Below are 113,679 nucleotides of genomic sequence, written 5' to 3'. Positions count from 1 at the left end.
CACGCCAGCCGCCGTCGTATGGGATCCTGCTCTGCTTGCCTACGACCTGGGCGGAGACCATCCGTTCAACCCGGTCCGGCTGGAGCTGACCATCGCGATGGCCACACAGTTCGGGGTACTCGACGGGGTCGATCTGCTCAGTCCAGAGCCCGCCGCCGACACCGAGATCGAGCGGATCCACGACGTGGCGTACGTCAGCGCCGTGCGCGAAGCCCCGATGGTCGGCTGGGACGTCGGCCACGGGCTCGGCACACCGGACAACCCGGTGTTCTCGCAGATGCACGAGGCCTCGTCGCTCGTGGTCGGCGGGTCGCTGCTGGCCGCGAGCAAGATCGCGTCCGGCGCGGCCAACCGCGCCGTGAACATCGCGGGCGGCCTGCACCACGCGATGCGTGACCACGCCGCCGGATTCTGCGTGTACAACGACTGCGCCGTGGCCATTTCCTGGTTGCTCGACAACGGTGCCGAGCGTGTCGCCTACATCGACGTCGACGTGCACCACGGCGACGGTGTCCAGCAAGCGTTCTACGACGACCCGCGCGTCCTCACGATCTCGCTGCACCAGAGCCCCATGACATTGTGGCCGGGCACCGGCCGGGTGACCGAGCTCGGCGGGCCGAACGCGCAGGGCACCTCGGTGAACATCCCGTTGCCCGCCCACACCAGGGATCCGGCTTGGCTGCGTGCCTTCCACGCTGTCGTGCCGTCGCTGCTGAAGGAATTCCAGCCGGACGTGCTGGTCACGCAGTGCGGTGTGGACACTCACGAGGAAGACCCGCTGGCGGACCTGTATCTCAGCGTCGACGGGCATCGCGAGACCTACCGCGTCCTGCGGTCGCTCGCCGAAGAACACGCAGGTGGCAAGTGGCTCGCGCTCGGCGGAGGCGGGTACCAGTTGCTGCGAGTCGTGCCCAGGTCGTGGACCCACCTGCTGGCGACCGTCCTGGACCGGGACATCGACCCAGCCGCGTCGTTGCCGCCCGAGTGGGTGAAGGACGTGCAGCGCCGCGCGCCGACCGCGCTGCTGCCGCGCACCATGGGAGACGGCAAGGACACGGCTTACGAACCGTGGGACGGCACCGATACCCAGCCGGTCGACTCGGTCATCCGGGACGCCCGGCACGCGGTGTTCCCGTTGCACGGCCTGGATCCGGACGACCCACGGGACTGACCTTGGCGGATTTCGATCCCTACGACTATCCACGCCGCTGGGAGGCGGACGTGGTGCTGTCGGACGGCGGCACTGTCCATCTGCGACCGATGACGCCGGACGACGCCGACAGACTGGTCGCGTTCCACGGCCGGTTGTCCGAACGCACGCGTTACTTCCGCTATTTCGGTGCGTATCCGCGCATCCCACCGCGTGACCTGGAACGCTTCGTCACCCTCGATCATCATGACCGTGTCGCGTTCGCCGCGATGCTGGGCGACGACATCATCGCGGTCGGCCGGTACGAACGCCTGAACGGCAGCGACCAGGCCGAGATCGCCTTCGTCGTCGAGGACAGCCACCAAGGCCGCGGCATCGGCTCGATCCTGCTGGAGCATCTCGCCGCGGCGGCGCAGGAAAGCGGCCTCAATCGGTTTGTTGCCGAGGTCCTCGGCGAGAACGGCCAGATGGTGCGTGTCTTCCGCGACGCGGGTTACGAGATCAGCCGAGCCCTGGAGGACGGCGTCATCCACCTCGAGTTCGCGATCGACCCGACCGACGAGTCGGTCGCGGTCGCGCGATCGAGGGAGCAGGCGGCCGAGGCGCGCAGCGTGCACAACCTGCTGCACCCGAAGTCAGTGGCCGTGATCGGCGCGTCGACAGACCCGACCAAGGTCGGCTACGCGGTCCTGACGAACCTGCTGACCGCCGACTTCGCCGGCCCGGTCTTCCCGGTCAATGCCGAGCACCCGTCGGTCCGCGGAGTCCGCGCGTACCGCAGAGTCCTCGACATCCCTGACCCCGTGGACCTCGCGGTGGTCGCGGTGCCCGCGACGAGCATCAACGAGGTCATGGACGACTGCCTCGCCAAGGGCGTCAAGGCGCTCGTGGTGGTGACGTCCGGCTTCAGCGAGATCGGCGACGAAGGCCGCAGCGCAGAGCAGAAACTGGCCGACGAAGCACGGGCCCACGGCATGCGGGTGGTCGGCCCGAACGCACTCGGCGTCGTGAACATGGACCGATCCGTCCGGCTGAACGCGAGCCTGGCGCCCAAACTGCCAGGCCTGGGCCGGACCGGCTTCTTCTGCCAGTCCGGCGCGCTGGGCACCGCGATCCTCGCTGACGCGGCGAGCCGTGGCCTCGGACTGTCGACGTTCGTCTCAGCGGGAAACCGGGCTGACGTTTCCGGCAACGACATGTTGCAGTACTGGATGACCGACCCGGCAACAGATCTAGTCCTGCTGTACCTGGAATCCTTCGGCAATCCCAGGAAGTTCGCCCGGCTCGCGCGCAGACTCGGCCGCACGAAACCGATCGTGGCCGTGAAGTCCGGGCGCAACGCCATATCGCCCGCGCTCGCGGCCACATCCGTCCCTGTTGACGAACCAAGCGTGCAGGCGGTCTTCGAACAGGCCGGCGTAATCCGCGTGGAGTCACTGGCGCAACTGTTCGACACCGCGATTCTCCTTGCGCACCAACCACTACCGGAGGGAAGCCGGGTCGCCGTGGTCGGGAACTCGACTGCGATCGGAGTCCTGGCCGCGGACACCGCCCTGGCCCAGGGCCTCGAACTGGCGGGCGACCCAGTCGACGTCGGCGCCCAGGCAGGACCGGCGGAATTCGCCGCGGCAGTGCGGGAAGCCCTGCTCAGAGACGACGTCGACGCGTTGATCGTGGTTTTCGTGCCGCCGCTCGCGGTTCCAGGCACGGCATACGCCCGGGAACTCCGGGAAGTGGCCGCAGGCCTGGGAAAGCCGATCGTATCGACATTCCTGGCCGCCGAGGGAGTCCCCGCGGAGCTGGCAGTGCCAGGCCCGCACGGCGCTCCCGGCCGTGGCTCGATCCCCTCGTACCCCAGCCCAGAACGGGCCGCACTGGCATTGGCTCGCGTCACCCGTTACGCCCGCTGGCGCTCGGCCCCACGCGGAACCCTCGTCCACCCTCCAGGCACAAACCCAGTGGCGGCACGCAACCTGGTCCAGTCAGCCATGGACGAAGGCCGCAAATGGCTGACCGACGCCCAAGCCGTGGACCTGCTGACCCACTACGGCATCGAAGTCGCCCCCTTCCGAGTGGTCACCAGCGCGGAAGAAGCAGCCCAGGCAGCAGAGGAACTAGGCTTCCCAGTAGCCGCGAAATCGGCGAACTCCCTGCTGCGACACCGTTTCGACCTCATCGCGGTCCGCCTCGACATCAGCAGCGCCGACGCCATGCGCGCCGCCTACACAGACCTCCGCGCAGTATCAGGCGCGGACACAGTCTACGTACAGCGAATGGTCGCCAAGGGAACCTCCTGCGTCATCGGCCTGCAGGACGACCCGTCCTTCGGCACACTGGTCTCATTCGGACTGTCCGGTGTGGTCAACGACCTGCTGGGAGACCGCGCCTACCGAGCAATCCCCATGACAGACGTCGACGCAGCAGGCCTGATCCGAGCCCCCAAGGCCGCCCCGCTGCTCGCCGGCTACGGCGGCAGCCCGCTGGCGGATCTCGGCGCATTGGAAGACTTGGTTCTCCGTGTTGCCGCGCTAGCTGAGGACGTTCCCGAGGTCCGTGCCCTAGAACTGGACCCGGTCGTAGCCTCAGAAGCCGGCGCCAGCGTCGTCTACGCCCGCGTCGCCGTCGGCCCACCCCCATCCCGCCACGACACGGGCCCCCGCCGCCTACGAACCATGACTTAGCCCAGGTGGATAGCTGGGGTGGTTGTGGACAACTCGGTGGGGCGCGCAGGGCCGGTCGCTGGCACGGGTGCCGCATGAGGCTGTGTCAGAACAGAAGCCGCTACACACGAGGGCTGTCAAGGGGAGCGGGGCACCACGAGAGGGCTTCGGCTGGCAGGTTGCTCGAAGCGCTCTCGTGGTGCAGGGCGATACTGTGATGGGTGGGGGCTCGCTCCCGCCGCCAGACTGAACGAGCCCCCGTCTGGGGAGGGTTCAACAGCTGGGAACCCTTACCGGCGCAGCACCGATCCTCCGTCTGCTCAAAGAGACGCGCAGGTGAGGCCACGTGAGTGTGAAGAGCGCGATGGTCGGCGTCGCGAACGTGATACGGGTGCACATCGGGCTCCTCCTCGTCGAGGACCGTGCTGGCAGGGTGCTTGAAAGTTAGGACACAAAGCCACCTCCGGTCAAGAATGTGATTTGAGTTCATGAGTATGAACAAATGGGCTCACAGGTTCCTTTGAGGTGGTGTCCAGGCTGTTTGGGGTTGCGACCGGCATACCTGGAGTCATGACTGGCACCCAAGCCTCGGAGCGGCCGGCGGTCACCAAGACGGCTACCGTCGACGTCGTCGTTCCGGTGCACAACGAGGAACGCGCGTTGCGCGGTTGTGTCGGCGTCCTCAAGACCTATTTGGACGAACGGTTTCCGTTTCAGTGGACGATAACCATCGTTGACAATGCCAGTACGGACGGCACGCTGCAGATCGCCGACGAGCTGGCTGACGCCATCGATCAGGTACGTGTGCTGCACCTCGATGAGAAGGGGCGGGGCCGGGCGCTGCGGACCGCGTGGCAGTGGAGTGATGCCGACGTGGTGGCCTACATGGATGTCGATCTCTCGACGGGGCTCGACGCGTTGTTGCCGTTGGTGGCGCCGTTGATCAACGGTCACTCTGACATCTCGATCGGCTCGCGGCTTGCGCCGGGCGCGAGGACGATTCGCGGGCCCAAGAGGGAGATGATTTCCCGTTGCTACAACGCGATTATCCGGCTCAGTCATGGCGCGAAGTTCTCCGACGCCCAGTGTGGCTTCAAGGCCGCGCGGACCGATGTCATCCGGCCGCTGTTGGAGCACGTCAAGGATGACAACTGGTTCTTCGACACCGAACTGCTTTTGCTCGCCGAGCACAACGGGTTGCGGGTGCACGAGGTGCCGGTCGACTGGGTTGAGGATATCGACACCAGGGTCCGGATTGGGTCGACCGCGCTGGAGGATATCCGTGGACTGATTCGTGTCGCTCGCGCGAAAGCCGGTGGTGCGGCCAAGGTTACTGATCTGCCCAGGCGTCCGGATCCGAAACCGTCGCATCCGGATGCTGTTGTGTCCAGAAGAGATACTGGGCTGGTGTGGCAGCTGCTGTCGTTCGGCGCGATCGGGGCTTTGTCCACAGCGGTCACTTTGCTTCTTTATGCAATGTTCCGGTCCGCGATGGATCCGTTGGTGGCCAACCTGTTGGCGTTGATCATCACCACTATGCTCAATACTGAGGCCAACCGGAGATTTACCTTTCTTGGTGCGCGTGGTCCACGGGGACGGGTGCATCTGCAAGGGTTGATTGTCTTCGGGCTGTATTACGCCTTCACGTCCGCCGCGCTACTCGTCCTGAACGCGATGGTGGCTGAACCGACACGTTTCCTCGAACTGGTGGTGTTGCTGAGCGCGTCGCTGCTCGGCACCGCCGGTCGGTTCGTGCTGCTGCGAGGCTGGGTTTTCAAACAGGGAAAGGGAGACGTATGACCGCCGCCACTGGGCAGCTGACCGAAGTGGGGCAAGCGGAATCGCCGCCGGTGCGACCGGAATCGAAGCGATGGCCCCGCTATGCGCTCATCGCGATCCTCGCGGTGGGCACGGCCATGTATGGCTACGTACTGTGGACCGGCAGCTGGGGAAACACGTACTACACGGCTGCGATCAAGTCGATGTCGTTGGACTTCACCAACTTCTTGTTCGGTTCGTTCGATCCGGCCGGTGTGGTCACAGTGGACAAACCGCCGCTGACGTTCTGGCCGCAGGTGGTCTCGACCTGGATCTTCGGCTTCAGTGGCTGGTCGGTGCTGCTGCCGCAGGTGATCGAGGGTGTCGCGACAATCTTCCTGCTGCACCGCACAGTTCGGATGTGGGCGGGGGAGAACGCGGCTCTGATCGCCGCTCTGGTGCTTGCGCTCACGCCGATCACAGTGGTGACCAACCGGACCAACAACACCGACACCATGCTCGCGCTGACGCTGGTGGCTGCGGCCTACTCGTTCACCCGCGCGATGAAGACGACAGAACCCAAGAGTCGCACGAAATGGCTGTGGCTGGCCGCTTTCCTGATCGGTTGTGGCTTCCTGGCCAAGATGCTCGCCGCGTGGGTCGTTGTGCCTGCGTTCTTCGCTGCTTATCTCGCTGGTAGCAAAGCGCATTGGCGCCGCAAGGTGCTCGACCTTGCCGGTGCCGCAGTGGTGTTGCTGGCCGGTTCGCTGTGGTGGGTCGCGGTTGTGGATCTGTGGCCGGGGGAGAAGCCATACATCGGTGGCAGCACTGATGGTTCGGCTTTGGATCTCGTGCTCGGTTACAACGGACTCGGCCGCGTTTTCGGTAACGCGGGCCCTGGCGGCGGTTCCGGGGCCGAGATGATGATCTTCGGCGGGCCGGGTGGACCAGGCGGGCCCGGTGGTGGCCCTGGTGGACCGGGTGGCGGACCGGGCGGTGCGAACCTGGCGTTCGGCGGTGAGTCCGGAGTGGGCCGGATGTTCGGCGCGTCCGTCGGCGGCCAGATCAGCTGGCTGCTGCCGTTGGCGCTGATCGCGCTTGTTGTCGCCGGTGTCATCGGGCTCCGGCGGTTCCGTGGGTTCGCTCCGGCCGATACCGCGCAGCGGGCAGGCTGGACGCTGTGGGGGACCTGGCTGGTGGTCAACGCGGTGGTGTTCAGCTTCCAGGAAGGCATCTTCCATCCGTACTACACGACTGTGATGGGACCGGCGATCGGCGCGATCATCGGTGCCGGTGGCGTGTGGGCGATCAAGATGTACCGCGAGCCCAAGGGACTGAGCTGGATCATGCTCCCCGCGAGCGTCGCGGTGACCGCAGCGTGGGCCTGGGTGATCATCTCCCGTGACACGTCCTGGAACGGCTGGCTGCGTTACGCGGTCCTGGCCGTCGCCGTCGTCGCGATTCTTGTGCTGGTGCTGCGGAAACTCAGGAAGACGGCGATCGTGCTCACGCTGGGCGCGATACTGCTGGCGCCCGGAGTGTGGTCAGGTGCCGGTGCGTTCGCGTCCACTGGCAACGCAGGGATTCCCATGGCCGGGCCCTCAGAAGGGATGGGCGGCGGATTCATCATCAGAACGCCGTCCGGCACGTCGACGACGCCACCGCCAGGGATGACGCCGCCAGGAGGCATGCGCGGTGGCCGCGACAGCGGCACCCTCAGCGCCGACCAGCAGAAGATCCTGGACTACGCGAAGGCTCATTCGGCCGGTGCCGAGATCACGATGGCGGTGGAGGGTGGCGCGCAGGCCGCGTCGCCGTACATCATCGCCACCGACGAGACCGTCATCGGGATGGGCGGCTTCAGCGGACGTGACCCGGCGCCCTCAGCCGACCAGTTGTCCACCTGGGTACGGGAGGGCAAGCTGAAGTTCGTTCTGTCCGGTGGCCCGGGCCGCGGCGGTATGCGAGGTGGCCAGTCCTCTGACCGGTCGACTTGGGTCGAGGAGAACTGCAAGTCGGTGCTCACGGCGGGTAATGAAACGCTCTACGAGTGCACCGTCCACTGAAAACCAAATCACAGGGTCCTCCCAGGTAGTTCCCAGGTTCGTCGTTGACGCTGGTCAGGTGGACCAGCAGCGGGGCGAGGCAACTGTGCTCGTAGTCGACGACGAGCCGAACATCCTGGAGTTGCTGTCGGCCGCGCTCCGGCTCAGCGGGTTCGTCGTGCACGCGGCGGACTGCGGGGCCGACGCGCTGGCCACGGCACGCCGGGTACGGCCGGACATCGTGGTGCTGGACGTGATGCTGCCGGACACCGACGGGTTCAACCTGGCCCGCAGCCTGCGCACGGTTCAGGAACGGCTGCCGGTGCTGTTCCTGACCGCGCGGGACGCGGTGGAGGACCGGATCGCCGGTCTGACAGCCGGTGGCGACGACTATGTGACCAAGCCGTTCAGCTTGGAGGAAGTCGTGTTGCGTCTGCGCGCGATCCTGCGCCGGACCAACGGCGGCGCCGACGTCCCCCGCGACGACGGCACATTCCGGTACGCCGACCTGGTGCTGGACGAGGACGCGCACGAGGTCTACCGCGGCGGGCGGCTGGTGCAGCTCTCGCCGACGGAGTTCAACCTGTTGCGGTACCTGATGGTCAACGCCGAGCGGGTGGTCAGCAAGCCGCAGATCCTCGACCGCGTGTGGAACTACGACTTCGGCGGCGACGGCCGGATCGTCGAGTCGTACATCAGCTACCTGCGCCGCAAGATCGACTCGGCCGAGCCCGCGTTGATCCACACCATCCGCGGCGTGGGCTACTCGCTGCGGCTGCCCAGGGACGAGCGTTGACCAGCAGACGGCGCCGACCATGGACCCTGCGGATGCGTTTGGTCGTGGCGCTGATGGTCCTCGCCGGTGTCGGGCTGGCGATCATCGGTGTGGCCAGCGTCGTGCTGATCCGGGAGTCGATGATCGCCCGGGTCGACGCGCAGCTCAAGGAGGTGATCGACCGGCCAGGGCCGGGTCTGCGGCCGCAGCCGTCGTCGTCGGAACCGCGGCGCAACTCCGATGGCCTGCCGACGGAGTTCATCCGGTTCGAGCTGACCGGTGACGGCAGCCGGGTGAACGCACCGCCGATCCACGACTTCGGGCCGGACTTGCCCGCGCTCAACGAGACCACAGTGGCCCAGTACGGTGCGAACCCGTTTGTCGTCGACGACAAGCAGGGCGGCGCGCCATGGCGCGTCATGGTCAAGTTGAAGCAGCCGTTGAGTGGCGCCCCACCGTTCATCGCGGTCGTGGGGCAGTCGCTGGAGACGACCAACACGACGGTGACCAGACTGATCTGGATCGAGGTGGTGGTCGGCGTCGTGCTGCTGATCGCGATGGGCGCTGTCGGTTTCCTGTTGGTGCGACTGGGTTTGCGGCCGTTGACCAAGATCGAGAAGACCGCCGACGACATCGCCGGCGGGGACTTGGACCTGCGGGTGGCGTCCGACTCACGGACCGAGGTCGGACGGCTCGGTGGCGCGCTCAACACGATGGTCGGCCGGCTCTCTTCCGCGTTGCGCCAACGGGAACAGTCCGAAGCCAGGCTCCGGCGGTTCGTCGCCGACGCCTCCCACGAACTACGCACCCCACTCACGTCGATCCGCGGCTTCGCGGAACTCAACCGCCGCGGCGGAGCGCCCGAGCGGGCCGATGTGGACCGGATGATGGGCCGCATCGAGGACGAAGCGATCCGCATGGGACTGCTCGTCGAGGACATGCTGCTGCTCGCCCGGCTGGACCAGGAACGCGCCCTGGACCTCGCCGAAATGGACCTCAGATCACTCGTCGAGGACACCGTGCACGACGCACGTGCCCGCGACCCAGAACGCCCAATGGTCCTGGAAACCGCGCGCAGGCCGATCAGAGTGACTGCCGACGAGCACCGCATCCGTCAGGTGGTCACAAACCTCGTGAGCAACGCGATGACGCACACCCCAGCCGACAGCCAGATCCACGTCCGCGTCGGCCTGCCCGCGACCCGCAAGACCCCGCCCGTCGCAGTGGCAGGCACCCTGGAATCACGCGGCCGGGTGGTCCTGGAAGTGATCGACGAAGGCCCAGGCATCCCCCTGGAGGCCGCCCCCAACATCTTCGACCGCTTCTACCGCGTAGACGAAGCCCGGTCCCGCCGACGCGGCGGAACCGGGCTGGGCCTGGCGATCACAGCGGCCATCCTGGAGGCCCACGGCGGCCGCGTGGAACTACGCACAATCCCCGGCAAGGGAGCCAGCTTCACCGTCCTGATGCCGCTACCGTAGGAATGTGCCCCCAAAGTGGCGTTGGGGGCATCCAGCGCTCCCAACGCCACTTTGGGGGCAAAAAACCTCAGTGTTTGGCGAGGGTGCCGTCGCGGCGGCGGGTGATGCCCAGCGGGTTGGCGTCCTGGAGTTCGGGTGGGAGCAGGGCGTCCGGCCAGGTTTGGTAGGTCACGGGGGCGAGCCAGCGGTAGATGCCGGGGACGCCGATGGATGTGTGGATCGCGTTGGTGGTGGCGGGCCAGGGGCCGCCGTGCTGCATTGCCCAGGCGAGGGCGATTCCGGTCGGCCAGCCGTTGTAGATCAGGCGGCCGGCGATCTTGCGCAGTTCGTTGGCGACTGCTGTGGCGTCTGCGTGTTCGGAGTCCGAGGCGTGCACCGTTCCGGTGAGGGTGCCTGGCAGGCGGGACAGGACCGGGATTATGTCGGCGACCGCTTCGTAGGTGACGACCAGGGCGGCTGGGCCGAAGTTCTCTTCGGTCAGCTTTTCCAGGTTGGCCTCGAAGGTTTCCAGGGGGACCTGGAACAGCGCCGGTTTGCCTGCCCAGGCCTCGTCCGGGGCCGTGCCGGTGGCGACGAGTGACACCAAGTCGCTGTGGGACAAGGTGTCCACGGCTGAGCGGTAGGAGTCGCACATCCGCTCGTTGAGCATCGCGCCGCCGGTCGAGTCCGTGACGGCCGCGCCCAGTGCTTCCACAATGGACGATGGGGCGAAGAGCAGGCCTGGGTTGGTGCAGAACTGGCCTACGCCCATGGTGACCGACTGGGCGAAGCCGCCGGCGATCTCGCTGGGACGGTCGGCCGCGGCGTTCGGCAGGATCACGGTCGGGTTGATGCTGCCCAGTTCGCCGTAGAACGGGATCGGGTCCGGCCGGGAGTTGGCCAGGTCGTAGAGTGCCCGGCCGCCGCCGATCGAGCCGGTGAACCCCGCTGCCTTCACCCGCGGGTGCTGGACCAGCCGCACGCCTGACTGGGTGCCGTAGATGACCGAGAACAGGCCTTCGGGGGCGTTGCCGTCGGCCAGTGCCTTCGTGACGATCCGGCCGGTCTCCCGGGACGTGTTGGGGTGCGCGGAATGCGACTTCACGACCACCGCGCAGCCGGCCGCCAGCGCCGACGCCGTGTCGGAGCCGACTGTGGCCAGCGCGAACGGGAAGTTGCTGGCCGAGTAGACCGCGACCACGCCCAGCGGGCGCAGCATCCGGCGGACGTCCGGCCGCGGCGGGATGATGTCCGCGTCCGGCGAGTCGATCATCGCCTCGATGTAGCTGCCTTCGCGCAGCACCTCCGCGAACATCCGCAGCTGGTTGGTGGTCCGTTTGAGCTCGGTGGTCAGCCGGGGCACGCCCAGCGCCGTCTCGCTGTCGGCCGTGCTGATCAGCAGTTCCGACTCGCCGTCCAGCCGGTCGGCGACCAGGTCGAGCACGGACGCGCGGTCCACCGCCGACCACGCCGACCACGACCGGTACGCCACCTCAGCCGCTTCGCAGAGCCGGTCCACCTCGCTGTCGGAAGTGGCCTCGACCGGGTCACCGAATGGCTCACCGGTCCTAGGGTTGTAGCCCTGCACACTCACCGTCCTGTCTCCTTCACAGCAGTATCGAAACCGGGACCGCACCAGGCACCACCGAGGAACCGGGCGGCATACGAATCAGGGTCGGGCTCGCCGTGCTGGGCGATCACGTCGGCCGCGTAGACCTCCGAGTCGTCCTGCGACTCGTAGCCGAGCTTGCGGGCCTCGTCCAGCGAGAACCATCGGCGGGTGTTGTCCGAGATGCCCCACACCACGCGATACCCGGGGGCAGGGCAGGACAAACACGCCTCGAACAGCCGCGCGCAGTCGCCAGGCGACAGCCACGTCGAGAGCATCCGGGTGTCCTTGGGCTTCTCGAAGCACGAACCGATTCGGACACAGATGACATCCATGCCGTACCGGTCGGCATACATGCTGCCGATCCCTTCCATGGCGACCTTGCTGATGCCGTAGTTGGTGTCCGGGCGGGGGAACTGGTAGTCACCTGCTTCGCCGTCCGCCCGTGGGACGTAACCGACCGCGTGGTTGGAGCTGGCCAGCACCACACGCTTCACGCCCTGCCGGCGCGCGGCCTCCAGCGTGATGTACGTGCCGTTGATGTTGACCTCGAGGATCTCCGGCCACGGCTTCTCCAGGCTGTGCCCGCCCAGGTGGATGACCGCGTCCATGCCCTCGCAGGCCTTCTCCATCGCGGCCATGTCAGTGACCGAGGCCTGCACGATCTCGACCTGTTCACCGCCGCCGGCGGCGGGCTGCTCGCTGATGTCCAGCAGCCGCAGGATCCGGTTGCCGCCGGCCAGCCGTGGCCGCATCAGCGTCCCGACTCCGCCCGCCGCCCCCGTGATCAGGATGCGTTCGGTCACGTTCGATAACCCCTTCGACTCCAGTTAACGGCCGAATTGTCGCAACAGCTCGGTGATCGTCTTCGCGCCTTCCAGCAACGCGGTGACCACCTGGTTCTCATGATCGGTGTCGAGCCTGCCCAGTGGCACCGAGCAGCTGATCGCGTCGATGACCGGGTTGCGGTACGGCAGCGCGACGGCGAAACAGCCGAGACCCGGCGTGTTCTCCTCGCGTTCGTGCGCGTAGCCGGCCACCCGGAACTTGGCGAGCTGCTCGTGCAGTGCGGCGCGGTCGACCACCGTGTTGGGGGTCAGCGGGTCGAGTTTCTCCGGCAGGATCGCGTCGACCTCCGCCGCCGGGCGTTCGGCCAGCAGGGCCTTGCCCAGCGAAGTGGTGTGCGCAGGCAGCCGCCTGCCCACGCGGGAGACCACCCGCAGGTGGTGCTCGGACTCGCGGCTGGCCAGGTACACCACGTCCCCGCCGTCCAGCCTGGCCAGGTGGACCGTCTCGTTGACCTCGCGCCGCACGTGCTCCATCACCCGGATGGCCACCTGCACGACCGGGTCGTGGTCCAAATAGGACGTACCGACGAGCAGGGCGCGCACGCCGATGCCGTACGTCCCGCTGGCCGGTTCGAGCTCCACCCAGCCGCGCGCGACAAGCGTCTGCAACAGCATGTACAGGCTCGACTTGGGATAGCTCAGCTCGTGGTGCAGTTCGGTCAGCGTCAGCCTGCGTTCCGAGGAAGCCAGTGCTTCCAGCAACTCCACCGTTCGGTCAGCCGACTTCACGGCTGCCGGCCGGGCCGTTTCACGGGCTTGTTCGACCGCCATCTGGGTCCTCCTTCGGCAACAACCCCGTCACACGTCCTTGACAGTAGTCGCGGTCGATTCTTACAGTCCCGGCTGCGGGTTCACAAGTACGACCGAACTTCGCATATGTGAAAAAGGGCGTCTATCAGCAGGTCGGAGTGGTCCAATGCCGGACACCGAAGTCATGCGCTCAACCCGTAGATCCGTCATATCCGTACTGTCCGCCGCCACCGTCCTCGGCGCGGTGCTGACCGGATGTGGCACAGAGTCATCTCCCTCTACTCCGCAGGGGGATCCGAATGCTCCGCTCGAGGTCTGGACCCGGAGTCAGGAGTCGGCTGCAAAGGTTTACACCAGGATATTCGAAGAGTTCACCAAGAAGACCGGGGTCAAGGTCGAATACAAGGCCGTCTTCAACGACTTCGACAAGCAGATCCAGCAGCGGGCCTCCGCCAAGGACCTGCCCGACCTGGTCATCACCGACACCGGCTCGCTCGGGGTGTTCACCCAGCAGGGCCTGGTCGGCGAGGTCGATCGCGCCTCCTTCGCAGGTGGCGGGGATGTCAGCGACCGGGCCTGGGGCAACGCGAAGACCTCGGACGGCAAGTACCACGCGGTGCCGTGGTCCACGCAGGCCAACGTCACGCTGATCCGCAAGGACTGGCGGGAGAAGCTCGGCAAGCCTGTGCCCAAGACCCACGAGGAGCTGCTGGACCTCGCCAAGGCCTTCACGACGCAGGACCCGGACGGCAACGGCCAGGCCGACACCTACGGCATCCTCGCCCCGGCCACCACCGACCGCGGGTACACCCTGTGGTGGGCGTCGAACTTCCTCTGGCAGGGCGGCGGCGACGTGCTCAAGGACAACGGCGGCGGCAAGTTCTCGGTCGCCATCGACTCGCCGGAGAGCCAGAAGTCCGTCGAGTGGATCCGTGGCCTGTTCTGCGACAGCAAGGTGATGAACCCGAACGCGCTCACACTGACCACCACCGACGCGCACCCGCTGTTCGAGACCGGCAAGGTCGGCATCTACACCACGGGCCCGTACATGTTCAGCCGGTTCGACAAGAACCTGGGCAAGGACAAGTATGAGGTCATCGCCTCGCCCAAGGGGCCGGGCGGCGACACCGTGCTCGGTGAGGGCGAGGACATGTACATCATGGCTGCTTCGCCCAACCCGTCCGGGCAGAAGAAACTCGTCGAGTACATGCTCACGCCGGAGGCCCAGCAGATGGGCATGAAGGTGCAGTCCGGCGAGACCCCGGTGGTCCGTCTGCCGGTGAACAAGAACGTCAGCGTCAAGGACGTGCTCAAGGACCCGCGCTGGGACACCACGCAGGCGGTCTACGAGTCCTCCGCCCGGCCGTTCCCGGCGGTACCGAACTTCCAGCCGTTGCGCCAGAAGACCTCCGAGACGCTGAGCAAGATCTTCACCTGCGGCCCGGACGCCAAGGCCGAACTGGGCAAACTGGCCGGTGAGCTGAAGAAGGAGCTGTCCACGCAGGGTATTTCGCAGTGACGGTTGCCCGCGAAGCAGCCGCCGTCCCGGGTGCGACCACACCCACCCGGGACGGCGGCATCACCGTGCGTCCGCCCCGGCGGGGCAGGAACTGGCACCGGCACCTGATCCCGTGGCTGTTCCTGCTGCCCGCGCTGGTGTTGTTCCTGTACTTCAAGTTCATCCCGATGGCCGAGGGCATCCGGCTGAGCCTGTACAAGGTGCAGCCGTTCCTCGGCGACGTGTTCATCGGGATGGACAACTACGCCACGGTCCTGGACGACACCGCCTTCCAGGAGGCCGCCCAGCACACCGTGGTCCTGGCGTTCGGCCAGACCTTCGGGTCGATGATCGTCGGGTTCTTCCTGGCGTTGCTGCTCGAGGGCCAGGCCAAGTCGCTGTGGTTCGTGCGTTCGGCGGTGTTCCTGCCGGTCGTGGCGGCCACGGCGGTCGTCGGTGAGATCTGGCGGGTGCTGTACTTCCCTGACCCCAACGGTTTCCTCAACGAACTGCTGTCGTGGGTCGGTGCCGGGCCGTCGACGTTCCTCGATCATCCGGACACCGCGCTGACGTCGGTCATGGTGGTCGGCATCTGGAAGCACGCGCCCTACGACATGGTGCTGATCCTCGCGGGCCTCGCTGGGATCGACCGGGAGCAGTACGAAGCCGCGGCCATCGACGGCACCAACGTCTTCCAACGCCTGTGGTACGTCACGCTGCCCGCGTTGCGCCCTGTGGTCACGATCCTGCTGACCCTGGCGGCCATCCGTGGCCTGCGGGTGTTCACGGAGGTGTACGTGCTGACCGGCGGTGGACCGGCCGGGGCGACTTCCGTGTGGATGACGACCGTGTTCTCCCGTGGTTTCGAGAAGAACGACATCGGCGTGGCGTCGGCCGCATCGGTCATGCTGTTCCTGGTGACATTCCTGCTCACGGTGATCGTGCAGGTCTGGCGCCGGTCCAGGGAGGCGAGATGAGTAGCCGCAGCCCAGGCGTGACCTCGAGGCTGGATACCGCACTGGGGTGGTCGACCGCGCGCAACGCCTGGTACAGCAAGGGAATCCGGGCTGTGCTGTGCGTGCTGGCGATCCTGGTCTTCACCGGGCCGCTGATCACCGTGATCTCCGGCGCTTTCGACGTCAACCGGGATCCGACCCAGGTATCGTTGTGGCCGAACAACCCCACGATGACGAACTTCGCCGAGGCCGGCGAGAAGAACATCTGGGGCTACTTCTTCAACTCGCTGGTGATCGCCGGCGGGGCGCTGCTGCTGCAGCTGCTCGTCAGCGTGTTCGCGGCGTACGCCATGGCGCGCAAGCGTTTCCGTGGACAGGCCATCGTCCTGCTGCTGATTCTGACCACGATGATGCTGCCCGAGGAGGTCATCGCGATCCCGTTGTCACTGGTGGTCGGCGACCTGCCGGTGGTCGGCCTGAATCTGCGGGGCACCCTCGCGGGCGTGATCCTTCCCTTGGGCGCGTGGGGGTTCTCCATCTTCGTGATGACGGAGTTCATGAAGGAGATCCCGGTCGAGCTGGAAGAGGCGGCCAAAGTGGACGGTGCGGGTGAGCTGCGGGTGTTCTGGCAGATCATCCTGCCGTTGTGCAGGCCCGCGCTCGCCGTGATCGCGGTGTTCGGCTTCAACATGATCTGGGACCAGTACCTGCTGCCCCGGATCGTGGCCAACGACCCGTCGGACTACACGCTGACCGTGGCGCTGGCCGACCTGCGGTCGGATATCGAGGTGGGGCCGGGCATCGTGCTCGCCGGCGCGTTGCTCGCGCTGGTGCCCAGCCTCGTGGTGTACCTGTCGCTGCAGAAGTCGTTCCTGCGTGGGATAACCACAGGTGCGGTCAAGGGTTGATCGCCGGTGAGGAGATTGAGGTCGGGTATGCAACTGGATGGAGTGCTGTTCTTCCCGGTGACCCCGTTCGACACTGCCGGTGCGGTGGCCGAGGACGTGCTGGCCGAGCACGTCAAGCACGGCGTCGCCGCGGGGCCCGGCGGGGTCTTCGTGGCGTGCGGCACCGGCGAGTTCAACGCGCTGAGCGTGGACGAGTTCGAACGGGTCGTCTCGGTCGCGGTCGGCGCCACGGCGGGCCGGGTGCCGGTTTTCGCCGGCGCGGGCGGGCCGTTGCCGATCGCCAAGCGGTTCGCCGAGGTGGCCCGTGGCGCCGGGGCGGACGGCTTGCTGCTGCTGCCGCCTTATCTGGTTTCCTCGCCACAAGCCGGTCTGGTGCGGTTTGTCGAGGAGGTGAGCCAGGCAGGCGATCTGCCCACGATCGTCTACCAACGTAACAATGCTGTGTTCACCCCGGAGTCGGCCGTAGAGGTCGCCTGCCTGCCGAATGTCGTCGGCCTGAAGGACGGGCTCGGTGACATAGACCAGATGCAGCGCATCGTGCTCACCGTCCGGTCTCAAGTGGACAAGCCGTTCCAGTTCTTCAACGGCCTGCCCACGGCCGAGCTGACTGTGCCTGCGTACCGCGGCATCGGCGTGGAGCTGTACTCCTCGGCGGTGTTCTGCTTCGCGCCGGACATCTCGCTCGGCTTCTACAAGGCCGTCACGTCCGGCGACACCACGCTGGCCAATCGCCTGCTCACGGACTTCTACCTGCCGTTGGTCCAGCTGCGGGACAAGGTCCCCGGTTACGCCGTGTCCCTGGTCAAGGCCGCTGTGGTCAGGACCGGGCTTCAGGCCGGCGGTGTCCGGCCACCGCTCACCGACCCGTCACCCGAACATCTCCAGGAACTGGACCGGATCATCGCCGCCGGTCGTGCCGCTTTGGAGGGCTGAGAGTGAAGATCACCCGAATTGACCTGACCCCGGTCGCGTTCGCCGACCCGCCCCTGCTGAACTCCGCCGGTGTGCACGAGCCCTGGGCGCTGCGCACGATCGTGGAAGTGCACACCGACGAAGGGATCTCCGGGCTGGGGGAGACCTACGGCGACCTCGCGCACATCGAACGACTGAAAACCGTTGTGCCGTCCCTGATCGGGCTCGACGTGTTCGCGCTCGGCCTGATGCACAAGCGGGTCGGCGAATCGCTCGGCGGGCAGACGGGCGAGGACACACATGGGCTGACCGGGCAGTTCTCCGCGCCCGGCACAGTCGACCGGGTCTACTCGCCGTTCGAGGTCGCCTGCCTGGACATCCAGGGGCGGGCGATCGGCCGTCCGGTGGTGGACCTGCTCGGCGGCAAGGTCCGCGAAACCGTGCCGTACAGCGCCTATCTGTTCTACAAGTGGGCCGGGCACCCCGGTGCTCCGGACGACCAGTGGGGCGAGGCGATCGATCCGGCCGGTGTCGTGGCCCAGGCGCGGCAGCTGATCGACGAGTACGGCTTCAAGTCGATCAAACTCAAGGGCGGGGTCTTCCCGCCGGAGCAGGAGATCGAGGCGATCAAGGCGCTGCGGGAGGCGTTCCCGGACACGCCGCTGCGGCTGGACCCGAACGCGGCCTGGACGCCGGCCACCGGCATCAAGGTCGCCAAACAGCTGGACGGCATCGTCGAGTACCTCGAGGACCCGTCGCCGGAGATCGAGGGCATGGCCGAGGTCGCCGCGTCCGCGCCGATGCCGTTGGCCACCAACATGTGCGTGGTCTCCTTCGAGCACCTGGCGCCCTCGGTGAAGGTGAACGCGGTCCAGGTCATCCTGTCCGACCACCACTACTGGGGCGGGCTGAGGCGGTCGGCGCACCTGGCCATGATCTGCCGGACCTTCGGTATCGGCCTGTCGATGCACTCCAACTCGCACCTGGGCATCAGCCTGGCGGCGATGACGCATCTGGCCGCGGCGACACCGAACCTGACCTACGCCTGCGACACGCACTACCCGTGGAACGCGGCCGACGATGTTGTCGCCCCCGGTGCGCTGTCCTTTGTGGATGGATCGCTGGCAGTGCCGCCCGGCCCCGGGCTGGGTGTGGAGCTGGACCGTGACGTGCTGGCCCGCCTGGCGGAGAACTACCGGAACTGCGGGATCACCAAGCGCAACGACACCGGGTACATGCAGAAGTTCGACCCGAGCTACGAGATGAGGCGTCCGCGTTGGTGAAGACTGTCGCTCACGTCTATCCCTGGGATGTCGTGGGAGATCCCGCCGCCGCACAGCGGTACGCGGAGCTCGGTGTGGACGCGGTCGCGTTGGCGGCCTCGTACCATACCGTTCGGGCCGCGACCCCGCTTCACCCGGAACACCGGCTGATCGACGCCCGGCACGCGGCGTTCTATCTGCCGGTGCGTGAGGAAGCGTGGCAGGGCAAGCGATTGCGCCCGGCCGAACCGAGCTGGGTCGCTGCGGATTCGTACCGCGCAGCACGCGACGCACTGAAGGCAGCCGGGCTGCCGGTGTACGCCTGGACGGTGCTCACGCACTCCAGCCGGCTGGGCGACCTGCACCCGGATGTCACGGTCGTGAACGCGTTCGGCGACCGTTACCCGTACGCGTTGTGCCCCTCCAACCAGGATGTGGTGGAGTACTGCCGGACGCTGGTCGAGGAGATCATCAAGGTCGGCCAGCCGGACGGGATCATTCTCGAGGCGTGCGGCGCGCTCGGCTTCGTGCACGGCGGGCACCACGAGAAGACCGAAGGCGCCGACTGGGACCCAGCGCGCCAGAAGCTGCTGTCGATATGTTTCTGTGCTGGGTGCACGGCCAGGTACGAGGACGCCGACGGCCTTCGCGCACAGATCCGCGCTGAGGATCAGAACGTCGAGCTGCCCGGTTGGGTTGCCGACGCCCGTACCAGCGTGGCGGCTGACCTGCGCAAACTCCTGGTCACGCGGATACGGGAGCTGGCGCCGGACATCCGCGTGATCGTGCACGCCAACTCCGACCCTTGGGCCACCGGTCCGTTCGCGACAGTCGCCCCGCAGGTCGGCGTCGAAGTCGACGCCCTGGTGGCGATGGCCTGGCCAGGCCCGGACGCCAGCGCTCCCAACATCCGCGCCCTGCGCAAGATCGCGCCGGACACCCGGATCGCGGGATACGTGCTGGCCCTGCCGCCCAAGCCGGCCGATGGCGCCGCCATGCTCGCCGAGATGCGGGCCCTGGCCGAGGAAGGCGTCGAGGAATTCCACCTCTACCACGCCGGCCTCGCCTCGGCGGCGCGGTTGGATGCGATCCGTGATGCTGTGTCAGCGTTGCGTGCAACCTGAGTGGTGAGTCGTTCCGTCTCTGGAGCATGAGACGCCTAGCGACAGTCGGAGCCAGTGTCGTCCTGCTCGCACTGAGTGCCGCGTGTGGTGCCCAGACGGCACCTGGCTCCGCCCCACCACCCCAGTCCCAGTCCGAGTTGCCCAGCGAGACCCCACCGGCCGACCCGTCACTGCCCGGTGAGGTGCCTGGCGGCGCCAAACTGGTGACGAAACTCGACGCGGCCAAGCTGCCCGAGGGCTACCCACGCAAAGTGTGGACCGAGGGCGACGGCTCCAGAATCGGCCTGACCGCCCAGGAAGGCGGCTGCGGCAGAGCCAGCGTCGAGATCACCGACCAGCACAGCCCGGACAAACTCGTGCTCACCCTCGTCGAGACCACGCCGGCCGCCGAAATGATGTGCACCATGGACATGCGGTACCCGGCCTTCACCGTGGCGCTGAACGCCCCACTCGGTGAGCGCACAGTCGTCCTGGACTACCAGCAGCGCAAGAGCTGAAAGGTCTTCGTGCCCGGCCGGTCATGCCCCGACCGGCCGGGCACCTGCGCTGTTGTATGCCCCCAAAGTGGCTTTCGGAGCACTGGATGCCCCCAACGCCACTTTGGGGGCATAACTCTCCACGCTGGCATAACTAAATCTCGTCCTCAGCGATACCCCTGGTGAGGGGATGTCTGCTGAGGGAGAGGGTCACCATGGCGATGCTGGTGATCGAAGGGACCTATCGGATCAGTGGGACGCGGCCGGATGGCGACTCCGTCCGGTTCTATCCGCATGATGTTCTGGACTGGGGCAAGGTCGAAGGGGTGCACAAGGTCCAGCGCAACAAGGGCGGTGGAGCGCAGTTGCGGCTGGACGGGATCGACGCGCTGGAGACGCATTTTCTGACCAGGGTGGGGGAGACTCGGCAGCCGCCCCGGTTCGCCAATGCGGCCGCGGGGGAGTTGCTGGACTTTCTGGGGTTCAACGAGGTTCTGCGCAGTGAGCGGGATGGCACGGTGACTGCGTGCGAACCCTTGCAGGTGCCGGGTTTTGTCCTTACGCGTACGGCCGATGTTCATGGTCGGTGTGTGGCGTTCGCGGGACGGGGGCCGGCGCCTGGCCGGAGTGGGACGCGGATTCATGTCGATGTCAGCATGGTGCAGCGAACTGCGAACTACTACCAGTTGACGCGTGGGCTGGCGTATCCGACGTTCTACCGCAAACTTTTCCCGGATCTGCGGACTGCGTTGTCCGAGGCGGCGAAAACCGCCAGGGCTGAGCAGGTGGGCTTGTGGCCCAAGGATGTCACGCAGTCGGGGGCGGCTGTCGTCCGGCCGCGGTCGCTGACCGAAGAGCAGATTCTGTTGCCGAAGCTGTTCCGGCGGCTCGCGGAGTACCTGGCGCTGGGGGACGGCGATCTGTCGCTGGCTGGGTTCCTGGATTTCCTTGACCAGAAGGACGATCGGCTGTTCATCGTCTCCACCGGGCACTGGACGAGCTTCGACACGATCGTCCAGGTCTCCGACGACAACACCGTGAAACTCACAGTGCCGCCGGAAGACCTTATTTTCGAGGAGAAGTAACCGCCTGCGCGATCGCGACCTGCATGGGCTGGAGCACGTTCTCGCCGTCTTCGATGTCCCACAAACAGTTCTGCAACGCGCGGCCGAGAGTCCAGGCGGCCGCACGCTGCCTGTCCAGGCCGAGGGTTTCGGTCATCAGGTCGAAACGCCAGCGTACGGCTCGCGGAACATCGCCTGTCGCGACGATGTCGTCCCAGCGGTTGTCCAATGTGGGCATTATGTCGAAGCCTGGGTCGCCGGCCAGGGGCTTCGGGTCGATGGCCAGCCATGGTTCGCGGTCGGCCGCCAGCACGTTGTCGTAGTGCAGATCCCAGTGCAGCAGGCGATCGCCGGGTTCGTCCAGGACCTCCTCGACCGCCGCGGCCCACTTCATGAGCAGCTTCTGCTCAGCGGGATCGGACAGCCGGCCGACGGCCTTGGGTGTGTCCGCCACCATTTGAGCGGCGATGTCCTTGAGATGCCGCATTCCGGGCGGGGCTGGGACGACCACCAGACGGGCCAGCAGATCGGCCAGGATACGAGTCGCCTCGCGGTCGTCCTCGACTGTCGACAGTGTCCGGTCGCCGTGCAGCCGCTCCAGCAGCATAGCTCCTGTGTCCTGGTCGTGGTCGAGCAGCCGCACAATGCCTTCGCCGTCCCAGATTCGCAGGCCGACCGGCTCGCTCTCGTGCTCCCAGTCAACCGGCTGCAGCTTCAGCGCGGCGGGCACGCCGTCGGCCTGGATCACTGGCAGGACAAGGGAGACAACGCCGTGCATGGGCTCCCCGTCGAGGGTGAGCCGCCACTGGTCCAGCATGCGCTCAGCCAGCCCGGGCAGGCCGTTCGCCCACTTCTCACCGAAGTTCTCCCGGAGGAACCTGGTCAGCACTGCGGGCACGGTGATCACGGGTGCCATGCTTGCGCACCCGTGACCCGCGGGGAAAGCGATTTTCTACTTGCGGAAGGAGATCTGCAGCGTCGGTGCCGAGGTCGCGGCGAAGAAGTCGTTGCCCTTGTCGTCCACCACGATGAACGCGGGGAAGTCCTCCACCTCGATCTTCCACACCGCTTCCATGCCGAGTTCCGGGTACTCCAGCACGTCGACCTTGCGGATGCAGTCCTTGGCCAGCCGCGCGGCCGGGCCGCCGATCGAGCCGAGGTAGAAGCCGCCGTGCGCCTGGCACGCGTCGGTCACCTGCTTGGAGCGGTTTCCCTTGGCCAGCATGACCTGTGAGCCACCGGCCGCCTGGAACTGCTCCACATAGGAATCCATCCGGCCCGCGGTGGTCGGTCCGAACGAGCCGGACGCGTAGCCCTCGGGTGTCTTGGCCGGACCGGCGTAGTACACCGGGTGGTCACGCATGTACTGCGGCATCGGCTCGCCCGCGTCCAGCCGCTCCTTGATCTTGGCGTGCGCGATGTCCCGCGCGACCACGAGCGGGCCGGTCAGCGAAAGCCTGGTCTTCACCGGGAGTTTCGACAGCGTCTCGCGGATCTCGGCCATCGGCCGGGTCAGGTCGATCCGGACGACCTCTTCGGACAGCTCCTCACCGTGCACCTCCGGCAGGAACTGAGCCGGGTCCCGCTCAAGCTGTTCGAGGAACACGCCTTCCGCGGTGATCTTCGCCTTGGCCTGCCGGTCGGCCGAGCAGGAGACCGCGACACCGACCGGGCAGGACGCGCCGTGCCGGGGGAGCCGGATCACGCGCACGTCGTGGCAGAAGTACTTGCCGCCGAACTGCGCGCCGATACCGAACTGCCGGGTCATCTCCAGCACCTGCTGCTCCAGGTCGACGTCCCGGAAACCGTGGCCCAGCGGGGAACCCTCCTGCGGCAGGTTGTCCAGGTACCGCGCCGAGGCCAGCTTGGCGACCTTCAGGTTGTGCTCGGCCGACAGACCGCCCACGACGATCGCCAGGTGGTACGGCGGGCACGCGGCCGTGCCGAGGCTGCGCAGCTTCTCGTCGAGGAACTTGGCCAGCCGGTTGGGGTTCAGGACCGCCTTGGTCTCCTGGTACAGGAAGGTCTTGTTGGCGCTGCCGCCACCCTTGGCCATGAACAGGAAGTCGTAACGCGGATCGGTGCCCGGCGCGTTGTAGAGCTCGACCTGTGCGGGCAGGTTCGTGCCGGTGTTGCGCTCGTCCCAGAAGTTCACCGGCGCCATCTGCGAGTAGCGCAGGTTCAGCTCCTGATAGGCCTCGAACACGCCCAGCGACAACGATTGCTCGTCGGCACCGCCGGTCAGCACGCCCTCGGTGCGCTTGCCGATCACGATCGCGGTCCCGGTGTCCTGGCACATCGGCAGCACGCCGCCGGCCGAGATGCACGCGTTGCGCAGCAGGTCCATCGCCACGAACCGGTCGTTGCCGGAGGCCTCCGGGTCGTCCACGATGGCCCTCAGCTGTGCCAGGTGTGACGGACGCAACAGGTGCTGGATGTCCTTGATCGCCTCTTTGGCAAGCAGGGTCAGCACATCCGGGTCGATCTCCAGGAACCGGCGCCCGGCAGCCTCGACGACACGCACGCCGTCCGGCGACACCAGCCGGTACTCGGTGGTGGTGTCCGGGGCGAGCGGGAGCACGTCGGTGTACTGGAACGAAGTGGTGGTCACGCGGGCTCCTTTGCGCGCGGGCATGGGGAACAGGTAAAAGACGTTACCGCCCGGGCGGGAACTCGCTGTGAAGGCGTCACGTTGGATGGGTCACATGAGCGGACGGCGCCGGTACACGCCGGAAAGGCACCAGGAGTACCTGGCGCGGCTGAGCCGCATGGCCGGGCGCCGTGCCGGTGATCAACTCGAACCTGTTCCGGTGCCGTGTCCCCGGGCTACGGGCGAACGGCAAGCCGCGTGGCCGTTTCACCCGGGGAGACGCCGAGGACTGGCTGTTCTGGGTGTTGCTCGGCTGGATCACACCATTGGCTGGTTTGGTCTTCGCGGTTGAGCCGAAGGTGCGGGTGTACGGCGCGGACGCCGACGTGCTGTCAGTGCAATGGATGCGCAGCTTCGAGACTCTCACCCGCATGACTTACACGATCGTGACGGCCGGAAGGGTTGCCGTCGCCGTCAAAACCTTGGCCGAGCCGGAAATCCTGTGGCAGAGCGAGATCGACCGGATGTGGGTGGTCGGCAGTGACCGCCGGACGTTGCTGTGGGCTGGATTTCCCGGACGGCTCCCGCGTCGCCATCCCGCTCGAGCGCGACTGGATCGCTCCAGTCCGCGCTCTGATGCTGGACCGCCCGTCACAAGGCGACGAGATCGCACCCCTGTGATCCCGTCACCTGTGACGTGCGGAACTGGCCCCCAGTTTTGCTGAACTCGACCCCTGTGATGCTGGTCCGAGACCAGCGCGCCCAGCGCTGGTTCTTGAGGAGCTCGCACCGTGGGGTCTGGGGGGCTCGGCCCCCCAACATCATCGAAGTCGACCTGGTCCGCGCTTTCCGCGGACAAGAGTCGCCGGAGACTTCGAGAGGCCGCGCCAGCCCCCGACCGCCGCGACCTCCCGGGGAAAGCGATTACAACAGGTCATCGACCGTATGCATCGCGTAGTGGTGTGACTTGACTCACGTCAACTTGCGTAGGCGCGGAGCTTCTCCGCACGCTCGCCCTGGCGGAGCTTGGACATGACCTCACGCTCGATCTGGCGGACACGCTCGCGGGAGAGCCCGAAGCGCTTGCCGATCTGGTCGAGGGTCCTGGGCTGGCCGTCGTCGATGCCGTAGCGCAGCCGGATGACGTGCTGCTCACGCTCGTCGAGCGTGGCGAGCACCCGGCGCAGGTCGTCCTGCAACAGACCGGAGATGACCGCGCCCTCGGCGTCGGTCGCCTCGGAATCCTCGATGAAGTCGCCCAGCGGGGCGTCTTCCTCGGCGCCGACCGGCATGTCCAGGCTTACCGGGTCGCGGGCGTGATCCAGCAGGTCGGAGACCTTGTTCGGGCTCAGCCCGGACTCCTTGGCCAGCTCGTCGGTGGTGGCCTCGCGGCCCAGCTGCTGGTGCAGGTCACGCTTGATCCTGGCCAGCTTGTTGACCTGCTCCACCAGGTGGACCGGCAGCCGGATGGTGCGGCCCTGGTCGGCCATGCCACGCGTGATGGCCTGGCGGATCCACCACGTGGCGTACGTGGAGAACTTGAAGCCCTTGGTGTAGTCGAACTTCTCGACCGCACGGATGAGGCCCAGGTTGCCCTCCTGGATCAGGTCCAGCAGCGGCATGCCGCGGCCGGTGTAGCGCTTGGCCAGCGAGACCACGAGCCGCAGGTTCGCTTCGAGCAGGTGGTTCTTGGCCACGTGCCCGTCGCGCACCAGCGACCTGAGGTCCATCTTGCGCTGCGCGGAGAGCTGCGGGTTGGTCTCGGCCATGTGCTGCGCGAAGACTCCGGCCTCGATCCGCTTGGCGAGCTCGACCTCTTCGGCGGCGGTCAGCAGTGCCGTCTTGCCGATCCCGTTGAGGTACACGCGGACCAAGTCGGCCGCTGGTCCCTGTGCGTCGAGATCCAACTCAGTTGCTGCTTCGGGGACCTCACGGTCCACCGACTGCGGGACGGTCATCGGACTCCCTCCCCCTGTCTCGGGCTGGCTGTCATTCGTGTCGCATACCCACGAACCTCGGTCCGTCTTTCAGACCGTGCCGCCCGTTGGCTGGACACTAGAGAAAACGTGGCCCGATCGAGATTCGTTCCCGCTTTCTCAAACTTGAAGACGTCGCAGTCGAGCCGGCGGTTGCGCCTGGGAGCCTGAGATATTCCTAAGAGACAGCTACTGTCCACAGTGGCTGAGAAGTTCCTTAGATTTCCACCAGGACGGTGAACGGTCCGTCGTTCACGCTCGTTACTTCCATCATGGCCCCGAATTCGCCGGTTTCGACATGAGCGCCCCGGGCACGCAACGCCGTGACCACAGCGCTGACAAGTGGTTCGGCTTGTTCCGGGCGGGCCGCATGGATCCATGACGGGCGCCGACCCTTAAGGGTTTCCCCGTAGAGGGTGAACTGACTGACCACAAGCAGTGGCGCACCGGAAGTGGCGCATGACTCCTCGTCGCGGAGAATGCGGAGCTCATGCAGTTTCCGCGCCATCCGGTCCGCCTTTTCGGGCGTGTCCAGCGTATGCACGCCCAGCAATACCAAAAGGCCTGGCTGCGTGATCGCGCCGGTCACGCGACCGTCCACAGTCACACTCGCGCTCGTCACGCGCGCCGCCACTGCCCTCACGCGGGCACCAGCATCCCGTGTCGCACAAGCTCATCGACCAACGGCAACGCGGCGACGACCAGTGCGTCAGTGGCAACGCCGTGTGCTGCTGCCAACAGTTCCAGCAGGTCGCCCAATGGCAACGCGCCGCTGCAACCGGCCAGTAGGGCACGAACCAGTTCGTCGATCTCGTGCTGCCAGCCAGGTCCGTCCGTGCGGTGCAACCGCCGTACGACGGCCTCCCAGCCCTCGTCGCCGGAGGCCGAGACCTCTTCCAGCACCACGGAATCCGCGACCCTCAGGTGCGCGCGCAACAGTGCGTCGGGTGACGAATGTGCTCGCAGCCAGTCGATCCGGTCCAACCAGCCCGCCGCCTCCGGGCCAAGCGGGTCGTCGAAGGCGTGCCGCAGGTCCTCGCAGACGATCCGGGGCTCGCTGTCGGTCCGGCGGATCGTGACGAATCCAAACCCGACACCGGCGACCTTGTTCTCGGCGAACCAGTCCAGCCAGGCCGAGGCCCGCGCCGAGCCCTCGGGGGAGCGCGGGTCGATGCCCGCGTCGCGCAGCCAGGTTCCTACGTAGAGATCCGGGTCGGCTACATCGCGTTGCACGAACCACGCGTCCACCCCGCCCGGCAGCCAGGCGGTCACGCGTTCGTCCCAATCCCGGCCAGGAAGATGCAGCCACGACGCCAGCAACTGGCCGACGCCCCCACGTGCCAGGTACTCAGGCAACGCGGCGACGACGAGCGCGCTCGCGTCGTCGCCCGCGAGACCTGAATCACGATAGGTGTAGTCGACGCGTGACGGTCCGACGACAAACGGCGGGTTGCACACCACCTGGTCGAAACGGCGTCCCGCCATGGGTTCGAACCACGTGCCCTGCCGCGTCTCGACGTCCAGACCGTTGATGCTGAACGTCGCTCGGGCCAGAGAAAGGGCACGAGGGGACAAATCGGTCGCGGTGATGCGCTGTGCGTGCCTGCTGGCGTGCAACGCCTGAACGCCGCAACCCGTGCCCAGGTCAAGCACTGAACCGACCGGACGCCGGATAGTGGCGCGCGCGAGGCTCAAGGACGCGTGCCCGACGCCGAGCACGTGGTCGGCAGGCACCTGGCCGCCGAGCAGATCGGAGTCCAGATCCGCGAACACCCACCACGAACCCTGGTCGTCGCCGTACGGGCGAACGTCCAAACCCGCGCGCACGTCGTCGCCGTCCACACGCACGACGCCGGTCGAGACGGACTCCGGCCACGGCAGGATCGCGCGGACCTCACGTTCGGGCAGCGTGTCGCCCAGCAGGAACAGCCTGATCAGGCTGCCCAGTGCGCCACTGTCGCGGGCCGCCCGGCGAGCGGGCTCCGGCTCGCCGCGACCGAGCGCGGCGTGTGCTGAATCACCTAGCAGGCGCAGGACACCGTCAGCGTCGTAGCCGGCGCGCTCGAAAGCGTCTCGCAAAACGGCGCAGAACTCTGGCGAAAGATCATCGGCCACGGGCGAATACTTCCACGGTCAGGGCCTGGTGTCGCTTCGGGTACAGCGTGACATGATGGAGGTGGAGGTGGTGTCGTGAACAACCCCAAGGAAGACGACACCCCGGTTCTCATCACCGAGGCTGCGCCGTCGTTCGAAGAACAGCACGCCGCGCGCAAACGCAAGTACATCACCATGATGATGTTGCGTTTCCCCTGCATCATCCTGGCGCTGATCTTCAGCGGGACCTGGTGGCTGGCACTGGGGTTCCTGCTGTTGTCGATCCCGTTGCCGTGGGCGGCCGTGCTGATCGCCAACGACCGCCCACCGAAGAAGGCCGAACGAGTCAGCCGTTACCGCCGTCGCCAGGGCGAGCTGTCCGCGCACGCGGTCGAACGGTCCGAGCACACCGTCATCGAGGGATAGCGCCGATCCCGCCGACGACTTTCGTCGCCGCGCTCACCCCTGCGCGCAGCGCGGCGTCCGGCTCGTCGCCGGCCAGCCACGCGGTGAGGAAACCGGCGTTGAAGGCGTCGCCGGCCCCGGTCGAGTCCACACAGGACACTGGCTCGGCCGGGACGGACACCGTTGTGGTGCGGTCGATCCAGCTCGCGCCTGCCGGCCCGGCGGTGGCCGCGACCAGACCGACGTAGTCCAGCAGGTCATGCTCACGTGACAGGTGTTCCAGCTCGTCCTCGTTGGGCAGCAACAGATCGACACCCCGGATCCACTCCAGGAACGCACCCGGGTCGGGGATCAGCGCGGCGGACTGCGGGTCCACGGACGTGGTGAGCCCGTTGTCCCTGGCGGCCTTCAGCATCGCCAGACCGGCATCCCGGGACGTCGGGTCGAGCAGGACGTACCCGGACAAGTGCATATGCCGTGCCGAGGCCACCAGTTCCGGGCGCAGATCCTCCGGCCGCAGCCACGCACCGGCACCGTGGTCGGGCAGTATCGTGCGCTGCCCGCTCTGGTCCACCAGGATGACCACACAGCATGTGGCGGCGTTCGGATCGATGGCCAGTTCGCACTTCACGCCCGCGGCCGCGAGGTTGGCCAGCACCTGGCGCCCGGCCATGTCGTCACCGATCCGCCCCACCAGCACGACGTCTGCGCCCTGGCTGGCCAGCCAGGTGGCGGTGTTCGCGCCGGCACCGCCCATCGTGACGCGGACCTGGGCGCGGGAGTCCCCGCCGTAGACGAGCTCGCCGTTGGGTAGCGCCATTACGTCAAGGCCGGCGTCGCCGACCACCAGGATTGTCACTGCCGAGTCGATTCGGCGCCGGCCAGTTCGACGGCGACCTGGGCCGCGAGCGTGACGTTCGACACGACCAGCGCTTCGTTGGCGTCCAGGCTTACCCCGCCGCTCGCGGTGTGGAAGTGCTCCAGCAGCACCGGCGTGACGTCCCGGCCCTGCACACCCTGGTCCTTGAGCAGCTGGATGCCGTCGGCCAGCAGCCGGTCGTGCAGCTCGCGGTCCATCTCGAACTCCGCGGGGATCGGATTGGCCAGCAGCACCCCGGCCTGCCCGGGGGCCTGCCGGTGAGCCGCGAAGACCTTGGCCGCCTGCGCGGGCGTGTCCACCCGCCAGGACAGCTCATGCTCGGATTCCCGCAGGTAGAACCCGGGGAAGTGGTCAGTCCGATAACCGAGGACCGGCACCGAACGCGTCTCCAGCAACTCGAGGGTGGCCTCGATGTCCAGCACTGACTTCACACCCGAGGACACGATCAGAACCGGTGTTTCGGCCAACGCGTCCAAGTCCGCCGACACATCCCAGGACGTGACCCGCCCGGGCAACGGCAGATGTACGCCACCCAGCCCACCGGTGCCGAACACCCCGATGCCCGCCGCGTGCGCGATCGCCGCCGTGCCGGCCACCGTCGTCGCCCCGTCCTGACCAAGCGCGATCGCCGGCCCAAGATCCCGCCGCGACAGCTTGACCAGGCCAGACTCCGGGTCGCACACCCGGTCCAGCTGCGCCTGCGACAGCCCGGCCCAGACCTTCCCGTCGAGTACGGCGATCGTGGCTGGTACCGCGCCCGCCTCCCGGACCACCGACTCCAGCCGTTGCGCCACCTTGCGGTTGCGGCCCGGCGGCAGACCGTGGGACAGGATGGTGCTCTCCAAGGCCACAACGGCCTGGCCCGCTGCGAGTGCGGCGCGTACTTCATCAGCAATGGCGATACTGGTCACGAGACGCCATCCTGACCGGTCACCACCGGAAGGTCCACTTACCCGTGGGGTGTCTCGCATTCAGGGCCTAGTCGAAGATCGCGCGGGGACGGGCTACTTCGCGGAGCCAGCCTTCGATCTGCTGTTCCCAGTTCGTGGCGGCCAGTTTGGGGTAGTCGACGGCGAAGGCGCCGATGAAGGGGCGGCCTTGGGGGCCGAGGCCGTTGCCTTTGCCGACGCGGACGCGTTTGTGCACGTCGAGGACGACCTGCATGCTGGTGGACTTGGCCAGGAAACTCACGGCCAGTTCGTGGAAGATCTGGGCGAACGCGGGGCTTGGGCCGAACCGGACCTCCTGGTAGAAGGGCAGGTGCTGGTCCAGGCCGGTGATCTTGTTCTTCTCCAGTGCGGCCGCTTTGAACTGGAAGCCGAGGCGGCTCAGGGCGTCGAGGATCCGGTGCTGGGCGGGCAGGGGTTCGATCGCCACCGCGTCGATGTCCTGCGGGTCGACCACCGAACCACCCAGGTCCAGGTTTGTCTGCAGGCCGACCGCCATGCCGGTCAGATGCTTGCCGAGCACGGTCGTGATCGGGGTTTCCCAGGGCAGCTGGACCTCGAAGGGCACTGTGAGCTGCTGACCGGCGCGGACCACGGCGTTGCTGGCCAGGTTGATGTTCTGGAACGGCATGTCCACCAAGGAGACCTCGCCGCGTTCGTCGGTGTGCTCCACGCGTGACAGCAGGGTCACGCCGAGACCGTCCACTTCCTGATCGACCTGGCCGCCGACCAGCATGACCTGGCCGCGCAGCGGGCCACCGGGCCGGACGCTGCGGTCCATCAGCTGCGCGTCGACCTTGGCCCCGCCCTGCCCGAAGCTCGCCAGCACCTTGGAGAACATGCGGGCATCTTGCCAGGGTTACGGCCGGCTTGATGCAGAATTGACCCGTGAGTACCTCCACCCAGACGCTGCCTGACGTCGATACGCGTGATCAGACGACCGACGACACGCCGAAGATGTTCCACTACGTGCAGAAGAACAAGATCGCCGAGAGTGCCGTGATGGGCACCGTGGTGGTCGCGCTGTGCGGCGAGGTGTTCCCGGTGACCCGCTCACCGAAGCCGGGATCGCCGGTCTGCCCCGAGTGCAAGCGCATCTTCGACACGCTCGACCCAGGCAAGGACTGACACAGCACAAAGCCGCCTTCGCCGGCGCGGCGAAGGCGGCTTTGCCGAAGACCTCAGACGCCGGCCGGTACCAGTTCGGGAGCCGGCGCACGACGGGCTGCCCGGCGGGCACGGGTGCGCTCCTTGACCCCTTCCACCATCGTGTAGAGGGTCGGGACCAGCACCAGTGTCAGCAACGTGGAGCTGACCAGGCCACCGATCACGACCAGCGCGAGCGGCTTGCCGATGAACGCGCCCTCGCCTGTCACGCCCAATGCCATCGGCGCCAGCGCGAAGATGGTCGCCGACGCGGTCATCAGGATCGGCCGCAGCCTGCGCCTGCCGCCCTCGACCACCGCGTCCTGCACGCTCATGCCCTGCTTGCGGTACTGGTTGACCAGGTCGATCAGCACGATCGCGTTGGTCACCACGATGCCGACCAGCATCAGCAGGCCGATCATCGCCGGCAGGCCCAGCGGGGTGCCGGTGATCAGCAGCAGGCCGAACGCGCCGGTGGCCGCGAACGGGATGGACACCAGCAGGATCAGCGGCTGCACGAAGCTGCGGAACGTGGCCACCATGATCGAGAACACGATCACGATCGCGGCCAGCAGCGCCAGGCCCAGGTCCCCGAACGCCTCCTGCTGCTCGGCGCTCACGCCACCGATCGTGTACGTGGCCCCGCCTGTCAGCGTCAGGCTCCCCAGCGCGGTGTCCAGTTCCTGGTTGACCGCGCCCAGGTCCTTGCCGACGGGTTTGGCCGTCACGGTCGCACTGCGATCCGAGTCGATCCGGGTGACCAGCACTGACCCGTCCACTGTCCGGATGTCCGCGATCCGCTCCAGCGGGATCACTCCGGCCGGGGTGACCAGCGGCAACGCCCGGATGGCGGCGATGTCGCGGGGCGGTGTGCCGGTGCGCAGCACGATCTCCTGGCGTTTGCCGGCGATGGACACCTCGCCCACCGGGAAGCCGGCGATCGCCTGGCCTGCCAACTGGCTGACGGTCTCCGCGGTCAGGCCCGCCGCTGCGGCGGCCTGCTCGTTGACGTCGATCTGGACGCGGGGTGCGCTGACGGCAAGGTCGCTGGTGACCTCGGTGAGCCCGCCGACGCCGGCGACCTTGTCCCGCACCTGATCCGTGGCTGCCTTCAGCGCGTCCTGGTTGGGCGCCTTGACGATCACGCTGACGTTGGAGCTGCCGAACCCGCTTGCCTCCGCACCGAACTTCACCTCGCCGACGCCTTGCTGCGCGGTGATCTGCGTGCGCAGCCTGTCCTGCACCGCCTTGATGTCCGTGCCCTTGCGCATGGTCACCTGGAAGGTGTTCTGGGCTGAGACCCGGCCGCTGAAGTCGGCTTCCGAGCCGATGGTGACCTGGTAGGACTCGGCTTCGCCGGTAGCGGCCAGGATGCCTTCCACCTTCTTGGCGGCCTCGTCACGTGACTGCAGGCTGCTGCCCGGCGTGAGTTTCTGGGTGATGGCAACGGTGTTGCCGCCCGAGTCGTCGATGAAGTTCGTGTCCAACCTGGACAACAGTGCTAACGTGCCGCCCAGGATTGCCAGCGCCACAAGCAAAGTCGTCAGCCTGCGGGTGGTGGCGAACCGGATCACCGGAACGTACGCGCGCTGCAGCACACTGCGGCGTTCCTTCTGCTCGGCCGCCTCGCGGATCGCGTCGACGTCCTCGCCTTGCTTGGGTGGCTTGAGGAACCAGTACGCCAGCACCGGAACGATCGTCAGCGACACAAGCAAAGAAGCCAGCAACGCCACCGTGATCGTGATGGCGAACGGCGAGAACAACTCGCCCACCAGGCCGCCGACGAACGCGATCGGCAGGAACACCGCGACTGTGGTCAGCGTCGACGCCGTGACCGCGCCGGCCACCTCGCGAACGCCGTCCAGCACCGCGCGTTGTTTGCCCTCGCCGTAGGCCAGGTGCCGTTTTATGTTCTCCAGCACCACAATCGAGTCGTCCACCACCCGGCCGACGGCGATCGTCAACGCGCCCAGGGTGAGCAGGTTCAGCGACAGGTCGCCGCTCCACAACGCCAGCAGCGCGACGAGCACCGACAACGGAATGGACACCGCGGTGACCAGAGTGGACCGCACAGAGAGCAGGAACAGCAGGATCACCACGACCGCGAACAGCAGGCCGAGCAGTCCTTCGGAGGTCAGGCCGCTGATCGCGTCCTCGATGAACGGGCCCTGGTCGAGGATCACCGTCAGCTCGGCACCGGCCCGGCGGCCGAGGTCGCCGAGTTTGTCCCGCACCGCATGGGAAATGCTGACCGCGTTGCCGTCACCGGCCATCATCACCGCGATGCCCAGACTCGGCTTGCCGTTGGTCCGGGTGATCGAGGTGGCACTCGCCGGCTGCGGGTCGATCTTCGCGACATCGCCCAGCCGCACCGGTTTGCCGCTACCCGACAGGTACGTGTCGCGCAGCGCGTCGACCGATTCGAGCTGGCCGCCGACCTGCACGGTCAACGTGCGGTTGGCCTCGGTCAGCGACCCGGCCGGAACGGTCTTGCCCGCTGCCTGCAACGCGCTGATCACCGCGGTGGGCGGAACACCGGCGGCGGCGAGCTGGGGATAGTTCAGCGTGACCGTGACGGTTTGCTTGCCCGCGCCGGTGATCCGGACATCGCGCACACCGGTGATCGACCTGAGCTCCGGCACGACGTCGGCGGCCAGCTTGTCGGCGAGTTGCTGCTGGTCGCCGCTCGTCCCGGCGGCGAGCAGTACCGCTGGGAAGTCGTCGGTGCTGCCCGTTCGGACAGTCGGCCGAACCGACTGCGGCAACTGGGTGCCGAGCTGGTTGACCGCCTGCTGCATCTTGTCCACCGCACGGTCCATGTCCGTGCCGAACCGGAACTGGGTCCGGATCGACGCGATGCCCTCGGCGGAGTCGGAGCTGATCTGCTCAAGTCCCTGCACGCCTTGCAGGGTCTTCTCGATCGGCTCAGTGACCTGTGCGTCGACCACTTCCGGCGACGCGCCCGGATACGGCGCGATGATCACCGCTGTCGGTGGCTGGATCGATGGCAGCAGTTGCTGTTTCAACGAGGGCACGGCGAATATGCCGAACCCCAGGATGGCCAGCGAGATCAGACCGATCAGGCTGCGGTTGGCCAGGCTTAAGCGCGCCAGAAACCACACGTTTGGCTCCCCCTGAGAGAATGGACGAAGCCCGCGCCGCGTGCGGGTTGCCCTCCCACACCGGCGCGGGCTTCGCAAAAGACGCCGCCCGGTGCCCCTGGGGCGACAATGTCAGCCTGACATATCAACGCTCGGCGAGCATGCACCTGCGGGTTGACTTCGGTCGTACCAAGGTATGAGTACGGGTGGTCACACAGGGTGAGAAGGCACGTCCGGTCCGGTTTCCTGGACGGATTCGCCGTGGGCGGGTTTGTCGCGGGCGGGTTTGTCCTGATCTTTGTCGTGATCTTTGTCCTGATCGGCGCGGATGTGCTCGGCGACCCGCTCCATCTCCAGCCGCCGCCAGCGCCGCCGTTGCCTGCGGGTCATCTTGGCGGGCCACATCTCCTGGATCGCGGCGTTGAAGTGAGCGCCGAGGACGATCGCGAACCCGATGAAGAAAGTGAACAGCAGCAAGGCGATCGGCGTGGCGAGCGCGCCGTAGGTGTACCCGGTGGTGGTGACCCAGCCGATGTATAGCCGAAGCAGGCTGCTGGAGAGCATGAAGACCGCGACAGCGAGCACGGCGCCTGGCACTCCGCGGTGCCACGGCAGTTTGCGGGGCAACGCGAGCTTGTACAACGTCGTTACGGCCAGTAGCGCGATAATGCCCAAAGTGGGGTAGTACAACAGGTCGACGTAGAACTCGACCTGCGCGCGCCAGGACGACGGGAAGAAGTTCGGCAGGATGTCCGGGCCGAGCGCCAGCAGCGGCAGCCCGACGATCAGCCCCACCAGGCTGACGATGTACAGCAGCAGCGCGAAGATCCGCTGCCACACCGGGTTGCGCACGCTGTACTGGTCGTGCGCGGAGGTGATCGCGTCGACGAACGACGACATCGCCGAGGAACCGGCCCACAGCGAGAGCAGGAAACCGATCGAGACGACCTCGCCACGCCCGGTCCGCAGGATGTCGTCGACGGTGGGGGTCACGATGTCGCGGACGACGTTGTCGCTGAAGATCGTGTGGGAGAACCCGAGAATCCTGGCCTGGACCTCGTCGAGCAGGTGCTGGCCGAACCAGCCGGAGATGTAGCCGAGGCTGCCCAGCAGGCCCAGCAGCAGCGGCGGCAGCGAGAGCGTCTGCCAGAAGGCCGCTTCGGCCGCCTCTGAGAAGATGCTGCCGTCCCACGCGCGTTTGAGGGTGCGCTTGACCAGTCCACCTGGCCCGCGGCGCGCGGGGGCGCCGGCTGTGGCCTTCTCGGGTGGCGGATGCTGGTCGCTCATAACGCGTCAAGCATGGTCTATCGAAAGTGATTTGGCCGACTCGACCCGCCAGCCGAGGTGACTGTGCGGCGGCCCGGCAGCCCGGAAGGTAGGCTGCGGATGCCCTCAACGAGTCCAGCGGGACACGCCCTGAGGGCATTCGTGTGCGAAAGGAGCCGAAGAGTTTCGTGGTAGCCCCGGACTACGCGCCCCCGGCTCAACCTGCCTCCCCGCCGCCTGCCCAGCGTCCGCTGCGTGCGTGGCAGCGGCGCGCCATCACCAAGTACCTGGCGTCCTCGCCCAAGGACTTCCTGGCGGTGGCCACGCCCGGCGCGGGCAAAACAGTGTTCGGCCTGAGGCTGGCCGCGGAACTGCTCGCCGACCGCACGGTCGAGTCGGTCACCATCGTGACTCCGACCGAGCACCTCAAACACCAGTGGGCGGGCTCGGCCAACAACTTCGGCATCCCGATCGACTCCAACTTCCGCAACACGACGGGTGCGACCTCCCGCGACTACCGCGGCGTGGCCGTGACGTACGCGCAGGTGGCCGCGCACCCGACGCTGCACCGCGTGCGCACGGAGAACCGCAAGACGCTGGTGATCCTCGACGAGATCCACCACGGTGGTGACGCCAAGTCGTGGGGTGACGCGATCCGTGAGGCGTTCGCACCGGCCGTGCGCCGGATCGCGCTGACGGGGACACCGTTCCGTAGCGACGACTCGCCGATCCCGTTCGTCAACTACGAGCCTGACGGCGGTGGCGCGCTGCGCAGCGTCGCCGACCACACGTACGGCTACGCGGACGCGTTGCGTGACGGCGTCGTCCGGCCCGTGATCTTCATGGCCTACTCCGGTGAGGCGTCCTGGCGTACGAACGCGGGGGAGGAGTTCACCGCGCGGCTGGGCGAGCCGCTCACCCAGGAGCAGACCGCCCGCGCCTGGCGGACCGCGCTGGACCCGTCCGGCGAGTGGATGCCGTCTGTGCTCGGCGCGGCCGACATCCGGTTGCGGCAGCTGCGCGCCGGTGGTGTGCCGGACGCCGGTGGCCTTGTGATCGCGTCCGACCAGACCAGTGCCCGTGAGTACGCCAAGATCCTGCACAAGGTCACCGGCGAGGAACCCACCGTGGTGCTCTCCGACGACCCGAAAGCCACGGGCAACATCACCAAGTTCTCCGAGTCCGACGACCGGTGGCTGGTCGCGGTCCGGATGGTGTCCGAAGGCGTGGACGTGCCGCGGCTGGCCGTCGGCGTGTATGCCACCAGCGCGTCGACCCCGCTGTACTTCGCCCAGGCCATCGGCCGGTTCGTGCGCGCCCGGCGTCCCGGGGAGACCGCGAGCGTCTTTCTGCCGAGCGTGCCGGTCCTGCTGGACCTCGCGAGCCAGATGGAGGCGCAGCGCGACCACGTGCTGGGCAAGCCGCACCGGGAGAAGGACGGCTGGGACGACGAGCTGCTCGCGGCGGCCAACCGGACCGAGGACGAACCCGGCGAGGACGAGAAGCCGTTCACGTCCCTGGGCGCGTCGGCCGAGCTGGACCAGGTGATCTACGAGGGCTCGTCGTTCGGCACCGCCACCGCGGTCGGGTCCGAGGAGGAGCAGGAGTACCTCGGCCTGCCCGGCCTGCTGGAGCCCGAGCAGGTCCGGACTTTGTTGCAGCAGCGCCAGGAGGCCCAGCTGGCCTCCCGCAGCCGTAAACGTGCCGAGAAGGCCGACCCGCAGCCGGTCGAGCACCGCCCGCAGTCGGTCCAGGAACGTCTCGGCGGCCTGCGCAAGGAGCTGAACACGCTGGTCGCGATGTTCCACCACCGCACCGGCAAGCCCCACGGCGTCATCCACGGCGACCTGCGCAGGCAGTGCGGCGGCCCGCCCACGGCCATGGCCTCGGTCGAGCAGCTCGAGGAACGAATCGCCACCCTCCGCTCCTGGTAGCCGTTTGTTGTGACCTGACACAACAAACCCCCGCCGAGTTAACAAGCAACTCGCACACGCTCGGATGTGCCCCCAAAGTGGCGTTGGGAGCACTGGATGCTCCCAACGCCACTTTGGGGCACATCCAGGCATGTTGCGCGACGAGGGGGTGCGGCGCGGATTCGTTGTGGGGCCGCGCTCGAAGCCGCCGGGATCCAGCGAAAAGTCCGGCCCGGAACGCCACACGGGGGTGCCCGCAACAAATTCGTGACCTCTGTGGGACATCGATTGACCGAAATGTCGGTATTCATGGAATCGGCCACTTACCCCTGGTGACCGCGTCGTCACTGTTCAAGGGGCTGAAGCCCTTCGGTTACATCGTCGTTGCCAGTTCGTATCCCGCAAAAGCATCTGAATCGAATCAGTGTGCTTCCGGTCACTGGGGTGGCAGGCATATGTTGTGGCGCACAACATTTTCGAGTCCCACTGGAAGGACGACGAATGCGTAGCAAGACCCTTGCCCTCGCCGCCGTGGGTGCGGGTGTCGCCCTCGTGCTCTCGGCTTGCGGGGCCAACCAGGCACCGGCGCCCGGTGGCGGTGGCACCTCCTCGGGCCCCGCTGCCCCCAGCACCGGTGGCGTCAAAGTAGGTGTGATCCTCCCGGAGACCGCCTCGTCCGCCCGGTGGGAGGGCTTCGACAAGCCGATGCTGATCGAGGCCATGAAGGCCCAGGGCCTGGACGCCGACGTGCAGAACGCGCAGGGTGACACCGCCACGTTCACCCGCCTGGCCGACGGCATGATCACCCAGGGCGTCAAGGTCCTGGTCATCGCCTCGATCAACAGCGATCTCGGCAAGACCGTCGCGACCAAGGCCGGCAACGCCGGTATCCCGGTCATCGACTACGACCGCCTCAACCTGGGCGGCAGCTCGAAGTACTACGTCTCGTTCGACAACACGAAGGTCGGCGAGCTGCAGGGCCAGGGCATGGCCGACGCGCTGAAGGGCAAGCAGGGCGCCCAGGTGATCGAGATCGAGGGTGCGCCGACCGACAACAACGCCACCCTGTTCCACGCCGGTCAGCAGAAGGTGCTCAAGCCGCTGTACGAGAACGGCACGCTCAAGCTGGTCAAGTCCCAGCCGATCGACAACTGGGACAACCAGAAGGGCGGCCAGACCTTCGAGCAGATCCTGACCCAGAACGGCGGCAAGGTCGACGGCGTCGTGGCCGCCAACGACGGTCTCGCCGGCGCGGTCATCACGGTGCTCAAGAAGGTCGGCCTGAAGGTCCCGGTCACCGGCCAGGACGCCACCCCGGCCGGTCTGCAGGCCGTGCTGCGCGGCGACCAGTACATGACCGTCTTCAAGCCGATCAAGCAGGAGGCCGAGGCGACCGCCAAGCTGGCCGCCGCGCTGGCCAAGAACGACACGGCCGCCGCCGACGCGATCGCCACCCAGACGGAGAACGACCCGACCGGCAACCGCAAGGTCAAGTCGGTGCTGCTGCAGCCGCAGACGATCACCGCCGACAACGTCAAGCTCGTGATCGACCAGGGTTACGTCAAGGCCGCCGAGGTCTGCACCGGTGATGTCGCGCCGCTGTGCCAGGCCAAGGGCATCTCCTAGTTCCGCACACTCCGGGGCGGGTGCCTGCCCCCGACTGGCACCCGCCCCCGGTTCCCTCACGGAGAACACACAAATGAGTGATCCGATCCTCGAGATCAAGGGTCTCAACAAGAGCTTCGGCCCGGTCCACGTCCTGCACGACGTGGACTTCACTGTGCGCGCGGGCGAGGTCACCGCACTGGTCGGTGACAACGGCGCCGGCAAGTCCACTTTGGTCAAATGCGTCGCCGGGATCTACGGTCACGACTCGGGAACCGTCGTATTCCAGGGCAACGAGGTGCACATCCGCGGTCCGAAGGACGCGGCGCAGCTCGGCATCGAGGTCGTCTACCAGGACCTCGCCCTGGCCGACAACCTCGACATCGTGCAGAACATGTTCCTCGGCCGGGAACGCGGCTCACAGTGGATGCTCGACGAGGCCGCGATGGAGAAGGCGGCCCGCGAGACCCTGGCGTCGCTGTCCGTGCGCACCGTCAAGTCGGTCCGTACCTCGGTCGCCTCGCTGTCCGGTGGCCAGCGGCAGACCGTGGCGATCGCCAAGGCCGTGCTGTGGAACAGCAAGGTCGTGCTGCTCGACGAGCCGACCGCGGCGCTCGGTGTCGCGCAGACCCGCCAAGTCCTCGACCTGGTGCGCAGGCTGGCCGAGCAGGGCCTGGGTGTGGTGCTCATCAGCCACAACATGGCCGACGTCTTCGAGGTCGCCGACCGGATCGCGACGCTCTACCTGGGGCGCATGGTGGCCCAGGTGCCGACCAAGGAAGTGACCAACACCCAGGTGGTCGAGCTGATCACCGCCGGGCGGTCCGGCGAGCTGGGCCTGGCCCGGCCCGACGCGGTGACCATCTGACCCGGCCGACGTGCCATCCGGCTACCTGACATTACGGACTTGGACTGGACCCTCGAATGACTGAAAAGCCTTCCGCCACCGGGACGCACAGCGCGCCGGAGGAGGCCAAGCGCGCGGGTGCGATCTCCGACTTCGGGATCGACACCACGTCGAAGACGACCAGTGAGGCGCTCGGCGACTACTTCGCCAGGGTGCGCGGCGGCGAGCTGGGCTCACTGCCCGCCCTGGCCGGCCTGATCGTGCTGGTGATCTACTTCGCCACGCAGTCGGAATTCTTCCTGTCGCTGACCAACATCGCGAACCTGTTCCAGCAGGGCGCCAGCACCATCATCATCGCGATGGGCCTGGTGTTCGTGCTGCTGCTCGGCGAGATCGACCTCTCCGCGGGCACCGCGTCCGGTGTGTGCGCCGCGATCATGGCATTGCACGTGGTCCGCAACGGCAACCTGCTCGGCGGTATGGGCACCACGGTGTTCTACGTCTTCTGCGCGCTGCTGGTGGTTGCCATCGGGCTGTCGGTGCTGATGCGCATCTGGGCAGGCGCCGCGCTCTCCGCGGTCGCACTGATCATCACGCTGTCCGGTGCCGCCGCGAACGCGTGGCTGGAGATGCTGCTGGCGCTGTGCGTCGGCGCGGCGATCGGTGCCATCACCGGCTTCCTGGTCGCCCGGATCGGCATGCCGTCGTTCGTGGTGACCCTGGCGCTGTTCATCACCTGGCAGGGCGTGATCCTCAAGCTCATCGGCCAGGGCGGCACGCTGCCGATCAGCTCGGAGTCCCCGACGCTCAACGACGTCGCCAACGGCAACCTGACCATCGGCGGCAGCTGGATCTTCTGCGTGATCGTGGCCGGTGGATACGCGGCGGTGACGCTGGGCCGGCACTTCAAGCGCCTCAACGGCGGCCTGGTGACCCAGCCGACGCCGATCGCGCTGGCCAAGGTCGCCGCTGTGACGATGCTCGCCGTGGTCGGCACGTACGTCTTCACGATCAACCGGTCGCAGAGCGCGATCGTGATCGAGGGTGTGCCGTTCGTGGTGCCGATCGTGCTCGGCCTGATGGTCATCGGCCTGTACGTCCTCAACCGCACGCGCTACGGCCGGCACATCTACGCGGTCGGCGGCAACGCCGAAGCCGCCCGTCGTGCCGGTATCAACGTGCCGAAGATCCGGGCAAGCGTGTTCGTGGTCTGCTCCTCGCTGGCCGCCATCGGCGCGATCGTGTACTCGTCCAAGGTCGGTTCGGTCGACCCGCAGGCCGGTGCGCTGAACACGCTGCTGTTCGCGGTCGGTGCCGCGGTCATCGGTGGCACCTCGCTGTTCGGTGGCAAGGGCAAGATCACCGACGCGGTCATCGGCGGTACCGTGATCGCGGTCGTGCAGAACGGGCTCGGCCTGCTCAACTACGGCGCGGCGGAGATCAACATCATCACTGGCATCGTGCTTCTTGTCGCGGCTACGGTCGACGCGCTGTCGCGCCGCCGTGCGGCGGTCGCCACGTCCTGATCGCCGTCGTGACTACTTCGCCGATCGCGGGAGCCCGGCCCGACGAGGTACGCAGGCACAACCGAACCGCACTCTTGCGGCGTCTGCACATCGACGGACCGTGCACCCGCGCGGCGTTGACCACGGAGCTGGGGCTCAACCGCAGCACAATCAAGGCGCTGGTCGACGGCCTGGCCGAAGCCGGTGTCGTGGAGGAACGGGTGCCGCTGCAACGCAGCGGCGCCGGCCGTCCTTCCTTGCTCGTCCTGCCACAGGCCACCGCAGCGGTGGTCCTCGCGATCGACATCCGCGTGGAGGGCGTCGCGATCGCACTGGTCGGACTCGGTGGCCAGATCCTCGGCCGTAACAGCTGGAACCTGTACGGCCGTGCCAGCCAGCCCGATGAGATCGTCACGCACATCGTCGAATCCACCCGCTGGCTCGCCGGCGAACTGTCCGTGCAGACGGCTGCCGTCGGTGTGTCCGTACCGGGTGTGGTGCGCGGCTCCGACGGCCTCGTGCACGAGGCGCCGAACCTGCACTGGACTGATGTCCCGTTAGGTGAGTGGCTTTCCACAGGGCTCGGGATGCCTGTGCGGCTGGGCAACGACGCCGAGCTCGGCGCTTTGGCCGAGCACGTTCGCGGAGCCGCTCGTGGGGCGTCCGACGCGGTCTACGTGTCGGCTGATGTCGGTGTGGGCGGCGGCGTGATCTCCGCTGGGGCGCCCTTGCGAGGAACCAGCGGATACTTCGGCGAGATCGGCCACATGGTGGTCAAGCCCGGTGGCCGGCCCTGCTACTGCGGCAGCCACGGCTGCTGGGAGACCGAGATCGGTGAGGCCGCGCTGTGCCGGGCGCTGGAACTGCCCGAGGGGTCGCCCCGGGGAGCCATCGTGGCGGCTCTCAAGGAGCTCTCAGCCCATTCCTCGCTGGCCCGCGAACAGCTGGCGGAGTTCGTCGACTGGCTGGCGCTCGGCCTGGTCAACATCGTCAACCTGCTGGGACCGGAACTGGTGGTGCTGGGCGACCTGTTCACCTCACTGCCCGCCGCGCTGATCGCGGACGTGGGCCGGGAGGTCCGGACCCGGAGCCTGGTCAGCCGTGCCGTCGGCGGAACCCGGATCGTGCCCTCGGTGCTCGGTGGCGACGCCAAACTGATCGGTGCCGCCGAACTGGCCTTCGAACCGGTCCTGGGCACCATGTGACCCGTCAGTCCACTTTCGGCTGAGTGCGCCGGGCGTAGGCGCGGGCGGCGCGCGCGGTCGCCGCAACGAGTGGAGCACCAGTGACGGCGGCCGTTCCGTAGCAGGTACCGGCTGCAGGGTGCGGAATCGCACGCGATGAGGCGCTCGGCGTCGGGGCTGGTGAGCAAGTCGGCCGTGTTGGCCGCGAGCTGGGCCCACTTCACCGAGGGACGTGACGAACTGGTGGCGGCCTTCACCGCTGCCGGCCTGGTGGACCGCCTCGAACTGGGCTGAGGACAAGCAGAAGGGGCGGAACTCTGAGTCCCGCCCCTTACTACGTCAGTGGCTGCGTAGTGATCTCAGCCCTTCTGCAGCTCTGCCTCCAACTCCTTCAGGCGTGCCTCGTGCTCACGCGCGTGGTGACCGCAGAACAGCAGTTCTCCTCCTGAGGGCAGGATCGCTCGAACCTGCGCGGCAGCCCCGCAGCGGTCGCAGCGATCGGCGGCTGTCAGTTCGGGGCGGGTGAGTGTGGTGTTCATGGTTAAAGCTCCCTCCGTCCCGGCACCGTGGTCGGTGCCCTCGTCAGGCTGCGACCACTTGGCATCCCTGGCATGTTGCCGGTGGGATACCCGATGTTCGCAACCTCTACTCTTGCAGACGTTTCGGGGATCGTCAGTGTTCCCGCGCCCGAGAGAGACAGCCGTAACAATTGGTTCGCCCGGTTGTCGTAGTGACTGTCCCGCTATTCAGGATCTTGTGGTGCCGGTGTCGTGTCGCGTGGTAAAAGCTTGCGCGCACGTGCTAAAGGCGACCTAAGGAGCAGTCTTCACCCAGCTCAGCGTCAACTGACCGGGAGAGGATATGACACCCCGTCACACACGTAAGCGCACGCGTGTGTGGGCGTGCACGGCGGGGCCACAGCGCGTGTGATGAACGTCGCTTTTGGAGCCGGATTTATGCGGCGGGCTCACGATCCGGGAGCGTAAGCCCGCCTGCGCACACGCTCAGTTAACGCCGAGCAGGTCCACCACGAAGATCAAGGTCTCGTTCGGCTTGATCGCCGCGCCGGCACCGCGGGCGCCGTAGCCCAGGTGCGGCGGGATGGTCAGCTTGCGCCGGCCGCCGACCTTCATGCCGGCCACGCCCTGGTCCCAGCCCTGGATGACCCGGCCGCCGCCGAGCGGGAACTGGAAGGTCTCACCACGGTCCCAGGAGGCGTCGAACTGCTTGCCGGTCGAGTGCGACACGCCCACGTAGTGCACGGTCACGACCTGGCCGGCCTGTGCTTCCGGGCCGTCGCCGACCGTGATGTCCTCGATCTCCAGGTCGGCGGGCGGCGCGCTGGTGATCGGGCCGATTTCGGGCTTCGTCGCCACGACGTGTCCTCCAAAAACAAATCAGGGCTTTCTTGAGTACCGATACAACGTACTCATCGGCCCAGCTCAGTGCTGAACAGGATCGCCGAAGGCGGCAAGCCCGGTCCGCCACGCGGCGTCCAGATCGGCGCCGGGCGGGAATCTGCCGTCCAGTTCGAGGATGACCATTCCGTGCGCGAACGCCCAGATCGCCCGGGCCACGTTCTCGTCCCCGCCCGCGGCGCGGACCAGGGGCAGTGCGGCGCGGTCCTCCACTCCGGCGGGCAGCAGGTGGCGGGGGAGCGGCCCGGAGTTCATCAGCCGGTAGATGTGCGGGTGCTCGATCGCGTAGGCCCGGTAGGCCGTTGCGAGTTCGCTCAGTGAGCTGGCGGTGGCCAGTGCGACTGCCACTTCGTCCATGGCGATGGCGATGACCCCGGCCTCGACCGCGAGTTTGTCGGGGAAGTGCTTGTACAGCGAGGGTGCCCGGATGCCCAGCCGGTCGGCGACGGCGCGCATGGTCAGCGACTGCGAGCCGCCTTCCTCGATCAGGGTCCGTGCCGCTTCGATGATCTGCTGGGTTCGTTCAGACACGACGGCTGCCGTCACTTGCTCGCAGGCCATAGCCGAACGCGCGGTCCGACGCGATGTGCAGGAGCCATGCAAGGCCTGCGGTGAACAGCGGCACCCAGTCCAGGTTCGAGAAGCTGTAGCCGACCAGCAGGGTCAATGGGATCCACGGCCGGTGCATGGCGTTGTAGAACGGCACCGCTTTCGGCGACAGCTTGCCGTTGCCACCTTCGCCTGCGCCGATGAACATCGTCAGATCCGGGGCGATCAGCAGAAGCAGCGCGGTCGCCCAGGTGGCGCCGCCGTGCTTGACCACCTCGAAGACGAGGAACGCCAGCAGGAACACGGCGAGGACGCCCCAGGCGACTCGTTGGGCGATCGGGCGGGCCGGCGCGAGAACGAGTGACATGGGGTCTCCCGGATAGAGGCTAACGTTGTTAGCCAACTGTATGGCTAACAACGTTAGCAGTCAAGCCGAAACGAAAGCCCCCAGTCGCGGCTGGGGGCTTTCGTGGTCAAGCGGAGATCACTCCAGGTAGTCGCGGAGCACCTGTGAGCGCGACGGGTGCCGCAGCTTCGACATGGTCTTGGACTCGATCTGGCGGATCCGCTCGCGGGTCACGCCGTAGACCTGACCGATCTCGTCCAGCGTGCGCGGCTGGCCGTCGGTGAGGCCGAAGCGCAGCCGGACCACGCCCGCCTCACGCTCGGACAGCGTGGCGAGCACGGACTGCAGCTGGTCCTGCAGCAGCGTGAACGACACCGCGTCCACCGCGACCACGGCCTCGGAGTCCTCGATGAAGTCACCGAGCTGGCTGTCACCCTCGTCGCCGATGGTCTGGTCGAGCGAGATCGGCTCCCGGGCGTACTGCTGGATCTCCAGCACCTTCTCCGGGGTGATGTCCATTTCCTTGGCCAGCTCCTCCGGCGTCGGCTCACGGCCGAGGTCCTGGAGCAGCTCGCGCTGGATGCGGCCGAGCTTGTTGATCACTTCGACCATGTGCACCGGGATACGGATGGTGCGGGCCTGGTCGGCCATGGCCCGGGTGATGGCCTGGCGGATCCACCACGTGGCGTACGTGGAGAACTTGTAGCCCTTGGTGTAGTCGAACTTCTCGACCGCGCGGATGAGGCCCAGGTTGCCCTCCTGGATCAGGTCCAGGAACGCCATGCCGCGGCCGGTGTAGCGCTTGGCCAGCGAGACCACCAGCCGGAGGTTCGCCTCGAGCAGGTGGTTCTTGGCGCGCTCGCCGTCGCGGACGATCCAGCGAAGGTCGCGGCGCATCTGCGGGGTGAGCTTCTCGCTCTCCTCCTCGGCCTTGCGCACCCGCTCGGCCGCGTAGAGGCCGGCTTCGATCCGCTTGGCGAGCTCGACCTCCTCCTCGGCGTTGAGCAGGGCGACCTTGCCGATCTGCTTGAGGTAGGCACGCACCGAGTCGGCCGAGGCGGTGAGCTCGGCGTCCTTGCGGGCCTGGCGCAGGGCCTCGGACTCCTCCTCGTCCCAGACGAAGTCGCCGCTGCCCTCCTTGGCGTCCTTGGGAAGCTCTTTCTCTTCCTCTTCGGGCTCCTCGACCACCGGCTCGTCGACCAGTTCGGCGTCGTCGGCCTCAAGGTCCTCAAGATCTTCGAGCTGGACGTCCTCAAGATCGCCGGGCTCGTCGGGATCGCCCTCGCCGGGCTTCTTGGCGGTGGCCGGGCCCGCCTTGGGCGCGCCGGCCGGCCCCTTGGCCGCGGTCTTCTTGGCAGCGCGAGGCTTGGCTGCGGCCGGCTTGCGGGCCGGTGACGCCTTCGCCTTTCCCGCCGTCGCGGGATCCTCGGCGTCGGTCTTGCCCGCGACCGAAGTGGTCTTGGTCGGCTTCGCCGCGCTCGCGGTGCTCGGGGAGCGTCGGGTTGCGGTCTCTGCGGCTGCCACGTACGCCCTTTCGAAACGGTAGACAACGGCAACACGGCGGGGGTCGAGTTGCCGGGAGTTCGGGGAGAGCCTCCGGGCTTCGCCGAAGGCACTGTTCCATTGTAACGACGCCCGGCGAGTGCGGTGACACAACAAGCCGTTCACGCCGTTCCTACGGCACCGAATGATGCCTGAATCAGTGCTGGACCCCGATATCGGCGGCCACTGCGGCACCGACAATGCCCGCATCGTTACGAAGTTCGGCCGCGACGACTTTGGTACGCACGTCCAACAACGGCAGCCACTTGTCGGCCTTCTTGCTCACCCCGCCGCCCGCGATGATCAGATCGGGCCAGATCAGGTCCTCCAGCCTGCGAAGATAGCGGGTCACACGCTTGGCCCACTCCTCCCAGGACAGGTCCTGATCCTCCTTGACCGAGGCGGCCGCGCGGGTCTCCGCGTCGTGCCCGTCGACCTCCAGATGGCCCAGCTCGGTGTTGGGAACAAGCTCACCGTCAAGGAAAACGGCACTGCCGATGCCGGTCCCGAAAGTCAGCAGGACGACCACACCGGAGCGGTCGATATCCGATCCATAACGGATTTCCGCCATGCCGGCCGCATCCGCGTCGTTGAGCACGACGATCTCGGCGGCTTTGCGGCCGAGACGTTCGGCGAACAACGCGTGCGCGTCGGTGCCGATCCATTTCTTGTCGATGTTCGCGGCCGAGAGCGCGACGCCGTGCTTGACGACCGTCGGCAGGGTGATGCCGACCGGGCCGTGCCAGTCGAACTGTTCCACGGTCTTGGCGACCACGTCGGCGATCGCGTCCGGCGTGGACGGCTGCGGAGTGGGGGTCCGGATCCGCTCACCCACCAGACTGCCCGCCTCGAGGTCGACCACGCACCCCTTGATCCCGGAACCGCCGATGTCTACCCCGAAGCCGCGGGTGCCAGCCATCCCCGTGGTCCTTTCCTTCTCGATTCAGTTCCTGGTGATGGGGCGAGGTTAACCGATGTGGTCCGATGTACCCATGGTCCATCTGCGGGACACTTTGCGTGAGGTAGCCGTGACAGTCGCGGCGGAGGCAGCCGACCTGGTGGCGGCGACCCGTCGCACAGCGGTCCAGGATGTCTCGACGAAGTCGAGCATGACCGATCCGGTGACCGCGGGCGACCGCGCGGCCGAGAGACTGATCCGCGACCAGCTGGCCGCCCTACGCCCCAGCGACGCCATCCTCGGCGAAGAAGAAGGCGGCGAAGCAGCGGCAGAAGCCGACGGAGTGTGCTGGGTCGTCGACCCGATCGACGGGACAGTCAACTACATGTACGGCCTGCCTTGGTACTCCGTGTCAGTTGCGGCCCAGTTGGACGGAGTGACAGTGGCCGGAGCAGTGGTCGAACCCGCCAGCGGGCGCCGTTGGTCCGCGGCCCGTGGCGGCGGCGCTACTTTGGACGGAGTGCCGTTGCGGGTGAGTTCGGCAGACCGGTTGGAGCTGGCGCTGTTGGCGACCGGCTTTTCGTACCAGCCTTCACGGCGTGTGAAGCAGGGTGAAGTGGTCGGCCGGTTGCTCCCCAACGTCCGGGATATCCGGCGTACCGGGTCGGCGGCTCTGGATCTGTGCATGGTCGCGGCCGGCTGGGTGGACGCTTATGTCGAGCACAGCCTTGCGCGTTGGGACTGGGCTGCGGGTTCGCTTATCGCTGAGGAAGCCGGTGCGGTGGTGGAATTGCCCGGTAGTGGTGAGTTGGGGTTTGCGATGTTCGCGGCCGCGCCGGGGATCGCCAAGCAACTGCGTGTTGCGCTTCTTGAGGCCGGTATTACCGATGTGGATCAGGTTTGAGGTTTTGTTGGTGCTGTGATTGTTTTTGAATGCCCTGCCGGGCGGGCAAACCTCCCTCAGATGAGGAAGGACAAGCGGTTCGTGCCCTCCCCCCTCGGTCGGCCTGCCCAAGGATGACCACACGAGCCCAGGACACCGCTGGCTTTCGTTCGCCGGCGCTTCCCCGTGTTGATGCTTTTCGCTGGGAGGCGACTTGGGTGTGGGTCGGGTTTCGTTGGGGCGCGCCGGGCTTGGGCTGGTCGCCGTTGTTGGCGGTGCCCTGGACTCGTGTGGTGAGGCTTCGCCCAGGCCGACCGAGGGTGAGGACACTCAGGACACACCTCTGCTGCGCTGACGCGTTTTTCTCCTTCTGGGGCTCGGTAACCGGGGCTGGGTTCGTGACCGGGGCGCTGGCCGGGCCCGCCATATCGGCCCTTATCCAACTCAACCCGATTTTGGTGAAAACCCTTCCCCTACAAGAGAAAATGCCCCCACCCAACCCGGGGGGCGTCCCTGCTCCAGTCTAGCGGTGGGGGAAGATCGGCAGGGGTTTTCGGGGTTGGCTGTGGACAAGTCGCCGCCTGTGGACAACCTGGTGTTGTGGATCTTGCGGCGGGCGGTTTTGTCGGTGGCTGCGCGTAGGCTGGATTTCGGGGGGCCGGAGGCATCCATTTGAGGTACCGGGGTGCTCCTGCTTGAGGTACCGGAGGCGCCTTTGCAGCCGGGGTGGTTCGCGGGGATCGGCCGGGCCGCCGCGGGGGATGCCTGATCCTGGTGCGGTGAGCGTGAGGTTCTCAGCAGGGGGCTTTGCGGATGGCTTCGATCATGGCTGGATCGAGCTGGGGGCCGCCTTCGACCGATTGCAGGCCGCCGGTCTGGGGTGGGTGCTGGGCGCCCCATTCCGCGAGGACGCGCAGGATTTGGCGGGTTTCGGCTTTGATCGGCAGTTCGTCGAACTTCTGGCCGATGACCAGGTCTACGCCGGCGCCTTCCCTGTTGTCGCGGACCAGCTCCGCGCAGGGGTCCAGGAGGCTGAGGGTTCTCGCCGCGGCTGTTCCCTGGGGGCCGAAGCGGATCTGGCCGCGGCAGGACATGTCGCGGTTCGGGTAGACGGGGTCGTCGCCTGGTTCGGCGATCTGGGTGAAGCCGAGCTGGCGCAGATTCTCCGTCACCAGGGCTGCCTCGCCGCGCTGGGTGCTGGCGTTGAGCACTCGGACACCCACTTGGTCCGGGGGTGCCGGGGCGTTCTGGTCCAGGCCGGTCTGCTCCACGTGCTGGCCGACTGGGGCCTGGGTCGATGGGGGTGGTTCGCCGGCGGCCGCGGTTGCGGGCGTGCCTGGGTCGCAGCGCACGCCGGTGACTGCCGGTTTGCCGCCTGCTATCTGCAGCCAGACTATCGCCGCGCCTAGGCCCAGTAAGGCCAGCATGATGAGCGCAGGGAGCGGCCGCCGCTTGCGGTATCTGGGGGACCGCTCACCCCCGTTGAAGCTCCCCGCCGTCACGTGCCCGCCCTCCCGTTACCGGCCTGATTTTCCCCTGTTCGATGTTGCTGCTGATCAGCCTAGGCGTTTCCGCCCGGCTGGGGGCACCGGGTCAAGCACCGCGTGCCGTGGTCGCCCGGCGCGATTCGATGATCGCGGACAGTGAGACATCGCTGGTATCGGACCACGCGGGGGCCTGGGCGGCAAGTCCGAATCGCGTCACCGCCACCCCGCGGAACCGGTCCGGACGTGTCCAGATGGACTGCCCGGCCGGATCGGGAACACACCCGGTCGGGTGATGCGTTGACTGAATGGGCGTGGGATGGGCTACCCTCTGCGCGCTCCGGTCGCCGAAGACTCTCGGCCGAATCGATTCGGTTGGCCAAGAATCCCACCGCGACCAGGCGAGACGTCCGTCACTCGATTGGCGGGCACAAAACTCGGCCCTGGAACGTTGACCAGCGGCACGAGTGCATCGGTGATGATTTGACCGCAGGGGTGAAAGAAGATGGCGACCGACTACGACGCTCCTCGCCGAAGCGAGGCCGACGACCTCGCCGAGGACTCCCTTGAGGAGTTGAAGGCGCGCCGCAACGAGACGCAGTCCGGTGTTGTCGACGTCGACGAGTCGGATACCGCTGAGAATTTCGAGCTCCCCGGTGCCGACTTGTCCGGGCTCTCCGGCGAAGACCTGACCGTGAAGGTGATCCCGAAGCAGGCTGACGAGTTCACATGCTCGCACTGCTTCCTGGTTCACCACCGCAGCAGGCTCGCCGAGGAGCGCGACGGCTTGTACGTCTGCCGCGACTGCGCTTGATTCCGGTGTAGGCGAAGCAACAACCGATTCCGGGTACCTGGCCTTACGGGGTCAGGTACCCGGTGTTGTCTGGCTGGCGTGCGCACGCAGCAACGCGGCCACCTTCTCGGGCGAGCGCGTGCTGAAAATCCAGTACGGCGTCGGGTCGTCCGGGTCAGTGAGCTGCACCCGCAGCGCCGTGGAGATGAAGCCACGGTGCAGTACGAACGCGGCCGGGTCGAGGTCACGGCCCAGCGCCCGGCGCTTCTCGTGCACGCCCAGCACCTCGACCTCGCCGACGAACTCCAGCGGCAGATGCGCGTCGCCCACCCACAGCTCGCCGTCGGCCACGCGGACCCGCGAGCGGCCCGACCAGAACAGCACGAACAGGGCCAACGGCAGGAGCACGACATAGGGCAGCCAGCTGCGCACTCCCGGGTACCCCATGTGGACCTGGGCGGCCATCAATCCGGCGGCGGCCAGCGGCAACGGCCAGAACCACCAGGCAACAGAGAGCCGCTCGGAATGGGCGATAGACGTGTCCGGCACGCTGCCAGGGTAGTCTCGCCGCTCGTGCCCAGCGTGCAGGTCCTGATTTCCCGGCTCGACGCCGGTGTTCCCATCCCGTCCTATGCCCGTCCCGGCGACGCCGGCGCCGATCTGGTGACCACGTCCGACGTCGACATCGCGCCCGGTGAGCGCGCGGTGGTCGGCACCGGCGTGGCGATCGCGCTGCCCGACGGGTACGCGGCCTTCGTGCATCCGCGGTCCGGTCTGGCCGCGCGGGCCGGGCTGAGTGTGGTCAACACTCCCGGCACGATCGACTCCGGGTACCGGGGCGAGATCAGGATCTGCCTGATCAACCACGACCTGCGCGAGCCGATCCGGCTGCGCCGCGGCGACCGAATCGCTCAACTGGTCGTTCAGAAAGTCGAATATGCGGTATTCCAAGAGGTGGAAGAACTGGGTGACTCGGCCCGTGGGGCGGGCGGGTACGGGTCGACTGGTGGGCACGCGGTACTCGCGGCCGTACGCGAGACGACGGAGGAGTAGTGGCACTTTTCGGGCGACGGCGGGGCAAAGAGGAAGACCTGCCGGCCGAGGAACCGGACTACGAGCAGGCCGATGAGTTCGAGCCCGCACAAGGCGACCTCGAGGCGCTGTCCGGGCCGTTCGACGAGTCGGAGACGCCTGACGACGGTCTCGCACGGCTGGATCTGGGGTCGTTGCTGCTGCCTGTGCCCGACGGCGCGCAGCTGCAGGTCGAAATGGAACAGCCCGGCGTGGTCAAGGCGATCCACGTGCTGATGCCCGGCGGTCAGATGACGCTGAACGCCTACGCCGCACCCCGCTCCGGCGGGCTGTGGGAGGAGGTCTGCGGCGAACTGGCGGCGGAGCTGAAGGGCGCGGGCGCGTCCGTGCGCAGTGCGACCGGCGAGTGGGGGCAGGAGCTGATGGCCAGCCTCGGTGAGATGTCGCTGCGGTTCATCGGTGTGAACGGCCCTCGCTGGATGCTGCGTGGCGTCGTGGCCGGTCCGCCGGACCAGGCCGCTCAGGCCGCGCACGGGTTGCGCACGCTGGTGCGTGGCACGGTCGTGGTGCGGGGTACGGCGCCGATCCCGGTGCGGGAGCCGTTGCCGATCGAACTGCCGGCCGAGATCGTTCAGCACATCGAGGCCCAGGGCGACTGATGGTCCGCAGGCGATGGTCTCCGGCCGGGAAAACCGGCCGGAGACCATCGCCTGATCTTGTAGTCTCGGCTGATGCCGTCTTCCGCCGAGTGGCTGGTGTTCCTGGGGACAGCCACCCTGTTCGCGATCATGCCTGGGCCGGGGATCTTCTACGTGCTGGCGCGCAGCCTCAACGGCGGGCGTTCCGAGGGCATCCAGTCTGTGGTGGGCAACGGGATCGGTGCCTGTGTGCACGTTGTCGCGGCGGCGTTCGGGTTGTCGGCGGTGCTGGCCACGTCGGCGACCGCGTTCACGGTGGTGAAGCTCGTGGGTGCGGCGTATCTGGTCTATCTCGGTGTGATGGCGTTGTTCGCCAGGGACAGGAGCGACGGCGCCGACGTCCACAAGATCGAGAAGAAGCCCGGCAGGCAGCGCTCGGTGATCGTGCAGGGCGCGATCGCGGAGATGCTCAACCCGAAGACGGCGTTGTACTTTCTCGCGCTGCTGCCGCACTTCGTGCATCCCGAACGGGACCCGGCGCCGCTGGTGTTCGCCGTCCTCGGGCTGATCGCGGTGGCCATGGCGGTGATCGTCGACATCGTCGTCGCGGTCTTCGCCGGGTACGTCGGCGGCAAGCTGCGGGATAACCCGAAGTGGCGGATCCGCCAGCGGATCGGCACCGGGCTGACCATGATCGGGCTAGGTGGTCTGCTCGCGTTCGCCGAGCAGAACTAGCGGTTGCGCACGGTCGCTGCGACTGCCGCGCCCGCGCCGAGGATGAGCACCATCGTGGTCAGGGCCCATCGGCGCTTCTTCTCGGTGTCGGGTTTCACCGGTGCGGCCACGGGACGCATTGACGGTGGTGGGCTCTTCTTCGGCTTGTTCGTGGACGTAGGGGGAATCGGCGGCGGCACAGGCGCTGGTTGGCGCACCACAGGTTGAACTGACGTGGTCGTGGGTGCGGGCGGTCGTGGGGCTGCGGGCGGAGACGGGCGCTGGGTGGCCGGCGGCGGTGGCGGTGGGGGAGGAGGCGGCTGCGGTGATGGTGGTGGTGCCGGTGGTTCCTCAATCCTCGGCGCGGGCAGGCATCCGGCCGCGTCCGTCGTGTCCGCGGCAGGGAAAGCGGCGACCTCTGTCGCGGTCTGCGGGTCGTTGAGGGCAATCCGGTACAGCCGGCTCTTGCCGTGCGAACGGTTGTTGATCGCGTACAGGATCCGGCCCGGTGACATCAGGACTGCGCCGTAGGTCCCGTGCGGCAACGCTTTCGGTTTGGCGACGACCCGGACCTTCCCGCGCACGGGGTCGATGCTGACGACCATGCCCGCGCTGGTCACGCCGTACAGCAACGCGTCCGGGCCGAAGTCGAAGTCGTCCACGTCGGCGAGCCACGACAGCCACTTCCACCTGGTGACCTGCAGATAGGTCGGGCTGGCCGGGTCGATGTCCAGTGACATCAGCTTCGGCCCGTCCCGCAGGTACAGCGTCGAACCGGAGACGGCGCCCGCGGTCGCGTCGCCGATGCCGTGCACCTTCCCGCGGACGACCGCCTCGCCGCTCCGGTCGATGGTCACTACCTGAGACCGGGTCGAGACGCCGTACAGCAGGTTCTGTCCTGCGGCGTAACCGATCGCGTTGAGCTCGTTGCCGAACTGGCCGATCTCGCCGGCGCCGCCGTCCGGTAACGACAGTCTGACCACAGTGGACGATGAGCCGTGTTTCGGGGTGTACACCTCGAAGGCGTCGCATTCGCCGTCGGCCGCCGCGGACGGGACCGCGCCGATCAAACCGGTGGTCATCACCAGCGAAGCGGTCAGGCCAAGGCTGGGCAGCCGCATCAGCTCATCCGGTCCAGCACCGCGCGGAACGCGTCCGGGCCCACTGCCGCGCCGCCGCTGAACGGGTTCTGCAACTGGTAGATCGCGAACAGCAGCAACGTGATCGCCGACGCCAGCGTGCCCGAGATCAACGCGTGCGACAGCACTTTCGGGCCGCCGTGCAGATAGATCAGAGTCATCGACATCAGGCTGCCGATGATCAACGCGAACCACACCACCGTGCTCACGCCGCCGCCTGCCGCGGCGTCCAGCCGGGCCTGCCGGGCCTGGTAGACCTCCCACAACTGGTCGGTCGCGGCCGCCTTACGGCTTTCCTGCCAGGTGTCGTCGGCCGCGGTCGGGGCGTTGGCGATCACGTTGCGCAGCTCCTCGAGCTGCTGCCAGCCCGGACTGCTCTCGACCTGGCCGGTGGCGCTCATCTGCGGCCATTCCTTGCTGACCACGGTGTCGGAGTACGCGGCTGTCACCTGACGGACCTTGGTGCTCGTCGGGTCGGGTAACGAGTCCGCGGCCCAGGACACCGCGACGAGGTTGTTGGCCTCCCGTTGCGAGTCGTCCTGCGCTGCGCTCACCCCGTCGAACAAGGAGATCAGCACGAACGCGAGCAGCACCGCGTGCAGCCCGGCGACGATCGTGAACACCTGACCGGCGACCTCGTTGTTGTCCCGCAGGCCCGCGGTGGCCGGGACTCGGTGGATCAGGGCCGCGACGAGCGCGGCGGTCACACCGGCGCCGATGATCCAGAAGGCGCCGCTCACATAGATGCTCACAGCGGGTGACGGTGGGGCAATCGCTTGCCACCCGGCAAGCTCCGGCCGTGGTTACCACTCTTAGACCACATGTGGTTCGCCGATTCGGAGCAACGGAGGCTAGCGCGACTGCTCCGAACGCGTGAGTCCGCCAGCCTTGAGCCATGCCAGCACAGTGGCCCGGCCGAGCGATTCACGATCGTCGCCCAGCGCACGCAGCGTGGTCGTGCACAACTGTGCGCCGGAAATTGTCGAAGCCCATTGTTCGGCGACCGCGAGCGGATGGACCGGGTCGTCGGAACAGGCCGCGATTCCAGTCGGGACTGCGATGTGTGCCAGTTCCGCGAGCAATGGCGCGGGACGTGTCGCGGCGACGTCCAACGAATCGGCCAGGCCGTCGCCGGCGCGCCGCCAAGCCCTTTCCAATTCGGCGGTAAGCCACGGCTCGCCGTCGACGGCCGAGAGTGTCGCGTCGAGTCCGTTCGCCCGGATCGCCTGTGCGCTGAATCGTGCGGAAACGGCAGCGGGTGCATCGCCGGGCGCCCCATTCCATGCAGGCAAGGCGAGCAGCAGGCCCGCGCACCGCTGCGGATTGGCCAGCGCCCATTCCACGGCCAGGTGCGCGCCAAGCGATATCCCGCCGACAACCACTGGTTGACGCGCTGCCTCGGTCACCGCCTCGAGATGGGCCTCGGCCAGGCGATGTCCCGGTTGGGGGGCCGGGGTGACCAACCGGATACCCAGGCTGCGAAGGGGACCTTCGAACACTGAACGGACAAAAACCTCATCGGACGCTGTTCCAGGCAAAACAACGGCGGTCTGAATCGTGTCCGTACGGGAACGCCCAACCGTCGCCTCACGTTGGCGTACTGACACGGTTCCGGCCTCCTGTCTACGGTTACGCTGATTGTGCACGGGTCGGAGTCGGGGCCGATCCCACCAATGAGGAGCAGGCATGGGTGTCGACAAGGGGGACGGATATTGGCGCCGTCTGATCCGCAAACTCACCAGTGAGGTCGAGGAGCTGGACGCCGACGACCTGTCGGCCGATGTCGAGGCCAGCGGCGCGCAGAAGGCGTGCGACTGCCGCTCCGGCCAGGAGGTCACCGTGCTGGGCCGGCTGCGCAGCGTCGAGCTCTCCCCGGGCGACGCCGTCGCCACGCTGGAGGCGGAGCTGTTCGACGGAACCGAGGGCGTCACATTAGTCTGGCTCGGCCGACGTCGTATTCCTGGCATCGAGCCGGGCAGGACGGTGAAGGCGAAGGGCCGGATCGCGGTGCGGGACGGCCGCAAAGTCCTCTACAACCCCTACTACGAGCTGCAGACGACTACATGAGTGATGACACGCCCAAGCAGGCTGAGCAGGCAGAATCCACCGAAAAGCCGATGCCGACGCTGTGGGAGCAGATGGGCGGGATGGTCGGGTTCATCTCGGCCTCGATCCCGGTCGCGGTGTTCGTGATCGTCAACTGGGCGGCCAGCATGGGCCCGGCGATCTGGGCCGCGATCGGCGTCGCCGTGCTGATCGCGATCTGGCGGATCGTGCGCAAGGAAGCACTGATGCCCGCGGTCTCGGGCATCTTCGGTGTCGCGATCGCCGCGTTCATCGCCTATCGCGTCGGTGAGGCCAAGGGCTTCTTCCTGTACGGGATCTGGGTCAGCGGCGCGCTGGGCACGGCGTTCCTGATCTCGATCATCGCGCGCTGGCCCCTGGTCGGCGCGATCTGGTCGACGCTGAACGGGCACGGTTTCGGCTGGCGCAAGGACAAGCGGTCGGTCCGGGACTACGACCTGGCCACGGCGTTCTGGGTGCTTGTCTTCGCCTCGCGCGTGATCGTGCAGCAGTGGCTCTACAACGCCGACGAGACCACGCTTCTCGGCATCGCGAGGCTGGCCATGGGCTACCCGTTGACCGCGGTCGCGCTGCTCGTCACGGTGTGGGCCGTACGCCGAGTGGATCGCCGCGACAAGGCCAGAGAGCTCGCTGAGCAGCAGGAAGCCGAAACGGCTGAGAAGGAATTGCGGGCGAAGTACGACACGCCCGCGCAAGAACCCTCGTAGGGCCTACGGGATTTTCACGGGCTGAACCCGGATGTGCGGGCGAACGTGGTTCGCGACGCTGACATCCATGAGGAGATCAGCCAACCGAGCTCTTGCCTCGGTCGTCGTGGTGGGCGGCTTGCTCGTGCCCGCGACGGCCGAGGCGAGCACCGGTTTCGAGTACCAAAGCCTGGATGGCACAGGCAACAACAGGGCGCACCCGGACTGGGGCATCGCGGGTGCGGCGTACTTGCGAGTCGCGCCTGCCCGGTACACCGATGGCGTAGGCGCGCCGGTGAGCGGGCCGAATCCGCGCAATATCAGCAATCGGGTCTTCAACAACACCGGCCAGCGGTTGTCGTCCGGCCGTGGGGTGAGTCAGTGGGCGGCGACCTGGGGGCAGTTCGTCGATCACACTTTCGGGCTACGAGTGGGTCAGCCCGGCGCACCGCAGAACATCTCGTACGACAACGCCGATCCCTTGGAACGCTTCCACAGCGACATCGGATTCGTGCCGTTCGGCCGGAGCAAGCCTGTTGCGGGCACTGGTGTTGACAAACCACGCGAACAGGTGAACGCGCTCGGTTCGTACATCGACGCCTTCGCGGTCTACGGAACCGCCGATCGGCTCGAGTGGATGCGTGCGGGCCCGGTCGACGGCGACATGACCAACAACGGCGCGAAGCTGTTGCTGCCCGGCGGAATGCTGCCCAGGCTGAGCGAACGGGGTGACCCGGCCAAGGCGCCGGGGATGGACGACGCGACCGGCGCCATGCGTGAGCGGGCGATGGTCGCCGGCGATCACCGGGCCAACGAGAACACCGGTCTGCTGGCGGTCCAGACGCTGTTCGCCCGGGAACACAACCGGATCGTGGACAAGCTGCCGCAGTCTCTACCGGAAGAGGTGAAGTTCCAGATCGCCCGGCGCGTCGTAATCGCGACCCAGCAGTACATCACCTATACGGAGTTCCTGCCGACGCTGGGCGTGCATCTCAAGCCCTATCGCGGCTACGACCCGTCGGTGAATCCGACCCTGGGCAACGAGTTCGCGACCGTCGGGTACCGAGGCGCGCACAGCCTGATCCACGATGACATCCGGTTGAAGGTCCCGGCGGGCCGGTACACCCCGGAACAACTGGATGCGCTGCGCGCCAAGGGCGCTGTCGTGACTGTGGCAGGGAACTCCGTGGCGATCACGATCCCGGCCGGGGTCGCGGTGTTCAACCCCGACCTGCTCGACGGAGTCCAGCTCGGAGGTGTGCTGCAAGGCCTCGGCGGCTACGCGGCCGCCAGGACCGATGAGCAGATGGGTGAGCTGGTCCGCAGCGTCCCCCTGAAGGCCCAGGGCCTGACCGCGGTCTTCGACATCACAGCGATCGACGTCGAACGCGGCCGGGACCACGGCATGCCCAGCTATCAGCAACTCCGTGCGGCATATGGGCTGGCGTCCAAGCCGTCCTTCCGGGCGATCACAGGGGAGAACAGCGAGGCGTTTCCCGTCGATCCGGAACTCACGCCTGGCAACGAGATCAACGATCCCGACTCGCTGGACTTCGTGCGGCTGCGGGATTCCTCGGGCCGTGTGGTCGCGTCAGGCAGCGAGAACGCCGTGACCGGTGAGCGCCGCACCCCGCTGGCCGCCCGGTTGAAGGCGATCTACGGTGATGTCGGTGCCGTGGACGCGTTCACGGGCATGGTCGCCGAGCCGCCGCTGCCGGGCCGTGAGTTCGGCGAACTGCAGACGACGATCTGGCAGCGCCAGTTCGAGGCGTTGCGGGACGGCAACAGGTTCTTCTACGACAACGACCCGGTGCTGACCACGATCCGCCACCGCTACGGTGTCGACTACCGGCAGAATCTCGGCGACGTGATCGCCCGCAACACCGATGTGCCGCGTGGTGGCCTGGCCGCCAACGTTTTCCGGTGCACCTGCCCGTAAAGGAGAGCGCATGCGGCCACGCCTGTTGATCATCACCGGATGCGCGGGCATCGCGGCCTTGTTCGTGCTGGTCTGGGCGATCAGGTACACCTCGCGGCCCAGTCTGCCGGTGGTGATCGTGCTGGTGCTGGGCGTGGTGGGGCTGGCGGTCGTGCCGTGGACACGGCTGGTCGCCGGCCGGCTCGGCCGTGACCGGGACGCCGGCCGCCAGTTCCGCGCGGTGGGCCGCGTCACCATGACAGTCGCGATCGGCGGGGTGGTCGTGACGTTGACGGTGATCGGTGATCAGGAGACCGCGTCGGTCTTCGCGATGCTCACGATCTTCACCGCGGGTGCGTTGGCGTTGCTCGGCGCGGTGATCCTGCCGTGGATCTTTCTGATGGTGACCAGGGAACGCACTGCCCGGATCCGCGCGGAGGAGCGGGCCTCGATGGCCGCGCATCTGCATGACTCGGTCCTGCAGTCGTTGACGTTGATACACAAGCAGACCAGCGAGCCGGAGGTCAGAAGGCTGGCCCGCAGCACCGAACGGGAGCTGAGGGCCTGGCTTTTCGGCAAGCCCTCGACCGCCGACCAGCTCGTCTCGGCGGTGACCGCGGTGACCGACGAGGTCGAAGACCGGTTCGCGGTGACCGTGGAGCTGGTGCTGGTCGGTGACTGTCCGATGTCCGGACCGGCGCACGCGATGGTCGGCGCGCTGCGCGAGGCGTTGACCAATGCCGCGAAACACTCTGGCGTGCAACGTGTCTCAGCGTTGGTCGAGGTCTCCGATGGCGAGGTGTTCGCGCTCGTGAAGGACCGTGGGTGCGGCTTCAGTCAAGATGTCCATAATGGACACGGGATGGCGGCGTCCATCACCGGCCGGATGCGCCAGCACGGTGGCAGTGCCGAGATCCGGTCGGCGGCAGGCGAAGGAACCGAGGTCGAGCTGAGGATGCCGGTGTGATCCGGGTTTTTGTCGTCGACGACCACAAGCTGGTCCGGTCCGGTGTCCGGGCCGAGATCGGTGACGTGGTGGACATCGTCGGCGAGGCCGCCACGGTCGCCGAGGCCGTCACCGGCATTCAGGCCCTGGTGCCGGATCTTGTGTTGCTGGACGTGCACTTGCCGGACGGCGGCGGGCGCGCGGTGCTGGCAGCGATCACGCCCAGCCACCCGGGAATCCGCTTCCTCGCCCTGTCGGTGTCCGACGCCGCGGAGGATGTGATCGCGGTGATCCGTGGTGGCGCGCACGGATACGTCACCAAGGCGATCTCCGGTGCCGATCTGTGCGAGGCCATCACGCGAGTGCACGCCGGTGACGCGTACTTCTCGCCCCGGCTGGCGGGTTTCGTACTGGCGGCATTCCACGGCGAGGCACCTGGCCTGGATCCGGAGCTGGACCTGCTCACCAGGCGGGAACGAGACGTTCTCCGCCTGGTGGCCGCCGGATACACCTACAAGGAAGCGGGAACCCGGCTGTCCATTTCGGCCAGAACGGTCGAAACCCATGCCGCGGCGGTGATGCGCAAGCTCCGGCTGTCCAACCGCCGCGAGCTGACCCGCTGGGCCACCGACCGCCGCTTGATCTAGCCGAACAGTTCCTTGTGATCCTGGGCCCATTGCTGGAACGTGCGGGGCGCCCGGCCCAGAACCCTTGTCACGTCGTCGGTCACGAAGGCGGCGGCCCCGCTGCGGACCGCCTCGTAGCCTTCGACCGCGAGGTCGGCCGCGTCATTGTCCATGCCCTGGGCGAGCATCCCGGCGCGCATCTGGTCGGACGGGACGTCGATGACCTGCAACGACTTGCCGAGAAGCTTGCCCAGGTGGGCAGCCTGGTCCGCGACGCTGAGGATCTCACTCCCGGTCAGTGTGTAGATCTGCTTGTTGTGATCACTGGTGAGAAGCGCTTCGACTGCGACGGCGGCGATGTCGCGTGGGTCGACCACACCCGCGCCGCCGTCGCCGTAGTACGTCGGAATCGCTTCTCCTGCTTTGATCTGCGGTACCCAGGCCAGGGAATTCGAGGCGAACACCGACGGCCGCAGGATGGTCCATTCCCGGTCGCTGTCCTGGATCGCCTGCTCCCCAGGCAGATGCCACGCACTGGTGGCCCTGAAGCCGAAGTCGCCGGTCTTCATCGCCGAGATCTTCACGAGTTTGCCGGCATCGCCCGCGACATCCAGCAAAGCCAAGTCGTACCGGGGAATCGTCGCGCCGGGCGCGGACACCAGGAACACCGCGTCCACGCCGTCGACCGCCTTGCGCAGCGAGTCCGGATCCTCGTAGTCGCCCTGAACCACCTGTATGCCTGCCGGAATCCGTTCCGGCGTACGGGACATCGCCCGCACCGGGACGTCTCGCTCGGTCAACAGTCGCAGCAGGGTCCTGCCGATGGTGCCGGTGGCACCGGTAACCAGAATCATGCTTCCAGCGTGCCAACCGGTCCGAACAGGACATAGGAAGATTCGGCTAACCTCGATGACGTGAAGCCCTGGGACATCCGGACGGCGTGCGAACGCACCGGCGACGAGCAGACCCTGACCCGGTTGCCCAGCACGAGCACGTCGTTGATCTTCGCTGTGCTGCCCGAGGGCGTCACCCGGCTGCTGGTGATGGGGCCGCGGACACACGCCGCGTACTTCCCCCGCAAGGACTCGCTGCTGACGGTGAACGCCCAGTTCCGGCCCGGCTGGGCGCGCACGTTCACAGGTGTGCCCGTCAGCGAGCTCACCGATCAGGTCGTGCCGCTGGGCGACCTGTGGGGCAAGGAAGGCGACCGGCTGCACGACGCCCTGATCGCCGACCCGGCCAACGCTGTCGGGCTCATCGAGAACGCCTTGTCCGAGCGTGTGACCGAGGATCCGAGCAGTGCTCTCGTCCATGAAGCGACGCGGTGGCTGTCGCAGGAGCGCCTGCCTGAGACAGCGCGACGGCTGCACGTCAGCGAACGCCATCTACGCACGTTGTTCACCGGCGCAGTAGGGGTCTCGCCCAAGCGCTTCGTTCAGCTCAATCGCGTGCGGAAGGTGCTTTCCCAAGTAGGGACTCAGAAGGGCGCTCAGCTCGCCATCGGCAGCGGCTACTACGACCAGTCGCACATGACCGCGGAATTCCGCGCCACCATGGGCGTTCCGCTCAGCCGTTACCTGGCCGGGGACCTACCTGCCGACTCGGTTTGCTGACCATTCGCTCGCGAGGATGGCGTACACGATCTCGTCGGTCCACTCGCCCTTGACGAACTCGTTCTCGCGGAAATGGGCTTCCTGGCGCATGCCGAGTTTGGCCAGCACGCGTGCGGACGCCGTGTTGCGGCCGTCGAGCCGGCCGGTCACGCGGTGCGCCTTGAGGCCCTCGAACGCCAGGGGCAGCAACGGCCGGGCGGCCTCGCTGGCGAAACCCTGGCCGTGGTGGTCGGGATGCAGCACGTAGCCGATCTCGACCTGCTGGTGCTCGCCCGGCAGCCAGTTGAACGACACGTCGCCGATCATCCGGCCGGTGTCCTTGCGCACGATCGCGAGCACCAGCGAGTCGCCGGGTTCGACGAGCTTGGAGTACTTGCTGATCCGCTCGTCCAGCTTTGCCTGGACCTCCTCGCGGGTCATGGCCGCGGTGTAGAGGTACCGGTTGACGTCCGGCCGTGACCTGATGTCGTACAGGGCGTCGATGTCCTCGGGGACGCACAGGCGCAGCTGGAGGCGTTCGGTCTCAATGGGCAGTCCAGGGTCGAACACCCGGCCGACACTATCCGATCAATAGCCCAGCGCCGTCCGAATTTCGTGTTCCACGCTGGCGGCCGCGACGAACAGCAGCTCGTCGCCGGGTTCGAACGTGTCTTCGGGCTGCGGCACGATCACCCGCCCGCCCCGCAGGATCGTCACCAGCGCCGCGTCCTTGGGCAGGGTGATGTCGCTGACCGGCTTGCCCGCCAGCGGTGTGTCCTCCGGCAGCGTCATCTCGACGAGATTGGCCTGGCCCTGACGCAACGTGAGCAGCTGCACCACATCGCCGACGCTGACCGCCTCCTCGACCATCGCGGCGAGGATGCGCGGAGTGGACACCGCGACGTCGACGCCCCAGGCCTCGGTGAAAAGCCATTCGTTGGCCGGGTCGTTGACCCGAGCCACCACGCGGCGTACCGCGAACTCGGTCTTGGCCAGCAGGGACACCACCAGGTTGACCTTGTCGTCCCCGGTCGCGGCGATAACGACGTCACACAACTGCATGCCGGCGTCCTCGAGCGAGGACAGCTCACAGGCGTCGGCCAGCACCCACTCGGCCTGCTCGACCGTGTGCGGCTCGAACTGGGCCGCCTGCCGCTCGATCAGCATCACCTGGTGCCCGTTGGCCACCAGCTCGGCGGCGATGGACCGGCCGACGGCGCCCGCCCCAGCGATCGCGACCCGCATCAGTGATCCTCCTCCGGTGGCTGCGCCGCCGCGTTGGTGATGTCGCTGACAGTGCCGGACAGCGCAGCGACGTAAATCACGTCATCGGCCTGCACGACCGTCTTCGCGTTCGGGAGTACGGGGGTGCCGAAGCGCATCATGAACGCGACCCGGCAGCTGGTGGCCTCTTCCAGGGCGCTCACGCGCTTGCCGGCCCACGACTCGTGTACCGGCAGCTGCAGGACGGCGACCTTGCCAGAGGGCTCACGCCACGCCGACGCCACGCCGTCAGGCAGCAGCGTCCGCAGGAAACGGTCCGTTGTCCAGGGGACGGTCGCGACGGTCGGGATGCCCAGGCGCTCGTACACCTCGGCGCGCTTGTGGTCGTAGATCCGCGCCACGACGTGCTCGACGCCGAAGGTCTCCCGCGCGACACGCGCGGAGATGATGTTGGAGTTGTCGCCACTGGACACTGCCGCGAAGGCACCCGCGCGCTCGATCCCGGCCTTGATCAGCACGGTCCGGTCGAATCCGGTACCGACCACCTGCGAGCCGTGGAAATCCTGCCCCAGCCTGCGGAAAGCCTGCACGTCCTTGTCGATGACGGCCACGCTGTGGCCGAGGCGTTCCAGGGCGGCCGCGAGCGACGACCCGACCCGGCCGCAGCCCATGATCACGACGTGCACGACCTGCCTCCTAGAAGATCTTTCGAGCCGTCGGCCAAGAACCTACCGTCCGGTGCTCCGCCCGGGTGACGCAGGCGCATACCCTTTGATCCCGTGTCCAAGTTCTCAACCGCGGCGAAGCGCCTCGTCGTAGGCCGGCCGTTTCGCAGCGACAGCCTGGGGCACACGCTGCTGCCCAAACGTGTCGCCTTGCCGGTCTTCGCTTCGGATGCCCTGTCCAGCGTGGCGTACGCGCCGCAGGAGATCTTCCTGACCCTCAGCATCGCCGGGATCGCCTCGTTCGTCTACGCACCATGGGTGGGTGCCGTAGTCGTCATCGTGCTCCTCGCGGTCGTCATGAGCTACCGCCAGAACGTGCACGCCTACCCGAGCGGCGGCGGTGACTACGAGGTCGCCACCGTCAACCTGGGGCCGAAGGCCGGTGTCACGGTGGCCAGCGCGTTGCTGGTGGACTACGTGCTGACGGTTGCCGTGTCCATTTCGTCCGCCGCGGAGAACCTGGGTGCGCTGGTCCCGTGGATCGCCTCCAACAAGGTGCTCTTCGCGGTGGTGGCCATCGTGCTGCTGACGGCGATGAACCTGCGGGGCATCCGCGAGTCGGGGACGGCATTCGCGATCCCGACCTACGCGTTCATGATCGGCATCTTCGTGATGCTCGGCTGGGGCTTCTTCCGGACCCTGGTGCTCGGCGACGACGTCCGGGCCGCCAGCGCCGGGCTGGAACTGCACGCGGAGAACGACCACTTGGTCGGCTTCGCGTTCGTCTTCCTGGTGCTGCGCGCGTTCACCCAGGGCTGCGCGGCGCTGACCGGTGTCGAGGCGATCAGCAACGGTGTTCCGGCGTTCCGCAAGCCGAAGTCCCACAACGCCGCCACCACGCTGCTGATGCTGGGCGTGATCTCGGTGACGATGTTCATGGGCGTCATCTTCCTCGCGCAGCAAACGGGCGTGGTGCTCGCCGAGCACCCGGCGACCCAGCTGGTCAACGCACCGCCCGGATACGAGCAGCAGACCGTGATCGCGCAGCTCTCGCAGGCGGTGTTCTCCGACTTCCCGGTCGGTTACTTCTTCGTCATCGTGTTCACCGCGCTGATCCTCGTGCTGGCCGCGAACACCGCGTTCAACGGTTTCCCGGTGCTCGGCTCGATCCTCGCGCAGGACCGCTACCTGCCGCGTCAGCTGCACACCCGCGGCGACCGGTTGGCGTTCTCCAACGGCATCGTCTTTCTGGCCGGGTTCGCGATCCTGCTCGTGGTGGCGTTCGACGCGGATCCGACCAAACTGATCCCGCTGTACACCGTCGGTGTGTTCGTTTCTTTCACACTGAGCCAAAGCGGCATGATCCGGCACTGGAACCGGTTGCTGCGCAACGAGACCGACCAGAGCGTGCGGCACCGGATGCGGCGCTCGCAGGCGATCAACGCGTTCGGCCTGGCGATGACCGGGACCGTGCTGGTGATCGTGCTGATCACCAAGTTCCTGGTTGGCGCGTGGATCGCGATCGCGGCGATGACAGCGATCTTCGCGCTGATGACCGGGATCAAGAAGCACTACGACCGGGTCGCCGACGAGCTCCGCGAGGCCGAGGAAGGCCGCCCGACGGTCATGCCGTCGCGCAACCACGCGATCGTGCTCGTGTCCAAACTGCACCTGCCGACCCGGCGCGCGTTGGCGTACGCCAAGGCGACGCGGCCAGACGTGCTCGAAGCGGTAACGGTCAATGTGGACGATCGGGACACCCGGATACTGGTGGCCGAGTGGGAGTCCAACGGGTTCAAGATCCCGCTGAAGGTGATCGAGTCGCCCTACCGCGAGATCACCAAACCCGTGCTGGACTACGTGAAACGGATGCGTTCCAAGAACCCCCGCGACGTGGTGACGGTGTTCATCCCGGAGTACGTCGTCGGCCGGTGGTGGGAGCACTTCCTGCACAACCAGAGCGCGTTGCGGCTCAAGGGCCGGCTGCTGTTCCAGCCTGGCGTGATGGTCACCAGCGTGCCGTGGCAGCTCGCCTCCTCGGCCAAGGTCCACGACAAGGCCGTGATCGCGCCTGGCTCTGTCCGGCGTGGACTGCACGGCGAGGACGAGAAACAGTGACCACCAAGGCGAAACTCGACTGGCGCGGCCGTCGGCTCGACGTTGAGGTCGGCCCCGTCGCACATGGCGGGCACTGCGTGGCCCGGTACGAGGGCCGTGTGGTCTTCGTGCGGCACGCGCTGCCCGGCGAGCGTGTGATCGTGCAGGTGACCGAGGACAAGGGCGGCTCGTTCTGCCGTGGTGACGCCGTTGAGATCATCACCGCGTCGCCGGACCGTGTCGAACCGCCGTGCCCGCTCGCCGCGCCCGGCAGTTGCGGCGGGTGCGACTGGCAGCACGCGTCCGGCGAGGCGCAGCGTCAGCTGAAGGCCTCCGTTGTCGCCGAGCATCTGGCCAAGGCGACAGGTACGGACGTCCCCGTCGTGGTCGAGGAGCTGACGGGCGGCTTGCTGGAGTGGCGTACCCGCATCCGGATGGCCGTCGACCGGGACGGCATTCCCGGGTTCCGGGCGCATCGCAGCCACACTGTGGTTCCGGTGGGGCACTGCCCGATCACCGTGCCCGGCCTGGTCGAATCCGTGGCCGGGCAGGAGTTCAAACCCGGCAGCGAACTGGAGATGGTGCGGGACGGCGCGGGCCGGATCAACGTCCGTCAGGTCAGCAAGCCGTCGCCGGGCTACGGCCGTCGCCGTTCTCCGATCACGCGTGCCTACCTCACCGGGGACGGGTCGGCGTCGGAGTTCGCGGCCGGTCGGCACTGGGACTTCGACGCGTACAACTTCTGGCAGATCCACCCCGCTGCCGCCGACACGCTCGCAGGCGTCGTCGCCGAGTGGGCAGAAGCGTCGCCGGGGGCGTGCGCGTGGGACCTGTACAGCGGAGTCGGATTGTTCGCGTCGGTGCTCGCCGAGCAGGTCGGGTCGTCCGGCCTCGTGTGGGCTGTCGAGTACATCCAGGCAGCGTCGGACGCTACGCGCATGCTCTCCGACCTCACGCAGGTCAAGGTGCTCGCGTTGCCTGTCGAGGGCGCGCTCGAGCGGGACAAGCTGGAAGGGCCCGACCCCGAGGTGGTCGTGCTGGATCCGCCACGGACAGGCGCCGGGCACGAGGTGGTCGACCAGATCGCGGCCCGGCGGCCCGCACGGGTGATCTACGTAGCCTGCGACCCCGCGGCGCTGGGCCGCGACGTCGCCCGGTTCCTGCAGCACGGGTACCGGCTTGAGCTGGTCCGGGCGTTCGACGCGTTCCCGATGACACACCACGTCGAGGCCGTCGCGCTGCTCACTCCGGGCGCTTGAACCAGTACTGCGGGCCGGGCCGCAGGTTCTGATAGATGTGCTTGGCCTCCTGGTACTCGGCCAGGCCAGCCCGGCCGAGCTCACGGCCGACACCGGACCGTTTGAACCCGCCCCACTCCGCCTGCGGCAGATACGGGTGGTAGTCGTTGATCCAGATGGTGCCGTGCCGCAGCCGCGCGGCGACGCGCTGAGCTTTGTCGCCGTCCTTGGTGAATACGCCGCCTGCTAGGCCGTACTGCGTGTCGTTCGCGATACGGATCGCGTCGTCCTCGTCGGTGAACCGTTCGACCGTCAGGACGGGACCGAACGCTTCCTCACGCACCGCGTAGCTGCCCTGCTTGACGTCGTCGAGCACGGTCGGCAGGTAGTAGAAGCCGTCCTTGAGGCGCTCGTCCTCAGGGCGCCAGCCACCCGTACGCAGGGTCGCGCCCTCGGTCATGGCCATGGCGACGTAGTGCTCGATCTTCTCCAGGTGTGCCGCGGAGATCAGCGGCCCGGTCTCGGCCTGCGGGTCGAACGGGCCGCCCAGCCTGATCTGCTCGGTGCGGCGCACGATCTCGTCCACGAACTCGTCATGCAGCTCGTTCTGCACGATCAGCCGCGCCCCCGCCGAACAGACCTGGCCCGAGTGCAGGAAGACAGCGGTGATCGCGTAGTCCACGGCGGTCTCGAAGTCCGCGTCGGCGAACACGATGTTCGGGTTCTTGCCGCCGAGTTCGAGCGCGACCTTCTTGACGGTTTTCGCTGCCGTGGCGGCGATCCTGGTACCGGTTTCGAGCCCGCCGGTGAACGAGACGAGATCGACGTCCGGGTGCTCCGACAGCGGCGCCCCGGCCTGCGCGCCCGCGCCCAGCACAAGATTGGCGACGCCGTCGGGCAGACCGGCTTCCTGCAGCGTGCGCATCAGCATGATCGCGGTACTCGGCGTGAGCTCACTCGGCTTGAGCACGAACGTGTTGCCCGCCGCCAGCGCCGGCGCGACCTTCCACACCGCCTGCAGCAACGGGTAATTCCAAGGCGTGATCAGCCCGCACACACCGACCGGCTCGTGGACGATCCGGCTCGCGACATCCGGGCGGCCCGCGTCCACGATCCGGCCGGACTCGTTGGCGGCGAGCTTGCCGAAGTAGCGGAAGCAGGCGGCGACGTCCGCCATGTCGTATTCGCTCTCCACCAAACGTTTGCCGGTGTCCAGCGACTCGGCGCGGGCATACGCGGCCACGTCCCGCGTGATCAGATCGGCGACCCCCAGCAGCAGATCACCGCGGTCGCTGGCGGGTGTCGACGGCCACGGCCCGCTGTCGAAGGCGATCCGCGCGGCCTCGATCGCGGCCTCGGTGTCCGTGCCGTCGGCCTCGTCGACCGTGGCCACCAGGGACCCGTCGGCCGGGCACCGGATCTCCCGCGTGCCACCGCCCAGCGCGGACACCCACTCTCCACCGATGAACAGCTCCGCCATCAGCAGCACTCCGATCTTGTCGCGGGCACACACACCCTACGTGACAAGCCCGTTTCAGCTGCCATACCCGAATTCGGCCTCGTGAAAGACCGCACTGCCCTCAACGGTCTCGTAGGTGACCCCGCATTCCTGGCTCAACGCGGCATGCCCCAGATTCGCCAGCGTCAGCCAGGCCGTGACAAGCCCGCCGATCAGCAGAAAAGTCCCGACAGTGCCCGCTCCCGCCCGAAACGCCCACATCACGAGCAGAGCTAACGCCAAAGTGATAGCCGCGGTGAGCACGGCCCGGATGAGGTAAGTCCGCCGCTCCCGCGCCACATCCCTGCGTGACGCGGCATAAATGGCCACCGTCGCCCCGCACTGCCAGCACTTGACCGCGACCACCGCAGGCTCGACCTCATGCCGCTCCAGCGAGTAGACCTCCCCACCCGCCGCCCTGAGATGCGTTACCCGCGCCTGGACGCGAGTCGCGATCCGGAACAAGCCCGCACCCTCAAATCTCCCGGCGAAACCCAATCCCAAGATCTTCCGCCAGCCCACCCATCCCGGCAAGCACCCACCCGGTCTACAACCTCGGCGGCACGCGCAGCCGACGCCGCTACGGCCGCTCAGGAGGTGTTGCGCCCTCCTCAGGCGGTGCGCCCCACGAGGGGATCGGCATTCCAGCAGGTGGCGTGTGTGTCAGTGCCGCGCCCTGCTGTGGAAACGGGACTCCGCCGGGCTGGTTGTGCTCTGCCGGTCGGCTTTGCGGTGGCTCCGGCAGTCCGCTGGGAGGCGTGTGCGGTGGTGGGCCGGAGGTTGCTTCTGCCGGAGTGAGCCCTGCCTGCCGCCCTTCGAATGATGGGGGGAATTGGCCGGGCGGAGTGCGGCTGGGATGTGGGTCGGCTCCTGGGCCTTCGCCGACGGCGAGCGGGATCCCGCCAGGAGGTGTGTTCGGTGGCGGGGCGGTCGTTTCCTGCGCCGGCCAGCCTTCGAGCGATTGGGGGATTCGTCCGGGTGGCGTGTGGCCTGGGTGTGGCAGAGGTCCGCTGGGTGGGGGTGCTGCTGGGCTTGGCGCTCCCTCTGGTTGCGGGATGCCGGACGGGGGAGTGGGGGTGGGTTCGGCGAGGGGTGGCAGGCCTGCGCGGGTGCGTAGCCACTCGGGGATGTGGGCATCCTCACGTGGGAAACGGCGCAGTTCGTCCTGGAAGCCGATCGGCGGCGGCACGCGGCGCCAGCGGGGTTCGATGTCCGGTTCGAATTCCGCGTTGTACTTCGATGGGTGGTCCAGCACGTAGCGGCCCGACATCCAGGTGCCGCGGCCTGGGCGGTACATCAGGGCGCGCAGCTCGCCGAGCAGTTCGACCACGTCCATCGGCGGGCGGATCGGGTAGTGCTGCTCGTCGTCGGCGGTCACCACGACGTCGGCCTCGATGTGCCGGCCGGCCGAGCGGTACTCCACCCGGATCTGCTTCCAGTTCGGCGGCGCCGCCCCCAGCAGCGCACGGCCGATTCTCTTGATCAGCTGTTGCGGATCCTGTGCTGGCACGCTCATCCCCCGGGTCCTCCCTGACCTTCGCGTTCCTGCGAGGACTTTACAACTTGTGACCCTCGCCGAACGCCACGTTCACCCAGGAACGTGCCGCCCGGGCCGCATGGGCGAAGCGTCCGTAGACTGGCTGGAAGCCGGTTCGGCGGGAAGCCGGGCACACGAGTACGGAGTGGAGCGACTCAGACGAGGTGGAAGCAGTGACTCTGCTGGAGAACCTGCACGGACCGACCGACTTGAAGCGCCTCACCGACGAGGAGGTGACCCGTCTCGCCGGTGAGATCCGGGCGTTCCTCGTGGACAAGGTGGCCAAGACCGGCGGGCATCTCGGCCCCAACCTGGGTGTGGTCGAGCTGACTCTCGCGGTGCACCGGGTGTTCGACTCGCCGAGTGACGCGATCGTCTTCGACACAGGTCACCAGAGCTATGTGCACAAGATCGTGACCGGTCGCCGGGAGGGCTTCGACACGCTGCGTCAGCGCGGAGGCATGTCGGGGTACCCGTCGCGGGCCGAGAGCGAACACGACTTGGTGGAGAACAGCCACGCCTCGACGGCACTGTCCTATGCCGACGGCTTGGCGAAGGCGTTCCAGCTGCGCCAGCAGCGGCGGCACGTGGTGGCCGTCGTGGGTGATGGCGCTCTCACCGGCGGCATGTGCTGGGAGGCGTTGAACAACATCGCCGCCGACCGCACGCGTCCGGTTGTGATTGTTGTGAATGACAACGGCCGTTCGTACGCGCCGACCATCGGCGGTCTGGCGGATCACCTTGCGTCGTTGCGGCTGCAGCCCGGCTACGAGAAGGCGCTCGAAGGCGGCCGTCGTGTGCTGCAGAACACGCCTGTGGTCGGCAAGCCGATCTACGCGGCGCTGCACGCGGCCAAGCGCGGTATCAAGGACGCGCTGAGCCCGCAGATGATGTTCGAAGACCTGGGCCTGAAGTACGTCGGCCCGGTCGACGGGCACGACGTGCACGCGATGGAGGCCGCGCTGCGCCGGGCCAAGGAGTACGGCGGCCCTGTCGTCGTGCACGCGGCCACGCGCAAGGGCAACGGCTACGCCCCCGCGGAGAACCACGAAGCCGACCAGATGCACGGCATCGACGTGATGGATCCGGTCACGGGTGAGCCGGTCAAGCCGAAGAAGGCGACCTGGTCCTCGGTGTTCTCCGAGGAGCTGGTGCGGCTCGGCGCGGACCGCGAGGACATCGTGGCGATCACCGCCGCGATGCTCGGCCCGACCGGCCTGGACAAGTTCGCCGCACGGTTCCCGTCGCGTTGCTTCGACGTGGGTATCGCCGAGCAGCACGCGCTCACCTCGGCCGCGGGTCTCGCCATGGGCGGCCTGCACCCGGTGGTCGCCGTGTACGCGACGTTCCTGAACCGGGCGTTCGACCAGTTGCTGATGGACGTCGCGCTGCACAAGCAGCCGGTCACCGTGGTGCTGGACCGTGCGGGCATCACCGGCCCGGACGGTGCGAGCCACCATGGCATGTGGGACATCTCGATCCTGGGCACGATTCCGGGCATCCGGGTGTGCGCGCCGCGTGACGCCAGGTCGCTGTCGGAGTTGCTGCGTGAAGCGACCGACGTGAACGACGGCCCGACTGTGCTGCGGTTCCCCAAAGCCGCTGTGGGGCCGGAGATTCCGGCGCTGGAGCGGGTCGGCGGCGTCGACATCCTGCGCAGGCCGACCGAGAGCGACGACATCCTGCTCGTCGGCGTGGGAGTGTTCGCCGAGCTTGGCCTGGCGGCCGCGGAACGGCTGGCCGACCAGGGGATCGGCGTCACGGTCGTGGACCCGCGCTGGGTCACTCCCGTGCCTGCCGAGCTGGTCACGTTGGCCGCGCGCCACCGGATGGTCGTGACGGTCGAGGACGGCGGCAGGCACGGCGGTTTCGGCTGGGCGCTCGCCGCCGCGATGCGGGATGCCGAAGTGGACGTTCCCGTGCGGGACCTCGGTGTGCCGCAGCGGTTCCACGACCACGGCACCCGTGCCGAGGTGCTGGCCGACCTCGGCCTCACGGCCCAGGACGTCGCCAGGAAGGTCACCGAGTGGGCTGCGGGACGGCTGGGCGAGCCCACCGCGGCCGAAGTCAGAGCGTCCACGAAGGACTGACAAGTGCGAGTTCTGGTAGTCGAGGACGAAGAGGCGCTGGCCGACGCGATCGCGCGCGGCCTGCGCCGTGAGGGCATGGCCGTCGACGTGGCGCTCGACGGCGACGCGGGCCACGAGAAGTCCACGATCACGCGCTACGACGTGATCGTGCTCGACCGTGACCTGCCGGGCATGTCCGGCGACGAGCTGTGCCGGGAGATCGTCTCCTCCGGCGCGCTCACCCGCGTGCTCATGCTGACCGCCAGCGGCACGGTCGAGGACCGCGTCGAGGGCCTGTCCCTCGGCGCGGACGACTACCTGGCCAAGCCGTTCGCGTTCCCCGAGCTGGTCGCGCGGGTACGCGCCCTGGCCCGGCGCGCCACCCCGGCTACGCCGCCTGTTCTGACCGTCGGCGACCTCGAGCTCGACCCGGCCAAGCGCACCGTCAGCCGGGCGGGCCGCCCGGTCGAGCTGACCCGCAAGGAGTTCGGTGTCCTCGAAGTCCTGCTGGCCGCCGGTGGATCCGTGGTCAGCAGCGAGGAACTGCTCGAGCGCGTCTGGGACGAGAACGCCGATCCCTTCACCACCACAGTCCGCGTGACCGTGATGACCTTGCGCAAGAAACTCGGCGAACCCGGCCTCATCGACACCGTGGTCGGTTCCGGCTACCGCGTCCCGGTAGCCGGTGTCGCCACCGCCGCCGAAGACGGGTGACCAGGTGCTGGCCACCACCCGGGCGGTACGGCCGAGCCTGCGGCAGTCCGGCCACGACGCACCCAGCCCGCAGTCGTGAGCACGCGCCGCGGGCTGTCGCTCCGGGTCCGCATCACGCTCCTGGCCACCGGGCTGGCGGCGGCCGTGAGCGCCATGCTGCTCTGGCTCGGCTGGATGCTGGCCGGCGACGCCGTCGGGGCAGTGCCGACGTTGCCGGCGGACACACCCATTGTCGTGAACGGCACGCAGGTCGAGGCGTCCGAGTTCGCGAAGGTTCTGCGGGATGACGTCAGGCAGCGCATCCTGCTTTACGGTTCGATCGCGTTCGCGTGTGTGGTTGCCGCGGCTGCTCTCCTTTCGTGGACGTTGACCGGACGGATTCTGCGACCTCTGCGGGAGGTCACCGGGACTGCGCGCAGGCTGTCCGCGGAGTCGCTGAGTTCGCGCATTGCCTATGAGGGCCCGCGTGACGAGCTCGCGGAGCTGGCTGACACCTTCGACGCCATGCTGGCCCGTCTGCAGGCCGCGTTCGAGTCACAGCGCCGGTTTGTGGCCAACGCCAGCCATGAGCTGCGCACTCCGCTGGCGGTGATCCGCACGGAGCTCGACGTCACCCTCGCCGACCCGGACGCCGACGTCGCCGAGCTCCGCCGGATGGCCGGCGTGGTCCGTGCGGCGACCTTGCGTTCAGGCCAACTCGTCGAGGCATTGCTGTTGCTGGCCCGCACCGACGGCATGGGTTTGGGTGTCCGCGAGCCCGTCGACCTGGCCAGTACGGTCGCCACTGCGTGGCGTGGCGTCCGTGCTGAGGCTGAGCCGCGCGGTATCACCCCGACGTTCCACGCGGCTCCGGCTCCGGCCGTCGGCGATCCCGCCCTGCTGGAACGGGTTGCCGGCAACTTGCTGGAGAACGCCGTGCGCCACAACGTCGACGGCGGGTGGATTGACGTTCGTACCTCCGCGACTCCGGAGTGGGCGACGCTCCGGGTGAGTTCGTCCGGCGCCCTGATCGACGCCACCCGGGTCGGTGAACTATTCGAGCCGTTCCGGCGCGGGGGAGTGGATCGAACCGCCCAGACCGGCACCGGGCTGGGGCTGTCCATCGTCCGCGCGGTGGTGGTCGCTCACCATGGCCAGGTGAGCGCCTATCCAGTCGCGGACGGCGGCCTGTCGGTGACCGTGCATCTCCCAGTAAAGCCGTGAGCCGGCGTCTACGCCCATATCTGGATCGCTCTCACGACGAAGGGGGAGTCGGGAACATACGTGCCGCCCTTGGGATATGTGGTGAACTCAGCCTCGGTCGAGCACGTTTCCCCTTGGTAGACAGTGACATCCTTGGTGAGCCGGTTGGCGAGCGAGCGCGCGACAAGGCCACCCAACGGCACACACTCGCCCGGATTGGCCGTCTCCAAGTTGAGTCTCAGGACAGTGCCGCCGTAGTTCTCCTTGGCCCAGGCGCAGAACTCGCCTCGGTCGCACTTGACCCCGGCATCGGCGGAAGCGGCTGGAGCGAAGGCGAAAGTGGTCGCGGCGAGCAGCAGAGCGGTGAAAACGGCGCGCTGAACAAACTTCGACATGTGTGATTCCCCTGGTTTCGTGGGCAGCCACCCCCGTGGCTGCGCTGCGTCCAGGTTCCCGCGTCCGGGGGGCTGTTGTCCGGTTTTTTCGGTCCGGACCACCCGATCGTGTCTCCGGCGTCTCGATCAGGTGAGCCGCTGACGCAGAGCGATGGCATCCCCCGGAGCCTTCACCTTGATGTCATTGTCGAAGTAGACATAAGTATCGGTGCCCCACTGGCGGATTTTGGCGGCCCACCGGTCCAACGCCTCATCGGAATAACCACTGGCATACAACTCGACATCGCCATGCAACCGAACGTAGGCGAAATCGGCTGTCACATCATCGAAGTATGGAAACTTCCCCGCAGTATCCGCGGCGACAACGGCAATACCCTGTTCCCGCAACAACTTGGTGAACGCAGGATCGGAAAAGCTGGGATGGCGAACCTCGATGGCATGCAGGACAGGCCGATTGCCGTCCACGGCTGTCCATGAACGACCGTCAAGCCGCTCGTCATGTCCCTCGGCAAGCTCCGCCGCGGCCACAGTGCTGTGCGGCAGTAAATCGAAGAACTGCGCGAAAAGCTCGGCATCGAACGGGAAGTTCCCCGGAAACTGCCACAGCACCGGCCCGAGCTTGGCCCCGAGCGCCAGCACCCCGGACGCGAAGAAGTTGGCCAACGGAGTCCCGACATCCTTCAGCCGCTTCATATGCGTGATGAACCGGCCACCCTTCACCGCGAACAGGAAGTCGTCCGGCGTCTCGGCCGCCCACCGCTGATAGCTCGACGGCCGCTGCAACGAGTAGAACGACCCGTTGATCTCCACCGAGTCGACCTTGCGCGAGATGTACTCCAGCTCCCGCCGGTGCGGCAGCCCTTTCGGATAGAACACACCACGCCAAGGCGGGTACAACCACCCCGATGTCCCGATCCGGATCACAGGTCGTGGGTACCCGCCTGGCCCGGTCACCACACGTCGACGAATACCGGGTTGGTGTAGCACCAGAGGTCTTTGAAGGGGTCGGAGTCGCCGATGATGTCGGGGATCGGGTCGAGGCCGCCAGGGGTGTGGCGGTTGCCGTCGGTGCCGCGCAGGCGGGTGTAGAAGGGGGCGCGGACGTTGCGGAATGTGTGCTGGAACAGGACTGTGTGGCCGGGCCACCAGCGGTTGGGCTCGAAGGATTCGGCGACGCGGACGCCCTGGACTGATGCTGTGTCGGGGTCGGCAGGGCCGGTGACGGGGCCTTGGATCAGGTCGAGGCGGCGCAGGCGGGGGATTGAGCCGCTGGAGTTGGGGCGGGTGGCGAGGCAGGCGGCGATCACGACCGTGACGGATGAGCCGCGGCGGACGCGGAGGCGGGAGCCGAGGCCGGCGGACTGGCCGTCGCCGTACGCGCCGACTTCCAGGCCGTCGAGCAGGCCGCCGTGGCTGACCCAGACGCGGCCGGAGCGTAGGCCGGCCGATACGGCAGCGTGGGTGCGGGAGGTGGCGCCGACGTAGGTGCGGCTGAACTCGCCGGGGTAGAAGTCGGCGTAGGGCGCGAGTAGTTGTGGCACACCGGAATTCACTGGGTCGGGGTACTTGCCGGTGCGGTCGTAGTAGCCGTTCTCGACTGCGGGCCGTACCAGGTGCGAGCCGCGGTTGTAGTGCGAGTCGGAGTTGCTGGTGATCCAGAAACCCTTGCCCTCAGCCAGAAGGGAGTCCCAGACGCCGCCCAGTGTCGCCGTCATCCAGTCGAAGCCGCCGTGCGTCCGGTAGGCCGCGGCGGGGTAGTTGGGCCAGGAGTCGGCGCCGGGGTTGTTGACGTAGCCGCCGCGGGCGCCGCCGTTTCCGTTGGGTTTGGGGAAACCGTCGGCCTGGGCGCCGGGTGCGCCTTCCATTCCGATGACCAAACCTGTGTCGCGCATGGCGCGCAGCTCATGCGGTGCGACGCGGCCGTTGCGGCTTGGGTGGTTCACGACCACGATCGGGTCGTGCGTGTTCGAACGCAACCACTGCAGAGCGGATAGGGCGCGGGCCTCGTTGGCAGGAGAGCCGGAACCGGTGTCGGTCAGGCGGGAATCGTGGGTGCGCTCGAAGGTGCGCAGCAGGGAGGCTTCGGACGAGCCGGGAGCGAAGAACACCGTCGCGTGCTCGGCGCCGGGGACGTTCCACTCGATGCCTTGCCACAAAAGGATATCGGGGTGGGCGCGGCGGGCGGCACGGATGTCCGCGCTGGTCGGCTCGACAGAGGACTTCTCGTGCGCCGGGTAGCCGTGATCGGTGATCACGAGCCAGTCGGTGCCGTACCGCCGGGCACCGGTCACCACGTTGTCCACTGTGTACATCGCGTCGTACGAGTACTGGGTGTGCGTGTGGTGATCGCCGACAAGCCAGCGGTACCGGTCGCGGCCGAGTAACCGGCCGAGCGAGCTGGAGATGTCCGCGGCGACCGGTGGCGCGGCGGCCAGTGAACCACCGGCCACGGCCGCGCCGAGCAGGAGAAACCGTCTTCTGGAGCTCATGCGGCGGACGTTATGTGTCCAACATGGCCACAAGGTGACGGCAAGGTGGCCCTCGTGTCGGGGTCGAGGGCCACCTTGCCGTGTCTAGCGAGGAACGCTGGCGACGCCAGGCTCCAGGAACCGCTTGCCGTTGACCCGCTCGGAAACTCCGGCGCGGTCGAGGTACGGCGTGATGCCGCCGAGCCAGAACGGCCAGCCCGCACCCAGGATCAGGCACAGGTCGATGTCCTGCGCCTCGGCCACGACGCCTTCGTCCAGCATCCGGCGGACCTCGTCGGCCAGGGCGTCCAGGGTCCGGTCGAGCAGCTCCGCCGAGGAGGACGGCGAAGAACCGGCCTGCCACAGGGCGGCGACCTCGGGGTCGAGGGTCTGCTTGCCGGAGGCGTCCCACTGCCACACCGCGGTCTTGCCGGCCTCGACGAAGCGCTTCATGTTCTCGCTGACGCCGAACCGGTCCGGGAACGCGTTGTGCATGATCTCCGCGACGTGCAGCCCGACGGCCGGGCCGACCAGCTGCAGCAGGATCATCGGCGTCATCGGCAGGCCCAGCGGGTCCAGCGCGTGGTCGGCCACCTCGAACGGGGTGCCCTCGTCCAGCGCCGCGGTGATCTCGCCGAGGAACCGGGTCAGCAGCCGGTTGACCACGAACGCGGGCGCGTCCGAGGCCAGCACGCAGGACTTCTTGAGCTCCTTGCCGATCTTGAACGCCGTCGCCAGCGTCGCGTCGTCGGTCTGCTCCGCCTTGATGATCTCCAGCAGCGGCATGACCGCGACCGGGTTGAAGAAGTGGAAACCCACCACCCGGTCGGGGTGCCGCAGCTTGGCCGCCATCTCGGTGATCGACAGCGACGAGGTGTTGGTCGCCAGCACGCACTCGGCCGAGACGTACTCCTCGACCTCGGCGAAGACCTGCTGCTTGACCGACAGGTTCTCGAACACGGCCTCGATCACGAAGTCCGCGTCGGCGAACGCCGCCTTGTCCAGCGAGCCGGACACCAGGGCCTTGAGCCGGTTCGCCTCATCGGGTGAGATCCGCTTCTTGCCCGCCAGCTTGTCGACCTCGGTGTGGACGTAGCCCACACCCTTGTCCACGCGCGCCTGGTCGATGTCCGTCAGCACAACGGGAACGTGCAGCCGCCGGGCGAACAGCAGTGCCATCTGCGACGCCATCAGGCCCGCACCGACGATGCCGACCTTGGTGACCGGCCGCGCCAGCGACTTGTCCGGGGCGCCCGCTGGGCGCCGCGCACGCTTCTGCACGAGGTTGAACGAGTACAGCCCGGCGCGCAGCTCGTCGCCCATCACGACGTCGGCGAGAGCCTCGGTCTCGGCGGCGTAGCCACGGTCCAAGTCGTTGTGACGAGCCAACTCCAGCAGTTCGACGGCCTTGGTGGCGCCCGGCGAGGCGCCGTGCGTCTTGGCCTCGACGAACGTGCGGGCGCGGGCGACCGCCGCGTCCCAGGCTTCGCCGCGGTCGATCTCGGGGCGCTGCACGGAAATCGACCCGTTGACGACGCCGGCCAGCCACAGCAGCGACTGCTCGAGGTAGTCCGGCGAGTCCAGCAGCACGTCCGCGATGCCCAGTTCGAAGGCCTGCTTGGGCTTGAGCATCTTGTTCTGGTTCAGCGCGTTCTCGATGATCACGGTCACCGCGCGGTCCGCGCCGATCAGGTTCGGCAGCAGCTGCGTGCCGCCCCAGCCCGGGAAGAGGCCCAGGAAGCACTCCGGGAACGAGATCGCGGCGACGTTCGAGGCCAGCGTGCGGTAGTGGCAGGACAGCGCCAGCTCAAGGCCGCCGCCCATGGCCGCGCCGTTGACGAACGCGAAAGTGGGGATCTTCGAGTCGGTGAACTTGCGGAACACGTCGTGTCCCTGCTTGCCGATCGCCAGCGCCGTCTCGCGGTCGGTGACCTGCTCGACGCCGGTCAGGTCCGCGCCGACAGCGAAGATGAACGGCTTGCCGGTGACGGCGATCGCCGCCGGGTCCGCCTGCACGGCCGCGTCGAAGGCGGCGTCCAGGCTCTCCAGACCGCCCTTGCCGAACGTGTTCGGCTTGGTGTGGTCGAACCCGTTGTCCAAAGTGATCACCGCGACCGGCTTGGCCAAGCCGGGCACGGAGATCACGCGGGTGACCGCGTGGGTCACGACCTCGTCGCTCACTTGTCGCCCCCGTTCCAGTTCGGGTTCTCCCAAATCACGGTGCCGCCCATGCCGATCCCGATGCACATCGTGGTGATGCCGTAGCGCACCTCGGGGTGCTCGGCGAACTGGTGCGACAGCTGGGTCATCAGCCGCACGCCCGAGGAGGCCAGTGGGTGACCGGTCGCGATCGCGCCGCCCCACTTGTTGACGCGCGGGTCGTCGTCGGCGATGCCGAAGTGGTCGAGGAACGCCAGCACCTGCACGGCGAACGCCTCGTTGATCTCGAACAGGCCGATGTCCTCAATGGACAGCCCGGCCCGCTTCAACGCCTTCTCGGTCGCCGGAACGGGTCCGACGCCCATCACCTCGGGCTCGACGCCTGCGAAGGCATAGCCGACCAGGCGCATGCCGATCGGCAGGCCGAGCTCACGCGCGGTCTCCTCGTCGGCGAGCAGAGCACCGGTGGCGCCGTCGTTCAGACCGGCCGCGTTACCCGCGGTGACCCGGCCGTGCGGCCGGAACGGGGTCTTCAACTGTCCCAACGCTTCCACGGTCGTACCGGGGCGTGGCGGCTCGTCCTCTGTGGCCAGACCCCAGCCGAGCTCGGCGGAACGGGTCGCGACTGGCACGAACTCCGGCCCGATCTTGCCGGCCTTCACGGCGTCGGCGTACTTCTCCTGCGAGGCAGCGGCGAACGCGTCCGCACGCTCCTTGGCCAGGTGCGGGAACCGGTCGTGCAGGTTCTCGGCGGTCTGGCCCATGACGAGCGCCGACGGGTCGACGATCTTGTCGGACAGGAACCGCGGGTTCGGGTCGACGCCTTCACCCATCGGGTGACGGCCCATGTGCTCGACACCGCCCGCGATCGCCACGTCGTACGCGCCGAACGCGATTCCGCTGGCAGTGGTGGTCACGGCGGTCATCGCGCCCGCGCACATCCGGTCGATGGCATAGCCGGGCACGGACTTCGGCAGGCCGGCCAGCAGTGCGGCGGTGCGGCCGATGGTCAGGCCCTGGTCGCCGATCTGGGTGGTCGCGGCGATCGCGACCTCGTCGACGCGCTCCGGGGGAAGTTCTGGGTGCCTGCGCAGCAGTTCGCGGATGACCTTGACGATCAGGTCGTCGGCCCGGGTCTCGGCATAGATGCCCTTCTTGCCTGCCTTGCCGAACGGCGTACGCACACCGTCGACGAAGACCACGTTGCGAAGGGCGCGCGCAGCACTGGTGGGTGCTGGTGCGGCCACGGCAAGTCCTCCCTCGTGTCTCTGGGTTACCCGCCGGTAGGGCGGCCGTGACCCAACTCTAGCCGAAGTTACTGGCGGGTAACTACCGCGGTCCCCCTGTCGTGTGCATCACCTCGTTGCCGCTATGACTCTATTTACCTATAGTGCTAGTTAGATAGATAAATGGAGGAAGTCGTGATCGAGTTCCATCTGGACGGCAGGTCCGGCCTGTCGCCCTACCAACAGCTGGTCCAACAGGTCCGGCACGCCCTGCGGCTGGGGCTGCTGCAGGAGGGGGACCAGCTGCCGAAGGTCAAGGACGTGGTCGCGCAGCTGGCGATCAACCCGAACACCGTGCTCAAGGCCTACCGGGAGCTCGAACACGACGGGCTCGTGGCCGCCCGCCCCGGTGTCGGCACGTTCGTGACGGCGACGCTCAACGGCGTCTCCCACACGACCCTCGGCCCGTTGCGTCAGGACCTGCGGCGCTGGTTGACCAAGGCCCGCATGGCCGGTCTGGACGAGGAGAGCATCGAGGCGTTGTTCACGACCACCTTTCGTAACGCCGCAGGAGAGGAAATAGCGTGACTGCGATCCTGCGAGCCCAGTCACTGGGCAAGAAGTACAAGCGCAAGTGGGCCTTGGCCGGCTGCACGCTGGACATCTCCGGTCAGGTGGAACGGATCGGTGTCGTCGACCCGAAAGGTGTGTGGCGGCTGGGCAACGAGACCGTCGACCCGGCGGGCAACGTGATCACGTCGTTGCCCGCCGCGATCGTCGACTGTATGCCCAAGGCGTCCCGCGACTCGGCGACCGTGCCCGACTTCCGGGTGATCAGGAGCTGTCTGGCGAAGCTCGACAGCCTGGGATACAAGCAGCGCCTGACCTATCAGCCGGGTGACCGGTTCTGGCCTTTGCAGTGGCTCGAGCTGGGCATGTTCCTTGTGCTGTCCGGCCTGCTCACCTGGTTCTGCTTCCGCCTGACCCGCCATCGGTTGTCCTAAAGGGACCTGTTCTGCTCGGTGACCACCAGCAGCTGCGGGTGGTCACTCCGACGGCGTCGCGTGCAAGGCCTTGCTCAGCAGTTCGGCGACCAGGCCGACCTGCCACTCCCGGGCACTGCCGGCCCGCAACGCCGCCGACGTGCCGTCGACGTCGATGTCCGCCGGGGGATTCCAGCAGATCCGGCGGATCAGATCCGGCTGGACCATGTTCTCCACCGGCAGCCGCAACGACTCGGCCAACGCCGACAGGCTCGCACGGGCCGCCGAGAGCCGGGCCGCGGCTGCGGGGTCCTTGTCAGCCCACCGGTTGGGCGGGGGAGGACCGTCCTGCTGCGGCGAGGGGTCCGGCAGTTCGTTGCGGGGCAGCTGGGCGGCGGTCTTCAACGCCCGCGCCCACGTGCCCGCCAGGCGCCGCTGAGCGCGCCCACGGAAAACGGGAAGCTTCACGAGCCCGGCTTCGTCGATCGGTGCCGCCACGGCGGCGTCCACGATCGCGCTGTCGGGCAGCACACGCCCGGGAGCGACGTCACGCTCACGGGCGATGGAGTCCCGGACTTCCCACAAAGCGCGTACGAAGGCCAATGCACGGGCCCCACGGGCCCTGTGGATACCTGAAGTACGGCGCCAGGGCTCTTTACGTGGCTCGGGCGTCGGAGCGTCCCTGAGGGCGTCGAACTCCTGCAGTGCCCAGTCGAGCTTGCCCTGCTCGGCCAGCTCGGTCTCCAGGGCGTCGCGCAGCTCCACGAGGAGCTCCACGTCCAGCGCCGCGTAGTTCAGCCACTCGCGTGGCAACGGCCGACGGGACCAGTCGGCGGCGCCGTGGCCCTTCTCCAGCCGATAGCCGAGTACTCGCTCGACGAGCGTGCCGAGCGCGACCCGGTCGAAACCGGCCAGCCGACCGGCAAGCTCGGTGTCGAACAGCTTGCTCGGGCGCATGCCGAGTTCGGCGAGGCACGGCAGATCCTGGGATGCCGCGTGCAGCACCCACTCTGTGCCGGCCAACGCCTCGATGAGCGGGTCGACCTCGTCGTTCAACGCGACGGGGTCCACCAGCACTGTGCCCGCGCCCGCACGGCGCAGCTGAACCAGGTAGGCCCGTTGTGAGTACCGGTATCCGGACGCGCGTTCGGTGTCGACCGCGACCGGCCCATGACCCGCCGCCAGAGCTGCGGCCGCGCGCCGCAGCTCTGCCGGCTGAGTCACCACAGGTGGCGTGCCACCCGCTGGTTCGACCAGTGGAATGGATTCCGGCTGGTCGTTGTCGGGAGATCCGGGTGTGCTCACGGCGGGAGACCCTACGTCACGGCCACCCGCCGATCGCACGTTTTCGGGCGAACAGCGTTTCAGCGGATCACGCCGGCACGCATGGCCAGCGCAACCATCTGAGCCCGGTCACCGGTTCCGAGCTTCCTGCCGATACGCGACAGGTGGCTCTTGACAGTGAGTGCGGACAGGTTCAGTGCCTCGCCGATTTCCTTGTTGCTCTGGCCATCGGCGACCAGCTGTAGCACCTCTACCTCGCGGGCGGACAGCTCGCGGGGCGTGTTGTCGGTCCCCGGAACCCGGGTGCCCGTCGCGAGCACGGGGGCGACACTCGGGTCGGCGTAGACGCCGCCCTCGAGTACCCGCCGCACTCCGTCGGTCACCACCACCGGCGATGCGGACTTCAGCAGGTAGGCCTGAGCCCCTGCCTGGAAGGCCGAACGCACGGCGTACGGGTCGTCGGACGACGCCAGCACCACGATCCTGGGCCACCCGTGGCTACGGAGTTCCGTAACCAACTCGATGCCCGAGCCGTCAGGCAGCCCAAGGTCGAGGATCGCCAGATCGCATGGCCCAGTGGCCAGCGCCCGCGCCCTCGCCTCGGCCACCGAAGCGGCCTCATGCACCGTGCCCGCGCCCATCTGGGTCAACCGGGCAGCTATCGCCTCCCTCAAAAGCGGATGGTCATCGACCACCAACACCGAGAACAACTCTTCCCGCGGGTGCGGGACCATGTTCGCCGGCAACGCGCCGGCTGGCGTGGTTCGAACGGCCTGACCTAAGCCGACGGCAGCCACGTCACTACCTCCCTGGAGTCGGTCGTGCCCCCCGACCGGCACCGGGACTTTCCGCCAATCAGCCGCGCCGCTGATGGACCGAAAGTGGTGTCGACGAGGGCAGCCTAGCCGCCCAAGCGGGTCAACGGGACGATCAATCGGGTATGTATCCGATCGGGTTGTGACTTTCTGGACCTCTTGTCACACGATCAGGTGACTCCGCAAATAGTGACGTAACGGTGCCGGGTGCTAACACGATGAAGTGAGGTCATGGGTAATGAAGTCCGCAGGATTCGACCGTGCGGTGGCGCTTCTGCAAGCGACCCAATTGGCTGACGGTCACAACGACCTGCCGTGGGCGCTGCGATCGATTGCGGGGCCGGATCCGGCGGCCGCGGTCGCCTCGACCGACCTGACGATTGCGCAACCGGGGTTGCATACCGACCTGCCCAGGTTGCGCCAGGGCGGGGTCGGCTTGCAGTTCTGGTCGGTGTACGTGCCCTGCCAGTTCGAAGGTCATTCGGCGGTCACCGCGGTCCTGGAACAGATCGAAGTGGTCTACCAGTTGGTGGAACGGTACCCCGCGGATCTGGCGTTGGCGACCACCGCCGACGAAGCCGAAGATGCCTTCCGAGCAGGCAAGATCGCCTCGATGCTGGGTGCCGAAGGCGGTCACTCGATCGCCGGATCACTGGGCGTGCTGCGAGCCCTGAGGCGCCTGGGCGTCCGCTACATGACCCTCACCCACAACCTGAACACCCCGTGGGCCGACTCCGCCACGGACACCCCCGAACACGACGGACTGACGGATTTCGGGCGAGACGTGGTTCAGGAGATGAACCGGATCGGGATGATGGTGGACCTCTCGCACGTGGCGCCGTCGACGATGCGGGACGCCCTGGCGGTGTCAAGTGCGCCGGTGGTTTTCACCCACTCGTCCTGCCGGGCGGTGAACGACCACCCACGCAACGTCCCCGACGACGTGCTCGCGGCATTGGCGGCCAACGGCGGCGTGTGCATGATCACATTCGTCCCGAGATTTGTATCCCCTGCATTGTCCGACTGGGATGAAGCGCTTCAGAAAGCCATGGACGAAGCCGGCCTGGACCATCGGGACCTGGAAGTGCGCTCGAAGTTCGCCGACACCTGGATCGGCCCGCCCAAGCCCGCCGCGACCCTCGAAGAAGTCGTCACCCACCTCGAGCACGCCCGCGAGGTAGCCGGAATAGACCACATTGGTCTAGGCGGCGACTACGACGGAGTGGGCTCGCTGCCGATCGGCCTCGAGGACGTCTCGAAGTACCCAGTCCTGATCGGCGAGCTACTGGACCGAGGCTGGAGCGAAGACGACTGCGCCAAACTCGCCGGCCGCAACATCCTGCGAGTACTCCGCGCTACCGAGGAGGCCGCAACCCAAGCCCCCTCCACCCCCTCCCACCCATAAGACAGTCCCCCACCCATCCCGGGGGGCGTCCCTGGTCCAGTCTGTCGGGAATGGGGTCTGAGCAGGGGTTTTCAAGGGTGATCCCGGTGTGAATGGGCCGTTCGCACCGGGATCACCTGGCTGGGTGATCGAAGGTGAGGGCGGTACTTGCACAGGGAGGTTTGCCTGCTGGGCGGGCAGAGTAGGCGCCGCACTCGCAGCGAGAACCGGGACGCGGCCAGACCCATGGCAGGATCGGCAAAATGCCAGGCCCGACCGGAGGAAGCGCCGCGCCCGTAGACAGGGCTCGCACACTCGCGCAGGTGTACCGACGCTTCGGCGAGGTCGACGCCGCCAAGACATCGCCCCTGTATGAGGGCGTAACGATAGCCGTGAGTAACTCCGAAGAGGCGCTGCACGCGATCGAGACGGTGCCCGCGCGCAAGAGGAACCCCGCGGTAATCCTCGCCGCGTTGCATGACCTCGCCCTCGCCGGACGTGCCCCGGCGCTTGCCGAGGCCTATGCCGCTGCGGACGCTGGCGCTGCTGCCGAGGCGGCCATCGACACTCTCGTGGGGATGACTGACGCCGTAGCCGCCATCGCCACAAGCCGGAAGTTGCGAACCAACGTGACCGGACGCCAACCGGTCCTGTACCCAGCCATTGCCGAGGCTGCCCGCCGAGCAGGCGCCACAACGGTGGGGTTGATCGACATCGCCTGCTCGGCAGGGTTCAACCTCAACGTTGACAGCGTCGGGATCACCTACAGCAACGGGCAAACGCTGGGCGACGCGACCTCTCCCGTGCAGCTGCAGGCTTCGGTCGTGGGAGACCGGCCCATCCCAGAGCAGGCGATGCCCAAGGTTGTCACCCGGGTTGGCATCGATCTCAACCCGGTTGACGTGACTGACGAGGACGAGGCCCGCTGGTTGCGCGCCTGCCAAGAACCCGAGCGAGCTGCGAGGCTTGAGGCGGAGATTGCGCTGGCGGCGACAAACCCGCCGCTTCTACTGCAAGGGGACGCCATCGAGGTGCTGCCCGACGCCTTCGCCCGGATACCCGTAGACGCCCTGCCTGTCGTCACCACGACATGGGCGCTGTCGAGCTTCTCTCTTGAGAACCGCCTGCGCTTTCTGCATCGCCTGGATGAGGCGGCGGTCGGCAGGGCGGTGGCTTGGGTGTCTGTGGAGGGGGTCGGAGTCGCGCCGGCGATACCTACGTTTGGTGATCGCCACGCCTCCGGTCACAGCATTATCGGCATAGCAGTCTTCGAGGGGGCCGCCCTCAAAGCCGAGGCTGTCGGCCGTTGCTGGTCGCGGGGGCGGTTGCTGGCGTGGCTAGCCCTTGAAGAGGGTGACGCCCACCGGGGGTAGGCCGACCACGCTGGCGAGCAGGTCGCAGAAGGCCTCGCCGTGGGGTTTGAGTTCCGCCGTCCTGGGGGTCCAGGAGGCTCGCAGTTCCAGGTCGTCGGTGCGGGCTGGGCCGGCTATGTCGCCGAAGCGGGCGGATGAGGTCTCGGTGACCGTGCCGCCCAGGGCTCCGAACCTGGCGCCGGACGCTTCCAGCGCGTCGGTCAGCCAGGACCAGCCGACGGCGGGCAGCAGCGGGTCGGATGCCAGTTCCGCGTCGAGTTCCGCCCGGACGTAGGCGACCACGCGCAGCACTCCGTCCCAGGCTTCCTGGCCTTCGGGGTCGTGCAGGAGCACGAGCCTGCCGGTGGCCAGGACTTCGGCGGGGCCGTTGACCTCCGCGGTGATCGCGAAGGCCCAGGGAGCCAGGCGTTGCGGTGGGCGGACTTCCTCCAGCTGGACTTCGGGACGCGGCCGCACCGACCGCAGCCCCGCGACGGCCTGGCGAAAGACCTCGGGCGCTTCGGGTGCCTTGGACGCAGTCACGACAGGTAACTGTAGGACCACCCGAGTCGGTGAGTCGGGACGGCGCGCCGAGCAAGTTCGCATCCGGCTGCGTACGGTCGGTGGGTGAATCGGCCCGGAATGATCATCCGGCCGAGTCTGGGCGCCCTGCTCGGCCATTGAGGTGACGGCGCGTGGAACTATGGGGACGTGACGACCACATCGACGGTCCGCCGGGACCTTGTGAACGCGCCCCTGCTGGTTGCCGCGAGCGGGCAGACCCCGGCGCGGACCCCGGTGTGGTTCATGCGGCAGGCGGGCCGGTCGTTGCCGGAGTACCGCAAGCTGCGCGAAGGCGTGCCGATGATGCAGGCGTGCTTCGACGCGGAGATGATCGCCGAGATCACCCTGCAGCCGGTCCGGCGGCACGACGTCGACGCCGCGATCCTGTTCAGCGACATCGTCGTCCCGCTGCGGGCCGCCGGGATCGATCTGGACATCGTGCCGGGCACGGGCCCGGTCGTCGCGCAGCCGGTGCGCGACCAGGCCGGTGTGCGGGCGCTGCCGGAGCTGGACCTGGACGTGCTCAAGCCGGTCGCGGACGCCATCGGCCTGCTGATCGACCAGCTCGGTGAGGTCGCGTTGATCGGGTTCGCCGGTGCGCCGTTCACACTGGCGTCCTACCTCATCGAGGGCGGCCCGAGCCGCAACCACGAGCGCACCAAGGCGTTGATGAAGTCCGACCCGGAGACGTGGCACGCGCTGCTCGGCCGGATCGCCGACTACACGACCGAGTTCCTCAAGCTGCAGGTCTCCGCCGGGGTCGATGCGATCCAGCTGTTCGACTCGTGGGCCGGCGCGCTGTCGGAGAAGGACTACCGCGAGTACGTCTTCCCGCATTCCCAGCGCGTCCTGGCGGCTCTGGCGTATGCGGGCGTGCCGCGAATCCACTTCGGCGTCGGCACGGCCGAGTTGCTGCCCGCCATGCGTGAGGCAGGCGCGGACGTGGTCGGCGTGGACTGGCGGCTGCCCCTGGACGAGGCCGTGCGCCGCCTGGAGGCCGCCGCGCCCGCCGCGCCCAAGCCTGTTGTGCAGGGCAATCTGGACCCGGCAGTGCTGTTCGCAGGCTGGGACGTCGTGGAGCGTGAGGTCCGGCGGATCGTCGCGGAGGGCAAGGCCGCTGCGGGCCACGTGTTCAACCTCGGGCACGGCGTCCTGCCGGAGACCGATCCGGCCGTGCTGACCAGGGTCGCCGAACTGGTCCACAGCATCCGCTGATGCCTGTGCCGAAGGTTGTCGTCGTCGGCGGTGGCATAGCCGGGCTGGCCGCCGCGCATCGGCTGCGTGCGCTGCTCGGCGAACATGCCGAGATCACGATCATCGAATCGGCGAACCAGCTCGGCGGGAAGCTGCGCACCCGGCAGTTGGGTGGCGCGCAGGTCGACGTCGGCGCGGAAGCGTTCGTGACCCGCAACCCCACGGCGACCAAGCTTGTTGCCGAGCTGGGGCTGAGCGATCGGCTTGTGCACCCTGTCCTGTCCGCAGCGACGGTGCACGCGGCTGGGCGCACTGTTTCGTTGCCGCGAAGGACGTTCCTGGGGCTACCTGCGAGCGAAGAAGAAGTCCGCTCGGTGCTGTCGCCGGACGGCGTCGCGAAAGTGGCGCACGAGCGGGATTTGCCGCCGCTGGAGCTCGATCCGCATCCGGAGGCCCCGGACGTCTCGGTCGGCAAGGTGATCGCTGAACGGTTCGGCCGTGAGTTGGTCGACCGGCTTGTGGAACCGTTGCTGGGCGGTGTGTACGCGGGCCGTGCGGATCTCCTGGGCCTGCGCGCCACGATGCCCGCGCTCGCCGGAACGCACACGTCGTTGACCGACGCGGTGGGGCGCGTCCTGGGGCCGCCGCCCACGGGCACGCGACCCCCGGTCTTCGGTGCGATCGATGGCGGGATGACGGTCCTGGTCGACGAGCTGGCCAAGCAGTCGAAGGCTGCGATCCGTCTCGGTCTGCCGGTCCGGGCGCTGAAGAAGATCGAGAACGGCTGGCAGCTGGAGGTCGGCAGCGCCCCGTCCCCGCAACTGCTCACCGCCGACGCGGTCGTCCTCGCGGTTCCGGCGCCCGCGGCGCGAAAACTGCTGGCAGACGAGGTGCCTGACGCGTCCGCGGCGTATTCGCGGATCGAGGTCGCCTCGATGGCGGTGGTCAGCCTCGCGTTGCCCCCTGACACATTGTTGCCAGACGCGACCGGCGTTCTGATCGCGGTCGGTGAGCGGCACTCGAACGGCGCTCCATTTACTGCAAAAGCTTTCACGTTTACCGGCCGTAAATGGGGTCAGCCGGCTGGAAGCCCTGTTCAGCTGCGTGCGTCGGTCGGCCGCTATGGCGAGGCTGGGACCCTGCAGCGCGACGACGACGATCTGGTGGCGGCCGTCTTGTCCGACCTTCGGGAACTCACAGGAGTCGGCGCTACTCCAGTCGAGCGACTCGTGACCCGTTGGGGTGGCGGCCTTCCGCAGTACGGCGTCGAGCACACCGCCGCGGTCGCCGCATTGACCGGGGCCGTCAATAAAATGCCTGGTCTCGCGGTTGCGGGCGCTGCTTTGTACGGTGTCGGGATACCCGCTTCGATCGGCACCGGACACGATGCCGCGGCGGCGATTGGCGCTTACCTGACATCGCGATCGGCCGAAATTAGTGAGCCGAGTGGCCTAGTGGGTGAGTAACCGCCTGTGCTACAGTGCGGCACCGTTGTGGTCGTTTATCGGGTGACTCACAAAAGGGTATCGTCGTCGATCTCTTGCGGGTGTCGCATTTTGTTAGAATAGTATTCGACACCGGTGGAGTATCGTGAGAATTCTGGGTGACCGGCGCCAGGGCCACGGCTCTATCCGCACGCGGCTGACCGCGGTCGTGGTCTTTTCGGGGCTCGCGCTTGTCGTCATGTGGGGCGCGGTCAGCATGCCCCGGTTGTACGACGCGATCTATCTGCGCGCGGTCAGCGACGCGATGCAGGAGGTCATGCCGAAGGCCGTCGGCGCGTTGAGCGCGGTGCAGGCCGAGCGGGCGCAAAGCTTGTTACCCAACACTTCTCCCGGTGATGTCGCCAATCGCCGGGCAGCGACCGACCGGTCGGTACAGCAGGTCCGTGACCTGGTCGAACCGGTCCTGGGCCAGTCACCCCGAGTAGTGCAGGACAAATACGCGGAGTTCAACCGGACGCTCGGTGAACTGGCGGATGTTCGCCGCCGGGCCGATGCCAAGACGATCGACCGGCCGGAATTGTACGGGTTTTACAACAAAGTCGCCGACGTCAGTATCAACGTTTTCGACACCATGGCTAGAGTGGTCCCCGACCAGGAGGCCGCGTTGAGCGGCGTCGAAGTCAACTCGCTGTTCCGGGCCGCCGACCTGATGTCCAGGGCCACCACTGTCGCAAGTGGAGCGATTACCGGCGGCACGCTGAATTCCACCGACCACGCCGAATTCGCCCGGCTGGCCGGTGCCTATCGGCAACAGCTGGAATTGTCCACACAAAACGGTTCGGCCGAAGTCCGGACCCGCTACCAGCAGTTACGCGATTCCGCCGGCTGGAAACGGCTGACCGACGCGGAGAACACGCTGATCGGCGCGGGCGCGTGGACGGTCGTGACCAGCCGCAACCGGACCGACGGCCAGGTGGCCGCCCCTCCGGTGAGTGATCAGGAATGGCGGGAGGTCACTGGAAAGGTCTACGGCGATCTCGAGCAGCTCGGTGTCGCCCAGTTCACCGACACCGCCCGCCGTGCCGACGAGAAGTCCGGCAGCGCCCTGACCAACGCGATCCTCGGCAGCGCGATCGCGTTGCTGGTGGCCGTGCTGACGATCGTGGCCGCGCTGCGGATCATGCGCCGCACCTCCCGCCGGCTGACCAGGCTGCGGTACGAGACGCTGGATCTCGCCGTGGAGAAGCTGCCGCCGATCGTGCGCAGGCTGCGCGCCGGCGAGCAGATCGACGTCTCGACCGAACTGCCGGTGCTGGACTTCGGCAAGGACGAGATCGGCCAGGTCGCCCGCGCCTTCAACGCCGCGCATTCCACCGCGGTGGAGGCCGCGGTGCAGGAGTCGCAGGCACGGGCCGGTATCCGCAACGTGTTCCTCGGCATCGCCCACCGCAGTCAGGCGCTGGTGCACCGGCAGCTGAAGATCCTCGACAAGCTCGAGCGCGAGCAGGAGGACCCGCAGCAGCTCGACGAGCTCTTCCACCTCGACCACCTGGCCACCCGGGCCCGGCGCAACGCCGAGAACCTGATCATCCTCGGCGGCCAGCAGCCGGGCCGTGCGTGGCGCAAACCCGTTCTGCTGGCGGACATCCTGCGCGGCGCGGTCGCCGAAACCACGCAGTACAAGCGGATCCGGATGCAGGGTGTGCCCAGGGTGCTGCTGGCCGGCTCCGCGGTCGCCGACACCATGCACCTGCTGGCCGAGCTGCTGGACAACGCGACGTCCTTCTCGCCGCCGCAGGCCCAGGTCCGGCTGTCGGGCGAGCCCGCGGCCAAGGGGATCGTGGTCGAGGTCGAGGACAACGGCCTGGGCATGGACGACGACGAGCGCGACCGCCGCAACGTCGTGCTCAGCGACCCGCCGGACTTCGAGGCCATGGCGCTCAAGGGCGACCCGCGGCTCGGCCTGTTCGTGGTGGCCCGGCTGGCCTCCCGGCACAACATCAAAGTCGAGCTGCGGTCCTCGTCCTACGGCGGCACACGCGCGGTCGTGCTGATCCCGGCGACGTTGCTGGTGGAGGACGAGCAGGACGACACGGCCGAGTTCAGCTCGGTGCCTTCGGCGCGTACGCCTGACTCGGACTACGTCGACGACGTCCTGCCGTTCCGGGTCTCGCTGTTCATGCCTGCCGCCGAGGCTGCGGCTGCCGAGGCAGCGGCGGCGGAGACGGCCCAGGCGGCGGGGACCCGCGTGGAGGAATGGATCGAGCCGCAGGAGGACCCGGGACCGGTGTGGCCGCAGCAGGAAGTTGTCGAACCTGAACCGCAACCAGCGCCGCCGAGTGTGAACCCCGTGGGTACACAGACCGCAGGTCATCACGCGGGTCCGCCGGACCGGCCCGCACTGCCTCGCCGGCGCCGGCAGGCAAGCCTGGCACCCCAGCTCAAGGAGACCAGATTCGGGCCGATCGAACCCGAAGACGACGACCTGGACGGCGGGCGCTCGCCGGACGAGATCCGCGGCATCATGTCCGCCTTCCAGCACCAGTCGCGGCGTGCCCGCGACGAGGATCAATAGGGGAGAATTGATGAAGAAGGCGAGTTCCGGAGCCGACCTGGACTGGCTCCTGGAAGACCTGGTCGGCCGGGTGGTCGGCGCCCGGCACGCGGTCGTGCTGTCCGCGGACGGTCTGCTGGTCGGCCGTTCCCGTGCATTGTCCAAAGAGGACGGCGAACACCTGTCCGCGGTGGCTTCGGCGTTCCAGAGCCTGGCCCGCGGCACCGGACGGCAGTTCGGCGGCGGCAAGGTCCGGCAGACCATCGTGGAGATGGAGCACGCGTTCCTGTTCGTCACCGCGGCGGGCCAGGGCACATGCCTGGCCGTGCTCGGCGAGGAGGACGCCGACGTGGGCCTGATCGCGTACGAGATGAACCTTCTGGTCAAGCAGGTGGGTTCGGTGCTCAACGCGCCGCCGAGGGTCGACACAGCGGTCACGTTGGCGCCATGACGGCCGGCCGCGACAGCTGGGTGGACGACGAGGCCGGGCCCTTGGTCCGGCCGTACGCGATGACGCGTGGACGGACCCGGCCGGCCAACCGTGATCTGAACATGATCACGCTTGTGGTCGCGGTCAAGGACGAGATCGACGCGGTCGCGCTGGACGCGGACTACGTGGCGATCCTGGAGCTGTGCCGTAACCCCATGTCGGTCGCGGAACTGGCGGCGCACATGGACGTGCCGATCGTGGTGGTTAAAGTGCTGCTGTCCGATTTGGTCGAACGCGGCGAGGTGATCGCCCGCAACCCGGCCCGTGACGTCCGAGTGCCCGACATGAAACTACTGCAGGCGGTGCTTGATGGTGTCCGACGTCTCTGACGTCATCCCCAACGCGGTCAAGATCCTGGTGGCCGGTGGTTTCGGCGTCGGCAAGACCACCATGGTCGCTGCCGTCAGCGAGATCGCGCCGCTGTCGACCGAGGAACTGCTCACCGAAGCCGGGGTCGGCGTGGACGACCTGGCCGGCATCGAGAACAAGCGGACCACGACGGTCGCCCTGGACTTCGGCCGGATCACGATCAGCCCCGAGCTGATCCTGTACCTGTTCGGCACACCCGGGCAGGGCCGGTTCTGGTTCATGTGGGACGAGCTGGCCTTCGGCTGTCTCGGCGCGGTCGTCCTGGCCGACACTCGCAGGCTGGACACGTGTTTCCCGTCGATCGACTTCTTCGAGCGGCGCGGCCTGCCGTTCGTGATCGCGGTGAACTGTTTCGACGGTGCCGACCGCTACGACCTCGAAGAGGTGCGTGACGCCCTGGACGTCGGGCCGGACGTGCCGATCGCGCTGTGTGACGCACGCGACCGGGATTCAGCCAAGGAGGTCCTGGTCACATTGGTGGAGTACGTCCTGCGCAGCCAGCCCATGGCCCGTGCCACCATGTAAGGCATGTCCCGCCTGAACTTCTCCGAACTCAACGACACGATCCGGTACACCATGTGGTCGGTGTTCCGGATCGAGCCAGGCAAGCTCCCGGACGACCGTGGCCCCGCGGCCATCGAGGCCGAGTCCTACCTCGAGGCCCTCGAAGGCAAGGGCGTGGTCGTGCGGGGCGTGTACGACGTCGCCGGCCTGCGGGCGGACGCCGACTACATGATCTGGTGGCACGCGGAGGAGATCGAGCAGGTCCAGGCCGCCTACACCGGCCTGCGCCGGACCGCGCTCGGCCGCGCGTCGACCCCGGTCTGGAGCCAGGTCGCCCTGCACCGGCCTGCGGAGTTCAACAAGAGCCACATCCCGGCGTTCCTGGCGGGTGAAGAGGCCCGCAAGTACGTGTGCGTGTACCCGTTCGTCCGCTCCTACGAGTGGTACCTGCTGCCGGACGAGGAGCGCCGCAGGATGCTGGCGCAACACGGCCACCAGGCGCGCGACTACCCGGACGTGCGCGCCAACACGGTCGCCTCGTTCGCGCTCGGCGACTACGAGTGGATGCTGGCTTTCGAGGCTGACGAGCTGCACCGAATCGTGGATCTCATGCGGGCCTTGCGCGCCAGCGATGCACGCAGGCACGTGCGCGAAGAGGTCCCGTTCTACACCGGCACGCGGTTGCCCGCGGCGGAACTGGTCGCGAACCTGCCCTGATGGAAGGCCCGGCGGTAGTCCGTCGGCGTGGTGCCGATCGCGGCGCCGAAGTGCTGCCGGAAGTTGGCCGCCGAGCCGAGTCCGCTGTGCTCACTGACCAGGCCGATCGGCAGGTTCGTCGATTCGAGCAGCCCTTTGGCGTGGTTGAGGCGTTGGGACAGCAGCCATTGGCGGGGTGTTGTCCCGGTCGCCTCGCGAAACCGGCGGACGAACGTGCGCGTGCTCATCTTCGCCTGGTGGGCGAGGATTTCCACGGTCAGCGGCTCGGCCAGGTGCGCGCATGCCCACTGCAGCACCGCGCCCATACTGTCGGAGTCCTCGGCCGGGACTGAGTTGTCGACGTACTGGGACTGCCCGCCCGGCCGGTGCGCGGGCACGACCATCCGCCGGGCGACCTGATTGGCCACGTGCGCGCCGAAGTCACGCCGCACGATGTGCAGGCAGAGATCCAGACCAGCACTGCGGCCCGCGCTGGTCAGGACGTCGCCGTTGTCCACGTACAGCACAGTCGGGTCGACCTCGACCAACGGATGCCATCGGGCCAAAGTGGACGCCTGCTGCCAGTGCGTGGTGGCCCGCATGCCGTCCAGGATTCCTGCCGCGGCAAGGACGAACGCGCCGCTGCAGAGCGAAACCATGCGTGCGCCTGCGGACGCGGCAGCCCGGACGGCGGCGATCAGGTCCGGCGGGATCGCACGGGTGCGCAGCCAGGCATGGGGAACGGCCGGGATCAGGACCATTTCGGCGGTGGCCAGGCAGTCCAGGCCGTCAGCGGGCGTGAGCGTGAAACCGGACTCGATACGGGTCGGGCCGGATCCGCAGAGTTTCAGCGAGTACCAGGGATCAAGCCACTGCGTCCCGAACACCTCGTAGGCGATGCCCAGCTCGTACATGGGCATGTCGTCGATCACGGGCATGGCCACGTCCATGACCCCGACAATACGGCAGGAAACTTGCGGACATCGGCAGGTCTGCCACTCGAATGCCGTGACCTGCGCGGACATCATTCCTGCGTGATCGTTGAACTCAGGCAGTACACCCTCAAACCCGGCAAAAGGGACACGCTTGTCGACATCTTCGAGCGGCACTTCATCGAGAGCCAGCAAGCCGTGGGCATCACGCTGATCGGCCAGTTCTACGACCTGGACAACTCGGACCGGTTCGTCTGGCTGCGTGGCTTCCCGGACATGCCGTCCAGGAAAGCCGCGCTGACCGCCTTCTATTACGAGAGCGAAGCCTGGCGCACGCACGGCCCCGCGGCCAACGAGACCATGGTCGACTCCTCGGACGTGTTGTTGTTGCGGCCGACCGGCCCGATGTTCTCCGGCGCGACGGCGGGCAGCTACACGGCGATGATCTCCGGGGAGCCGGTCCGGATCGAAAATCCGTTGGCATCATTCGAAACCGAGCCCGTCGAGAACGACTTCCCGCGCCTGCCCGTACGGACGGGCAAGTACTTCGTGACGTTCCAGGCGGGCGACGGGGCTTGGCCGACGAAACCCTCACTGAGGTTGAAGCCCACGCCTCGGTCGGCACTTGGGTAGCGGAGCGGCCCCGGGGTGAGGGGGTGTTGCCCGGGGCCGCTCCGCGTTTTCAGTTCAGCTTGTAGGCGTTGATGATCGTCTGCTCGACGGTGTTGCCCGCGCGGTCACTTGCCTTGGCCCGCAGCGACACCGACGTGGCGTCGTTCGGGTGCTGGACGATGGCGAACACGTTCGCCACAACCGTTGCCGCGGACCATGTCTGGCCGCCGTCGAACGACGCCTCGACGGTCAGTGTCTTGGGCACAGTGCCTGTGCCGCTGCCCTGAGCCTGCACGGAAACAGGGATGATGAACGACTCACCGGCCGGGGCCGAGTTCGTCGCGTCCAACGCGGGCGTGTAGCGCACTGTGGACAGTGGCACCCGGACCGGGTCCGGGCCTGCCGGGCCGGAACGGAACGTCCACGAAGCACGAACAGCTGTCGTGACATCGGATACGCCCGTGTTGGTGCGAATGCCTTCCGTGAACAGCGTGTAGTTGCCAGTGTCGGCCGGAACCTCGAACGCGCCATAGCCGGCGTTCGGTTCCTCGCCGATCTTCTTGCCGTCGCGGTAAAGCGTCGTCACGCCACTGTCGACAATGGAGGAACCGGCGTTACCAGAGCCGTCGCCCCACAGTGGTGCGTTCACCTGGATGCTGTTCTCGACCCGGGTGACGTACGAACCCGGCGATCGCGTCTGCGGCAAGACCGGGCCGAACACGCCACGGTTGTACGACTCCTCGTAGGTCCGGCCGGCCTGATAGGACTTGACCGGACCGAGGAACTGAATCTGGACTTCGCGCTCGTCCGGGGACATCTGCCACAGGCCGGGGCTGAACGCACTGTCACCGGCGGTGTAGTACTCGTTGCGTTCGCCAGGCAGCTTCACAGGCAGCAGGACCGCCCACGCGCCTGGGCCCTGACCGTACTTCGGATACGGGAAGGCATACCGCAGACCTGGCCGGTCGGGCACCGTCGCGCCGAACGTGGCGTGCACGTGGGCGAGGTCGGACTGCTTCACCGCGCGGGTGAACCCGGTGACCATGCTGCCGTCGTTGTAGAAGGCCAGTCCGTAGTAGTCGCCCTTCGGGTTGGCCCACTGGGTGTTGAGCTGGGTGGACAGTTCCTGCGGTGGTGCCTCCGGGCCGACATGCGCGGTCCACAGGTCGCTCAGCGAGCCGCCGAGCAGCACCCAGCCGAAGCTGGACGCGTTCCTGCCGGACATGCGCAGGTACGAGATGTCGGCCAGGCGCATCTCGGCCGTCGGGTCCGATGGCGTGATCTTGGTCTGCCTGGCCCGGCGGAAGTCCAGATCGATCGTCGTGTCGTCGGACAGGGTGAACATCGGGTACGCCAGCCACGAGATCCGATCTCCGGTCACGAGCGAGCTGTCGACCACGTAGTCGCCCTTGGGCAGACGGACCTGCGCACTGCCGCTGGGGTCGTAGGCGGAGCCGAACTTGCGTGACTCCAGGCCGAACAGCGAGGTGCGCGCGGTACCGGCCGGCGCACCGTCCAGACCGACATGGTTGACCGTCAGTGTGTAGCTCTCCACCTCACGGTTGATCGCCACCGGCGTGTTCACTGTGTTCATCACGGAGTCGCCGGATGTCGCGGTCAGCGTGCCGGAGTAGATGCCGTCGAGTCCGTCGATCCTGGTGTTGGCGGTGATGCTCACGACCGCTTCGCCGCCGGCGGGCACGGTCACCTTGGCCGGGGACACAGTGAGCAAACCGGCCGGAGTCGGCTTGCCGTCCGGGCCGAGGGCGTTGACCGCGACGTCGAACGTGACGTCTGTCTTGCCGGAGTTGCGGTAGGTGACGTTCTTGCTGACCGGCTGGTCGTCGTCGTGCGGCCAGAGCTGCGTGCCCAGGCTGATGTTGGTCGGTGTGGTGCTGACGGACTGGGTGATCGCCTTGGCCACGTCGACCCGGCCCGAGCCCTGCTCGAACGGGTTGAGCTTCGGGTTCGGCTTGGCGGACGCGGTCAGGGCCGCCTTGAGCTGCTCGCCTGCCCAGTCCGGGTGCGACTGTGCGAGCAGAGCGGCGGCACCGGCGACGTGCGGCGTGGCCATCGACGTACCGGACATCGCGACATAGCCGTCCGCGACCGGGGTACCGAGCCGACCCTCCGCTGCCTTGGCGGCTGCGATGTTCACGCCAGGTGCGGTGATGTCGGGCTTGATCGCCGCGTCACCGATACGGGGACCACGGCTGGAGAACGGCGCGAGGCTGTCGTCACGGTCCACGGCGCCGACGGTAAGCGCGGCGTCCGCGCTACCGGGGGAGCCGACGGTCTCTGCGCCTGCCTGGCCGCTGTTGCCCGCGGCGATCACGAACAACGTGCCGTGCTTGGCGGACAACGTGTTCACCGCTTCTTCCATCGGGTCGATCTCCGGGGTGTCACCGCCGCCGAGGCTGAGGTTGATGACCTTGGCGCCCTGGTCGACAGCCCACTGCATGCCGCTGATGATCCACGAGTCGTAGCCGGAGCCGCCGTCGGACAACACTTTGGCGTCCAGGATGCTCGCGCCGTACGCGACGCCCTTGTACTTGCCGTTCGCCTTGGCGCCGGTACCGGCAATGGTCGAGGCGACGTGCGTGCCGTGCCCGACACGGTCGACCGCGTCGGCGGAGTCGCTGAAGTTCTTCTCGGCGATCTCCCGCGAGGCCAGGTCCGGGTGCGTCTGGTCGACGCCGGTGTCCAGCACCGCGACCTTGACGCCGGTACCGGTGTATCCCGCCTGCCATGCCGCGGGCGCGCCGATCTGGACAGTGCTGCGGTCCAACGAGGCCTTGCGCTTGCCATCCAGCCAGACCTTCTTTACGCCCGCGCCCGTGAGGGACTGCCAAGCGGCGCCGCTTTTTTCGGCGTTCATCGCGGAGGCGTTCACCGATGAGAGGTTCGCAGTCGTTGTGGCGCCTGCGATCCGGGCCGATGTCACACCCGGTGCGTAGGTGACGATGACAGGCACGGTGGAGCGGCTCTTGTCGTCGTAGCCGGACTCCGCCAGAGTGCTGACGTCGAACAGGCGCTCGTCCAAACGTCCTTGTGCGACAAGGGAAACAGCGTCCCGTGGGACCACGTACAGGTGGCCGTCACGCTTGTAGGTCGAGAAGGCGAGTCTCTCCCGGCCCTTGCCGGGAATGATGGTTCTGGCGTTGCTCGCGTCGTCGAGGACGACGACGCGGTCGCCGGTGATCAGCGTGACTGAGCGGTCCTGCAGGGTTTCAGTCGCGCGGGGGGCTGCGGTGGCGACCTGTGCTGTGCTTAACGCAACCGCTAGGACGAGTACCCCGACAGCCGCCCTTCCGGCGACTTGGTTGTTGGCCGAATGCACGTGAAAAACCTCCCGATCGGTTTTCTGCGCACGCCACAGACATCGACGCTGAGCAGTCGATGAACCACACTCCGTGGTCAACGCAAGCTATCGGGACCACCAGAGGGTGACAAGTCCCCGGCGGAGCAATCTTGCAAGTTAATTTCCGTAAGCGGGAAACTACGGAATGTTCACCGGCGCTCGCTGAGCGTGCCGTCCGGGGCCACCTGCAGTCCGGCCTGCGGGGTACCGCCGCCGCACTCCGGGCCGGTCGGATACTTGATCTCCGGCGTCACCATCAGCGACTGGGTACGCAGTTCGGCGCCGCCCGCGTCGAGCAGCTTCAGCGTGATCTCACCTGGTGTCGCGGCCAGACTCGGCAGGTCGGCGAACCCGCTCTTCCCGCCTGTCGGGACAGCCGCGGCACCGCACGCGGCGTCCGGCCCGGTCCCGGTGCAGGGCAACGCGCTCGGCTTCGAGGCCGGCATCAGGTCCATCGGGCTGTCCGTGCACACTCCGCCCCAGCAGGACATCAGCGTCGCCGAGCCGACCTGCGGCGCGTACATCGGGTCGATGTCGAGCGAAATGCCCTTGCGGACAGCCAAACCAGGGCAGGGGATCCCGCCGGGCGAACCAGCGCCCCCGCCGCACGCGGTCAGTGTGGTGATCGCGGTCAGGACAATCGCTGCGGTCAGATTTCGATGCACGTCAGAGAAGACGGTCCTCACCGGGAATTGGTTGCACGCCATCGTTGCCACCATCGTGGCTTTGCCGAGTGACCTTGTTCGCGCAGCCACGTCACAAAGGCACGGGCGTCCTCGCGGGCCCGGGTGCTGGTCGGCTTCGGGTGTGTGCGGGCATATTCGTCGAACAGCGGAACAAACCTGTCCTCGAGTTCGGCGCACGCGTCCGGCTCGATCATCGCGACCACACGCCGCCGTTTGGACCGCAGCGCGTTCGCCTCCACCCGCAGCCGCTCGGGATCGAATCCGGCCGGCGGTGCGCCGTCGGCCAGCAGTGCCCGCAGCAACTCGGCCTGCGCCTCGGCCAGCCGATCCCGTTGCGGTCCAGTCACAACCGGCTCCGGATGGCGGCGAGTTCCGCGGCCAGTTCGGCGTCGGTGGGGTAGTCGCCGTCGCGTTCGAGCAGCACGCCGGGCGGCTTGGCCCGGGAGGCCAGCTCCCCAAGCAGGTCAAGGACTTCCGGCAGGACCGGGTGGGTGTGCGTGTCGTGGTAGACGCCGTTGTGCTCCTCGCCGCCCGCGACATGCACGTACGCCAGGTGTTCCCAAGGCAGGTCGTCCAGCAACCGCACGGGATCCTGGCCCAGGTTGCGGGCGTTGGCGTACATGTTGGCCACGTCCACAAGCAACAGGCAGCCGGTCCGGTCGCACAGTTCGGAAAGGAACTGTGCCTCGGTCAGTTCGGCGTCCGGCCATTCCAGCAACGCCGCGATGTTCTCCAGCGCGAACGGCACATTCAGGTTCTCCTGCACCGTTTTCACGTTGGCGACAAGCACATCCAAGGCCTCGCGCGTGCGGGGGACAGGCATCAGGTGACCTGAGTCCAGGCCGCCTGCCCGCACGAAACAGACGTGGTCGCTGGCCACCGGCGCGCCGAGCACCTCGGCGAGCTTCGCCAGGTGCTCGACCCGGTGGGAGTCAACGGGTTCCGCGCCGCCGACCGACAACGACACGGCGTGCGGAAGCACGGGCATCCCGCGCTCCCGCAGCAGCACAATGGATTCAGGCAGGTGGTCCGGGTTGAGGTTCTCGGCCACGACCTCGACGAAATCCACACCCGGCAACCGTTCGACCGTGAGGTCGATCTCCGGCCGCCAGCCGATGCCCACACCTAGATCCATGGTCACTAGCTTCCCCCGCCACCACAGCCGCCGCCACCACCGCCCCCGCAGCCTCCTCCGCCGCTGCTACCCCCGCAACCGCTGCTGACTCCGCCACTCGCGGAGTCCGGGAACGACGACGCACCCCAGAACGCGACGGTGGCGCCCCCGCTGTCCGACCCGCGGTCCCGGTGGCGCTTACGTAGGACCCTGGCAGTGTCCCTGTCCGGATAGGCGCCGAGCCCGCCCACTGCCACCAACGCGGCAGTGCCTGCACTCGAACCGCGCTCCGCCAGGACTTTCCGGCCCGCTTTGGTGATCCCCGGTTTGACCGGCTGCACCGCGAAGATGATCACCACCAGGGTGAGGATCAGCAACAGGCCCAGGTAGACGACGGGAAAGCCGAGATTCACCCCGTTGACCCAGCGCACGGCACCGACAGCGAACAGCACGAGCAGCGGAGCCGTCGACAGCCACGCCCACGCCCGGCCGCCGCGGTACGCGAGCCCGCGCTCCTCCAACGAGGAGAGCACCCGGTCGAACATCGGGTCACCGGCCAGCTTGCGCTGGATCTGGCCCACGGTCTGCCCGGCCCGCCCGTCGACGGCGCCGACCACCAACTCCTCCAGTTCGGACTCCGGTCGGTGATCTGTGCCGCTGACCTTGTAGATGTAGCCGGTGCGCTGGACGCGGATCACGTTGCGTGAGACCAGTCCGGCGATCGCCGACTCGACCATCCGTGGCCAGCCGCCGGACAGGTACGCGGTCTCCTCGACCGTCAGCGGCTCACTTCCGGTGCGGCCGATCGAGCCGGACCTGCGTACCCGCCGCATGACGAGCAACGCGACGAGCGCGAGCCCGAACGCCCCGATGTACAGCCAGATGAAAGCCGGACCTGAAATACCCCACGGGTGGTTCATCGTTGTCTCCCCATTGTGCGGGCCGGCCCGGGGACACCGTGTCCCCGGGCCAGCCGACCTCCCCCTTGCTACTTACTCACCCTCCCCAGCCGCTTGCGCAGCCGGTTTCCCCTCCCCAAGGGTCATAGACCCGGGACCGGCGGTGCCTGCGTGCGCCGACCAGCGACGCACGGACTGCCTTGTCCGGGTGGCCGGCATAGCCACCGGCCGCGACCAGTTCGGCAGGCAGGCTCGCCCGTAGGCGCCCCATCGCGTGACTGCCTTCAAAAGTGCGCGGACAATACGTGTGCTTGTACATCGCGTAACCGATCAAACCGCTGCCAATAAGCAACACGGTAAGCAAGCCAACTGGTCGGTCATTCGCAATTCCGGTGAGCCAGCGGATCAAACCGATCGAGAACACAGTCACGGCCGGGATCAGGCCGATCAGTTTGCGCCGGGCCGCCAGTTCGTCGTTCACCAAATATCCGGTCCGCACCAGACGGGTGACGACTTCGCCGACCGCGTCGGACCCCGCCAGCCGGTCGGTCAGCATCACCACCGACCGCCTGCCGTGCCTGGCCACGTCGGCCAGGACCGTGCGCTGGACCGGGTCCGCCCCCGAAGAACGCTTGCCGGCCTGCAGGTATCCGTCCCGGGACGCGCGCAGCTGGCCGGCGTCGACCAGCTGCGCGACCGCGGCCTCAACCACTCGCCGCGGGCCCCCGGTGAGGCACGCCAGGTCCTGAGCGGACAGTGCCTCGTCAGGTGCGGCGGCTGTGGTGGCGGCCGCACCTGAACGCGTGAGAATGCGAACAGCGAACGCGAAGAGCAGTGCTGCTGAAAACCCGAGCAGATAAATACCGGTGAACATCGGCTCGGGGATTCCCCAAGTGTCTTCCATGATCTTCCCCCTCTCTCCTCAGGAGAGCCGGAAATCAAGTGGAGACACCACTTTCTTCCTACTTCGGGGAACCCGGCAAGACACCTTGATAAAGATTTAGGGTTGTGTTGGGGGTAACTTAGGCTTCTTCTTGCGGCCGCAGCGTCAGCGAGATGCTGTTGATGCAGTATCGCTGGTCAGTGGGGGTGTCGTAGCCTTCGCCCTCGAACACGTGACCCAGGTGGCTGTGACAGGTGGCACAGAGCACTTCGGTCCTTACACTGCCGAAGCTGCGGTCCTCCCGCAGGATCACGCTCTCCCCGGCGAGCGGGGAGAAGAACGACGGCCAGCCGCAGTGCGACTCGAACTTCGTCGAACTGCGGAACAGCTCCGCGCCACAGGCGCGGCACGCATAGACACCGACGGTCTTGGTGTCGGTGTACTCGCCGGTGAAGGCACGCTCGGTGCCAGCCTGGCGAAGCACCGCGTACTCCTCCGCGGTGAGTTGCTGCCGCCACTGCTCGTCGGTCTTCTGTACACGCGGTGTGGCACCAACAACGGGCTTCATGAACTACCCTCCGAGGCTCGACAGGATGAACGCCAACGCGTCCCAGACCGCCAGCCCGACCCCGCCGAGGATCAGCACGATCACGATCAGCACCGTCATCCGGTGGTGACCGCCCAGCCGGTTGGCCGAGTCGGCGAAGTCGGAGATCCCGCCGAGGTAGCCCTCCACGGTGTAACCCGACCGGCTCGTCTCGATCCGGTCGAGATGGGCCGCGAACTCCCGCACCTCGGGATCGTGGGGATCCAGGCCAAGCAGGTCCTCGCGATACCGCTGTGACGCGGGCTCATCTGGGGACGCGTTCACTGCCATGTTCAACACGGTAGCCGGTCAGCTTGATTCCCGGCTCCCCAAAACCCGCTCCCCGGCGACCTCGCCGGCCTTGACGTGGACGAAGGACGTGTAGCCCCACTCCTCCAGCCGGCCCAGCTGCGCGCCGAACTTTCCGCGCCGCTTGATGGCCGTGACCTGCCGACCTTCCGCGCGTAGCTGCCGTGCGACAGCCAGCACCTCGGCCGGGGAGACATCGGCCTCGTGCAGCACGGCGACCGTGTCGACGCGCGGCGCACTGTCGAGCAGGTCCACGATCCGCTCGAAACCGATAGAAAACCCACAGGCGGGCACGTCCTTGCCGAGCGACCGGCCGATCAGCCGGTCGTACCGGCCGCCACCGGCCACCGACGAGCTGGACCCCGGGTGGCTGAGCTCGAAGATCTGCCCGGTGTAGTAGCCCATCCCACGCACCAGCGTCGGGTCGAACTCCCAGTCCAGCTCCCGGGTCTTGGCCAGCTCCGCCAGCGCTTGCGTGGTGGCGACCAGGTCGGCGGCGACGTTCTCCGGCAGCGAGGGCACGGCGTCGGTCAGCTGGTCGGCGAGTTTGGCCTCCTCCAGGCCCTGCAAGGCCGTGATCGCCTGCTGCACGCCGTCGACCTGCGCCTCGGCCACGCCACGGCTGACGAGTTCCTTGCGGACGCCGTCCCAGCCGACCTTGTCGAGCTTGTCGAGGGTGATGAAGAAACCGCCCTGGGCTTCGGTCGCGATACCGGCGTTGTCGGCCAGCGCGGACAGGAACCGCCGGTCGGACAGCCGGACCGTGACGCCCGGAACACCCGCGGCGGCCAGTGCCTCGGTGGTCGCCTCGATCAGCTCGGCCTCGGCCAGCACCGACTCCTCGCCGATCAGGTCGATGTCGCACTGGTTGAACTGGCGGTACCGGCCCTTCTGCGGCCGTTCGGCCCGCCACACCGGGCCGAACTGGAACGAGCGGAAGGGCACCGGGAGCGCGGCGTGGTTGTTGCCGTAGAAGCGGGTCAGCGGGACCGTCAGGTCGAACCGCAGGCCGAGGTCGGCCAGTTCGTCGAGCGAGCCGGGCAGCTCGGTCAGGCCACGGCGCAGCACCTTGAAGATGAGCTTCTCGTTCTCGCCGCCCTGGCCGCCGGTCAGCCGCGCGATGTCCTCCAGCGCCGGGGTCTCGATGCGCTGGTAGCCGTACCGGTGATAGACCTCGGTGATCCGGGCCAGGACATGATCGCGCACGGCGACAGTCGCGGGCAGCAGGTCACGGGTGCCCCTGGCGGGGCTGTTGTCCATCTTCACCGGTAGTTCCTCAGCTCGGAATTCTTTGGCCACCACGCTACCGGGGACATGCCAGCCCTTTTACGCCTAGGGTTGCCCGCATGGCTTCGAAGGCGATCGAGCTGACAGTCGGCGAGCGGGCTGTGCGCGTGTCCAATCCGGACAAGATCTATTTCCCGGAGCGGGGGATCACCAAGCGTCAGGTGGTCGAGTACTACATCGCGGTGGCCGAGCCGCTGCTGAACGTGTTGCGCGACAGGCCGACCACCTTGAAACGGTTCGTCGACGGGGTCACCGGCGAGGCCTTCTACCAGAAACGGCTGCCCAAGGGCGCGCCGGAATGGGTCGAGACCGCCCGGATCAAGTTCCCCTCCGGCAGGCCCGCCGACGAGGTCTGCCCGACCGAGCCCGCCGTGATCGCCTGGGCGGCGAACCTCGGCACCTTCGACTTCCACCCGTGGCCCGTGCGCAGGCCCAATGTGGATCACCCGGACGAGTTGCGGGTGGACCTCGACCCGCAGCCGGGCACGGACTTCGGCGACGCGGTGAAGGTCGCAGGCGTCCTGCGGGAAGTGCTGGTGGACAACGGTCTGACCGGTTACCCGAAGACGTCCGGCGGCCGCGGGATCCACGTACTCGTGCGGATCAGGCCGGACTGGGACTTCATCGACGTCCGGCACGCGGTGATCGGGCTCGCGCGTGAGGTCGAGCGCCGTATCCCGGACCTGGCCACGACGGCGTGGTGGAAGGAGGAACGCGGCGAGCGCGTGTTCCTCGATTTCAACCAGGCCGCCCGCGACCGCACGATCGCCTCCGCGTGGTCGGTCCGTGGCACGCCTCGCGCGACTGTGTCCATGCCGCTCACCTGGGACCAGCTGTCCGATGTGGACCCGGACGACTTCGACATCCTCACCGTGCCGGATCTGCTTGCCGCACAAGGTGACGCGCACGCGAACATCGACTCCGAGGTGTTCGGCCTGGAGTCGCTGCTGGAGCTCTACTCGAAGGACCCTCGCGGCGAGATGCCGTATCCCCCGGATTACCCCAAGATGCCGGGCGAGCCCAAGCGGGTGCAGCCGTCCCGGGCCCGGCCGGAAGTGGAATGACGCTAAAAGTTCTGATACAGATTGTCTGGTGACAGACTATCCACCTGGGGGCGGCCCGCCGCCGAAGACACTGCCCGAAGCCGACATGCTCGCCGTTGTCGCCGCGACCAACCAAGGCGTGCTGGCAACGGTGAACAAGGCCGGATTCCCGCACCTGACCAACATGCTCTACCGCTGGGACGCCGAAGCGGGCGCCGTGAAGTTCTCGACCACGGCCACGCGCGCCAAAGTGCGCCAGCTACGGGCGAATCCGCACGCCGCGTTGCACGTGTCCGGCGCGGACTTCTGGTCCTTCGTGGTCGTCGAAGGGATTGCCGAGCTGTCCGAGCCCAGCGCCACGCCTGGTGATGCCGTGGGGCAGGAACTGCTGGCGCTGAGCCCGCACATCAAGCCGGAGGAACAGGCCGCGTTCTTCGAGCAGATGGTGATCGACCAGCGACTGGTGATCAGCCTCAAGATGTCCCGGATCTACGGCACTTCGGTGGGCTGACAGCCGTACTGGTGGCCGGGCTTCCGGCCACCAGTGCCGGGCAGGGTTTTATCCGGGCAGTGCGCCGACTGTGTCGCGGATCTGGGTGCCGAGGCTGGCGCCTTCCCGTGCGCAGTGCGCGCAGCAGAAGAAGCGGCCCTCGACTTCGACGCCGTGGCCGAGGATCCGGCAGTCGCAGTGCTCGCAGCGTGGGGCGAGCTTCTGGATCGCGCATTCGAAGCTGTCGAACGTGTAGAGGTCGCCGGTGACAGTCCGGACTTCGAACGCCATCCAGTACTCGTTGCCGCAGACGTCGCACTTGGCCAACTGATGCATGGGCCGAGGGTGCGGGCTGCGCCCTGGCACGGCAACTCGGGACACGATTGAGTGACGGCGCCGTGTGACGGCGCCGTTTATTGTGGCGTTCACCGCAATAAACTGCCCCGGGGTCACTCCAGCCGGTATGCGCGGTAGCACGTCGCCATAAAGGGAATCGTGAGCGTCGGTGTGCCGCGTTCGCGGGCGCGTTCGGTCAAATGGTCCAACAGGCGCCCGAGAAGGGGTTCACGTTCCTCGTCGGACAGGGAAATGATCGCGCTGTACGTGCTGTGCATATCGCGGATCGCCCGCGGCGTCATCTCCAGTTCGTAGGCGATGATGTGTTTCTCCACCGGAGTGAACGGCAGGTCGGCCGGCAGGGTGAACTCGTGCACCTGACGGGCCGGATCATGCCCGGACAGCACGACTTCCTGCACCTCGTCCAGCCACAGGCTGCTGGCCGCGCGGTCGTGCCAGGACACGCCGAGGACACCGCCGGGCTGCAGGCACCGGGCCGCTTCGGCAGCCGCCGCGGCCGGATCGAACCAGTGCCACGCGTTGCAGCTGAACACGCCGTCGGCACTGCGATCGGCGACGGGCAGTTTCTCCGAAGCGCCAAGGTGAACCTCGGCGGCCGGATACACCTTGCGTAACCACGTGCACATCTGGGTATCGGGGTCCACGGCGATAACCCGCTCGGCCCGGCTGAGCAGAATCCGGGTGAAATGCCCGGTCCCGGCGCCGGTATCGATCGCGACCGGGCAGATGGGCGGCACCATCCATTCCGCCACCAGTTCCGGCACCGCGGGCCGGTGCCGGTCATAGTGCGCGGGGTCGGCTCCGAAAACGAGACCGGGCTGCGAGGTCATTAAAAAAGGTCCTCCGGGGTGATGGCGAAAGCACCCAGAGATTAGCGGTGCGGCGTTCACCGCCGGTACAGCCGATTGCCGCATCGCCATTGCGCCGAATCAGGACCTGGTCGGATCCGGCCGGGCGTTGATGACCCGCTCAACGGGAACATCGCAGGCCTCGGCGCGTTCGCACCCGTGGGGCAGCCAGTCGAGCTGACCGGGTGCGTGCGCGTCGCTGTCGATCGAGAACTCGCACCCGATCTCCACGGCCTGCCGCAGCAACCGCAACGGCGGGTCCAGCCGCTCCGGCCGTGAGTTGATCTCCACGGCGACACCGTTGTCCCGGCAGGCCTCGAACACCGCCTTGGCGTCGAACGTGGATTCGGGCCGGTCCCGCCGGGCGGTCTTCATCCGGCCGGTGCAGTGCCCGAGGATGGTGACGTACGGGTTGCCGACAGCCTTGATCATGCGGCGGGTCATCTCGGCGGACGGCATGCGCAGTTTGGAATGCACGCTCGCGACCACGATGTCCAGCTGTGCCAGCAGTTCCTCCTCTTGGTCGAGGCCGCCGTCGAGCAGGATGTCGACCTCGATGCCGGTCAGGATCCGAAACGGCGCGAGCTCCTCGTTGAGCTCCGCCACGATCTCCAGCTGGCGCCGGAGCCGTTCGGCAGTCAGGCCGTTGGCGACGGTGAGACTGGGGGAGTGGTCGGTCAACGCCATCCACTCGTGGCCGATGTCGCGTGCGGCTTCGGCCATCTCGCGGATCGTGCTACCGCCATCAGACCACTCCGAATGCGTGTGGCAGTCGCCTTTCAACGCCGCCCGCATGGTCTGGCCGCCCGCGACCGGCAGCGTGGCGTCCGCGATGAGTCTGGACAGATAAGCCGGTTCCCGGCCCGCGACAGCGTCGCTGATCACCGCCGCCGTGGTCTTGCCGATGCCGCCCAACTGCGTCAGAGTGCCGCGCCGGGCACGCAGTTGGACCTCCTCGGCGGGCAGTTCGTCCACTATGGCGGCGGCCTTTCGGAAGGCCTGAACCTTGAAGGTGGGCTCGCCGCCGCGTTCCAGGTAGAAGCCGATCAGCCGGAGAGCCTTAGCGGGATCCATGCCTTCATCATGGTCCTCTCTTACTATGGAAACAGTGCCCGGCACGCCGAAGGGAGGATCGCGTTGTCACAGGACTATCTCGTGCGTTACGTCGGCGGGCCGTTGGACGGGCGCGTCGACACCCTCACCGAACTGCCGCAGTCGCTCAAGGAAACCGTGACGCACGTGCACCTGCACGGCGGACCCAAGATCGTGCACCACTACGACCTGCACTACGCGATCGAGTACGGCTGCGAATATCGCCTGCGTACGGAGTGATTCTTAACGGCTTTGTCGCGCCGGTCGTTTACGCACCGCAACGCGCCCGACATCGCCCCAGCCGCGACGATGACCTGCCCAAAGCGAAGTTGTCGGTTGCGTGGGGCGGGGTGGAAATGGCTGGCTTCCGGCGACAAAGCCCGTCCGAGCGGAGCGAGGACCATCGCACACTGTCGGTGGCTTGGTGCACAGTGGGCGCCATGCTTTCGGAACAGGACATCACGCAGCTGCGGGACGCGCTCGCGGCGGGCAAACCGGCGACCGTGTGGTTCACCGCGAAGGCGGTCGGCGTGGACCCCGGCAAGTCCGGCAAGGTGCTGTCGTTCGCCGAACCCGCTGAGGGCGACTTCATCGAAGTGAAGCCGACGGGCTCACAGGACGCCTTGTCCTTCTCCAAGGCGGAGTTGACGCTGACCAAGCCCAAACGCCCCCCGGCTCCCAAGAAACCCGCGCCCGCGCCGCCCGCCGCGGCAGTCCCGGTTGCCGCTGCGCCCGAGCCTGCGGAAACCGAGATCTACCAGCCCGCGCCGGTGGAAAAGCCCGCCAAGCGGCCCGCGCGCCGCCAGTCGAACAAACCGCCCGCCGAGGTCACGGTGACGCTGCACTCGACTTCTCGCGGCGACTGGACTGTCGAGGTCGTCGTGGGCAGCAAACGCAGTGTCCGCGCCGTTGCGGTACCGGCCGCCGCGATCGCCAAGATCGCCAGGGAACTTCCCAGCCAGGTGGAGGACGCGATCAGCGCGGTGATGGCCGCCGCCCGCCAGCAGCACCAGGAGCGGATCGCCCTGCTGCAGGCCGAACTGGACGCCGCCCGCCGCGCGCTCAACGAACTGTCCTGACTGGACTTCGGCCTGGTGCCTGTCGGCTTCAGGGTGAATCCGTGCGAACGGCCCATTCGCACGGCTTCGTCTTGCCCAGGTGGAACTGTTGGCAGGGTCGCGATCGTTCCGTAGTTGAAGTCGTGCACGGGGAGGCCGAGGCTCAGGCGGATTTCGGCACGACCAAGGGCAGGGGCGACGTCGAAGTCGAAACGGCTCAGACGTCCGGCCGGGCGCTGTAGGTGGCCCCGGCCGAGGCGGCGACCACACACAGCACGGCGACCCATTGCAAGGCCTGCAAGGACTCGCCGAGCACGATCAGGCCGACGAGTGCGGCGACTGCGGGCTCCATGCTCATCAGCACACCGAAGACCCGCGGCGGGATTCGCCGCAACGCCTCCAGCTCCAGCGAATAGGGGACGACCGACGACAGCAGCGCGACACCGAGCCCGACCACCAGGATCCACGGAGTGAGCAGCGCCGTCCCGCTGTCGACCACCCCAACGGGAACCACGACCAGCGCGGCGACGGCCATACCCAGGGCGAGTCCGTCGCCTTCGGTGCTCTGCTTGCCCAGCGCGGAGCCCAGCAGGATGTAGCTGCCCCAGCAGACTCCGGCCAGCAGCGCGAACAACAGCCCGAGCATGTCGAGATCGCCGCTACCGTCGGCCAACAGAACCACGCCACCGCCGGCGAGCAAGGCCCACAAGGCGTCCAGCCAACGCCGGGAGCCGGCCAGCGCGATGGCCAACGGGCCAAGGAACTCCACGGTGACCGCGATACCCAGCGGGATGCGCGACAGCGACAGATAGAACAAGAGGTTCATCAAGCCGAGGACGAGGCCGTAACCGAGAACCACGGCCCACATGCGCCGGTTCATCCGCAGTGACGGTCGCCACACAAGCAGGAGAACGGCCGCGGCGAAGAAAATCCGCAGCGCGACCGTGCCGGCGCTGCCCACGGCTCCGAACAGTTGCTTGGCCATCGCCGCGCCGATCTGCACGCTGATGATCCCGACCAGCACCTGGGCGGGCGGCGGGATCGCGCCTAGGGTGCGTCCGGCCAGAGCGCCGATGTTGAACCGTGGAAACGGGCCGCGCCCCACCCGGTCGACGTGCATGGTGGCCATGCGTGGATGGTGGGCGATCAGCGGGGCCGAAGTCATATTGTTTCCAAAATCTGGGACGCGGGTACCACTCGACCCTCACCGGGGTCTCACGAACGCCGTGCCAGGGTGTGATGCATGGGCACCTTGTCGCGCCGGGGGATTGTGCTGCTCGCGGCAGTCGCCTCCATCACCACCGCGTGCACTGCGGCGCCGTCGAACCGTCCGGCGATCGTGGTCAACGACGGCCCGCTGCAGCAGGTCGAGCCGCCCGTCAGCTCCGGCACCAAGCTGCCGCTGCCCCCGTTGGAGGATCCGGCCCGGTCGACCGTCGCCTGGAACGAATGCGAACCGGTCGTCAAGAACCGCCTGGCGACCTACAACGTGCCGGAACAGCCGAACACCCAGTGCACGAAGGTGATGAGCGTGCTGGACTCGCCGAGCCTGCCCGGCCGGGGCCGGTTGTTCCTGAGCCTGCTGAAGGTGGGCACGGGCAAGATCCCGCTGCTGGTGGTCAGCGACATCCAGGGCGAGCCGGGCACGGTCCGGGCCGCCCGGCTGGCCTCGATGCTGCCGGCCGACTTCCTGGCCAGGTTCTCGGTGATCGGCGTCGACCGCCGTGGTTCCGCCGGCTCCGAACCCGTGCGCTGCATCCAGGACGACATCCGCACCGAGATCGTGAACTCCGATCCGGCCGCCGAGGACCTCGAAGACCTGCTCGACGCCGTGCGTAAGGCCGGCCAGCAGTGCATCACCGGCCTGGAGAACCGGCTCTACGCGATGGACACCTGGCGGACCGCGGCCGACCTGGAGAAGATCCGCGAAGGCCTGGGCGTGCCGCGGCTGAACGCGATCGGCGTCGGCGAGGGCTCCCGGGTACTCGGCGTGTACGGCGACAGGTTCCCCGACCGAGTCGGCCGGATGGTGTTCGACGGCCTGCCCGACCCGAGCGGCGACTCGCTCGTGACCATGGAGGGCGTCGCCACCGGCGCCGAGGCAACGTTCGCGGAGTTTGCCAAAGACTGTGTCGCCCGCGGTTGCCCACTCGGTCCCGACCCGAAACAGGCGTTCCTCGACACACTCGCCGGCCTGCGCTCCAGGCCGGCCAGCGCCGGAGAATCCGTCCTGACATCCGGCTCCGCGGCTCGCGCGACCCTCGTCGGCCTGGCCAACCGCGCTGCCTGGCCCGCCCTCGCCGACGCCATCGCCAAGGCCCGCGCAGGCGACGGCAACGCCTTGCGCTTCTACATCCAGCCGATCATCGCCGACAGCCGCGACCAACCAGCCATGCTCGACGTCGGCCTGGTGACCGGCTGCAACGACACCAAAACGCGGCTCGCCCTCGAGCGTCTCAACACAACAGCCAAGGACTGGCGCTCCCGCTACCCCCTCTTCGGCGGCGTCATGGCCCAGAACCTGGTGTTGTGCAGCGCCTGGTCAGTCGCAGCGCAGCCACCCCTCGCCCTGAGCGGCCGCAACCTGCCCCCAATCGTCGTCCTGAGCACAGCCAGCGACCCCGTCACCCCTCAACCAGGCACCGAACGCACAGCACAGCAACTCCCAAGCTCAGTCCTGATCTCCTGGCAGGGCGCAGGCCACGGCGCCCTAGGCTCGTCCCCGTGCGCGACAGACGCAGTACGCGCCTTCTTCATCGAAGGCAAAATCCCAGCCGCAGGCACCGCCTGCCCGCCGTGATTCAGCCGCCGATCACAGGTGGCGTCGTTATCTCGTCACTGCCGAAAATGCTGTCCGGGTCAGGTTCGACCAAATAGGACGGTCGCTGATGCTCGTCATCTTCGCCGCCTTGTCCACGCCCGGCACCGATGCCACCCACACCGCTCACGCCTGCCGGACCACGCGCACCTGCGCGCCCTTGTTCGGCACCGGAGCCACCAGTTCCCGCCTGACCACCCGCACCCACCCCACGGCCGCTGCCCGTTCCCGGCCCTCCCACGCCGCCACCGGATCCGAGTCCACCACGCCCGCCGCCCGCACCTCCGCCGAACCCAGAGCCACCGCCCGGTACAAACCCGGCGCCCAAGCCACTGTCACCCGAACCGGCCCCAGGATTGCTTCCGCTCGAACTGCCTCCAGTCAGGTTGCCGCTTCCGGGGTTGTTGCCTCCGGGGTTGCCAAATCCACCTGGCCGACCGCCTGGCCCGGCCCCTTGAGTCCCGGTCCCGCTCCCTTGGGTTCCGAGCCCTTGGGGCCCGGGAACCGTTCCGCCCGGAGTCGTTCCGCCCGGACTTGTGTCGCCTGGAGCCGTGCTTCCTGAAGTTGTTGTGCCGCTCCCACCCGGACCAGGTCCGTTCCCTGTGACTGAGGCGATACCGCCCGGCCCACCAGGGATCGGTGGGCTGCCACCGCCGGGAATCCGCCCGTCCCCAGGAGTCCCGCCTTCACCAGGGGTGTCCCCACTCATCGCTGGCGGCGGCGTGAACGCAGGCATCGTGCTCGACCCACCCAGCGTGCCGTCGTACATACCGAGGACCTGCACCGCCTGCTGATGGGCGTTCTGCTGCTGCTCGTACTTAGCCATGTAGGAGGAGTACTTGGTTATGTAGGCAATCGGGTCGGTGGTCCGGCTCAGGTCGGCGTTGGCCTGGTCAACATCGAAGGCGACCGGCTCGGGCATGCTGTTCTTGGCATTGGCCAGCGCCGCCGAGTACTGCTGGGTCTGCGTCCCCGCCAGTTGAGCGCTCGTCCCGGCCCGACCGACCCAGTCCCCGACATCCGCCATGAACTTCCGGGCAGAATCGCCACCCTTCCCGCGCCAGTCAGCCTCACTACCGCGGATCGCCTTGGAGACATCGATCTGAAACTGCGACATCCGGTTGCCGGCATTGATCCACAGCTCACCCATATCGCCGACAACCCCAGGATCAACATCCTCGGTAACCATCTTCT

110 protein-coding genes and 1 pseudogene (2 of these 111 running past the window's edge) are annotated in these 113,679 nt (G+C 67.5%); 56 read left to right on the top strand and 55 right to left on the bottom strand.

From position 1 onward, the window contains the following. The 6 genes from JOF56_RS55775 to JOF56_RS55750 all read left to right on the top strand — a co-directional run. A protein-coding gene (locus JOF56_RS55775) for an acetoin utilization protein AcuC (protein WP_209647604.1) crosses the window boundary here: on the top strand, positions 1 to 1,171 show its 3' portion. It extends 5 nt beyond the left edge of the window; the window shows 1,171 of its 1,176 coding nt (coding positions 6-1,176); the start codon falls outside the window, past its left edge; its stop codon occupies positions 1,169 to 1,171. Further along, positions 1,168 to 3,831 (top strand): bifunctional acetate--CoA ligase family protein/GNAT family N-acetyltransferase, encoded by a 2,664-nt coding sequence (locus JOF56_RS55770; protein ID WP_372448415.1) that lies wholly within the window; start codon positions 1,168 to 1,170, stop codon positions 3,829 to 3,831. The genes JOF56_RS55775 and JOF56_RS55770 overlap by 4 nt, the downstream gene beginning before the upstream one ends. Before the next feature lie 549 nt (positions 3,832 to 4,380). Beyond that, the gene (locus JOF56_RS55765; protein WP_209647603.1) at positions 4,381 to 5,610 is read left to right on the top strand and encodes a bifunctional glycosyltransferase family 2/GtrA family protein; all 1,230 of its coding nucleotides are present in this window, start codon (positions 4,381 to 4,383) and stop codon (positions 5,608 to 5,610) included. Beyond that, positions 5,607 to 7,634: an ArnT family glycosyltransferase gene (locus tag JOF56_RS55760; protein WP_209647602.1), complete on the top strand. Its 2,028-nt coding sequence runs from the start codon at positions 5,607 to 5,609 to the stop codon at positions 7,632 to 7,634. The genes JOF56_RS55765 and JOF56_RS55760 overlap by 4 nt, the downstream gene beginning before the upstream one ends. A gap of 58 nt (positions 7,635 to 7,692) precedes the next feature. After that, positions 7,693 to 8,409, top strand: coding sequence for a response regulator transcription factor (locus tag JOF56_RS55755; protein WP_307855733.1), 717 nt, complete (start codon positions 7,693 to 7,695; stop codon positions 8,407 to 8,409). A gap of 32 nt (positions 8,410 to 8,441) precedes the next feature. Further along, positions 8,442 to 9,869, top strand: coding sequence for a sensor histidine kinase (locus JOF56_RS55750; RefSeq protein WP_209647600.1), 1,428 nt, complete (start codon positions 8,442 to 8,444; stop codon positions 9,867 to 9,869). Between the two features lie 67 nt (positions 9,870 to 9,936). Here JOF56_RS55750 and JOF56_RS55745 read toward each other — a convergent pair whose 3' ends face one another. Genes JOF56_RS55745 through JOF56_RS55735 form a run of 3 tightly spaced genes read right to left on the bottom strand, consistent with a single transcriptional unit; the run spans position 9,937 to position 13,076 of the window. Beyond that, the gene (locus JOF56_RS55745; protein ID WP_209647599.1) at positions 9,937 to 11,442 is read right to left on the bottom strand and encodes an aldehyde dehydrogenase (NADP(+)); all 1,506 of its coding nucleotides are present in this window, start codon (positions 11,440 to 11,442) and stop codon (positions 9,937 to 9,939) included. Further along, positions 11,439 to 12,263, bottom strand: a complete 825-nt coding sequence (locus JOF56_RS55740) for an NAD-dependent epimerase/dehydratase family protein (protein WP_209647598.1) — start codon at positions 12,261 to 12,263, stop codon at positions 11,439 to 11,441. Before JOF56_RS55740 ends, JOF56_RS55745 begins: the two co-directional genes overlap by 4 nt. A 24-nt stretch (positions 12,264 to 12,287) precedes the next feature. Further along, positions 12,288 to 13,076, bottom strand: coding sequence for an IclR family transcriptional regulator (locus JOF56_RS55735; protein WP_209647597.1), 789 nt, complete (start codon positions 13,074 to 13,076; stop codon positions 12,288 to 12,290). A gap of 145 nt (positions 13,077 to 13,221) precedes the next feature. Here JOF56_RS55735 and JOF56_RS55730 point away from each other — a divergent pair, with 145 nt between their 5' ends. The 8 genes from JOF56_RS55730 to JOF56_RS55695 all read left to right on the top strand — a co-directional run bounded on the left by JOF56_RS55730 (position 13,222) and on the right by JOF56_RS55695 (position 21,276). After that, complete coding sequence (locus JOF56_RS55730) at positions 13,222 to 14,574, top strand: sugar ABC transporter substrate-binding protein (protein ID WP_209647596.1); 1,353 nt, start codon at positions 13,222 to 13,224, stop codon at positions 14,572 to 14,574. Then, positions 14,571 to 15,530: a carbohydrate ABC transporter permease gene (locus tag JOF56_RS55725; RefSeq protein WP_209647595.1), complete on the top strand. Its 960-nt coding sequence runs from the start codon at positions 14,571 to 14,573 to the stop codon at positions 15,528 to 15,530. Before JOF56_RS55730 ends, JOF56_RS55725 begins: the two co-directional genes overlap by 4 nt. Beyond that, positions 15,527 to 16,417 (top strand): carbohydrate ABC transporter permease, encoded by an 891-nt coding sequence (locus JOF56_RS55720; RefSeq protein WP_245378811.1) that lies wholly within the window; start codon positions 15,527 to 15,529, stop codon positions 16,415 to 16,417. The genes JOF56_RS55725 and JOF56_RS55720 overlap by 4 nt, the downstream gene beginning before the upstream one ends. 27 nt (positions 16,418 to 16,444) lie before the next feature. After that, positions 16,445 to 17,350 (top strand): 5-dehydro-4-deoxyglucarate dehydratase, encoded by a 906-nt coding sequence (locus tag JOF56_RS55715; RefSeq protein WP_209647594.1) that lies wholly within the window; start codon positions 16,445 to 16,447, stop codon positions 17,348 to 17,350. A gap of 2 nt (positions 17,351 to 17,352) precedes the next feature. Beyond that, positions 17,353 to 18,612 carry a glucarate dehydratase family protein gene (locus tag JOF56_RS55710; RefSeq protein ID WP_209647593.1) on the top strand — a complete coding sequence of 420 codons (1,260 nt, stop codon included), beginning with the start codon at positions 17,353 to 17,355 and terminating at the stop codon, positions 18,610 to 18,612. Further along, positions 18,609 to 19,715, top strand: a complete 1,107-nt coding sequence (locus tag JOF56_RS55705) for a hypothetical protein (protein ID WP_307855732.1) — start codon at positions 18,609 to 18,611, stop codon at positions 19,713 to 19,715. Before JOF56_RS55710 ends, JOF56_RS55705 begins: the two co-directional genes overlap by 4 nt. 26 nt (positions 19,716 to 19,741) lie before the next feature. Further along, positions 19,742 to 20,212, top strand: coding sequence for a hypothetical protein (locus tag JOF56_RS55700; RefSeq protein ID WP_209647591.1), 471 nt, complete (start codon positions 19,742 to 19,744; stop codon positions 20,210 to 20,212). A gap of 194 nt (positions 20,213 to 20,406) precedes the next feature. Beyond that, a complete protein-coding gene (locus tag JOF56_RS55695; protein ID WP_209647590.1) occupies positions 20,407 to 21,276 on the top strand; it encodes a nuclease in 870 nt (289 codons plus the stop codon). On the opposite strand, the gene JOF56_RS55690 is transcribed toward JOF56_RS55695, so the two are convergent. Both JOF56_RS55690 and JOF56_RS55685 read right to left on the bottom strand, forming a co-directional pair. Beyond that, positions 21,257 to 22,171 carry an aminoglycoside phosphotransferase family protein gene (locus JOF56_RS55690; RefSeq protein ID WP_209647589.1) on the bottom strand — a complete coding sequence of 305 codons (915 nt, stop codon included), beginning with the start codon at positions 22,169 to 22,171 and terminating at the stop codon, positions 21,257 to 21,259. The genes JOF56_RS55695 and JOF56_RS55690 overlap by 20 nt on opposite strands. Positions 22,172 to 22,207: 36 nt before the next feature. Then, the gene (locus tag JOF56_RS55685) at positions 22,208 to 23,890 is read right to left on the bottom strand and encodes a fumarate hydratase (RefSeq protein ID WP_209647588.1); all 1,683 of its coding nucleotides are present in this window, start codon (positions 23,888 to 23,890) and stop codon (positions 22,208 to 22,210) included. Positions 23,891 to 24,042: 152 nt separating this feature from the next. Here JOF56_RS55685 and JOF56_RS55680 point away from each other — a divergent pair, with 152 nt between their 5' ends. Then, entirely contained in the window at positions 24,043 to 24,570 is a 528-nt protein-coding gene (locus JOF56_RS55680; protein ID WP_209647587.1) for a hypothetical protein, read from the top strand. A 252-nt stretch (positions 24,571 to 24,822) separates the two neighbouring features. On the opposite strand, the gene JOF56_RS55675 is transcribed toward JOF56_RS55680, so the two are convergent. The 3 genes from JOF56_RS55675 to JOF56_RS55665 form a co-directional block, all read right to left on the bottom strand. Continuing rightward, entirely contained in the window at positions 24,823 to 25,803 is a 981-nt protein-coding gene (locus tag JOF56_RS55675; protein ID WP_209647586.1) for a sigma-70 family RNA polymerase sigma factor, read from the bottom strand. Positions 25,804 to 26,038: 235 nt separating this feature from the next. After that, positions 26,039 to 26,464, bottom strand: coding sequence for a D-aminoacyl-tRNA deacylase (dtd, locus tag JOF56_RS55670; protein WP_209647585.1), 426 nt, complete (start codon positions 26,462 to 26,464; stop codon positions 26,039 to 26,041). Further along, complete coding sequence (locus JOF56_RS55665) at positions 26,461 to 27,936, bottom strand: DUF7782 domain-containing protein (protein ID WP_209647584.1); 1,476 nt, start codon at positions 27,934 to 27,936, stop codon at positions 26,461 to 26,463. Before JOF56_RS55665 ends, dtd begins: the two co-directional genes overlap by 4 nt. Before the next feature lie 75 nt (positions 27,937 to 28,011). Between JOF56_RS55665 and JOF56_RS55660 the strand changes: the two genes are divergently transcribed. Then, positions 28,012 to 28,341, top strand: a complete 330-nt coding sequence (locus tag JOF56_RS55660) for a DUF3099 domain-containing protein (RefSeq protein ID WP_209647583.1) — start codon at positions 28,012 to 28,014, stop codon at positions 28,339 to 28,341. Here JOF56_RS55660 and JOF56_RS55655 read toward each other — a convergent pair. From JOF56_RS55655 to JOF56_RS55645, 3 genes are all read right to left on the bottom strand, one after another. Beyond that, entirely contained in the window at positions 28,328 to 29,179 is an 852-nt protein-coding gene (locus JOF56_RS55655; RefSeq protein WP_209647582.1) for a carbohydrate kinase family protein, read from the bottom strand. The two genes, JOF56_RS55660 and JOF56_RS55655, sit on opposite strands and share 14 nt — an antisense overlap. Further along, on the bottom strand, positions 29,176 to 30,111 hold the full coding sequence (locus JOF56_RS55650; RefSeq protein WP_372448349.1) for a pseudouridine-5'-phosphate glycosidase: 936 nt from the start codon (positions 30,109 to 30,111) through the stop codon (positions 29,176 to 29,178). The genes JOF56_RS55655 and JOF56_RS55650 overlap by 4 nt, the downstream gene beginning before the upstream one ends. A 67-nt stretch (positions 30,112 to 30,178) precedes the next feature. Beyond that, positions 30,179 to 30,988 (bottom strand): sporulation protein, encoded by an 810-nt coding sequence (locus JOF56_RS55645; RefSeq protein ID WP_209647580.1) that lies wholly within the window; start codon positions 30,986 to 30,988, stop codon positions 30,179 to 30,181. Positions 30,989 to 31,035: 47 nt separating this feature from the next. On the opposite strand from JOF56_RS55645, the gene JOF56_RS55640 reads away from it, so the two are divergent. Continuing rightward, positions 31,036 to 31,275, top strand: a complete 240-nt coding sequence (locus JOF56_RS55640) for a DUF3039 domain-containing protein (protein ID WP_209647579.1) — start codon at positions 31,036 to 31,038, stop codon at positions 31,273 to 31,275. 53 nt (positions 31,276 to 31,328) lie between these two features. Here the strand turns inward: JOF56_RS55640 and JOF56_RS55635 are convergent, their stop codons facing one another. Together JOF56_RS55635 and JOF56_RS55630 are read right to left on the bottom strand one after the other, a co-directional pair. Beyond that, positions 31,329 to 34,415: an efflux RND transporter permease subunit gene (locus tag JOF56_RS55635; protein WP_209647578.1), complete on the bottom strand. Its 3,087-nt coding sequence runs from the start codon at positions 34,413 to 34,415 to the stop codon at positions 31,329 to 31,331. Positions 34,416 to 34,604: 189 nt separating this feature from the next. Further along, positions 34,605 to 35,681: a YihY/virulence factor BrkB family protein gene (locus JOF56_RS55630; protein ID WP_209647577.1), complete on the bottom strand. Its 1,077-nt coding sequence runs from the start codon at positions 35,679 to 35,681 to the stop codon at positions 34,605 to 34,607. Between the two features lie 167 nt (positions 35,682 to 35,848). On the opposite strand from JOF56_RS55630, the gene JOF56_RS55625 reads away from it, so the two are divergent. The 5 genes from JOF56_RS55625 (at position 35,849) to JOF56_RS55605 (ending at position 42,735) form a co-directional block, all read left to right on the top strand. Continuing rightward, positions 35,849 to 37,594, top strand: a complete 1,746-nt coding sequence (locus JOF56_RS55625) for a DEAD/DEAH box helicase (protein WP_209647576.1) — start codon at positions 35,849 to 35,851, stop codon at positions 37,592 to 37,594. 480 nt (positions 37,595 to 38,074) lie between these two features. After that, complete coding sequence (locus tag JOF56_RS55620; protein WP_209647575.1) at positions 38,075 to 39,199, top strand: sugar ABC transporter substrate-binding protein; 1,125 nt, start codon at positions 38,075 to 38,077, stop codon at positions 39,197 to 39,199. A gap of 73 nt (positions 39,200 to 39,272) precedes the next feature. Then, positions 39,273 to 40,046: an ATP-binding cassette domain-containing protein gene (locus JOF56_RS55615; protein WP_209647574.1), complete on the top strand. Its 774-nt coding sequence runs from the start codon at positions 39,273 to 39,275 to the stop codon at positions 40,044 to 40,046. Positions 40,047 to 40,102: 56 nt separating this feature from the next. Next, on the top strand, positions 40,103 to 41,551 hold the full coding sequence (locus tag JOF56_RS55610; RefSeq protein WP_209647573.1) for a sugar ABC transporter permease: 1,449 nt from the start codon (positions 40,103 to 40,105) through the stop codon (positions 41,549 to 41,551). An 8-nt stretch (positions 41,552 to 41,559) separates the two neighbouring features. After that, the gene (locus JOF56_RS55605) at positions 41,560 to 42,735 is read left to right on the top strand and encodes an ROK family transcriptional regulator (RefSeq protein WP_307855731.1); all 1,176 of its coding nucleotides are present in this window, start codon (positions 41,560 to 41,562) and stop codon (positions 42,733 to 42,735) included. 4 nt (positions 42,736 to 42,739) lie between these two features. On the opposite strand, the pseudogene JOF56_RS55600 reads toward JOF56_RS55605, so the two are convergent. After that, positions 42,740 to 42,929 (bottom strand): annotated as a pseudogene (locus JOF56_RS55600) (CGNR zinc finger domain-containing protein); the annotation flags it as partial. Between JOF56_RS55600 and JOF56_RS59310 the strand changes: the two are divergent. Beyond that, on the top strand, positions 42,871 to 43,008 hold the full coding sequence (locus JOF56_RS59310) for a hypothetical protein (RefSeq protein WP_245381313.1): 138 nt from the start codon (positions 42,871 to 42,873) through the stop codon (positions 43,006 to 43,008). The pseudogene JOF56_RS55600 and the gene JOF56_RS59310 sit on opposite strands and share 59 nt — an antisense overlap. Positions 43,009 to 43,073: 65 nt before the next feature. Here the strand turns inward: JOF56_RS59310 and JOF56_RS55595 are convergent, their stop codons facing one another. From JOF56_RS55595 to ppgK, 6 genes are all read right to left on the bottom strand, one after another. Further along, positions 43,074 to 43,253, bottom strand: a complete 180-nt coding sequence (locus JOF56_RS55595; RefSeq protein ID WP_033391384.1) for a DUF7455 domain-containing protein — start codon at positions 43,251 to 43,253, stop codon at positions 43,074 to 43,076. A gap of 465 nt (positions 43,254 to 43,718) precedes the next feature. Then, entirely contained in the window at positions 43,719 to 44,090 is a 372-nt protein-coding gene (locus JOF56_RS55590; protein WP_307855730.1) for an FKBP-type peptidyl-prolyl cis-trans isomerase, read from the bottom strand. Positions 44,091 to 44,156: 66 nt separating this feature from the next. Further along, on the bottom strand, positions 44,157 to 44,663 hold the full coding sequence (locus JOF56_RS55585; protein WP_307855729.1) for a TetR/AcrR family transcriptional regulator: 507 nt from the start codon (positions 44,661 to 44,663) through the stop codon (positions 44,157 to 44,159). After that, a complete protein-coding gene (locus tag JOF56_RS55580) occupies positions 44,656 to 45,048 on the bottom strand; it encodes a DUF4260 family protein (RefSeq protein WP_209647571.1) in 393 nt (130 codons plus the stop codon). The genes JOF56_RS55585 and JOF56_RS55580 overlap by 8 nt, the downstream gene beginning before the upstream one ends. A 117-nt stretch (positions 45,049 to 45,165) precedes the next feature. Further along, a complete protein-coding gene (locus JOF56_RS55575) occupies positions 45,166 to 46,551 on the bottom strand; it encodes an RNA polymerase sigma factor (RefSeq protein ID WP_209647570.1) in 1,386 nt (461 codons plus the stop codon). Positions 46,552 to 46,726: 175 nt separating this feature from the next. Next, positions 46,727 to 47,488 (bottom strand): polyphosphate--glucose phosphotransferase, encoded by a 762-nt coding sequence (gene ppgK / locus JOF56_RS55570; protein WP_209647569.1) that lies wholly within the window; start codon positions 47,486 to 47,488, stop codon positions 46,727 to 46,729. 55 nt (positions 47,489 to 47,543) lie between these two features. Here ppgK and JOF56_RS55565 point away from each other — a divergent pair, with 55 nt between their 5' ends. Further along, positions 47,544 to 48,371, top strand: coding sequence for an inositol monophosphatase family protein (locus JOF56_RS55565; protein ID WP_245378809.1), 828 nt, complete (start codon positions 47,544 to 47,546; stop codon positions 48,369 to 48,371). 773 nt (positions 48,372 to 49,144) lie between these two features. Here JOF56_RS55565 and cei read toward each other — a convergent pair. Further along, positions 49,145 to 49,852 (bottom strand): envelope integrity protein Cei, encoded by a 708-nt coding sequence (cei, locus tag JOF56_RS55560; RefSeq protein ID WP_307855728.1) that lies wholly within the window; start codon positions 49,850 to 49,852, stop codon positions 49,145 to 49,147. Positions 49,853 to 50,339: 487 nt separating this feature from the next. Between cei and JOF56_RS55555 the strand changes: the two genes are divergently transcribed. Then, complete coding sequence (locus tag JOF56_RS55555) at positions 50,340 to 50,648, top strand: DUF4193 domain-containing protein (RefSeq protein ID WP_033391377.1); 309 nt, start codon at positions 50,340 to 50,342, stop codon at positions 50,646 to 50,648. 51 nt (positions 50,649 to 50,699) lie between these two features. On the opposite strand, the gene JOF56_RS55550 is transcribed toward JOF56_RS55555, so the two are convergent. After that, on the bottom strand, positions 50,700 to 51,176 hold the full coding sequence (locus tag JOF56_RS55550) for a DUF3093 domain-containing protein (RefSeq protein WP_209647568.1): 477 nt from the start codon (positions 51,174 to 51,176) through the stop codon (positions 50,700 to 50,702). 24 nt (positions 51,177 to 51,200) lie between these two features. Between JOF56_RS55550 and dut the strand changes: the two genes are divergently transcribed. The 3 genes from dut to JOF56_RS55535 all read left to right on the top strand — a co-directional run bounded on the left by dut (position 51,201) and on the right by JOF56_RS55535 (position 53,032). Further along, positions 51,201 to 51,680, top strand: coding sequence for a dUTP diphosphatase (gene dut, locus JOF56_RS55545; protein ID WP_209647567.1), 480 nt, complete (start codon positions 51,201 to 51,203; stop codon positions 51,678 to 51,680). Continuing rightward, positions 51,680 to 52,318 carry a DUF3710 domain-containing protein gene (locus JOF56_RS55540; RefSeq protein WP_209647566.1) on the top strand — a complete coding sequence of 213 codons (639 nt, stop codon included), beginning with the start codon at positions 51,680 to 51,682 and terminating at the stop codon, positions 52,316 to 52,318. Before dut ends, JOF56_RS55540 begins: the two co-directional genes overlap by 1 nt. 72 nt (positions 52,319 to 52,390) lie before the next feature. Continuing rightward, positions 52,391 to 53,032 carry a LysE family translocator gene (locus tag JOF56_RS55535; RefSeq protein WP_209647565.1) on the top strand — a complete coding sequence of 214 codons (642 nt, stop codon included), beginning with the start codon at positions 52,391 to 52,393 and terminating at the stop codon, positions 53,030 to 53,032. On the opposite strand, the gene JOF56_RS55530 is transcribed toward JOF56_RS55535, so the two are convergent. From JOF56_RS55530 to JOF56_RS55520, 3 genes are all read right to left on the bottom strand, one after another. Further along, the gene (locus tag JOF56_RS55530; RefSeq protein WP_209647564.1) at positions 53,029 to 54,132 is read right to left on the bottom strand and encodes a DUF6923 family protein; all 1,104 of its coding nucleotides are present in this window, start codon (positions 54,130 to 54,132) and stop codon (positions 53,029 to 53,031) included. The two genes, JOF56_RS55535 and JOF56_RS55530, sit on opposite strands and share 4 nt — an antisense overlap. Next, a complete protein-coding gene (locus JOF56_RS55525) occupies positions 54,132 to 54,902 on the bottom strand; it encodes a bestrophin-like domain (protein ID WP_209647563.1) in 771 nt (256 codons plus the stop codon). The genes JOF56_RS55530 and JOF56_RS55525 overlap by 1 nt, the downstream gene beginning before the upstream one ends. 99 nt (positions 54,903 to 55,001) lie before the next feature. Continuing rightward, on the bottom strand, positions 55,002 to 55,649 hold the full coding sequence (locus JOF56_RS55520; RefSeq protein WP_307855727.1) for an alpha/beta fold hydrolase: 648 nt from the start codon (positions 55,647 to 55,649) through the stop codon (positions 55,002 to 55,004). 187 nt (positions 55,650 to 55,836) lie between these two features. Between JOF56_RS55520 and JOF56_RS55515 the strand changes: the two genes are divergently transcribed. The 5 genes from JOF56_RS55515 to JOF56_RS55495 all read left to right on the top strand — a co-directional run bounded on the left by JOF56_RS55515 (position 55,837) and on the right by JOF56_RS55495 (position 60,432). Then, entirely contained in the window at positions 55,837 to 56,217 is a 381-nt protein-coding gene (locus JOF56_RS55515) for an OB-fold nucleic acid binding domain-containing protein (RefSeq protein WP_209647562.1), read from the top strand. Beyond that, on the top strand, positions 56,214 to 56,942 hold the full coding sequence (locus tag JOF56_RS55510) for a DUF3159 domain-containing protein (protein WP_209647561.1): 729 nt from the start codon (positions 56,214 to 56,216) through the stop codon (positions 56,940 to 56,942). Before JOF56_RS55515 ends, JOF56_RS55510 begins: the two co-directional genes overlap by 4 nt. A gap of 67 nt (positions 56,943 to 57,009) precedes the next feature. Further along, positions 57,010 to 58,860, top strand: a complete 1,851-nt coding sequence (locus tag JOF56_RS55505) for a peroxidase family protein (protein WP_209647560.1) — start codon at positions 57,010 to 57,012, stop codon at positions 58,858 to 58,860. 10 nt (positions 58,861 to 58,870) lie between these two features. Then, positions 58,871 to 59,806 carry a sensor histidine kinase gene (locus tag JOF56_RS55500; RefSeq protein ID WP_209647559.1) on the top strand — a complete coding sequence of 312 codons (936 nt, stop codon included), beginning with the start codon at positions 58,871 to 58,873 and terminating at the stop codon, positions 59,804 to 59,806. Beyond that, positions 59,806 to 60,432 (top strand): response regulator, encoded by a 627-nt coding sequence (locus JOF56_RS55495; protein ID WP_209649083.1) that lies wholly within the window; start codon positions 59,806 to 59,808, stop codon positions 60,430 to 60,432. The genes JOF56_RS55500 and JOF56_RS55495 overlap by 1 nt, the downstream gene beginning before the upstream one ends. Here JOF56_RS55495 and JOF56_RS55490 read toward each other — a convergent pair. Next, complete coding sequence (locus tag JOF56_RS55490) at positions 60,429 to 61,265, bottom strand: SDR family oxidoreductase (RefSeq protein ID WP_209647558.1); 837 nt, start codon at positions 61,263 to 61,265, stop codon at positions 60,429 to 60,431. The two genes, JOF56_RS55495 and JOF56_RS55490, sit on opposite strands and share 4 nt — an antisense overlap. A gap of 60 nt (positions 61,266 to 61,325) precedes the next feature. On the opposite strand from JOF56_RS55490, the gene JOF56_RS55485 reads away from it, so the two are divergent. After that, complete coding sequence (locus JOF56_RS55485; RefSeq protein ID WP_209647557.1) at positions 61,326 to 62,024, top strand: helix-turn-helix domain-containing protein; 699 nt, start codon at positions 61,326 to 61,328, stop codon at positions 62,022 to 62,024. Here JOF56_RS55485 and JOF56_RS55480 read toward each other — a convergent pair. From JOF56_RS55480 to JOF56_RS55470, 3 genes are read right to left on the bottom strand one after another with little or no spacing between them, the layout of a single operon-like run. Next, positions 62,001 to 62,573, bottom strand: a complete 573-nt coding sequence (locus JOF56_RS55480; protein WP_209647556.1) for a GNAT family N-acetyltransferase — start codon at positions 62,571 to 62,573, stop codon at positions 62,001 to 62,003. The genes JOF56_RS55485 and JOF56_RS55480 overlap by 24 nt on opposite strands. An 18-nt stretch (positions 62,574 to 62,591) precedes the next feature. Further along, a complete protein-coding gene (locus JOF56_RS55475; RefSeq protein WP_209647555.1) occupies positions 62,592 to 63,248 on the bottom strand; it encodes a potassium channel family protein in 657 nt (218 codons plus the stop codon). Beyond that, complete coding sequence (locus JOF56_RS55470) at positions 63,248 to 63,913, bottom strand: potassium channel family protein (protein ID WP_209647554.1); 666 nt, start codon at positions 63,911 to 63,913, stop codon at positions 63,248 to 63,250. Before JOF56_RS55470 ends, JOF56_RS55475 begins: the two co-directional genes overlap by 1 nt. A gap of 93 nt (positions 63,914 to 64,006) precedes the next feature. On the opposite strand from JOF56_RS55470, the gene JOF56_RS55465 reads away from it, so the two are divergent. Then, positions 64,007 to 66,010 carry an APC family permease gene (locus JOF56_RS55465; protein ID WP_209647553.1) on the top strand — a complete coding sequence of 668 codons (2,004 nt, stop codon included), beginning with the start codon at positions 64,007 to 64,009 and terminating at the stop codon, positions 66,008 to 66,010. Further along, positions 66,007 to 67,248 carry a class I SAM-dependent RNA methyltransferase gene (locus JOF56_RS55460; RefSeq protein WP_209647552.1) on the top strand — a complete coding sequence of 414 codons (1,242 nt, stop codon included), beginning with the start codon at positions 66,007 to 66,009 and terminating at the stop codon, positions 67,246 to 67,248. The genes JOF56_RS55465 and JOF56_RS55460 overlap by 4 nt, the downstream gene beginning before the upstream one ends. Here JOF56_RS55460 and JOF56_RS55455 read toward each other — a convergent pair. The 3 genes from JOF56_RS55455 to JOF56_RS55445 all read right to left on the bottom strand — a co-directional run bounded on the left by JOF56_RS55455 (position 67,232) and on the right by JOF56_RS55445 (position 70,241). After that, entirely contained in the window at positions 67,232 to 68,707 is a 1,476-nt protein-coding gene (locus tag JOF56_RS55455) for an aldehyde dehydrogenase family protein (RefSeq protein ID WP_209647551.1), read from the bottom strand. The two genes, JOF56_RS55460 and JOF56_RS55455, sit on opposite strands and share 17 nt — an antisense overlap. A gap of 54 nt (positions 68,708 to 68,761) precedes the next feature. Continuing rightward, positions 68,762 to 69,190: a hypothetical protein gene (locus JOF56_RS55450; RefSeq protein WP_209647550.1), complete on the bottom strand. Its 429-nt coding sequence runs from the start codon at positions 69,188 to 69,190 to the stop codon at positions 68,762 to 68,764. A 115-nt stretch (positions 69,191 to 69,305) separates the two neighbouring features. Continuing rightward, on the bottom strand, positions 69,306 to 70,241 hold the full coding sequence (locus JOF56_RS55445) for a hypothetical protein (protein WP_209647549.1): 936 nt from the start codon (positions 70,239 to 70,241) through the stop codon (positions 69,306 to 69,308). Positions 70,242 to 70,435: 194 nt separating this feature from the next. Here JOF56_RS55445 and dxs point away from each other — a divergent pair, with 194 nt between their 5' ends. The 3 genes from dxs to JOF56_RS55430 all read left to right on the top strand — a co-directional run bounded on the left by dxs (position 70,436) and on the right by JOF56_RS55430 (position 74,248). Continuing rightward, on the top strand, positions 70,436 to 72,352 hold the full coding sequence (dxs, locus tag JOF56_RS55440; protein ID WP_209647548.1) for a 1-deoxy-D-xylulose-5-phosphate synthase: 1,917 nt from the start codon (positions 70,436 to 70,438) through the stop codon (positions 72,350 to 72,352). 3 nt (positions 72,353 to 72,355) lie between these two features. After that, positions 72,356 to 73,045: a response regulator transcription factor gene (locus JOF56_RS55435; protein WP_209647547.1), complete on the top strand. Its 690-nt coding sequence runs from the start codon at positions 72,356 to 72,358 to the stop codon at positions 73,043 to 73,045. Positions 73,046 to 73,120: 75 nt separating this feature from the next. After that, positions 73,121 to 74,248 (top strand): sensor histidine kinase, encoded by a 1,128-nt coding sequence (locus JOF56_RS55430; RefSeq protein WP_307855726.1) that lies wholly within the window; start codon positions 73,121 to 73,123, stop codon positions 74,246 to 74,248. Between the two features lie 8 nt (positions 74,249 to 74,256). Here JOF56_RS55430 and JOF56_RS55425 read toward each other — a convergent pair whose 3' ends face one another. The 5 genes from JOF56_RS55425 to JOF56_RS55405 all read right to left on the bottom strand — a co-directional run bounded on the left by JOF56_RS55425 (position 74,257) and on the right by JOF56_RS55405 (position 80,497). Then, positions 74,257 to 74,622, bottom strand: coding sequence for a peptidase inhibitor family I36 protein (locus tag JOF56_RS55425; protein ID WP_209647546.1), 366 nt, complete (start codon positions 74,620 to 74,622; stop codon positions 74,257 to 74,259). Positions 74,623 to 74,748: 126 nt separating this feature from the next. Beyond that, positions 74,749 to 75,537 (bottom strand): DUF72 domain-containing protein, encoded by a 789-nt coding sequence (locus JOF56_RS55420; RefSeq protein WP_209649081.1) that lies wholly within the window; start codon positions 75,535 to 75,537, stop codon positions 74,749 to 74,751. 35 nt (positions 75,538 to 75,572) lie between these two features. Further along, complete coding sequence (locus tag JOF56_RS55415) at positions 75,573 to 77,111, bottom strand: PHP domain-containing protein (protein WP_209647545.1); 1,539 nt, start codon at positions 77,109 to 77,111, stop codon at positions 75,573 to 75,575. Positions 77,112 to 77,195: 84 nt separating this feature from the next. Then, on the bottom strand, positions 77,196 to 79,271 hold the full coding sequence (locus tag JOF56_RS55410) for a 3-hydroxyacyl-CoA dehydrogenase NAD-binding domain-containing protein (RefSeq protein WP_307855725.1): 2,076 nt from the start codon (positions 79,269 to 79,271) through the stop codon (positions 77,196 to 77,198). Then, a complete protein-coding gene (locus JOF56_RS55405; RefSeq protein ID WP_209647543.1) occupies positions 79,268 to 80,497 on the bottom strand; it encodes a thiolase family protein in 1,230 nt (409 codons plus the stop codon). Before JOF56_RS55405 ends, JOF56_RS55410 begins: the two co-directional genes overlap by 4 nt. 174 nt (positions 80,498 to 80,671) lie before the next feature. Between JOF56_RS55405 and JOF56_RS55400 the strand changes: the two genes are divergently transcribed. After that, positions 80,672 to 81,064, top strand: a complete 393-nt coding sequence (locus tag JOF56_RS55400; protein ID WP_307855724.1) for a GntR family transcriptional regulator — start codon at positions 80,672 to 80,674, stop codon at positions 81,062 to 81,064. Further along, the gene (locus JOF56_RS55395) at positions 81,061 to 81,480 is read left to right on the top strand and encodes a hypothetical protein (protein ID WP_209647541.1); all 420 of its coding nucleotides are present in this window, start codon (positions 81,061 to 81,063) and stop codon (positions 81,478 to 81,480) included. The genes JOF56_RS55400 and JOF56_RS55395 overlap by 4 nt, the downstream gene beginning before the upstream one ends. A gap of 42 nt (positions 81,481 to 81,522) precedes the next feature. Here the strand turns inward: JOF56_RS55395 and JOF56_RS55390 are convergent, their stop codons facing one another. Together JOF56_RS55390 and JOF56_RS55385 are read right to left on the bottom strand one after the other, a co-directional pair. Next, on the bottom strand, positions 81,523 to 82,764 hold the full coding sequence (locus JOF56_RS55390; protein WP_307855723.1) for an HRDC domain-containing protein: 1,242 nt from the start codon (positions 82,762 to 82,764) through the stop codon (positions 81,523 to 81,525). Positions 82,765 to 82,823: 59 nt separating this feature from the next. After that, positions 82,824 to 83,540, bottom strand: coding sequence for a response regulator (locus JOF56_RS55385; protein ID WP_037262141.1), 717 nt, complete (start codon positions 83,538 to 83,540; stop codon positions 82,824 to 82,826). Positions 83,541 to 83,796: 256 nt separating this feature from the next. On the opposite strand from JOF56_RS55385, the gene JOF56_RS55380 reads away from it, so the two are divergent. Together JOF56_RS55380 and JOF56_RS55375 are read left to right on the top strand one after the other, a co-directional pair. Further along, positions 83,797 to 84,963 carry a dipeptidase gene (locus JOF56_RS55380; RefSeq protein ID WP_209647540.1) on the top strand — a complete coding sequence of 389 codons (1,167 nt, stop codon included), beginning with the start codon at positions 83,797 to 83,799 and terminating at the stop codon, positions 84,961 to 84,963. 302 nt (positions 84,964 to 85,265) lie between these two features. After that, entirely contained in the window at positions 85,266 to 86,315 is a 1,050-nt protein-coding gene (locus JOF56_RS55375; protein WP_307855722.1) for a DUF2332 domain-containing protein, read from the top strand. Here JOF56_RS55375 and JOF56_RS55370 read toward each other — a convergent pair. Further along, positions 86,280 to 86,837, bottom strand: a complete 558-nt coding sequence (locus tag JOF56_RS55370; RefSeq protein ID WP_307855721.1) for a DUF3000 domain-containing protein — start codon at positions 86,835 to 86,837, stop codon at positions 86,280 to 86,282. The genes JOF56_RS55375 and JOF56_RS55370 overlap by 36 nt on opposite strands. Positions 86,838 to 87,005: 168 nt before the next feature. Between JOF56_RS55370 and hemE the strand changes: the two genes are divergently transcribed. From hemE to hemQ, 7 genes are all read left to right on the top strand, one after another. Further along, positions 87,006 to 88,073 (top strand): uroporphyrinogen decarboxylase, encoded by a 1,068-nt coding sequence (gene hemE, locus JOF56_RS55365; protein ID WP_209647538.1) that lies wholly within the window; start codon positions 87,006 to 87,008, stop codon positions 88,071 to 88,073. Next, positions 88,073 to 89,518 (top strand): protoporphyrinogen oxidase, encoded by a 1,446-nt coding sequence (hemG, locus tag JOF56_RS55360; protein WP_209647537.1) that lies wholly within the window; start codon positions 88,073 to 88,075, stop codon positions 89,516 to 89,518. Before hemE ends, hemG begins: the two co-directional genes overlap by 1 nt. Positions 89,519 to 89,642: 124 nt before the next feature. Next, positions 89,643 to 92,072, top strand: coding sequence for a sensor histidine kinase (locus JOF56_RS55355; protein WP_209647536.1), 2,430 nt, complete (start codon positions 89,643 to 89,645; stop codon positions 92,070 to 92,072). 10 nt (positions 92,073 to 92,082) lie between these two features. Continuing rightward, on the top strand, positions 92,083 to 92,502 hold the full coding sequence (locus JOF56_RS55350; RefSeq protein ID WP_209647535.1) for a roadblock/LC7 domain-containing protein: 420 nt from the start codon (positions 92,083 to 92,085) through the stop codon (positions 92,500 to 92,502). Beyond that, positions 92,499 to 92,870 carry a DUF742 domain-containing protein gene (locus JOF56_RS55345; RefSeq protein WP_209647534.1) on the top strand — a complete coding sequence of 124 codons (372 nt, stop codon included), beginning with the start codon at positions 92,499 to 92,501 and terminating at the stop codon, positions 92,868 to 92,870. The genes JOF56_RS55350 and JOF56_RS55345 overlap by 4 nt, the downstream gene beginning before the upstream one ends. After that, the gene (locus tag JOF56_RS55340; protein ID WP_209647533.1) at positions 92,851 to 93,435 is read left to right on the top strand and encodes a GTP-binding protein; all 585 of its coding nucleotides are present in this window, start codon (positions 92,851 to 92,853) and stop codon (positions 93,433 to 93,435) included. Before JOF56_RS55345 ends, JOF56_RS55340 begins: the two co-directional genes overlap by 20 nt. 3 nt (positions 93,436 to 93,438) lie before the next feature. After that, on the top strand, positions 93,439 to 94,131 hold the full coding sequence (hemQ, locus tag JOF56_RS55335; protein ID WP_209647532.1) for a hydrogen peroxide-dependent heme synthase: 693 nt from the start codon (positions 93,439 to 93,441) through the stop codon (positions 94,129 to 94,131). Here hemQ and JOF56_RS55330 read toward each other — a convergent pair. Then, the gene (locus JOF56_RS55330; RefSeq protein WP_209647531.1) at positions 94,080 to 95,060 is read right to left on the bottom strand and encodes a helix-turn-helix domain-containing protein; all 981 of its coding nucleotides are present in this window, start codon (positions 95,058 to 95,060) and stop codon (positions 94,080 to 94,082) included. The two genes, hemQ and JOF56_RS55330, sit on opposite strands and share 52 nt — an antisense overlap. 84 nt (positions 95,061 to 95,144) lie before the next feature. Between JOF56_RS55330 and JOF56_RS55325 the strand changes: the two genes are divergently transcribed. Beyond that, positions 95,145 to 95,675, top strand: a complete 531-nt coding sequence (locus tag JOF56_RS55325; RefSeq protein WP_307855720.1) for an NIPSNAP family protein — start codon at positions 95,145 to 95,147, stop codon at positions 95,673 to 95,675. 49 nt (positions 95,676 to 95,724) lie between these two features. Here JOF56_RS55325 and JOF56_RS55320 read toward each other — a convergent pair whose 3' ends face one another. The 9 genes from JOF56_RS55320 to hisS all read right to left on the bottom strand — a co-directional run bounded on the left by JOF56_RS55320 (position 95,725) and on the right by hisS (position 104,752). Further along, the gene (locus tag JOF56_RS55320) at positions 95,725 to 98,994 is read right to left on the bottom strand and encodes a S8 family peptidase (RefSeq protein WP_209647530.1); all 3,270 of its coding nucleotides are present in this window, start codon (positions 98,992 to 98,994) and stop codon (positions 95,725 to 95,727) included. Between the two features lie 170 nt (positions 98,995 to 99,164). Beyond that, positions 99,165 to 99,680: a hypothetical protein gene (locus tag JOF56_RS55315; protein WP_209647529.1), complete on the bottom strand. Its 516-nt coding sequence runs from the start codon at positions 99,678 to 99,680 to the stop codon at positions 99,165 to 99,167. A 17-nt stretch (positions 99,681 to 99,697) separates the two neighbouring features. Then, positions 99,698 to 100,048: an SCO6045 C-terminal-like domain-containing protein gene (locus JOF56_RS55310; RefSeq protein WP_209647528.1), complete on the bottom strand. Its 351-nt coding sequence runs from the start codon at positions 100,046 to 100,048 to the stop codon at positions 99,698 to 99,700. Further along, positions 100,045 to 100,836 carry an MbnB/TglH/ChrH family RiPP precursor modification enzyme gene (locus JOF56_RS55305; protein WP_209647527.1) on the bottom strand — a complete coding sequence of 264 codons (792 nt, stop codon included), beginning with the start codon at positions 100,834 to 100,836 and terminating at the stop codon, positions 100,045 to 100,047. Before JOF56_RS55305 ends, JOF56_RS55310 begins: the two co-directional genes overlap by 4 nt. 5 nt (positions 100,837 to 100,841) lie before the next feature. Next, positions 100,842 to 101,735 carry a TIGR04222 domain-containing membrane protein gene (locus JOF56_RS55300; RefSeq protein WP_209647526.1) on the bottom strand — a complete coding sequence of 298 codons (894 nt, stop codon included), beginning with the start codon at positions 101,733 to 101,735 and terminating at the stop codon, positions 100,842 to 100,844. 76 nt (positions 101,736 to 101,811) lie between these two features. Beyond that, positions 101,812 to 102,618, bottom strand: a complete 807-nt coding sequence (locus JOF56_RS55295) for a TIGR04222 domain-containing membrane protein (RefSeq protein ID WP_209647525.1) — start codon at positions 102,616 to 102,618, stop codon at positions 101,812 to 101,814. 118 nt (positions 102,619 to 102,736) lie between these two features. Further along, complete coding sequence (msrB, locus tag JOF56_RS55290; protein WP_209647524.1) at positions 102,737 to 103,165, bottom strand: peptide-methionine (R)-S-oxide reductase MsrB; 429 nt, start codon at positions 103,163 to 103,165, stop codon at positions 102,737 to 102,739. 3 nt (positions 103,166 to 103,168) lie between these two features. Then, complete coding sequence (locus JOF56_RS55285) at positions 103,169 to 103,474, bottom strand: hypothetical protein (RefSeq protein WP_209647523.1); 306 nt, start codon at positions 103,472 to 103,474, stop codon at positions 103,169 to 103,171. Between the two features lie 18 nt (positions 103,475 to 103,492). Further along, positions 103,493 to 104,752, bottom strand: a complete 1,260-nt coding sequence (hisS, locus tag JOF56_RS55280; protein WP_245381194.1) for a histidine--tRNA ligase — start codon at positions 104,750 to 104,752, stop codon at positions 103,493 to 103,495. Positions 104,753 to 104,838: 86 nt separating this feature from the next. On the opposite strand from hisS, the gene ligD reads away from it, so the two are divergent. After that, positions 104,839 to 105,843 (top strand): non-homologous end-joining DNA ligase, encoded by a 1,005-nt coding sequence (gene ligD / locus JOF56_RS55275; protein ID WP_209647521.1) that lies wholly within the window; start codon positions 104,839 to 104,841, stop codon positions 105,841 to 105,843. A gap of 28 nt (positions 105,844 to 105,871) precedes the next feature. Continuing rightward, positions 105,872 to 106,333, top strand: coding sequence for a TIGR03618 family F420-dependent PPOX class oxidoreductase (locus JOF56_RS55270; RefSeq protein ID WP_307855719.1), 462 nt, complete (start codon positions 105,872 to 105,874; stop codon positions 106,331 to 106,333). Between the two features lie 48 nt (positions 106,334 to 106,381). Here the strand turns inward: JOF56_RS55270 and JOF56_RS55265 are convergent, their stop codons facing one another. From JOF56_RS55265 to JOF56_RS55255, 3 genes are all read right to left on the bottom strand, one after another. Beyond that, a complete protein-coding gene (locus tag JOF56_RS55265) occupies positions 106,382 to 106,639 on the bottom strand; it encodes a metallothionein (RefSeq protein WP_209649076.1) in 258 nt (85 codons plus the stop codon). 122 nt (positions 106,640 to 106,761) lie between these two features. After that, positions 106,762 to 107,499 carry a class I SAM-dependent methyltransferase gene (locus JOF56_RS55260; protein WP_209647520.1) on the bottom strand — a complete coding sequence of 246 codons (738 nt, stop codon included), beginning with the start codon at positions 107,497 to 107,499 and terminating at the stop codon, positions 106,762 to 106,764. 99 nt (positions 107,500 to 107,598) lie between these two features. Continuing rightward, positions 107,599 to 108,591, bottom strand: coding sequence for a PHP domain-containing protein (locus JOF56_RS55255; protein WP_209647519.1), 993 nt, complete (start codon positions 108,589 to 108,591; stop codon positions 107,599 to 107,601). Positions 108,592 to 108,600: 9 nt separating this feature from the next. On the opposite strand from JOF56_RS55255, the gene JOF56_RS55250 reads away from it, so the two are divergent. Together JOF56_RS55250 and JOF56_RS55245 are read left to right on the top strand one after the other, a co-directional pair. Then, positions 108,601 to 108,849, top strand: coding sequence for a DUF8847 domain-containing protein (locus JOF56_RS55250; protein WP_245378806.1), 249 nt, complete (start codon positions 108,601 to 108,603; stop codon positions 108,847 to 108,849). A 200-nt stretch (positions 108,850 to 109,049) separates the two neighbouring features. Next, positions 109,050 to 109,688 carry a DUF6319 family protein gene (locus JOF56_RS55245; RefSeq protein ID WP_209647518.1) on the top strand — a complete coding sequence of 213 codons (639 nt, stop codon included), beginning with the start codon at positions 109,050 to 109,052 and terminating at the stop codon, positions 109,686 to 109,688. A gap of 196 nt (positions 109,689 to 109,884) precedes the next feature. On the opposite strand, the gene JOF56_RS55240 is transcribed toward JOF56_RS55245, so the two are convergent. Further along, positions 109,885 to 110,796: an EamA family transporter gene (locus JOF56_RS55240; RefSeq protein ID WP_245378805.1), complete on the bottom strand. Its 912-nt coding sequence runs from the start codon at positions 110,794 to 110,796 to the stop codon at positions 109,885 to 109,887. A gap of 114 nt (positions 110,797 to 110,910) precedes the next feature. Between JOF56_RS55240 and JOF56_RS55235 the strand changes: the two genes are divergently transcribed. Next, positions 110,911 to 112,467, top strand: a complete 1,557-nt coding sequence (locus JOF56_RS55235) for an alpha/beta hydrolase (RefSeq protein WP_209647517.1) — start codon at positions 110,911 to 110,913, stop codon at positions 112,465 to 112,467. 1 nt (position 112,468) lies between these two features. Here JOF56_RS55235 and JOF56_RS55230 read toward each other — a convergent pair whose 3' ends face one another. Beyond that, positions 112,469 to 113,679, bottom strand: partial view of a hypothetical protein gene (locus JOF56_RS55230; protein WP_209647516.1) — the 3' portion only. It continues 250 nt past the right edge of the window; 1,211 of the gene's 1,461 nt are visible here — the last part of the coding sequence; the start codon falls outside the window, past its right edge — the gene reads right to left on this strand; the stop codon is at positions 112,469 to 112,471.

It is taken from the genome of Kibdelosporangium banguiense (assembly GCF_017876405.1).
GTDB lineage: Bacteria > Actinomycetota > Actinomycetes > Mycobacteriales > Pseudonocardiaceae > Kibdelosporangium > Kibdelosporangium banguiense.
The sequence above is the reverse complement of the archived record's forward strand: the minus strand, read 5'-3'. Positions and strand labels throughout refer to the sequence as shown.

Bases quoted from the DNA above. Each gene is read 5' to 3' on its own strand.
- JOF56_RS55765 (WP_209647603.1), top strand. From the start codon at position 4,381: ATGACTGGCACCCAAGCCTCGGAGCGGCCGGCGGTCACCAAGACGGCT.
- JOF56_RS55760 (WP_209647602.1), top strand. From the start codon at position 5,607: ATGACCGCCGCCACTGGGCAGCTGACCGAAGTGGGGCAAGCGGAATCG.
- JOF56_RS55750 (WP_209647600.1), top strand. From the start codon at position 8,442: ATGCGTTTGGTCGTGGCGCTGATGGTCCTCGCCGGTGTCGGGCTGGCG.
- JOF56_RS55735 (WP_209647597.1), bottom strand. From the start codon at position 13,076: ATGGCGGTCGAACAAGCCCGTGAAACGGCCCGGCCGGCAGCCGTGAAG.
- JOF56_RS55730 (WP_209647596.1), top strand. From the start codon at position 13,222: ATGCCGGACACCGAAGTCATGCGCTCAACCCGTAGATCCGTCATATCC.
- JOF56_RS55720 (WP_245378811.1), top strand. From the start codon at position 15,527: ATGAGTAGCCGCAGCCCAGGCGTGACCTCGAGGCTGGATACCGCACTG.
- JOF56_RS55715 (WP_209647594.1), top strand. From the start codon at position 16,445: ATGCAACTGGATGGAGTGCTGTTCTTCCCGGTGACCCCGTTCGACACT.
- JOF56_RS55700 (WP_209647591.1), top strand. From the start codon at position 19,742: ATGAGACGCCTAGCGACAGTCGGAGCCAGTGTCGTCCTGCTCGCACTG.
- JOF56_RS55695 (WP_209647590.1), top strand. From the start codon at position 20,407: ATGGCGATGCTGGTGATCGAAGGGACCTATCGGATCAGTGGGACGCGG.
- JOF56_RS55690 (WP_209647589.1), bottom strand. From the start codon at position 22,171: ATGGCACCCGTGATCACCGTGCCCGCAGTGCTGACCAGGTTCCTCCGG.
- JOF56_RS55685 (WP_209647588.1), bottom strand. From the start codon at position 23,890: ATGCCCGCGCGCAAAGGAGCCCGCGTGACCACCACTTCGTTCCAGTAC.
- JOF56_RS55675 (WP_209647586.1), bottom strand. From the start codon at position 25,803: ATGACCGTCCCGCAGTCGGTGGACCGTGAGGTCCCCGAAGCAGCAACT.
- JOF56_RS55645 (WP_209647580.1), bottom strand. From the start codon at position 30,988: ATGTTCTCCAAGGTGCTGGCGAGCTTCGGGCAGGGCGGGGCCAAGGTC.
- JOF56_RS55630 (WP_209647577.1), bottom strand. From the start codon at position 35,681: ATGAGCGACCAGCATCCGCCACCCGAGAAGGCCACAGCCGGCGCCCCC.
- JOF56_RS55620 (WP_209647575.1), top strand. From the start codon at position 38,075: ATGCGTAGCAAGACCCTTGCCCTCGCCGCCGTGGGTGCGGGTGTCGCC.
- JOF56_RS55615 (WP_209647574.1), top strand. From the start codon at position 39,273: ATGAGTGATCCGATCCTCGAGATCAAGGGTCTCAACAAGAGCTTCGGC.
- JOF56_RS55610 (WP_209647573.1), top strand. From the start codon at position 40,103: ATGACTGAAAAGCCTTCCGCCACCGGGACGCACAGCGCGCCGGAGGAG.
- JOF56_RS59310 (WP_245381313.1), top strand. From the start codon at position 42,871: ATGAGGCGCTCGGCGTCGGGGCTGGTGAGCAAGTCGGCCGTGTTGGCC.
- JOF56_RS55595 (WP_033391384.1), bottom strand. From the start codon at position 43,253: ATGAACACCACACTCACCCGCCCCGAACTGACAGCCGCCGATCGCTGC.
- JOF56_RS55580 (WP_209647571.1), bottom strand. From the start codon at position 45,048: ATGTCACTCGTTCTCGCGCCGGCCCGCCCGATCGCCCAACGAGTCGCC.
- ppgK (WP_209647569.1), bottom strand. From the start codon at position 47,488: ATGGCTGGCACCCGCGGCTTCGGGGTAGACATCGGCGGTTCCGGGATC.
- JOF56_RS55565 (WP_245378809.1), top strand. From the start codon at position 47,544: ATGTGGTCCGATGTACCCATGGTCCATCTGCGGGACACTTTGCGTGAG.
- JOF56_RS55555 (WP_033391377.1), top strand. From the start codon at position 50,340: ATGGCGACCGACTACGACGCTCCTCGCCGAAGCGAGGCCGACGACCTC.
- JOF56_RS55535 (WP_209647565.1), top strand. From the start codon at position 52,391: ATGCCGTCTTCCGCCGAGTGGCTGGTGTTCCTGGGGACAGCCACCCTG.
- JOF56_RS55530 (WP_209647564.1), bottom strand. From the start codon at position 54,132: ATGCGGCTGCCCAGCCTTGGCCTGACCGCTTCGCTGGTGATGACCACC.
- JOF56_RS55515 (WP_209647562.1), top strand. From the start codon at position 55,837: ATGGGTGTCGACAAGGGGGACGGATATTGGCGCCGTCTGATCCGCAAA.
- JOF56_RS55510 (WP_209647561.1), top strand. From the start codon at position 56,214: ATGAGTGATGACACGCCCAAGCAGGCTGAGCAGGCAGAATCCACCGAA.
- JOF56_RS55505 (WP_209647560.1), top strand. From the start codon at position 57,010: ATGAGGAGATCAGCCAACCGAGCTCTTGCCTCGGTCGTCGTGGTGGGC.
- JOF56_RS55500 (WP_209647559.1), top strand. From the start codon at position 58,871: ATGCGGCCACGCCTGTTGATCATCACCGGATGCGCGGGCATCGCGGCC.
- JOF56_RS55490 (WP_209647558.1), bottom strand. From the start codon at position 61,265: ATGATTCTGGTTACCGGTGCCACCGGCACCATCGGCAGGACCCTGCTG.
- JOF56_RS55475 (WP_209647555.1), bottom strand. From the start codon at position 63,248: ATGCGGGTCGCGATCGCTGGGGCGGGCGCCGTCGGCCGGTCCATCGCC.
- JOF56_RS55455 (WP_209647551.1), bottom strand. From the start codon at position 68,707: ATGGCGGAGCTGTTCATCGGTGGAGAGTGGGTGTCCGCGCTGGGCGGT.
- JOF56_RS55445 (WP_209647549.1), bottom strand. From the start codon at position 70,241: ATGAGCGTGCCAGCACAGGATCCGCAACAGCTGATCAAGAGAATCGGC.
- JOF56_RS55425 (WP_209647546.1), bottom strand. From the start codon at position 74,622: ATGTCGAAGTTTGTTCAGCGCGCCGTTTTCACCGCTCTGCTGCTCGCC.
- JOF56_RS55415 (WP_209647545.1), bottom strand. From the start codon at position 77,111: ATGAGCTCCAGAAGACGGTTTCTCCTGCTCGGCGCGGCCGTGGCCGGT.
- JOF56_RS55380 (WP_209647540.1), top strand. From the start codon at position 83,797: ATGAAGTCCGCAGGATTCGACCGTGCGGTGGCGCTTCTGCAAGCGACC.
- hemG (WP_209647537.1), top strand. From the start codon at position 88,073: ATGCCTGTGCCGAAGGTTGTCGTCGTCGGCGGTGGCATAGCCGGGCTG.
- JOF56_RS55350 (WP_209647535.1), top strand. From the start codon at position 92,083: ATGAAGAAGGCGAGTTCCGGAGCCGACCTGGACTGGCTCCTGGAAGAC.
- JOF56_RS55345 (WP_209647534.1), top strand. From the start codon at position 92,499: ATGACGGCCGGCCGCGACAGCTGGGTGGACGACGAGGCCGGGCCCTTG.
- JOF56_RS55340 (WP_209647533.1), top strand. From the start codon at position 92,851: ATGGTGTCCGACGTCTCTGACGTCATCCCCAACGCGGTCAAGATCCTG.
- hemQ (WP_209647532.1), top strand. From the start codon at position 93,439: ATGTCCCGCCTGAACTTCTCCGAACTCAACGACACGATCCGGTACACC.
- JOF56_RS55330 (WP_209647531.1), bottom strand. From the start codon at position 95,060: ATGGACGTGGCCATGCCCGTGATCGACGACATGCCCATGTACGAGCTG.
- JOF56_RS55305 (WP_209647527.1), bottom strand. From the start codon at position 100,836: ATGGATCTAGGTGTGGGCATCGGCTGGCGGCCGGAGATCGACCTCACG.
- JOF56_RS55300 (WP_209647526.1), bottom strand. From the start codon at position 101,735: ATGAACCACCCGTGGGGTATTTCAGGTCCGGCTTTCATCTGGCTGTAC.
- JOF56_RS55295 (WP_209647525.1), bottom strand. From the start codon at position 102,618: ATGGAAGACACTTGGGGAATCCCCGAGCCGATGTTCACCGGTATTTAT.
- msrB (WP_209647524.1), bottom strand. From the start codon at position 103,165: ATGAAGCCCGTTGTTGGTGCCACACCGCGTGTACAGAAGACCGACGAG.
- JOF56_RS55285 (WP_209647523.1), bottom strand. From the start codon at position 103,474: ATGGCAGTGAACGCGTCCCCAGATGAGCCCGCGTCACAGCGGTATCGC.
- hisS (WP_245381194.1), bottom strand. From the start codon at position 104,752: ATGGACAACAGCCCCGCCAGGGGCACCCGTGACCTGCTGCCCGCGACT.
- ligD (WP_209647521.1), top strand. From the start codon at position 104,839: ATGGCTTCGAAGGCGATCGAGCTGACAGTCGGCGAGCGGGCTGTGCGC.
- JOF56_RS55260 (WP_209647520.1), bottom strand. From the start codon at position 107,499: ATGACCTCGCAGCCCGGTCTCGTTTTCGGAGCCGACCCCGCGCACTAT.
- JOF56_RS55255 (WP_209647519.1), bottom strand. From the start codon at position 108,591: ATGGATCCCGCTAAGGCTCTCCGGCTGATCGGCTTCTACCTGGAACGC.
- JOF56_RS55250 (WP_245378806.1), top strand. From the start codon at position 108,601: ATGGTCCTCTCTTACTATGGAAACAGTGCCCGGCACGCCGAAGGGAGG.
- JOF56_RS55245 (WP_209647518.1), top strand. From the start codon at position 109,050: ATGCTTTCGGAACAGGACATCACGCAGCTGCGGGACGCGCTCGCGGCG.
- JOF56_RS55240 (WP_245378805.1), bottom strand. From the start codon at position 110,796: ATGGCCACCATGCACGTCGACCGGGTGGGGCGCGGCCCGTTTCCACGG.
- JOF56_RS55235 (WP_209647517.1), top strand. From the start codon at position 110,911: ATGGGCACCTTGTCGCGCCGGGGGATTGTGCTGCTCGCGGCAGTCGCC.